This window comes from Paenibacillus sp. H1-7, assembly GCF_022354825.1.
GTDB lineage: Bacteria > Bacillota > Bacilli > Paenibacillales > NBRC-103111 > Paenibacillus_S.
In genome coordinates, this window is sequence record NZ_CP031168.1 from 6,973,603 (window position 1) to 7,088,945 (window position 115,343).

Sequence of the window (115,343 nt, forward strand, 5' to 3'; positions counted from 1 at the left end):
GGAAATCGAGGTTGTAGCCGTAAACGATTTGACCAACGCCGAAACCTTGGCACACTTGCTGAAATTTGATTCCAACCAGGGTGAATTAGATGCACAGGTGACTGCTGTGGATGGTCATATTTATGTAAATGGCCGCAAAATCACGGTATTGGCAGAACGAGAACCTTCGCAGCTCCCCTGGAAAGATCTCGGTGTTGAATTAGTTATTGAATCGACGGGAAGATTTACTGATAAAGCAAAGGCAGAAGGGCATATTACGGGGGGAGGGGCTAAAAAGGTTATTATTTCGGCGCCTGCATCGAACGAAGATATTACCATTGTCATGGGTGTAAACGAAGAAAAGTATATCCCCGAGCAGCATCATGTCATTGCCAATGCGTCTTGCACGACAAATGCCTTGGCTCCGCTCGCTAAAGTGCTCCAAGATCAATTCGGAATTAAACACGGTCTGATGACAACCGTCCATGCCTACACGAACGATCAGCAAGTTCAGGATCAGCCCCACTCAGACTTAAGACGCGCACGCGCGGCAGCCGTTTCCATGATCCCTACTTCTACAGGTGCAGCTAAAGCTATCGGCTCCGTACTGCCAGAGCTCAAAGGGAAGCTCAACGGCTACTCTCTGCGCGTACCTACTCCGGTTGTGTGTATCGTTGACTTGAACGTGGAAGTATCCAGAGAAGTTACTGTCGAAGAAGTAAATCGTGCGCTAAGGGAAGCATCTGAAGGTCCAATGAAGGGAATTCTCGGTTACAGTGAGCTTCCATTGGTTTCGGTTGATTACCAAGGAGATGACCGTTCCTCTATCGTCGATGCACTGTCTACGATCGTCATTGACGGTACGATGGTAAAAGTCCTCTCTTGGTATGACAATGAATGGGGCTTTTCTAACCGGGTGGTGGATCTAGCTCAATACATCGCCCAAAAAGGCATCTAACTCACAAAAAATGAAGCGGAAGCGGACTAAGAAGAAAGTACATCTTAGTCTCGCTGCTGCTTCATCATAAAACTTTTTATTTAATTCAGAACCTTTTCTAGCTCGCCGCACCATTTACTCCAGCCATACTTGGCTCCATTGAGCGCTTGAGCATTTGAGATTCCGGTTTGCTCGAGATGAAGGTTAACCTTCCCTTCTCCTAGATCCTGCAGCGTCCAGGTGACCGTGTGCGTCTCCCCGCCGCTGCCCCATGTGTAGGACAACCGGTTGGGCTCCTCTACGATAAGCACTTCTCCGTCAACAATTCCATCCCACCATTCGGTCGGCTGAGTGCGAAACTGAAATTGGTGTCCTACGACAGCTTTAAAATCATTATCCATTGCCTGGCCGGAGTGGATGTTGACCACCCACTTGGCAAGCTTGCTTGAATCGGTTAAAGCGGACCAAAGCTTCTCGATCGATGTCGTATATTGAAAATCCAAGGATAAGGTTAAACTCATTCTTCTTCCTCCTCTAATAGTTGGTTTAAGCGCAGCATATTCGCACTCCAGAAGCTGCTGTAAAAAGCCACCCAATCCTGAACTTCTCTGAGTGGAGCGGCATTCAGCCTATATCGCGTTTCTCTGCCGACTTTTCGGTCAAGGACAAGTCCGGCCTCTTTAAGGATTGTCAAATGCTTGGATACCGCTGTACGGCCCATTTGGAATTGTTCCGTCAATTCATGGAGCGGTACCTCCTTCTCCTTTGCCTCTGCCAATAGACGAATTAGCCGGCGCCTGGTCGGGTCTGCAATCGCGTCAAACACATCGCGCAGTTGGTTGTTCTCGTTCACAACGCCCCCTCCAAAATAAGATTTTCTAAAGTTATAATCTATTGCCGGTACGAAGGGACAGCCGTTAATTCACCACCTCCTTAAAGTTTACGGTTCATTGGACGCAGCGCCCATGAGGCTATATTGAGTGCAGCATAGAAGAGCGGAAGAAGAATAGAGAACCCGGAATCTCCATAATCATTGGCAAACACGTGAGATATAGCAGCACCTGTCATTAAAAAGAAGATCCCCGCGTGAGCCCATTCTTTAAGCCGGGGAAAGCCTGGCATGACGAGAGCGATGGCCCCGAGCACTTTCCATATTCCGAGAATGGTCAAGATGTATACCGGGTAACCAAGCTTCGTCACCAACTCGAGGTTTCCTCCCAATTGCATCAGCTGCCCGATCCCGCTCATCGTTACAGAAGCTGCGAGCAGTATTGTGACTGACCAGTAAGCAATCAGTTTCCCTCGGGTTCGAGTTTCTACAATCGCGGTTGATCCCGCGCCGATCATCCTACTCATTTTGTTCCCTCCTCATGATTTGTTTTAAAAGAACCTTATTCAGGTTTTGGATTAATTCAATCGATTAATCGGACACTATTTGGTGTCATTTAGATTATAGGACACCATTTAGTGTCGTGTCAATAGCTATTTTCCATTGAACCGTCTTAAAAATAAAAAAGCAGCGGTTCCGGACCTGAACACAAGTCCTGGATTGCCGCTGTTTTATTGAAGCTGCTTTTTCAATTTACTGGAAGATCAAGCTCTTTGCGCAGCTGACCAACCGTCTTTTCCTTATTTAAAAAAGCTTCCTTATCACAGCTTTCGCAAAAGGATCTCTCCACTTTTACATGCGACGGTTCGTCTTATGCGGCACGCTATCGCAGGTTTCCTGATAAAACGTAAGCAGCCTGTCTTTTAATTCCGCCAATCTACCGGCAAGAGCCGGATCATCTATACGATTCACGGTCTCCCCCGGGTCACGGGTCATATCGTACAGCTCATCCTGCTCATACATCCGCCGCACATATTTATACTCCTTCGTCCGGCACATAACGGCTTTCGTATGCTCGGGTCCTTCCTGCAGCTGCCACTGGATGCGGGGCCAGTACAGTCCCGAAGCGCTGCCGACCGAGGTGCTCTCCCGTTCCATGCACTGCTCCTCTCCGTGCAGACGTCCCCCTTCACAAAATACAGCATCCCGATGATCATCCGTTTCTCCTGCGATGACCGGAAGTAGCGAACGGCCGAAGTGGCTGTGCCCAGGAGTCATGCCGAGCAGTGCCTCCACCGTAGCTGGAAAATCGATCAGTTCCACCATCGCATCGGATACTCGCGGATTTACGGGGACGCCCTTCGGCGGCTTGACGACGAACGGGACTCTCGACAAGCAATCCTCGAACGTATTCTGCGTTTTTTCCACGAGACCGTAATCGCCTGTGAAATCCCCGTGATCAGAGAAAAAGAACACTGCCGTATCATCGTACATTCCTGCTTCACGCAGCGCATCCATGACCATCCCGAACTGCTTGTCGACCCGGGCGCACATGCCGTAATACGTGGCGCGCAGCTCGTCCCAGCGTTCCTCCGTCCAGCCCTGTAAGTTCTGCTTCTCGCAGATTCCTTTCAACAGGCTGGGCTTGCCATCCCAATCGGCAGGAGCCGGAATCCGAGGCGGCAGCTTGGAACGATCGATCATGCTGAAGTAAGGCTCCTCGACTCCATACGGCGGATGGGGGTACAGCAGCGGCAAATAGATGCACAGCGGCTTATCAGCCGGAGCATTGCGGATCATGTCGATCGCTCCGAGAACGTTCGCCCAGTCTCCGTCATAATAGGCTTCCTCATGAGCTCCCTTCTCCAGTTTGCCGGCGTAGAAGGAAAAAAAATTGTCCCCGTCCGGTTCACCGCGCCAAAAGTCGTGAGCATGCAAATTCGTTTCCCGGCGCGGTTGCACGGGCGGTTTGAATTTTACGTCGCAGTAATCGTCGAATCCGGTTTCGGCAGGGATGAGGTCGTTTTTGCCGCCCCACCAGACGAAATAGCCGGCGTCCTTCAACGTCTTGAGCAGCACCGGTTCATCCGGCTGCATCATATGATACATCGTTCGATGTCCCCGCACATGCGGATACCAGCCGCTCATGAACGAGCATCGGCTCGGCGTACACACCGTATTTTGGCAGAACGCATTGCGGAACGAGACCCCGTCGGTTTGCGTCATCCGATCCAAATGCGGTGTAACAGCTGCCGGATTGCCCATATGTCCCATCACATCGCTGCGCCATTGATCCGGATTAAAGATAATAATATGCGGTTGTTTAGCCATAGCAATAATGCCTCCTTTTTCGGAATTATCCTTTGACGGATCCTGAAATGCCCTCGATAAAAAACCGCTGGAACACGATAAACACGATAATGACCGGAATTAGCGAGATGGAAGCCCCCGCAGCCATGCCCGACCAATCGACGGTATGCTCGCCGACGAAGGAATACATCCCGACAGCCAGTGTCCGAAGGTCGGGTTTATTGATGCTAAAAATGAGCGGAACAAAGAACGAGTTCCATGTCCATATGAACTGCATAATCGCGGTTGTGGCAATGATCGGCTTGGATAAAGGAAGCATGACCTGCACGAACGTGCGGATAAATCCGCAGCCGTCCATTTCCGAAGCCTCCTCGAGCTCTTTGGGCAAGTTGTGAAAATACGTCATATAGAGCAGGATAAACAAGACGTGCGCACCCGAGGATTCGGCCAAAATAATACCGGGCAGCGTGTTCAGCAGCCCCAAGCTTTTGATGATCTGATAAATCGGGATAATCGTATACCCTTTCGGAATGAACATCGTCGCTGTGATCGCCAGAACAAACACTTTGCGTCCCGGAAAGGCAACACGCCCAAGCGCATACCCGGTCAATGCGCACATCACAATGACAATGGCGACCGTCGTGCATGTGATGATGACGGAATTGGTGAAATAAGTGGAGAAGTGGCCTACCTTCCAAGCTCTGGCGTAGTTCTCCCATTGCGCGACGTCCGGCAGCAGCTTGAAGCCGGCATTAATATACTCGGTATTGGTCTTGAGCGATGAGAACAGCATCCAGACGAACGGATAGACCCAGACGACGCCGAACGCGAGCAGAAGAAGATGAAGAAAACCGTGGATCGTATTGTGCTTGATCATACGCTGCCGATCCCTCCTTTGGCGCTATGGGCATTCGCATTCTTCGCATTCTTGGCGTCGTTGCCGTCTTTTGCCCGCTTAGCCAACCACCCGAGCAATAAAGTTATAATGAAGATCGTGAGCCCGAAAACGATGCCTGCGGCCGAGGCGTAGCCGATTTGCGGAAATCCGCTGGTGCTGAACGCATAGTTATAGATGTACAAGTCTACGGTTTCCGTAGCGAAGAAGGGCCCGCCGTTCGTTAGCGTTTTGACAAGATCGAATACATGCATGCTGTTGACGACGGTTAGAAGCAGTATGACCGCAGCGACCGGCGTTAACAATGGCAAGGTAATGCTTCTGAACGTCTGCCAGAAGCTGGCACCGTCTACCTTCGCTGCTTCATAAACATCCCCCGGCAGCGACTGCAGTCCTGCAAGCCAGTACACCATCATCATCCCGAAAAATTTCCACGAGCCAATAAGAATGAGCACTATCATCGCCGTATCTGCCTGACCTAGCCATGGGACGGGTTCGGACAAGATTCCTATGCGTATTAGTAGCTCGTTGACCAGAGCCTTGTCGTTGCCGAAGATGAATTTCATAATGATCCCGACGATGGATGTGGTCGTAACGACCGGCAGGAAGTATAGAGTCCGGTAGAACACCTTGCCCTTGAAGGCCGCCTGGTTCAGAATAAGCGCCATGATCAGCGTGGCAGGCATTAAAATAACGGTTTTGGCGCTCATAAAAATCAGACTGTTGCGAAATGCATTCCAAAACTGATCATCCTTCAGCAGCTTCTTGACATTATCCCAACCGACAAAGTTCGTGAGCGGGCCGAACCCGCTCCAGTCAAAGAAGGCGTACACATAGCTCATGATGATCGGATAAATCGTGAATACGATAAAGAACAAAAGCTGAGGCAGAATGAACAGGTAGGCCCAGCCATAGCGGATCCGCTCTCGTTTGGCGGAAGAGGCGGTGACGGTCTGCCCAGCTTGTATGGAGGACGTCGGTGCGCTCAATACATACAACCCCTTTGCGCGTGATGAAGGGAATGAACCTCTATTTCCCTAGCTCTTCGTACCGATTTTTGGAATAAGGCTGGAATGGCGTCCAGTTAGGGAACTTGTAGTCGTTTAGGGTCACTTTGCCCCCGCTTCCCTGCACCTTCTTAATCGAGTCCTGAAGAGCGGCGTTGTAATCTGCGCTCAGCTTTTGCAGGCTTCCTTCCAAATCCTTGATTTGGCCGGCCATATAGCCTTCAAGGAGCTTGCCGATGGTTTCTTTAGGCTTCTTGCCGTTGAGCTCGGTATTGACCTTGATTGCCGCCAAATTCCGGATATATTGGTGCGGCGACAGCACGAAGGTTTGATCCTGGATTTTTTGCGCCTGCATAAATTGCGCGTTGTCCACCTTCGTGTTCTGGTTGTGAGCGATTATAGGCGAGCCCTCGACTCCCATCTCCAGCTCCATTTGATATATGCGGTCCATATAAAATTGCAGGAACAGCTTCACTTCCTCATAATGCTTCGTATTCTTGCTCACGTGAACGGAAGCTTTCGTTTCCCCTTGGAACGCGTAGTACTGGGGCTTGCCGTCCTTGGTCGGAAGCGGAGCTACACCAAAGTTATTGAATTTGTTATTCGTCTGCAGCTCGGAGGTGAGGAAGGTACCGTCAATCACGAAAGCCGCCTTGCCGCCTGCAAACAGCGTCGATGCTTCGCGGTAATCGATAACCAGGCTGTTAGGATGCAGCAGCTTATCGTCCTGCAGCTGCTTGATAAATTTCATGGTCTGTACAATGCCGGGTGAACTATGCTCATACTCGCCTTTTTTGTAATTAAAGCCGGCATAAGCGCCGTCGTTAGGTAATACATCGGGATAAATAGCGGAAGCCATCTGCCCTATGAAGCCGCCCATCAGCCAATCGGTCTTCACTCCCAGAATAAGAGGGTATACATCGCTGCTCTTCTCCCTGATCTTCTTGCCTACGGCAATGAGTTCGTCCCATGATTTCGGAACGTCCTTCTCGGACAAGCCGGCGTTCTTCAGCACGTCCAGATTGTAGTACATGACGTGTGCAAACCGGCGAGGGGTAAAATGCGGCATCGCATAAACTTTGCCATCCATGGTTGTGAAGCCGTCCGTCCAGGTCCCCTCATAAAACTCGTCCTTTTTCTTCTGCGGAAACAGATCCTCCAGATCGTGAATCAAACCAAGCTGATACAATTGATCGGTCGGCACCGCGCTTTGGTTGGAAAAGATGTCGGGCAAATCGTTGCTTGCTACAGCCGCCTGAAGCTGTGCCGAATATTGCGCTGAGGCAATTGGCGGCATCTCCACTTTAATATGCGGGTATTTCTGCTGAAATTCTTGTATTGCTTTCTGAAACACCGGCTGAGATTCCGGCCAACGATGCCAGAAGGTAAGGGTCACCTGCTTCTTATCGCCTGTTTTGGATTCGTCCCCCTGCCCGGAGTCATTCGCACCGCTGCAGCCGGAAACGATGGAGCTGATGGCAAGAACAGATAATAGACCGATCGAGCTTGCTTTCCTCATTCCGTATCCCCCTTGTCAATTATGCGGATTTCGCTTACAAGCAAAGTATAGTCAAAGCTTTTCGGGGAAAACAGGCGAATAAATTAACAGCAGGTAGGAACTTTTTAATGTTCGGAGCGGCTGTGGCGTTTCCGGAATTCCATTGGACTTACCCCATGCACTTGTTTGAACAAATGGCTGAAATAACGATAATCCGTATACCCGACCTCCTCGGCTATATCTCCAACCTTCTTGTCACTCTGTAGTAGGAGACGTTCCGCCAGCTTCAATCTATGACGGACTGCGTAACGTACAAAGTTCTCGCCCGTCTGCTGTTTGAATATGCGGCTTAAGGTGACGGAATGAATCGACAAGGCGGCCGCTACCGATTCCAGGTTGATGTCCGCAGCTTTATAGCGGTGTACGAGCTGCATAGCCCTCTCTACAAGATCTGAAGGGGGCTGGTGCGCTTCAAGCTCCGCCAGCGCCTTGATCCCCCCAAGTACGAATCTCTCCAGCCGGTTCTTAAGCTCGGCCCAGCTTGTATGGCTCGTGACCCATGAGGTCCAGTACACCAGCTTGTCTTCCTCGACAATAGCGATGTCGTGTTTGGCCGTCATCGTTTCATCCAGCGCCGCCATGAGATAGGCGCATTCCTTGCGCAGCTGTTTCAGCTCGAAGGAGCCGATATGCTGCAGGAACCTGCTCACCTGCTGCTCCAGCATCTGAATATGCTGATCCTTGACCGCTTGCAGGATCGATAGCCGTAGTTCGGCGGACTGCTTGAGCTGCCATTCGCCGGCTTTGCGGGTTCTTATTTCGGATGCTGCAAAAAATTGCTCCGACTCCCACTGCTCCGCATCGCGAAGGAAATAAGAAACAAACTGGTCTCCCCTGCTAAAGCAGCGGCTCTCGTTCCAGCCGGTTTGAACGACAACGCCGTATAAATTCCGCTTGTACTTGAAGACAAGTACGGAATGTTCAAGCGGCGCAGCGGCGGGATCGCTCACGAATTCAATACGCTTCGGAACCGACTCATCGTACCAGGCACCCGGTGCAACCAGCTCAATAAGCTCCAATTGAATCGATCGCTCCTTCAACAGCTCATTCATTCGTAGAAAGTCCGACCGTATTCTCGCCATCTCTTCCTGCTGAGCGGCGGTCACCAGCTTCAACAGCTCCTCCGGATCGGCCGGCTTGAGCAAATAACCCATCGCGCCAAGATGTATGGCTTTCCGCGCGTATTCAAATTCGCTGTATCCAGTCAGCAAGTATACGCGGGCTGCGGGCAGCTCCGCTTTAACAATCTGGAGCAGCTCCAATCCGTCGAGCCCCGGCATCATAATGTCCGTAATGATAATTTCGGGCCGGATACTGCGCACTTTGTCCAATGCGTCATGCCCGAAGCCTGCATCGAATACTTCAATCGATTTGTTTAAGCTGTTCAATTTAAAAATGATCCCCGATCTGACAGCGCTTTCATCGTCAATGATGCAAATTCTCACCCCTACCACTCCCCTGAAAGGAAATCGGTTGCAATGAATCGAATACTCTCTTGAAAGGTCCTGACCTTAGTTAATCACAAGACCAGGCTGATTGGCGAGCGAATAATTTGGTTCTTAAGGATGGTGCGCCTAATGCTTCGAGGAGTAATGACGATGGATCGCAAATTCCGCAACTTATCTCTGAAGAGCAAGCTGTTTGTGCTGCTGATTGCCATCTCCCTCGTCCCTACCTTGACGGTCAGCTTCATATCCCAGTTTGTCCTGGTTCGTTCCAGCACCGACTACACCGCAACCCTATCCTCCCAATTGGTAGAGTATATGGCTACCGAAATCAACAATTACTTGATTGGGATTAACGAAACTCTCAATCCGGTCGTTATTCATTCCGAATTTCAAAAGTTTCTATCGGTTTCCAAAGATAATGTACCTGCGCAAGCGAATTATTCGATCAATTTCAGACCGCTCCTTCAGCTGATCATCCAGTCAAAGAAAGAAATTCTCAGCGTGCTCTATTTGGATAACTTGGGTAAAGTATATTCCGAATCTCAAAAAGTGCATATCCAGTTCGAATATCCGTTTCAACAAGATCCTGTCCTAAGCAAAGTGTACACCATGGAGAAGGAAGGACTGCTTGTCCCCCATCCGATGAACTATGCCATCTCCCCTGCACAAAATCAGCAGGTCCTCACTTTCGTCAAGCCTGTCATCGATCTAAGACAACAAACCATCGGCGGATGGATCCTCATCGAGATCGACGCAGAATGGTTCCAGAAGCTGATGGACCACACACGGCTGGGACATAACGGCCATATGCTTCTGTTTAGCAGAGAATCGGGAGAGCTCATCCATTTCGGGCAGCCTTCCTCGACGATAGACGGGCTTCGTGAGCAGCTAATGCTCCGGCCTGACGGTACGGATCAGTTTCTGATGAATGTGGAAGGAACACGCTACCAGGTTATGTACAGTCCGATTCCGTTAGGCAATTGGACATTGGTCGGTATCTCGGATCTGGGTGAAATGAATCAAGGCATCCGTCAGGCTCAGACGCTTACCTTTATCGTTGCATCGATCAGCTTTATCATTGCGCTGCTGATAGCTTTTCCTTTTATGGGGGTCGTCCTGAGACCGTTATACCGGCTGAAATCAGGCATGCAGATGCTTGGGCGCGGCACTTCCGTCCCGATCGATCATTCGGTGCAGGATGAGATCGGATTTTTGATCCGTACGTATAATCGGATGCTCGATGATCTGGACATATTGAGGCAGGAAGTGATTCGGACCAGGCTTAGCGAAAAGGAAAAGGAGCTGCTGCAGCTTCAGGCCCAGATCAATCCGCACTTCCTGTTCAATACGCTGGAGACGATTGAATCGTATTCGCTACATAACCATGGCGAGGCGGTCAGCGACATGCTCCGATGCGTATCGCGGATGATGAGATACAACGTGCGCCAAGACCGTGGACTAGCTCCCCTGGCGGAGGAAATCAAGTATATCCGTGACTTTTTGCATATCCATTCCTATCGTTACGGGGAGAAGGTGCAAGCTGAATTTGAAATCGAGCCGGAGCTGCTGGATACTCCGATCATGAAGCTTAGCCTGCAGCCATTTGTGGAAAACTCCTTGAAATACGGCTGGAGCCCTGCTCGCGGCAATGCCGATTTCGTTCTGCGCCTGTCTGTGCAGGTAGATAATAACCAATGGTTAGTTATTGTTTCGGATAACGGACGGGGCATACCGGATGAAATTCTGCACAAGCTGAGGACGCTCACGGAAAGCGACGGCGAGAGCTCCGATCCATACTTCATGCAGCACACGGGGATTATGAATGTATACAGGCGCTACGCGCTAGCTTATGGTGATCAATTCTCCATGAAGCTTGAACGCAACGATAAGGAGGGGCAAGGCACAAGGGTTGTAATCAGGCTGCCTTACGGGAAGATGTAGAGAGTGAGATTGTCCGGTAAAAAGAAATCAGCAGCCCTGGACGTTATGATGAAGTCCCGGGCTGCCGCCGTTACAACGTTAAAAAATCGTCGGTACCATTCCCCCATCCATGCGGATCGGAGAGCCTTTCAATGCGGATGCATAGGGACTGCATACAAACGCAGCCAGTCTGCCGATTTCAAAAGGCTTAATAAATCGCTGAATTTCAGATTGAGGCAGGTTGGCTGTCATAAATGTTTTCTCTTTTTCGGAAAAAGTCATATCTTCGTTAGGGTACATCCCGTCAATGATTTGATAAACCTTTTCAGTGAGGGTAGGTCCCGGCATGATCGTATTGACTGTAACTTCGGTTCCTGCTGTTAATTTAGATAAGCTTTTGGACAAAGATAACAGCATGGACTTGGTCATACAATATTGAGGCATCTGCCCTGAAGGCATCACCGCTTCTTCACTTGCAATGAAGATAATGCGGCCGTAGTTATTGTTCATCATTTTAGGCAAATAAAATTTACATAATCCATTGGCAGCAAGAACATTAGTACGGAAATAGGTTTCCCACACCTCATCGTCAACATCCTCATATCGCATCATTTCATAGATTCCCATGCTGTTAACTAAAATATCCACCTCAGGGTATTTTTCAAACAACGCTTCTCTTTGTTGAATATCCACTAAATCGGCGGCAGCATTTTGAGGAGAGGTATTCGGAAAAGCTTCCTTTATTTCATTTACGGTTCGTTCTGCCTCTTCATCATTTCTACCGTTAATTAGTACATGAACGCCTTCTTTGGCAAGCTCAATAGCAATGGCTTTACCTATGCCTTTCGTTGATCCTGTGACTAGAGCCGTTTTATTATATAATCCCATATCCATAGTACGTGTCTCCTTACAAAGTCGATTTGTCCAATAACATAGGATTATCTTACTTTGTCCGGATGGATTGGTAACTAGCGCACGGTGCCAAAATTCTTGCATAACACGCCAAATCCTTCAGCTGCGAAAATACCGGCTCTCTATCGTATGCCTAAATGCTCCGTTCGCCAATTGGACGGGGTAGCGCCTTCCCAAAGGCGGAATGCGCGGTAGAACGAATTCTGGTCTTCATAGCCAATCAAGAATGCCACTTCTTTAATATCAAGCGAAGGGTCTGCCAAATACTCTCGTGCCTGCTCATGTCTAGCTTGTGTCAACAGATGCTTGAAGCTCGTGTTCTCGTCAGTAAGCCGGCGCTGCAAGGTGCGGTCGCTCATACCCAGTTCCTTTGCGACAGCCTGGATGTCGGGGCACCCTCCTGTGAGGCTGCGTTTCACGATCCATTTGACCGTATCGGCAATCGAGCGGCTGCGCTGCCGCTGTTCATCCAGCGACCGGTCCAGAGCAGGGGTCAGAATGTCCAGCAGCTCTTCGTTGTACGATACGAAGGGTCGGTCCAAATCGGCTCGCTTCATCGTCAGCCGGTTCCTTACAGCACCAATCCGGACAGGGCAGCCGAAGTAAGCTTCGAGGGCCTGCACATCACCCATGGATTGTGTGAATTCGACGAGCCGCGCCGTCAAAGGCTGACCTGTGCCCCGGCGTCCCAGCTCCAGCACACATGCCAGTGTGATGCCGACCAGCAGCGGGGGACCCGATTGATCGCTATCGAGCCATTCCAACTCGATGGTGCAGTTCTCACCCTCTTCGGCGATAAGTAAGCTCTCGGGCGGGCACAGCTGCTTGTACCGCGCCATTCGGTTCAATGCGTCGCGGTAGTCACGAGCGTGATAAGTCGCTAAGACGGTCGGCGGGTACTTTGCCGTTTCAAAGGCAGTCACAAGCTGGATGACTCCTTCAGCCGTGTCGCCAATGAGATCGGAATAAGCCTGCCAGATCGCGAAATATTGGGCGGTAGTCACTGCCGGTTCCGTAATTACGGTGAGCGGAAGTCGAGCTTTGCGCGCTACATCGTGGGGGGCAATCCCCAGCTGACGCAATCCTTCCCAAAATCCCGGCGGGATTTTAATCCGGTCTGTGGCGTGAGACTTCAACTGCATCAGCCTCCTCCAGCTGCTTATATATTTAACTGTTAATTGTTTGATGTCCTTTTGTAACCGGGATAGGTATTATAGTACCTCACCACCAGTGCTCTGTAACTGGAATTAGATTACATTATTTTCACTTCCGGGCGAACCGACTGCCTCGCGGAGTTCCGGTAGCTGGAGGCCAAGGCTTTACGAAGGCTTCAACAGCAAAGCAAAGGTGTACCGCAGCCGAATCGACAGCGATACACCAATTTTTTCAGAATACCTTTATTGGGAATACGGCCAGAGACTATAGAGGCTAATGCAGCGGCAGCAGCTCCCTTTAAGGGGTCTCGTAGTTTTTGAGCGGCATGCCTACATATTCGCGGAAGGAACGGATCCTATCCGCTTCGAATTCGAAGACAACCGTTAACTCATTGCGGTATGGCAAACCGCTCAGAGTTCCTTCCGCACGAAATACTACCATCCCGTAGCTATCATTCTCAAGCTCGATAAGCGGAGTCAGCCGCACCTGCAATACGGAGCGCTCGAACCGGATCAATTGCTCGAACCGTTCTCTGCCTTGCTGCTCGTAATTCCAGCCCTCCAACGGGAGTGGGACGAAGAAATGAAAGTCCTCCGTAACCTTATTAAGGAAATCTGCCGTATGCCCTGTTTCAAAAGACCTCTTAAAAGCATCAAATACTTCACGGATCCGGGAAATCGATTGTGTCATAGTAAATGCCTCCTGATTTGGCTTTTGTTATGAGGTTAGCTTTATTAGACGAGCTTAAGCTGGCTCGATATAACTCCAAGGTGAATTGCTTCATGCAGCAAAGCGAAATTAAACAATTCTCCGGCTGTAACAAACTGGAACGGACCCATTTCAAACGGCGACGGCAGCTTTTGCGTAAGCATTTCCGGTGTCAGCTCGGACAGACGGGTTAGCTGTGCCGCTAACATCCCTATCAGCTCCTCCTTCGACGGAGGCGTTACCGTCCAATCCGCAGGCTTCGTACCGGAGTTGAACAATGCTTCATAATGAGCCGGAACCGCGGATGGGGAGCCGCAGCTTAGCGTAGCGTATTTATCCAACCAATAAACCATATGACCGATATTCCAGCGTATCGTATTATGGAAGCCCTCCGGCTGGATGTCCATCTGTGCCTCCGATATCCCTTGCAGCTGGCCGATGACGATTTGACGCAACACTTTCCCTGTATTGATGATCGATTGTGCCATGATTGAATCCTCCTCATTAGTCATTAGTGGTTGTTCCCTTTCACACCCTTATCTTACCTTTGCACACCGCAACGCAACAATCACGTAATTCCGATGCAATCGATCGGTTTCAGTAATGATTCTCTTTAGAAATTGATGGGAGTGGGGGTTAGCGATTATAATGACGAAGAAAGATCGATCATCGAAAGGGGAATTGAGCATTGGAACTTCGACAGCTTGAATACTTTGCTGCCATTTGTAAGGAGATGCATTTCTCCAGGGCGGCCGAAAACCTCTGTACCACCCAGTCGAACCTAAGCCAGCAAATCAAGTTTTTGGAGAACGAGCTTGGACTCCCTCTTTTCGATCGTATTGGAAAGCGGATCACGCTGACGGAAGCAGGAAAGATTCTCCTCGAGCAAAGCCAGAACATCTTTGAGCACGTTGACTACGCCAAAAGGGCGATATCGGATCTGAAGAGAATGGAAGGCGGCAGGCTGGACATCGGCATTTTACCGGGTGACGGGGATTTGCTGTTTAATGCGTTACTTATCGATTTCCATAAGACCTATCCCAAATTGTCGATCAGCGTTACGGAGACTACGGATGTGTATGAACAGGTCCTTAACGGCACCAGAGATCTCGGAGTGACTACGGTACCTCTCAAGCCTGATGAAAGCATTGCAATTATTCCCTTGTTCCATGAGGAGTTCGCACTGGCCATCCGGTCGGATCACCCTCTGGCAAAGCTAAAGGCTATTCCGTTCGAGCAGCTTCAGCAGCTAAAACTGGTCATGTTCGGCTCTGAGCATCAGATTACTAAGATCATCCAGTCGTGCTGTCATGACAAAGGAATTGCGATTGACAATCCGATAGTAACCTCAACCTTATCGACGCTTCTGTCTTTGGTGGATCAAGGAATCGGAGCCTCCATTCTTCCCCAGATGCTGCTGGATTATATAGACCATGAGAATATCGTTTCCGTAAAATTGCTTCACCCGACACCCAGTCAAGACATTTGTATCTTGTATCGCAAGGACAAGTTTATGGGGCAAGCAGCGAAGCTGTTTATCGAGGAATTGCAGTCTTTCCTTCAGAGCGTCGTGAATCATAACAATCGTTCGTTAGGATAAGGATAAATTTTGTGCCCCGGCATATAAAAAATCTAAACGGTAGCCGCGTTTGCCGGCTACCGTTTTTTTTGCGAGAATTTTCATTCGAGGAAATGGTCGTCTCTTAATTTGTTCAAAACGAATTCGTGCGTTGGAAATGCCAATACCGGAAGTTCGCTGTAAGAAAAAAATTTCACTTCCTCCAAATCGTCTCCCGCAGCCAGCTGGCCACCGATTATTTTGCCGAAATACCAGATAAGCACACTCTGTGCTGCGGGTTTGTGAAACCCGGTGCCAATAAACCGTTCACCATAGTTGGAAGTAACCGTATAAACCGATGTAATATCTACGGTTAAGCCTGTTTCTTCCTTGAACTCTCTTGTAGCTGCATCGTTCACATCTTCCTCCCACTCTACGTGGCCGCATGGAACGCACCAGAGCCCTTCATAGCTGTACCCTCTCCGCCTCTTACCTAGCAAAACTTTACCGTCCCTTAGTACAAGTACTGCAACGCCTGCCGTAGGATTTTTATAAAAAATAAAGCCGCACGAGGTACAAATCGGTGGCTTTGATGTCTCGTTGTTTTCGTTAAGACGCAGCCTGCCCCCGCATTTAGGACAGAATGGATATCTCATTTTATTCATGTGGCCTCGTTGTCACAATGGTTTAATAACCTTGGCAATAGCCTTTAAAACCAGATCGCTTTTCTTCACCATAGTAAATCCGATTGCAAGCTCCACCAGAACTATTGCCAAGTCCGTTTTACTCATATAGCCCAGACCCATAAAATCTATATAAACCACGCTTTGAGCAACAAACAAAACAAAATCCGGGATAATAAATATTAAATAAAATATTCCTACAACGTGGATTACCATACTTTTAAGCTCTTTACTGTTGAGCCCGATTTCTTCCAGTTTATTAAACCGAGGAATACTAAAAATAAAGGTTAGCGATCTTGCCGAAAACCATAATATGATGCTAGATAATATGTAAACTATGGATGGATAAGTCATTCTAACTAATTCACTTGTATCGAAATATGTGGCCATAACCCCGTGATATAGTTCTTCAAGGAGAAACAATCCTTGACCAAAAAGTAAAATCGATACTACCTTTAAACTAAAATAAGTCATTTCCTTCATTTATGTACTCCTTCTTCTCCACGAACAGGCCCTCACGCCCCGTCTCTTTTACTGGAGCGCCAGCTTGATCAGCTGACTGCGTTTCTTCACCTGCGTTTTCGTATAAATAGAGCTCAAATGCTTCTTCACCGTAATCTCGCTTATAAACAACCTTGCCGCTATTTCGATGTTGGTATGACCTTCAATGACACATAAGGCGACTTCCCGTTCGCGTTCCGTTAGCCCGAATTTGACCAGCGGGTCCTCTTTCACCCGGCTCACCTCGGCGGCTTCCTCAGACTTCGGCACAATACCGATCCGACGGAGCAGAGCCGCAAGAAAAGCGTCCAGCTTATCCCCTCTCGTATCCAGCACAAAAGTAGGCGTAGGCGTCTTGCCGTCGTAGCTGCAATGGAACACATCCGGAGCCGCTTCGAAGCCGAGACCGATATGTGAATCGTAGAACATCGGAAGCGGTGGCGGAGAAGTAAAGAACAGTTTGCCTGAGCACATGTAGCTGTACATTTGTGAGCTTGCTTCCAGTAGAAGTGCGGAATCGGTCCAATCCAGGACATCGATGCTTTTAATAAACCAGCCTGCCGCCTCCGATTCAGGCACGCCAAATGCCTTACGCTCTGCTGCCGTCATACTTCGGATATAAGGGCCGGAGAACGGATTGTGCTCCAAATACTCCAATGTCCCCCGGTTAATCGGTATGATGGCTGACAGCCCGAGCACCGCTCCGTCCCGCGACTTCATCAGCATAACCGACGGCTGTCCTAAGCCAAGCAGCTCCTCTAGATCCAGCCCCTCGATGGCGTACAGCATCTCCTCCTTGGAAAGCGTCAGCTCCAGCAGATGGCCTGTCTCAGGATCTACGCCGCGTTGAGTAATGGTTCTTGCCTCATTACGGCGCTGCTGCAGGTACTGCTGCCCTTCCCCAAGATTAGATGCAGACAACGGCTCCCAAATTAATTCATTGTTCCATGAGGTGTTCATATGCGCCCTAATCATCGCATCGCCAATATAACGAAACAGCTCCCCTACTTCCCAGGACACGTCCCGTTTGCCATGCGCCGCTTTGACAATAGACGCATAATAGAGGACGCACCTCTCCATCAGCTTACCGTATTGAACCGGGAGTCGCTCCCTTAGATAGCTTCGCGTGCTTTCCCGCATCAGATCATGCAGAATCCACCCTCTGTCGATCTTACGCACAAAAGAAAGCGCTGTGAGCTTACCGAACGCATCTGCGCTTATTTCCCGCTCCACGACATAGGCGAGCAGCTCCTGATTGAACTGCCTTAGCATCGAAGCCGCCTCGACAAGCTGCCCGAGCTCTTCGTCCGGCACTTCCTTAAGCCACGATGAAGCGAGCTCCGAGGACCATCCCGTGTCATGCAGCGGACCGCTCCCTTCAAGAAGCTCCGTGGATACGGCCAGCGACAACGACAGCCCGTGTCCTCTCGTGCGCTCCCACAGCCGTTCTCCTTGAGACTCTTCCGTTAAACCGCATTTGCGTGCATAGGCCAAGACGTCCGTCCGGGTCAAATGATCGATGGCAAGCCAAAGTGTCCTCTCTCTCCAAGCCGGCGATACGAGCCACTGCCCCTTAAGCGGGTACCTGCCCGCCAGAAGAACCAGGATTCTTGGATCCAGCCCTCTCAATAAGCGCTCTCTAAGCCACCCTTCCATACCGGCCATATCCTCAAAGGTATCCAGCGCCACAATGACTCGACGTTCCTGCGCCAGCCGGTTCAGTCTCCCTTGTAAGACAGCAGGCAGATCCTCATCTTCGTTGTCCTTTCCTTTAAGAGATGGAAGCTGATGGAGCAGTTGTCTGCACAAATCGTCACCCGTTCTTCCCAGCTCTCGGCTATCGACCAGTAGAAACACCGCGTCGCTCCTTCTGGCTTGCCTGCGGAACGCATCAAGCAATGTACTTTTGCCTACGCCGCCTGTTCCATATAGATTCCAAATGTGCTTGCTCATCGGCTCGCCGGCCAAAAACCTCTCAAACAGCGCTCTCTCCTGCTCGCGGCCAACCAGGAATTGCCCCTCGCGCTCGTCTATGCTTGGAGTAGCATGCTGCACGGTATTCGCTTTTCCCCCCTCGAATCGCAAAACGTCTCCTTTCATTTCAGATCCTCCCATATTTGTCAAATAAAATGATTCTCCGAACTTGAATTCAACTAAAGTATACAACCAAATTATACGGTGGGATAGTACCATGCCCCGCATACCGGATGGTAAGGTAAGGTTAGTGCAAAAGAAGCATATTGCAGATGAAACGAGAAAGGATGAATGAAATGGGAGTTCGTATGTTACAAATCGCATCGTTTTATTTTCTGATTGGAGTCGTGATGGGGATGGGCATGTCCATGACCGAAAGCTACGGCCTCAGCCCGGTCCACGTCCATTTGAACCTGATCGGTTGGGTATCTATGGCTATAGGCGGCCTCGTATATGACCGTTTCCCTTCAGCGGCCCGTACCTTGGGCAAGGTGCATTTCTGGATGCATAATGTCGGCGTCCCGCTTATGATGGGCGGTCTTGCCGCATACATTCTCGGCTTCGCCGCCCTCGCCCCGCTAATCCCTGTCGGGGGCATTCTGATCGTGCTTGGCACTCTGGTATTTTTCATCAACATGGTGAAAAATGTGCATACCGTCAAAGAGGTGCAGGCCGATCCATCGGCTGCGAATCATACGGTAGGTTAAAACCCGGCTAAAACAAATCCCTGTTCTGTGCTGAAGCCGCATGTTGCGGTACAGTACGACAGGGATTTTGTTGTGTATGGAGCTCAAGCGACTAGCGTGTAAAATCCGGCGGATATTCATTTTTTTCCATTATATCATGCGGTATCGGGGGATGGATGGTGCACATGGCGACGAGATATCGGAATGAAAGAGTAGTGCGAAAGATGGGAGAAACGCGCGGAGAAAAGGTTATTATTTCACCCAAAATTTAAAGAGGGGAATGCAGGATGATGTCGAAATAACTAGGTGTGTCCTATAGATCCTGATCAATGTGGGGTTGAATTGATGAATTTGTTGAAAGATTTAATGCTGCAATTATTTTTTTCAATCATTCCTTTCATAATTTTCAATATTTATTATCAGAAAAAAACGAAAAATTTCAGCCGCATTTTTATCGCCATTACAAGCTCCATTTGCATGTTGACCTCCATGACCTTTTCTGCCAGCGTGGTGGAAGGCATTATTTTTGACATCCGGTATGTCATCTTGTTTTTCGCAATAGTATTCGGAGGGTTCCGGATCGGACTGCTTCTGCTTGCCGAGCTGGTAGCATACCGCTTTTACCTTGGCGGGGAAGGCACTTGGGTTGCCATGATCATTGTTGCGTGTTCGTTCCTGGCCTCCATCCCGTTAAGCACTATGTACCGGAAAAGCCATCGCAAAAAATGGATGACCGTCCTTACCGGGATCGTCATCTCTATTATTCCCTTAACCTTTACCTGCATCTTTTTCCTCGACTATGTCAAACAGCATCTGACCTTTCATCTATTGATCATTCCAGCTCAGAACTGCCTTGGCCTTGTACTGCTAATGTCCCTATTCAGCAAATCCGTATCGGACAAGGAGCTGTTCATTCAGCACGCCCGTATGGAAAAAATGGAAGCCATGAGCCACGTAGCCGCTTCCCTTGCCCATGAGGTCCGAAACCCGTTAACCGCTGTCAAAGGGTTCCTGAAGCTGATCCGGGAAAGCCCGAAGGAATACCATAAGGTGCGCCAGTATATCGATATTTGCATGGATGAAATCCTGCGGACGGAAGCCATCTTGTCCGAATATTTGTCAATTACGAAGCCTCCGGCCAACCGGCACGAGCTGATCAATTTTTCGGAGCAGCTGTATTTGGTCTCCAATGTCATGACCCCGTTCGCCACTATGCATAATGTGGAGCTGGAAGTACAGCCGGCCGATACGCTCGTACGCCTCACCGCCAATCCCGATGAAATCAAGCAGGTGCTGGTCAACTTCATTAAAAATGCCGTTGAAGCTTGCACGGACATATCGGACGGCAAAGTTACCCTGACGCTGAGGGCGGAAGAGAAAAATGCCATCCTCCTCATCAGAGACAATGGCATCGGCATGAATCAAGAGCAGATCGACAGGCTCGGATCGATTTATTTTTCCAACAAAACGAATGGAACCGGACTCGGGCTTACGTATTCCTATCATGTCATACACGCTCTAGGCGGCATGATTACCGTATCGAGCAAGCCGAAGGCAGGGACGACCTTCAAGATTGCAATCCCCTTTGGAGCCCCGAACTAGTGCAGGGTTTGCGTTTGTGTGGGGGCAAAGGCACAAGCTATTTGCCTGCATTGATTTCATCGATTTTTTTGTTGAACGCTTCCGCAGCTTCCCGTAAGGCTGTATTCGTGTCCTTCCCGTCTTTGACGGAAGCCTTCAAAGCATTGCGCACCGCCGTAATTCCCTCTTTGTCGTACACGGTCTGGGCATAAGGCTTGGCCGGCGTCATATTGACCGCCTTCAGGTTTTTTCCAGCCATCCAGGTCAAGTCCAAGCCGAAGGCATCTTTTATTTTCGAATCCTTCAATACGCTGTACCTTCCTTGCCGGGACATATCCATCTGCACCTCGTCGGACAGCACGGCGGAGATGACCCGAAACGCATCATCCTTGTTGCTGCTTGTTTTGGACAGCACCATGAGATGTGCATCGATCCCGGGACTCGTGCCCGGCAGCTCCGGCCATACCGGGAAAGACACCATGTCCCAATGGAAGTCCTGGAACGCGCTCAAGTCGCCCAACAGGTTGATATCCGCGAGCATCGCGAGCGTACGCTCTTTATAAAACAGATCGCTGGCCTCTTTATTGAACAAAATAGGACTGTTCCCCGGAATGGAATGGATCGCGGTCGTCATATCCAGCACCCGCTTCCACTCGGGCGTCTCGATTCCCGCTTTATTCGTGGCCGGATTGACGAACGGGGCGGACAGCTGCGCCGCCAGTCTTTCAGGCACATTCGGCATGAGGCCGCGGTAGGCCGTTCCGTTGTCGTCGCGCGTCAGCTTCTTGGCCAGCTCCGTCACCTGATCCCAGGTCATGCCGTCCTTCGGATAGGGTACCGCGAATTTATCGAAAATATCTTTGTTGTAATACAGCGCATGGAAATTTCTGGCATAAGGCAAGGCGGTAATATCCTGCCTTTGTGTCGCCGCCTTTACGGCCTCAACGGCCTGGGGCTCCAATCTCGACAGATCGAGACGGTGCTTTTGAATCAGCTCATCGAGCGGGGTCACCAAGTCCAGATCGAGAAACTCCGGCATTCCGTTGACATTGTTGGTAATGACGATATCCGGGACGTTGCCGGCCGCGACCAGCTCGGACAGCTTGGAGCCTTTGGCGTTGTAGATGGACATTTCGACCGTAATCCACGGGTATTTCTTCTTTACCGGCTCGGTAATATAGCGTTTGAACTCGTCTTCCGTCAAATAGCCTTGGCTCTTGATGCCGACGCGAATCGTAACGGGCTTCTGCTCGGCAGGCTTCTCCCCCGCATCCGCTTGGCCTGCAGAATCGGTCTTCGATGAACAGCCGCTTAATAACGTCACCATTACACAAACGGCCAGTCCTGCGGTTTTCCAATATGTATGTTTTCTTGTATTCATCGCTCTCCACTCCTTGTTTCTATATGGTTTGTTTCACGATTCGCATGCTGTGCTGCAGCTCCAAAAAGCTCTTCAAACGCTCCGGACAATCCGTCTGAATCATATTGAATCCGTATCCGGTCATCCACTCCCAGCCCGGCTCCTCATCAGGGTGCCCTCCGCACAATGACGCCTGGATGGAATTGCACCAAATCCGCTGCTTCCCTCTCATCGGTTCGAAGCTTTCTTCGGTCAGCATCGGGCTTCCCAACGCTGGAAAGACGAGCTCTATCGCCTTGGGCTGAGCTTGGCTCAATACCATCGGAAGCTCATGGAAGTTCTCTTCCTCCACCACATGCATGTACTCGGGAGGGTTCGTTTTGGACTGTAAAAAGGCCGCCACCTCTTCGTAATGCGCGCTGCTTTTGAATAAACCGTGCGCAAGCGTGTCCGTCTTCACCAGAACTTCGTAGACCGCTTCGCGAACATCCCAGCATTTGTCCAAATTGATCATGATACTCCCTTTGGCCAGAATCATCACTTCCTCCAGCGTCGCCACTCTCATGCTCGTCAGACCGGATTCCCCGCCTCCTTTCCCGTCGCGCAAATAGAACGTTTGTATTTCGGCCAGTGTGAGTTCAGCCACCTTCCCGCTGCCGTTCGTCATCCGGTCGACGGTTTTGTCGTGCATCAGCACCAAATGTCCGTCCATCGTTTGGCGCACATCGATCTCAACCATGTCGATCCCCATCTCGATGCAGGATTGAACAGCGGCGACCGAGTTCTCGGGATAGCGGCGCCAATCGCCCCTGTGGGCAACGATTAAGGTACGTCCGTTCGGATCGTTGAACTCGGCATAAATATCATCAAAACAGCGGGCATCGCAACACGATGATTCTTCCTCCAAAAACGAGCTTTGTGTCATAAACTCCATCTCCGATTTCTCTCTTTTAATGGTTCACCGAAAAAAGTAATCGATTACTTTTTATATAAAAAGGAAACTCAGGTTTCCCTTTTGACCAGCCGATGCTCAACTATGAGTCTTTTGCTCTGGTTGATTTCCTGCTGCTGTATTTTTTGCAGCAGCAGCTGAACCGCAGAATGTCCGAGCTCATAGGCCGGTTGGGTAATTGAAGTCAGAGCAGGATTCGTAATTTCCGCGACGTACGTACCGTCGAAGCTGATGATCCCGACCTTCTCGTCGAGCAGAACCGCGCCGTCCTTGATTCCTTTTAAAATATAGGACGCATGCATGTCGGAATGAGTGATAATCCCGTCGACGGGTACCCCTGCTTGAACAAGCTCGTTGATCATGTCCTTCATTTGTCCATAGCCTTTTTTCGGCTGCAGGACAAGCTTGTCCTGAAACGGGATGCCCGCTTCGCCGAGCGCCTCTTTATAGCCCGCCATCCGGTCCTTGACCGAGCTTGAGTCCTTTGAGCCCGCTACGTAAACGATATGCCTGCAGCCCCGGCTCAGCAGCTCCTTGGCCGCATCGTAGCCCGCCTTTTTGTTATCTATAGAGACATAGGTAAGGTTAAGGCCGTCAAAATACTCGTTGCACATGACGACGGGGTACCGGTCGTTCAGCTGGCTGACGATCTTCTTATTGGCACAGGATGAAATAATGACAATTCCGTCCGCTTGGCTCGTGCTGAGCATCGTTTCGTACGTTTCCCACTCCCGCTCGTTGGCATCCGTTGTCCCGATGATGACTTTATAGCCGCTGTTGCGTACGGCTTCGTTCGCCCCTTTCACAATACCTGCATAAAAAGGGTTGGACATCGAAGACATAACCAGCACGATTGTGAAGCTGGCTTTTTTCCTTAAGCTTTTGGCCAGCATGTTGGGCTTATAATTCAGCTCCTCGATAGCCTTCAGCACCTTGTTGCGGTTCAATGTCTTGACCGTCGGATCGTTGTTTAACACCCTCGATACGGTAGCCACGGACACGTCGGCTCTCTGGGCGACTTCTTTTACTGAACTCATAGGCGACATCCTCACAAAAAAATAATCGATTACAAAATGAAGCATACGGTGAACTAGTTTTAGATTAAATGGACATTGTTATCGGAACGTCAACCGCTTGTAAATCTTTTTTTAATTTTCCGCTACACTTGCGGATGCTCCTCCGTTTAGTAAAACTATCACAGGATTTTGTACGGCAGCTCCCTTGATTCTCATTTTTCGTTTTTCGGGGCTCCAGGAATAGCATGCAGCTTGATTACTGGTGGATCGGACACAGCTTCCGCTATTTCGCCAAATCAGGGCCTTTTTTGTACCCTTTCGGACAGAGGATCCCTTATTCGCTCAAATTTCGGAATTTTGGGGTGTTGGGGAGGGCAATAACGGATCCTGTGTCCGATAGATCGGCATTTTAACACTTTTTCTAGGGTATAACGGATCTGGTGTCCGCAAGATCGTTGAAATCGGTGAGGGCGGTGTGGAGATCAGCTCGAGGTTAGGATTTTTCTATATCAAAGTGTTTCAACTAGGCTCAACGTGGACAATACTTAGTCGTTTTCACTAGACTGTCCGACACTCATCACTCAGCTCTCTACTTGAATACACAACTCAGCAATTCACTCCTGCTATACCTCGATGAATCGCGAACAATCCAACTTCTTTCATACCTGGCTCTCCAAGATCAGTTCTCCACCCAGCTATCCAATCTGCAATCCCTCCGGCTCCACAACTCGACTCACCAACCTCAGACAATCCAACTTACCTCCCTCCTGCCCCTCCAATATCAGTCTCCACCCAGCTATCCACCGCACAATCCCTCCGGCTCCACAACTCAACTAACCAACCAGACACAATCCTACTCGCTTCTCACCTCGCTCTCCGACAACTCAGCTATCCCCTGGCTATACAATCCGGCTATGCGCTTATGCTTTACAACTCGACTCACCAACCTCAGACAATTCAACTTACCTCCCTCCTGCCCCTCCAATATCAGTCTCCACCCAGCTATCCACCGCACAATCCCTCCGGCTCCACAACTCAACATACCAACCTGACATAATCCTACTCGCTTCCTACCTGACTCTTCGACAATTCAGCTATCCCCTGGCTATACAATCCGGGTATGCGCTTATGCTTTACAACTCAACTCACCAACCAGACACAATCCAACTTACCCTCCTGCCCCTCCAATATCAGTTCTCCACCCAGCTATCCAGTCTGCAATCCCTCCGGCTCTACAGCTCAACTCACCAACCGGACACAATCCTACTCGCTTCTCACCTCACTCTCCGGCAACTCAGCTATCCTCTGGCTATACAATCCGGCTATGCGCTTATGCTTTACAACTCGACTCACCAACCTTAGACAATCCAACTTACCTCCCTCCTGCCCCTCCAATATCAGCCCTCTACTCTGCTATCCACCGCGCAATCCCTCCGGCTCCACAACTCGACTCACCAACCGGACACAATCCTACTCGCTTCTCACCTCACTCTCCGGCAACTCAGCTCACCCCCCAGCTATACGTACAATCCAGCTATCCACCCTACATCCAACTATTAACATCACCTCACCTCAGTACTAAGCTCACGTTTCTCGACACACAATAGAAAAAAGTCCCTATTCCGGGCTGCAGTGAATCCTGCACGCCGGCTTCTGCGTATAGTTGGACAAAAGGAGTGATGCCGCATGACCGAAAGCCGGGAACAGCTGCAGCAAGAGCTTCAGCTGATTGTAAAATGGGAACGTGAGCAGAAGGATTTGTGGTTTTGGGAAAAACTCGGGCGACTCCCTTTTGCTCTGCTGGATAAATGGACACCGCGAGTGATCCAGGACAAAATAGGGACGGCCTTGAATGAGATCGGCAAGTTCATCCAAACCGGAGGGAGCTACCTCGTTTCGGAGAAAACGATTTTGGAGAAGCTTCAACAGGAAGCCCGGAGGAGCGGCGAAAGGATAATACCGGAGGGAGTCCTGCCGGCCGATACGCCCTTGTTCTTGACACTGCCGGAGGCAAAAGAGCTCTCTCTTGCCGTAATGAACCGCGTGGCCGACGGGCTTCGAGACAGCAGGTCAACGATAGCTACCGTACAGGGGGCTACTACGGGATTCGGCGGAGTGTTTACTCTAGCGGTTGACATTCCGGCGATGCTCGGATTGTCGTTGAAGCTGCTGCAGGAGCTGGCCGTCTGCTACGGCTTTGATCCGAAGGACGAGAAGGAACGGATGTTCATTGTCAAATGCCTCCAGTTCTCCTCATCGGATATCGTGGGCAAAAAGGCCATTCTGGAAGAATTGGCCGAATACGACAACCGGAGCAGCGACGTTCAAGTGATGAGCCAGCTGCAGGGCTGGCGCGAAGTCGTCACCGTGTACCGGGATAATTTCGGCTTGAAGAAGCTGTTCCAGCTTGTCCCGATTGCAGGAGCTTTGTTCGGTGCCTACGCGAACCGCGATGCCTTGCTGCAAGTCGCAGAAGCGGGCACCATGCTGTACCGCAAGCGCAGAATACTCGAGCGGTTGAACTCAAACCCGATCTAAGCCCGACGAGCGAATGGCCTCTTCGGACGTTAGAATCGTCGATTGCTTGCCGGCGAAAATAACATGCTCCAACACAAAAAACCGGCTCCCTTTGCAGACAAAGGGAAACCGGCTTCTCTCCATGTACGGACTTATTTACGTACATTGCGAACCATTTTATAAAATCCCGGAACCGGCTTGTAGCCGAGCTTCCGGTTGATCGCCAGCATCGGGGCGTTCAACGAATCGTTGTGGGTGCGGATGTACCGGTAACCCCGCTGCCGAGCGACCTCAATCGAACGCCGCTTCAAGGCTGTCGCTACGCCTCGGGAGCGGTAATCCCGGTCAACGCAGGTGTACTCGTTGTACAGGCTTTGCGTAGCGGGTATTGCGATCAGCTCCACCGCTCCGACCGGCCGGAGACCGTCCAACGCGAGCAGAACGAGCGACGGATCGAAGTCCTTCCGGTCTACCGCCCATTTGCGCCATTCGCTGTACCACATGAACTCCCCTTCCGCCCCGGGAATATCAGGATTGGTTTGCCGGTACAGCTCATACAAGGCACGCTCCGCTTCCTCCCCCGGAAGCTCCGCCAACGTTGCAAATCGAATCCCGTTCTCCGCCGAAACGGCAGTCACAGCCGCTGCCGCAGACTCAGCCTCGTCGAAAGAATAACGCTCCAGCTCGATCAACGACTCGAAACGGTGCCGCTCCACCGCAAAGCCCCTTACCTCGGCGAATCGCAAGGAATCCGGCTCGCTGTCGCGCACATCGTAGACGACACAATCTGCACCAGCCTTCTGCACATACGCTTCCAGCGTCTCGTAGATCGCGCCGCCTATTCCGGAGCGTCTTTTGGCCGGGTCGACGATAATATTGCAGAACAGCGTACCTGCGGGCGACCATGGCGCCCGCCATGCAATGCCATAGCCGGCAATTTGACCTTTGCCGTCCAGGGCGACATAGCGGATGCGGTCATGCCCTGCAAGCCGCCCGTCGTCGTCACGGCTCAACGAGCCTATGAGCGGAATATTCGCATCCTCTTCCTGCAGCCGTTCCACCGTCATCGGCTCGGAATAATGCAGACTCATCAATCGGGCAACACCCTCGTAGTCGTCCGGTACCTTCATCGTTCGAATGACAAAGCTCATCTTCCTTCCCCCTTCAGTTCTTCCTTTTCTTTACATTACCACGAGCTGAAGGGGTTTGGTTCGGAGAAAACAATTATATCGGGAGTTTACTCGCTGCCCGACGTCCTGATGTCCTGAAGTCCTGACATGACGTCCTAAAACTATGCCGTCTTATATTCACCATTCATGCAACCATTACAAAATATGAATTAAACAAGCCTGCGGCGTCCGGCCCGCTATCAGCCGGCCCTGATCGACGTATCCCTCTTCTCGTCCGTCGAGCTCTCCGATCAATCGCTCTCTCCATAGCGCGATCCTCTCCTCCCGCCCGGGTTGAGCGGCCAAATTGACGAGCTCCTGCGGGTCGCTGCTCAAGTCGAACAGCTGCTCCTCCCCGGACTGGGAGTACCAAATATATTTCTCGCGCCCGTTCGTCACGTAATGATTGGACAGCGCTCCGAAGGCATGCTCCCCATGAATGTATTCGCGCCATCGCCCTGCCGTCTCCTTACGGCACAGCGGCAGCAGGCTGCTCCCGTCGACGGATTCCGGAACCGGAGCTCCGGCTGCATCGAGCAGCGTCGGCATAATGTCGCGCAGCTCGACCACCTCATCGACGACCGCCCCCTTCCGGAAACCGAGGCTTCCGCTCGGATCGTAGACGAGGAACGGGATCTTCGCGCTGCCTTCATAAGGGAGCGCTTTGCGATAGAAATGATGGTCGCCGATCATTTCGCCGTGATCGGAAGTGAAGGCGATCAGCGTGTTGCGGAGAACGCCGTATTCCTGAAGCGCGTTCAAGAGCCTTCCGATCTGGTCATCAATATGGGTGATCAGGGCATAATAGGCGGCCCTCGCCCGGTTCAGCCTGCGTGCCGGTACTTCACCGAATATCGTCGTCGGGTCGCTGGACCCGCTGCCTCCTCCCATCCGCTCCACCCAATCGCCCACAGGCGGATCGGGCATCTCCAGGTCCTTGTACATATCGAAGTAGGCCTGTGGCGGGTCAAGCGGAGAGTGTGGCCGCACGAAGGACGTCCACAGGAAAAACGGCTTGCCCGGATCCCGCCTCCGCAGGAAATCAATCGACTGGGATACCGTCCAGTTCGTCGGATGCATATGCTCCGGCAAATGCCATGGCCGCGTAACCGTCGATGCGTTGCAATCCAAGCCGAGATCGGTAATATCGTGGTGCGCCCCTGCCGTCTCCCTAAGCCAGCGCAAATAATCGTCGCATTCGTCGAACTGCTGATTGGCTAACGTGCTGTGCTTGTCGCGGTAATAATGGAAATAACCGTCATGAAGCACGACGTTATGAAATCCGCACAAGCTGCGTGTCGGGTACACGTGCATCTTCCCGACGCATTGCGTGTGATACCCCGCCTTTGCAAGCTCGCCAGGCAGCGTGTGCTCATAATTCCATGGCACACGATCCTGATACCCGACCCGGCCATGCGAACGCTGGCTCATGCCGGTAAAAATAGCCGCCCTCGCCGGTATGCACGTCGGAGTCGCCGCATAGGCGCTTCGGAATAGCACGCCAGATCGGGCCAGGCTATCCAGATTCGGGGTCTCGACAATCGGATGGTCCATTACGCTGAGACAATCCCACCTCATCTGATCAACCGTAATGAGCAAAATATTAGGGCGCTGCTGCTGCAATCGAAATCGCTCCTTTCCTCTCCTGAACATGAGGAAGCAAGCCATAGAGCCTGCCTCCCCGGAGTGTCGGCCGTTTTATTTTTTAAGCTTTTTCCATTCCTCGTTCGCCTGCTTCTCGATCTGCTGTCCGCCCTGCTGATAATATTTTTGCACGAATTCATCATGCTTCTCAACAGGCCAGACGCCGGTAATAATCTTGATGAGATATTCCGGCCACAGCTTGGATTCGAGGTCCGGATAATCCAGCTCCGCCTGCACCGTTCTCCACAGCTGGTTAGGGATGACATGCTTCCCGGCCAGCTCAAGCGCCGAACGGACATCCGGCGTCGTCCAGCGCCGGTCAATAATGAACACCATCCGCACCGGGTTCGAATATCCGCGCTTATACAGATCGGCATAGCTGACCTTTTGCGTAATCGTATTGCTGGCCTTATCGTAGGTGAAGTCTTTGCCTTCAATCCCGTACGTAATGTAGTTGAAGCCGCCGTTCTCGCCATCCGTAGCCATCCATTCAAGGAATTGGAACAGCTTCTCCGGATTTTGCGCCTTGGCCGACAAGGCACGAAGGGGAGCCGATGCGGCTGCATTCGTTTCCGGGAACCCTTGCTTTCCGCCCGGGCCCTTCGGCGGCGCAATCAGAGCGAGCTTCGCTGATGGGGTTGCCTTAGCCAGCGAGCCTGCAACCGGATTCGCCTGCGGGTTGATCAAATAGCCGTCGTCTTCCCAGACGCCGATCTTGGAGCCGACCACTTTTTCCTCCAGCTGCTTTCTTTCCGTGACCGGGAAGTCGGGATCGATCAGCCCTTCCTTGTACCACTGCTGAAGGACGGCGAGCGCCTGCTTCGTTTCCGGCAGCACCATCCCTTTCTTGATTTGGCCGCCGCTCTCCATCCAATGGGTCGGTGCAATGCCGAACGCACCGAAGATGGAGCGGAATTGCGTCAGCTGCGCCTGGCTCGTCTGGATCGTCTTCGTGGCGCCGAAGCCGACCGTGTCGTTTTTGCCGTTTTTGTCCGGGTCCTGGGTGACGAACGCCTTCAGCACGTCGTGCAGCTCGTCAACCGTTGTCGGCTGCTTCAGCTTCAAATTGTCGAGCCAATCCTGCCGGACCAGGACGGAGGTAACGCTCGGCGTGTTGAAGGCTTCCGGCCGCGTTCCGTTCGGAACCGCATAAATTTTGCCGTTGTAGGTCACCTGATCCCAGTAAGCCTTCGGAATCGATTGAACCAGATTCGGCGTTTTCTTCAAATACTCGTCGATCGGCTTCACGAGCCCCTGCTCGATGAACCGGGACAGCGTCTTCGCATCAATATCGAAATAATCCGGCAGCTCGCCTGAGGATGCAAGCAGGTTCAGCTTGGTCGTATATTCGTCTCCCGTCGCTATGGTCACCTTATAATCGACGCCTTTAACGCCTGACTTCTCCAGCGCTTTAATAATTTCCTGCTTGGCTTCGCCGCCATCGGCGGGATATTCCGGGAAGCCGCCGTTGCGGAGAAATTGAAACGTAACCGGCTTTTCGCCTTTGGCCGCTGCGGAATCCGTTTTCCCCCCCGCAGGTTCATTGCCGCTGCAGGCAGCCAAAGCCAGTGTGAGAGCCGGAATACTGGCGAAGACAAGCAAAGCTTTCATTTTTTTCATCGAAAGACCTCCCCTAAAAATTGCCGTTTGAAATGGTACGAGCTACGATTTTACCGAACCCAGCATGACGCCCTTCGTAAAATACCGCTGCAGGAACGGATACACGGCTACAATAGGCAAAATGGACACCATAATGGTGGCGGCGATAACCGACTCCGTCGTCGTATCGTCGAGCTGGCCCAATTGTTGAGCGATCTCCTGTCCGGCAACGATTTGTCTTAAGAGAAGCGGCAGCGTCGTGAGAGACTGGTCGTTCAAATAAATCATCGATTGAAAGAAATTGTTCCACAGCGAGACGGCGACCCATAAGGCTAAGGTGGCCAGCACCGGCTTGCACAGAGGCAGAATGATCGATACATAAATCCGGATCGGGTTCGCCCCGTCCATCATGGCCGACTCTTCGATTTCCTCGGGAATCGCCCGGATAAAGTTCAGCATAATGATCATGTTGAAGCCTGAAGACAAATTCAGCGCAATAACCGCCCATAGCGAATTTAGTAAGCCCAATTGCTTGACGACCATATAGGTCGGGATTAATCCGCCGCTAAAAATCATCGTAAACACGATAAGCAGCAGAAACATATTTTTCATCGGCAGCGTCCGTTTGGCCAAGGCATAGGCAGCGCTGGAAGTCACTAGCAAATGCAGCAGCGTGCCTGCAATCGTAATGAAGATGGTATTGCCGTATGCGACCCATATATAGACCGAATCCAAAATATGGGTGTACGCCGTCCATGTGAACTCTCTCGGCCACAGAAACAGTCCGCCCCGCATCGCCTCGTCCCGAGAACTTAACGATAACGAGATTTCTCTCCATAACGGATACAGGGATATGACACTCAGCAGAATGAGAAACGCTGCATTTCCCGCATCGAACAATCTGGATGCAAAGCTTTTTTTCATAAGCACCTCACCATATTCCTCGTTCTCCCATTTTTCTGGCAGCCGCGTTGGTCATCAGCAGCAGGATCAAGCCCACTACCGATTGGAACAATCCGGCTGCGGTCGCAAACGAGTAGCGTCCCATCGTAATGCCGACCCGGTAGACGTAAGTATCAAGCACATCCGCCACATCAAAAACAAGCGGGTTATACAGCACGAAGATTTGGTCGAAGCCGACATGCAAAATTTGCCCGGTTCGCAAAATAAGCATGATGACGATCGTGTTGGCAATCGATGGAATCGTAATGTGCCTCACAAGCTGAAGCCGGTTGGCCCCGTCTATTCTGGCCGCTTCATAGAGCTCCGGATTAATGCCGGTTATCGCCGCCAAATATATGATCGTTCCCCAGCCGACCTCCTTCCACATTTCCGTCAGCACCAGCATGCCGCGAAACTTCTCCGGGTCCATGAGCGGAGATGTCGTCCATCCTAGTATTCCGGTCACGCCCGTATTGTTCGAGAACAGGGACACCAGAATGCCTCCCAGAATGACCCAGGACAAAAAGTGCGGAAAATAAACAATCGTCTGGACTACCCTTTTAAACGTTGCCTGATACACTTCATTAAGCAGCAGTGCGAGCACAATCGGCGCCGGAAAATTGAACAGCAATTTGTAAAAGCTGATAAGGACTGTATTCCTGAGCGCAGTCCAAAAGTCCGGTGAATCGAACAAAATGCGAAACCATTTCAGCCCCGCCCACGGGCTGCCCGTAATTCCGTCCAGCAGCCGGAAGTCCTTGAAAGCGATTGCAACTCCGGCCATCGGCCAGTAATGGAACAACAGAAAATAAAGAAGCCCCGGCAAAAGCAGAACGAAATAATATTTGTGCTTGCGGAGCTCGTTCCAGCTGTGGCGAAGGCCAAGACGCGTCCGGTTCCGTTTGGTTTCGCGCATAACGGCGGCTTCATGCATAGCGACGTTCCTCCTTTTCGTCAAATGGTGGTTTGTTTACGGTTCCATCATACAACGGGGCAGGAGGCTGCCGTAAATGTCCAGTCTTTGATTCGGATGGAGAGAAAAGCGCGAAACTGCCGGTATATCATAAACTCAACATGTCGCGTCAAAAAGGCTACATCCACTGCTTCCGGTATTCCCCGGGCGTCGTTCCTTCGTATTTTTTGAAAAAGCGGATGAACGTATGAACATCGTTGTAGCCGATCGCCTCGCTGATCTGATGCAGCGATTGCGTGGAATCGACTAGAAGCTGCTTGCCCTGCTCCAGCCGGTATTCGGTTAAATATTCCAGCGGAGGCTTCCCGACCTCGGCTTTGAACAGGCGGCTCAAGTGCCCGCTGCTGATGCCGATGGACGCCGCAATGTCGGAAATCGATATATTATCCGTATATTTTTCTTCAATAAAGGTCAACGCCTTGCGGATATAAGGACTGATTTGGCGCTGCTCACGCACCGATTCCAAGTAATCCATCACCGATTTCAGCTGATTGCTGATGAAGGTTTGCAATTCCACACTGTTGCCGCTCGTCTGCAGGTTCAGCAGCCCCGCTTCGTCGATCAGCGGACCGATGTCGTAGCCCTCCTGGGCCAGCGAGCTCATGATGTGGCTCATCAGCATGACGATCATCTGCTGCAGCTTCGGCAGAGGGTATCGGCTGTTATGGATATACCGGTGGAACAAATCGGATATCAGCTCCTCCGCCTGCTCCCGGTTTCCCGTCATCAGCGAATTCAGCAGCAGCTTCTGATATGAAGCCGGATATTCGAATTGCTGAGGCTCGTTCGATTCGTTCGCGTAAAAGATGCCGGAATGCGACAGGAACGCTTTGTAGGCCATGACGCGTCTCGCCTGCTCGTAAGCCTCGTGCACGCGGTGAAGCGGCCGGACGCCTCCGATGCAAAAGTGCATCGACACATCGAGATGCTCCCGCGCCTTCGCGACGATTTCCTGGCAGCAAGCTTCCAGCTCCTGGATCGTCGCCTCTTGAAGCTCGCTAGAAGCCGTATTCAGCAAAAATGCATACTGGACCTTCCCGAGAACGGTCCCCGCCGACTTGAAGCGGGAGTTCAGCAGCTCCTCGGCCAAGCTGTACAAGACCAGGTTGTACCGGGATTCGTTGTCCCTATCTGCGGTTCGCAGCTCGCCGGAAATCACGACGACAATGAAATGGGGATGCTCGAAAGGAACTCCCCATTCCGCAAACCGGTCGAGCACCGTCCGATCGCCCTCCGGATGCGCATGATGGAACAAGTCTCGCACAAGATGGTCCCGAAGCACCGGCTCGTTGTGCCGGATCGTATCGATCAGATTGTGGATGGCGTGATCCACGACCGCATACACATCGCCTTTGGAGGCATCGAACGTCTTCAGCACGTAGCCCTGCAGCCGTTCCTCCACCCGCTTCCACGGGCCGTACAGGATGGATGCGAACAAATAAGCCATCCCGATGCCGAGCGAGAGCACGCCGGCGAAGATGAGGGACACCTTCAGCAGAAGCTGCCGCATTTGGCCGCTGTACACCTCGTACGGGGTGAGATGGAGCAGAGTCCAGCCGTTGGCGGAGCTTTTGCTCGCCGTTATGAAATATTTGTCCGCACCGCGCCCGATGACATCCGTTCGCGCCTGTCCGGGCTGAAGCTCGCTCGCGATCCGCTCGGCGTCGAGACCTTCAACCTTCTCCGATGCAAGCCGGTTTTGCGGATCGAGCACAACCATATTGCCTTGGCTGTTAGGCGATAAATGCTCAATCGTCTGCAAGAACGCATCCTTGCGGAAATTGATGTACAACACGCCTAGCGGCGTCTGCTCCGTTACGGGAACGACTCTGACGAATGTAAGCACATCCAGATCGACCTCATTCGGCCCCGTGCTCTCCTGCAGCTTTCGGATACCGGTCCATAAATCGTAATGATCCAGGCCGAACCGTTTCATTTCATCCATAAAGGCGGCATCGTAAAAATCGGAAGCCTTATACAATCCTTCATTCGTAGTAAGGACCTTATTGTTTTGCAGAACGTGAATGTACAAGGACTGAAACAGCGAGCTGTAGGAGGTCCAGCCTCTCAGCAGCTCCTTAATGACGAACAAGTCATAAGCGGACTGCTCGAACGGGCGGTTCAGCATTCCGGCGATGGACGGATTTAATGAGACTTGCAGCGCGATCTGGTCCGTATTTTCGAAGAAAAGCTCCACATTGCGCGAAACACGGTCCAAATTATTGCTGGAAGCGCTTTCTATTGACTCCTTAACATTGCTTGAATAGCCGTACATATAAACGCCCAGAAATAAACAGGTTGGAACCAAAATCGTTATAAGAAACAGCGCGAGATGCTTGCGGAACACATTTTTGCGAAAAAGTCCATTCGATTTCTTCATATATGAATCCCCCTTTGAAGCCTTCCCTTACCCATCTAGCGTATCTTGCTTGTTCGCAAATGTCCAGACATAGCGCATATGAAAAAAAGAAGCGGTCCGGATGCTGCCGCAGTTACCGGCTCCAGACCGCTTTATATGCATATCGGCCCCAGATGCTCTTGGCCGTTTGTTACTTACCATTCTGTCCTGCAAAACCTTCGCCCTCCGCATACACCAAGGCGGGACATCTTCAGGTTGGTTGGACCGGACATGGATTTTCGCCGCTCGATAGGTCAGTTATTTCCTGCGCTTGCCCGATTTTGCATTCGCTTTTTCATTCGATTTTGCATTCGATCTTTCAGTGGCCTTTGCATCGCGGCGGTTCCCCTGATCGGAGTCTCCCGCTCTGCCCTTCCCGTTATGCTTCGCTGCCGTTGAAGCCGTCTTTGCGCTTCCGGCATCACGCAAGCCGGAGGCTGCGCGCTCCTCGCGCTTCCTCAGAGCCTCATCGTAATTGCCTTCATACCGCATCAACGCCCCCTTTTCCAGCCAATAGGTTACGGGAAACAGCTTGTTCAGCAAATAGCGGTCATGCGAAACGCAAATGATCGTTCCCGCAAACGAAGCCAGCGTATCCTCCAGCGCTTCCCGCGCATCGATATCCAGGTGGTTGGTCGGTTCGTCGAGCACCAGCACGTTCAGCTCCTGATGCATCAGCTGCGCAAGCCGGAGCCGCATCCGCTCTCCTCCGCTCAAGCTTTTCACCTTCCGAAATACGGAGGCTCCGTAGAACAGAAACCGGGCGAGCAGGTGTCGTGCCTCACCTTCCTCTACCAATACGGCGTCGCGGAAAGCCTCCACTATCGTCATCTCCTCATCCTGAAACCAATCCAGCTGAGCCAAATATCCAATCTTCACGTTGCTGCCGATCTTCACCATGCCTTCGGTCGGCATCATTTCCCCGGTAATAAGCCGCAGCAGCGTCGATTTCCCGCTTCCATTCCCCCCGACGACGGCGACCGCTTCCGTGTAGCGCACAAGCATATCCACGCCGGAATACAGCGTTCTTTGGCCGCCGCCAGGAGCTTGCACTCCGGTATCGCCATCATTACCGCCATTCGGCGCGTCGAAGGTGACCCCTACGTTTTCCATCACTACGACGTCCTTGGCGCTGCGCTCGTTCACTTCGAACGAGAGCCCCATCTTTTTTCGTTCCAGAACCGGTTTATTGAGCTTCTCCATCCGATCCAGCGCCTTTTGCATTGCTGCGGCACGCTTGAACATACCCGGATTGTCGGCCTGCGCCGCCCAGATCCGAAGCCGCTTGATCGCTTCCTCCATCTTTTTGATCTTCTTCTGCTGCTCCTTGAACGCAGCGAATTCCAGCAGAAGAAGACGCTCCTTCTCAGCGACGAAGTAGGTATAGTTGCCATGATAGATGTCAACCGAGCCGCCTTCGATATCGAATATTTTATTCACCACGCGGTCCAGGAAATAACGGTCGTGCGAGACAATCATGACGCTGCCCCGGTAGCCTGATAAATAAGCTTCGAGCCACTCCACCGCATGCAGATCCAAATGGTTGGTCGGTTCGTCCAGCAGCAGCAGGTCCGGCCGGAGCAGCAAGATGCGCCCCAGGCACACCTTCGTCCGTTCTCCGCCGCTCAAGCTGCTGAACGGCTGCTGCAGCAGATGGGCAATGCCGAGCCCGTTAGCGACCCGGGACAAATTCGACTCCATCTCGTAGCCGCCCTTTTCCATAAAGAGGTCCTGCAGCTCGCCGTAGCTCTTGAGCGCCTTCTCCATCTCGTCAGGCTGCGCCATTTTCGCCTCCAGCTCGGCCAGCCGCTCCTGTATGCCAAGCAGGTCGGCGAACGCTTCCTGCAGCACTTCCATCACCGTAGCCGTCGGGCCATAGTCGGGAATTTGCGCGAGTATTTCCACACGGCTTCCCTTTTTATAATGAATCGCTCCCGCGTCCGCAGGCTCAGCACCCGCCAGCAGCTTCAGCAGCGTCGTCTTGCCGCAGCCGTTAGGTCCAACCATGCCGACGCGGTCCCCTTCGTGAATTTCCAGCGACAGATCTTGAAATACGGGCGTTCCGCCCCAGGTTTTCCCAATTTTATCCACAGCACATAGTAACATCTATATCACGCTCACATTCGGTAAATTTTAGGGTTTATAAGGCTATAGGCGCACGAAAAAAGCCACAGGCAAAAGGCAACCTTTTACCCGTGGCTTTTCTTACGTCAGCCGATATCCATTCGGACACGAAACCGGCTATCATGCCATAGCATGAAGCAGGCCGTTCGCGGTCCGAAGTCAGTGGGTCAAAATGTTGCAGTCGCCGTAAAAGGACACACTTCTCCCGTTCACCGCAGAACGGAATACAATCGTAGTAATATGCACCCAATATTGAGTCATTTGACTACGTTCAGCGACTTGCAACATATTGACACCCCCTTTACCGAATCAAGAATAAATAGCTACATAAAATCATACCACATGGAAATTGATTCCGCAAATCCCGGCAACAGATTTGGGCTTACGCCCACACGGATTAACTGCTTCTCAAATAATTGATTTGCTCAAGAAGCAGTTTGGCAAAGCCGGCGTCGATCTTCTTGCCGGACTGCGCATTCACTTCGTTTTCCAGCGCCTTCAAGCCGTTCAGCTTCGTGTCGGTCGCTGATTCCTTGCGGATTTCATCGACTTTGGACAGCAGGCTGTTAACGATGCCATGGTTTGTAATCCATCCTTTATCGCTGCCCAACTGGATCATGTCATCCAAGTGATCGACGTCTATCGTCACCGTAAGGGTAAAGCTCCGCTCCGTCATATTCCCCACCCCATCGGTCGCCGACACCTGGATCGTATGGTCTCCCAGAGCAAGGGCGAGGGGTTCTATGGCAATCGGATGGTTCACAGCTTTGCCGTCCAGCTTGTAAACGGCATTCGTAACGCCGCTAAGCGGATCCGATACTTGGAAACGGATTGACGCCGCATCCGTCTGGTACACGGCAAGCGATACGGTCGGTGTAATAACCGGACCGGCCGTATCGATCTTCACCTCGGCCGTCTTGACCACTTCACGGTTGCCGGCCCGATCTTCACTGTAGTAGTCGATCTTGTGCACTCCGTCTGCGCTGAGCTCAACCGTCTGACCTTCCGCCAGTGCTCCGTTGTCCACACGGTACAGCGTACGGGCAACGCCGCTTCCATGGTCGGTCGCGGTCAGCTTCACCGTTTGCGCAGCTTGCTGCCAGCCTGCTTTGGCATCGTCGGATGTCACCGGAGCGACCGTGTCCTTGAAGGTGACAGCGTGCGTTTTTCCGATCGATCCGGCGGTATGGACGACCACCTTGATCGTAGGGGACGTCTGGATAACCTCGATGGTGCTGTCTTGGCTGACGATAGAGGTAAATTCCTGTTTATCCAGCTCTATCGTGATGTCGCCTTGCTTCTGTGTCGGGTCCGAGACGGCCAGCGTCAGCTCCCCGTTCGCTTCCTTCACCATGACGGAAGCAGGGCTCGAGGCGGTCACGAAATCAACAGTGCCGGCTTTCCAGAAATTAGCTGCGGTAATGCCCAGCTTCGTTTCCTTAACAGCATGTGCATCCGGCGTATTGCTCAAGACGTCAATAGTCGGGTTCGCGCTATACTGTGCAGTCGCTTGCGCATCCTTACCCGGCAGCAGAACGTAAGAATACGAACCGTCCGCAGGATTCGTCCCGTGCTCGAACGCCAGGCTCATATAATTCCTGGTGACCGGAGTGGCGCTGCCTCCGGTATTAATGTCCTTCCATGCGCCGGTTCTCGCTTCGCGAAGGCCCAGCAAAGCTGAAGGCTTCGGGAAATAATAGCCGATACCGGTGTTCGGCACATTGCCCTCCAAGTGCGCCCATGTCACGTTCTCCATCGTTTCCGACCAGCCAAGCGTATTCGGCTTTGTGGTGCCGTTGACTGTCAGCGCGTTATTACCGCTGTCGTTCAGCTTCCGGTTTTCGACGATCGTCTCCACGTTCTTGTTATCCGAGCTTGAGATGCCGGAACCGAGAGCCACGATCTCGTCGTCGAACGAGAACCACGACTTTTTGCCCTGCAGCGTGCTGCCCGTGCTTTTGTCGAGGGCGAACTCCATCCCGGCGGCGCCGTAAAGCCCGTCGATGGAAGAGCCGCCTACCCAGGTCCGCGAGTTCAAATAAGACGCCCAATCTTTCGGAGTCTTGTAAATGCCGTCGGTCGTCGTTCCCGCCAGACGGTACGAATCGACGGTCGGCCAATAATCGTTACGGTATTGATTGAGATCGTCGTTGTACAGGGAGGTCATGCCGATCCCCGTATACCAGCCCTTCGAATTTTCGCCGTTGCCGTACTCGAAGGCGCTAATCCGGTCGGAGAACATGCTGATAGCAAGACCGAAGCCCGGCCGCAGATGCACGACACGGTCCATGCCGGCGAACACCTGATGCTTGACCAGCTCCCCGCGAGGCGCAATCGAGTCGTCGGCCAGCAGCTTTTTGACCAGATTCATCTCATAGATCGCAAGCCCGTCAATATAATTAGAGGTCGTCGTGTCGGTGCGAATCCATTCCTTGACCATTTGTTTAATGGCCAGCTTCTTATCGGCAGGTGCGCTTTCCGCAAGACGCAGAATCGTCATAATGACGCCTCTCGCGCTGCCCGCCGTCTGACGGGATATGCCTCTTCCATTCACCATGTCCATCATTTGTCCCTTATAGATGACCGGCTCGAACGAATCCGGCACCCAATCGAATACGTTGTTCACATTCGGATCGGTCACAGGCCATGGAGAGCCGTTTAACAGCAGCAGCATATCCGCAGCCCGGTTCAGCCATACCGACCCGTAGCCGCCGGTATAGGCGATGTTCGAATGCTGGACGAGCGAGCCGTCCTCGAATACGCCGTCCCCTTTGGTCGTGTAAATAAACTCCGGTCCCATCGCATCGCGTCCCTGCACGATCTTGGCGCTCAGCTTACCGATCACCCCGCGCAGGCTGACGACGAACGCTTTATCGAGCAGGTTCGCCCCCGTCTCCTGGACGCCGTTAATCGTCCGCGTCTTCGGCGTCGGCACGAAACGGTCGATCGGCTTGATGTATTTGGCAATCTGCTCCGGCGTCAGCTCGTCGTACATCAGCACGAGGATGTCGTTCAAAATTTGCGGCGTGCCGATCTCCCAATCCCACCAGTTGCCGTATTCGGTTTTTCTCTCGTTATACCGGTTGTCGTACATCCAATCCAGCCCGCCGATGATGTCGTTACGCAGCGATTCATTATGGTACAGTGAGGAGCCCTGGATGGAGTAGGCCTGCGCCATCGTCCGCAGCGCGCCGTATGCAGTAGAAATTTCCGCCGAGTTCGTCGTGCTGATCAAGTCGCTCCACAAATACGTGCGTCCCGGCGATTTGTCCATCGTATCCCAGCGGCCCGTACGCTCCGCATTCGTCACCTTGCCGGCAAGCGCCGTCAAATAGGCGGCGATATCGGCATCCGACGTGTCCGGCCGGTCTCCGCCGACCAGCTTGCTGTACCAGGTGCGACGCAGCTCGTCGTAGTATTGCATCGTCTCCGGCGATTCGACGCTCACCTGGCATTCGGCCGTGAGCCTGCCGTCTTTCGTCGTCGCTTTGATAACAGCCGTCCCATATGCTTTTCCCGTCACGATTCCCCCGTCTACGGCCGCCACCTCCGGATTGGAGGAGGTCCACACGACGGTTTTATCCAGCGCGTCTGCAGGCGTGTAGACCGGCTTCAGCGTAACAGACTGATCCTTTCCAATAGAGATAGCGTTTTGTTCGAACGCAAGCCCAGTCAAGCCGTCCCATTTCTCCAGCGACACCTCGTCAAACCACACTCTCCCTGTTCCCGTTTCGAAGAACGGTTCGATCTTCAGCTTGCTTACCCCGGCCGGAACGGTCATGAACACTTCGCGCAGCGTCCAATCGTTCGTTCCCGACAGTTTAGCCGTTGCCGGTCCGTCCCCGACTTTTTTGCCGGCGCTGTCCAAATATTGCGTGCGGGCAAAGACGCCGCCTGCCGTCACCGCGTTGTCGGTTTTGATCCAAATGCCGAGCTTGTACCGCTGCCCCGCTGTAACCGGGACCGTAATATTCAGCGCCGTTCGGCTCGACGCGTCGTGATCGATGCGAACCGATTTGCCCCCCGCGCGCGCCACAGCCGTGTCCACCGTTAACTTGCCGCTGCCGCTTGCAAACCATTCGGCCCATCCGCCGGTCGGCTCGATATTGCCCGTCCATTTATTGCGCGTCGTCGTTGTTGTCGTCTCGAAGCCGCCGTTCGGAATCAGATTCGCCTGCTCCTCCTCCGCTGCGTTGACAGCGTTTACATAAAATGGAACATCCGTTACTGCTGGGAGCGTGCCGAATAACACAGCACATGCCGCGATAACCGCCGCTTGTTTACGCAAATAAATTCACTCCTTTTAAATTTGAATAACGGGTCTAGCCTCTACGGCTTTACCCGCCGATGCCAACCACTATAAGGATTCAGCCGCATTCTGTACACTGACGATTTTTCATATCCACTGATTTCTTTTCTACCTGGCCCCCAATCTTACGAAAATACAGACCACCGGAAAAGGTGGAAGTTCCTTTTTACGCCGGAGCAAGCTACACTGTGAACTATAGTTACCGGATTCAATCAGGAAACGGGAACACGAATTGCATATGAAAAAGGAGGCGCTTTCATTGGATAAAAAAATGAAACAAGCAAGCACGGTCATGCTCGTATCCGCACTCTCCGTTTCTCTAGCCGCCTGCAGCGGAAGCAATGCACCTGCCGCTCCGCAGGCAGGCAGCGAGTCGCAGCCGCAGAAGCTGACGAATCTCACCTATTGGGTAGCTAACCATTCCGCAGCCGCTTCACAAATGAAGACGTACGCCGAAATGGAAATGTACAAAGAGCTGGAGAAAATAACGGGAGTTAAGGTCGAATTCCAGCATCCTCCCCTCGACGCCCAGCAGCAAAAAGAACAGTTCAACCTGATGCTCGCCTCCACCCAGCTGCCGGACGTCATCGAATACGGCTGGACCGGCTACCCGGGCGGCCCGGAGAAAGCGATCCAGGATAACAAAATCATCAAGCTGAACGATCTGATCGACAAATATGCCCCGAATTTGAAAAAGCTTCTGAACGACCATCCGGACTGGAAGAAGCAGATTATGACCGATGAGGGCAGCATTTATTCCTTCCCCTTCCTTCGCGGGGGCGAGAAGGTTCGGGTGTTTTTCGGTCCGGGCATCCGTCAAGATTGGCTGGACAAAGTCGGCATGAAAACCCCGACGACCATCGATGAATGGTACGCCGTACTGAAGGCATTCAAGGAAAAGGACCCGAACGGCAACGGCAAGGCGGACGAAATCCCGTTCTACATCGACAAAGCGATGATCGGCGTCGACGCACCGTTTCTTGGTGCATGGGGCATCAACTACAGCTACTACCAGGACGGGGGCAAGGTGAAGTACGGCCCGATCCAGCCGGAGTACAAGGAATTCCTCGTTACGATGAACAAATGGTACAAGGAAGGGCTGCTCGACAAAGATTTCGCTGCGCCTAACGACAAGCTGTACGACAATAAAATGACGACCAACCTGATGGGCGCATCGGTCTTCTATAACGGCGGCGGCATTGGCAAATACGCCAACCTGATGAAGGACAAGGATCCGAGCTTCAAGCTCGTGGCTGCGCCTTATCCGGTATTGAAGGCAGGCGATAAATCGATCTGGGGACAAAAGGATTTCGCAGCAAACGGCGTCGGCGCCGCCATCACGACAAGCAACAAGAATCCGATCGAAACAGTCAAATGGCTGGATTATGCCTACGGCGAAAAAGGCGATCTGCTGTTCAACTACGGTAAAGAAGGCGTCAGCTACAAAATGGAGAACGGCCAGGCCGTCTTCCTGCCGGAAGTGCTCAACCCGCCGAGCGGCGTCAGCCTTCAGCAGTCGTTCGCCAAGCATAACCGCTCGACCTGGAGCGCGCCGTTCGTCATGAGCGACAACTTCCAAATGCAGTACCTCGCCCTGCCGACGCAAAAAGACGCGCTCGAGATCTGGTCCAAGCCGACGGCCGAACGCAAAATGCCGCTGGTGACGCCGACGAAGGACGAGTCGAGCAAGTATGCTTCGATTATGACGGACATTGAAACGTACCGCGACGAGATGCTCCTGAAGTTCATCATGGGCGCCGAGCCGCTTGACAACTTTGACAAATACGTCAAAAAAATTCAAACCATGGGCATCGAAGATGCGATCAAAATCCAACAGGCCGCGCTCGAACGCTACAACAAACGCTAATTAATGATGAAAGAACTGGGAGATGATTCGGTTCATCTCCCAGCTTTCGTATATCGATACGCAGAAGAAAGGCAGGGATACACGATGGCGCAAAGCTCCGGCAGTATCGAAGTGTTGACCGAGAACAACCGAAAAACGTATCAAGACCCTACCCTCTGGCGGACGATTCGCACCGATGTGAGACGGCATTGGGCGATTTACTTGATGGCTCTTCCCGTTATCGCTTATTACATCATTTTTCATTACGGGCCGATGTACGGCTTGCAGATCGCATTCAAAGACTTTTCGCCTGCCAAAGGCATCTGGGGCAGCCCCTGGATCGGCTTCAAGCATTTCGAGAGCTTTTTTAACGGCATCTATTTCTGGCGCCTCCTCAAAAACACCGTGCTGATCAATCTGTACGAGCTGATATTCGGCTTTCCGGCGGCAATCATCTTGGCGCTCCTGCTCAACGAGATCCGCAACAGCATGTTCAAGCGGGTCGTGCAGACAATTTCGTACTTGCCGCATTTTATTTCCATCGTCGTCGTTGCCGGCATGATGGTCGACTTCCTCGGCCGTACCGGTCTCATCAATCAAATTCTCGAATCGTTCGGCATCGAAGCGATTGATTTTCTGAAAGAAGCAGGCTGGTTCCGCTTCCTGTTCGTCTCCTCGGGCATTTGGCAGGGGATCGGCTGGGGATCGATCATCTACTTGGCGGCCATCGCCACCATCGACCCGACGTTGTACGAAGCCGCACGGATGGACGGCGCGAGCCGCTGGAAGCAGACGCTGCACATTACGATTCCGGGTATTATGCCGACGATCGTCATTCTGTTCATCCTGAACATGGGCAATATGCTGACGGTCGGCAGCGAGAAAGTGCTGCTCTTGTACAATCCGCTCACCTATGAAACGGCGGACGTCATTTCGACCTATGTGTACCGCAAAGGGGTTCTGGAGGCGAGCTACAGCTTCACGGCTGCGGTCGGCCTGTTCAACTCCGTCGTCAGCTTCATCCTGATCGTCTCGGCCAACAGCATCAGCAAGCGGCTCAGCGAGAACAAACTGTGGTAGGAGGGCACGATTATGAAACTAACTGCCGGTGAAAGATCGTTCGGCTATGTCAACACCGTCCTGATGATCGGCCTTTGCGTCGTCACGCTGTATCCGTTTCTGTACGTCTTGTTCGCCTCGCTCAGCAACGCCACGTCGTTTCTTCAGCACCGTGGGCTGCTGCTTGCTCCGGTAGGCCTGGATTTCGGCGCTTACAAGGCCGTATTCGATAATCCGATGATTGCCAAAGGCTATCAGAACACGCTGCTTTATGTCACACTCGGCACATCGATCAACCTTGTCATGACGGCGATCGGCGCTTACGTGCTGTCCCGGACGGGCTTGTTTTTCAAGAACATCCTCATGTTTTTCATCGTCGTCACGATGGTATTCCACGGCGGCTTGATTCCGACCTACCTGCTTGTCAACGACCTCGGCATGATGAACTCGATGTGGGCGCTCATTATTCCGGGTGCAATCAATACGTTCAATATGATTATCATGCGAACCGCGTTCCAGGGCGTTCCGGTCAGCCTGGAGGAATCGGCTCGTATGGACGGCGCGAACGACTGGACGATCTTGTTCCGCATCATTATTCCGCTGTCGATGCCGGTCATCGCCGTCATGATCCTCTGGTATGCCGTCGGGCATTGGAATTCGTATTTCAGCGCCCTCGTCTATTTGCGCAATCGCGAGGCTTACCCGCTGCAGCTCGTCCTCCGGGAAATTCTGATCGCGAACAATACCGATTCGATGATGACGGGAGCCGCCAGCGACGACAAATACGCCATCGGGGAAACGATCAAATATGCTACGATCATCGTTTCGACGCTGCCGATCATTTGCCTGTATCCGTTCCTGCAAAAGTATTTCGTCAAAGGCGTCATGATCGGCGCGATCAAGGAATAGCGGTCCCTAGACGGCATTCCGTCTAGGACGTCAGCACCTTTTTTGCCTACCCGTTTTACGTCTGTTGCAGGTTCGGGTTATAATATGCAGACAAGTCAAAGAGAAATGGGCGTGACGAATGTGAAATTACCGCTGCGCTGGCTTCGGGTCGGCAGCCGCAAAAGCGCGCTGACGACCATGATCGTCTCCAACCTGTTCATTCTTTTGATACCGCTTTCTATGGGGCTGTTTCTGTATGCCAAGGTCGAGCAGAGCCTGGAGAAAAGCGCGAATCGCTCCAACACGGCGATGCTTGAGCAGCTGCAGCTGTCGCTCGATACTAAGCTCGCGGAAGTGGACAATTTGATGCGGCAGGTCGTGCTCAACCCGAAGCTCGATTACTTGCTGAAAATTCCGGCCGATGCAGACAGCGTCGACAAATACCGTCTGGTCGAATTTATGAAGGATAACATGAACCGGTATCGCAGCATGGTCAGCAGCTTCATTTTTGACTATTACGTCTATTTCGCCAGCAGCGATACGATCGTCAATGCGGATTTTTTGACCGATTCCAGGACGTTTTACGACAATACGTATCAGTTTCAAAATATGACCTATGACAAATGGATGAAAGAGCTGCTATCCGCACCGCACAAGATGGCGTACATGCCCGTCACTGCACTGGAGAGCAATCCCTCTTCCGCCGCCGGCACCGAATACATCCCGGACGATGTGGTCATCTATGCCCAATCGCTTCCGCTCCGTTCGCAAACCGATATTCTCGGCAATTTTATCGTTCTGATCGATGTGAGCCATATTAAGCAGCAATTTGCGCAGCTCGAGGCTGCGAGCCAAAGCTCTATCTATATCGTCGACCATACAGGAAGAACGATTATGAGCACGAGCGACACCCCGCTCCCCGGCGACCTTATGCAGCGGATCGAGCAAAATACCGGACCGTTCGATTATCAAATCGGCGGTGTCAATCAACTGGTGTCGTTCACCTCCTCGCAAAAGGCTGGCTGGAAGTACGTGTCCGTGACACCAAGCGACGTGTTCATGAAGCAGGTGCATCAAATCCAGAACTGGTCGATCGGCCTGCTCCTGCTGTGCCTGATTGCCGGTTTGCCCGCCGTCTTTGCCATGGCCTACCGAAATTACAAGCCTCTGCAAAAAACGGTGAACGCCATTATGCGCGGCAAAGACATGATCGGCCGTCCCGCGTCCAACGAATATGAATTTATTCGCGAAACCATCGAAGGCTCGATTCATGAAGAGAAAAACTTGCGCAGCCTGCTGGCCCAGCAGACGCCGGTCATCCGGGCCAATTACTTGTCCCGTCTCGTGCGGGGCTATATGGATGTGAACGTCTCGGCGGACAGCGAGGAGACGTTGAAGTTTATGGAGCTCACGTTCGTAAGCGATCGTTTTGCCGTCCTGCTGGTCCAAATCGAGGACATCAGCCGGTTTTCCGATCAGGAATCCGAGCAGCAGTGGGCGCTGGTCCGCTTTATCGTATCGAATATCGGGGTCGAATTGGCGCAAAGGCACCATCAAGGCTTTGCCGTCGAGCTGGACCGTGATCGTCTGGCGTTCCTTATCAATCTGGATAAGGAACGAGTTCATCGTGCGGATGCCGATGTGCGGGACATCGCCGATTCGCTCAACAGCGTCATTACGCACCGTTTCCGCATCGACATTACCGTGGCCGCAGGGGCTCTTCACCAAGGGGCGGGAGCCATCCGCGACTCTTATCCCGAGGCATTGGCCGCGCTTGAATATAGGATCATCAAAGGAAAAAATGCCGTCATTCATTTCCAGGATATCGCCGATGCCAAGCAGCATTACTACTACCCGCTGGATATCGAAAGCCAGCTCATCAATTTCGTGCGCAGCGGCGACAGCGACAGTGTAGGAAAGCTGCTCGATACGATCTATGCGATGAATTTCGATTCCACCCACATGACGCCGGATTTGGGCAAATGCTTGTTTTTCAATGTGACGAGCACGCTGCTAAAGGTCATCAACTCCACGAACACCAATCAGGACGAAGTGTTGGGAGCGGATTTCGATCCGATCAAGGAAATATTCAGCCATCCGACAGTGGAAGGCATGCACCGGAAGACGAAGGAGCTGTTCGAGACGCTTACGCGCTCGTTCAAGGTCGAGCGATCCGATCACAGCTCGCAGCTGTTCCACGACATCGTGAGCATGGTCGAGCGGGATCTGCATGATCCGAACCTTGGCCTTGCGTTAATCGCCGACCGTTTCGGCATGACGCCGCAATATATTTCCACCTTCTTCAAAAAGCATCAGGGGCAAAATCTGCTCGATTACATGACGCGCAAGCGAATCGATAAAGCGAAACGCCTGATGGAAAGCAGGGAGCTGACGAACGCCCACATCGCCCAGCAGGTCGGCTATACGAACGACGTCGTGTTTATCCGCGCATTCAAAAAGCTCGAAGGCATTACGCCGGGCAAATATCGCGATACGATCACGCCGGACAAAACCGGCTCCGATTCGTAAAGGGGCAGCCTTGCGTGAGGCTGCCCTTATCTGTCAAGGGAATGGGTACTTGGAACACATTGTGAGTGCTTAGTCGATCATTGGCCGTATGCCGTAAGGTAGATACTACTCCCGGATACCCAAGCGATGCGCCTATGGAAAGCTGCCCATCGGACTTGGAGGCCGACGATCGGACAGGAAATCCGTTATTCCCTAGAAAGCTGCTGCTTTCGGAGTGTGATCGGACTTAGGGTCCGTTATTTGCTGATTTTACCAATAAAAGCAGCAGCTTTTGGTGATATAACGGATCTACGGTCCGAAGATCCCCATGGGCATACTGCATCCATTGTAGGCTTTACTACGAAAGCTCTCAGCCTTTGAATCGTGAGAATCTGAAAAGAATAAGTTTTTTCAGAGGCTTCAAAGAGGTGACGTAACTCCTCCGAGCCCCCCCACCTTGATAATTCTGCGGGTCTTGCCGGTGGGGTACCTCCCTCCAACTGCTATTGTTTCCAGAATTTTTTAATGTATCTTTTCTAGCGGTACTTTACTGAAAACCAAAGGCGGTTGCTTACGCTCCTTCCGGGAGATGCCCAGCCTTCCCCATTTTGGGTAACCCGGGTTTCTTAAAAGACGGAGCTGCCTTTGGAAAACAGGCATCCTAAGCAGAAACCCCCTGCATTTCGCGGGAACCGGGCTTCTCAACGAAACAAGGCAGCCTCGCGCGAGGCTGCCTTGCATCTTTTCTACATTCCCGCCTTCTCGGCTGTAATTGTACTCGCTTCTTCCCGCTCCGGCCGTCCTGTTTCCTTCTCCTTTTCTTTGAAAAACAGCTTCATCATCGGCGGCGTCACAATGGTCGTAATAAGAACGACGACGACGATAACCGCAAACATATCGCTGCTTAACAGCTTCGACTCCAATCCCATAGCCGCGATGATCAGGGCGACCTCTCCCCGCGATACCATGGCGGCGCCGATGCCGAGCGAGCTTCTCCACGGAAAACCTGCCAGCTTGGCGCCAATCGCCGAGCCAATAAGCTTGCTTGCAATAGCCAGCACGCTTAATGCGGCGATCAATCCGAGGTTTTGCCCAATCCCGCTGAATTCGGCGGTGACCCCGATGGAGGTGAAAAAGACGGGCACGAAGATCGAGTAGCCGATCGTCTCGACTTTTTCAAACACTTCCTGCTTAAACGGCGTCACACTGATTGCCACGCCCGCGATGTAAGCCCCTATAATAGCGGCTACTCCGGTATATTCCGCGATATAAGCGTAAACGAAGCAAATGATGAGCGCGGCGGAGATGACCGTCTCCGATACACGCAGCTTTGCGAATTTTTTCAGCACCCAAGGGACGACTTTCCATGCGAGCAGAATAGCGACTGCGAAGAACGCGGCCTTTTTCACAAGCACCGTACCCAGATGCACATCGCCTCCGGCGAAAGACATGACAAACGCCAACGCGATTATAACGAGGATGTCGTCTATGACGGCCGCTCCCAATATCGTAGTCCCTTCCCTGGACTTCAGCTTCCCCATCTCCTTCAGTGCCTGCACGGATATGCTGACGCTGGTGGCGGACAGCAGCAGTCCGAGGAAAATCGATTGAATCGACGGAAGCCCCATGACATTGCCGGCCAGGAATCCGAGCGTGAACGGCACGATGATTCCAAGAATACCGACATAACTCGAAGCTTTCCCCGTTCGTTTGAATTCCTCAGTATCGGTCTCGAGACCCGCGATGAACATAAGCAAAATGACCCCGATTTGACTGATTTCGCCAAGCACCTCCGTATTCGTAACAATACCGAGCACCGACGGACCGAGCACGATCCCGATCAGCAGTTTGCCGAGCACGGACGGCTGCCCGAGCTTGACGCTGATGTCTCCGGCGATTTTGGACGCAAGAAGTATGATGGCTAATTGAAATACGAGCATGAAATCTCCCCCTCACCTTTGTTTCATTCATTTAGAAAGGATGCTTATTTTTTGTAAAAAACATGCAAAAAAGAGCCTGTAAACCACAACCGCTCCGCTATGAAGACATAGCAAGGCCGTGGTGACAGGCTCCTCCAAACATGCACGATATCCAGTTCTACTTCTTAATACGGTCAAGAGCGTTTATGGTTTCATCTTTATACCCCTCCTGAGTAAAATACAGGAATTACCAGACATATGTCCAATATTAAGATAACCATAAAATTTTTTTATTGAAATGATCCAACCTTTTTCCCTATGTTGACACTTACTAGATGACCGGTCACAAGGAGGTTCGGAATGAGCGCTCATTCTACAATCGATACGACGGAATCACTTTTGCAATTCGCCAAGCCCATATTCGGCTTCGCACTGAACCGGGTACGAAACCGAACGGAAGCGGAGGATTTGGCCCAGGAGATCATGCTCCAACTGCTGCAATCGTTCTCGTCTCATAGACATGAGGATATACGCCATTTGGAAGCGTACGTGTGGACCGTCGCCAAGTATACATGGGTCCATTGGGTCAGGAAGCAGTCCAGAGCCGGGGCAAGCGTCGAGCTGAACGGAATGACCGACCTGCTGTCCGATGCCGGGCCAGAGCCTCTGGATCAGCTAGTGAACAGCGAAGCATACCGGATGCTGCGCCGTGAGCTTGCTTATTTATCCGAAATGCAGCGGCGGATCGTGGTCATGTACTACTACGACGGAATGAAGCAGCAGGCGATCTCCAACGCCCTCCGGATTCCTGTCGGAACGGTAAAATGGCATCTTTACGATGCCAAAAACGAACTCAAGAGAGGAATGAATCGCATGCAGCCAAGCGGTCAATTGAGCTTTAACCCCATCGAGCTGGCAGGGACCGGACATAGCGGCCAACCTGGAGAGTTGGGGGAAACGGGGAGCTTCTTGCGCCGAAGCTTATCCCAAAACATCGCTTACGCCTTGTATCGCAAACCGCTAAGCATAGGCGAACTGGCTGTCGAGCTGGGTACTCCCGCCCATTTTATCGAAGATGAAGTGAAACACCTCGCAGAGTACGGCTTTCTGAAGGAGACCGGAGCACAGAAATATAGAACCGATTTCATTATTTGGAACTATACTCATGATTATTTGCAGCGCAGACATGAGCTCTTCATGGAAGCCGCATCCCGGCTGGCCGAGCAGCATTTTGAGGCGATCATGGATGTCCGAACGGAGATCGAGCAATCCTCACTTTACTATCCGGACCGGGACTTCAACTTTTTGCTGTGGACGCTGCTTCCGCTGAATTTTGGAGAACAGGCTGCGCGAGTCGGACGGCTCGGAGCGGATTACGGTTCCGTTGTTCCCTTACGAAAAGACGGAGGGCGTTACATTGCGTATGCCGAGCTCAAGAGCGAGACGCACACGGATCCGGGCTACGATATTTCGCCTTACCAGATCAATGGTCCTATGACAAGAAGCGGCGGCGGGAGCTTGTACTTGTGGCAATTGAACACCTATTGGAGCGACCGCGATGGCTGGCAAAGGCTACGGTTTAAGGATGCGCAAGCTTGCTATGCTTTCTGGAACGGGGAGCTTGGCGACGAGCAAGCCTGCATGGAGGAGTACGCTTTCTTGCTTGCCAAGCAATATATTGTGAAGACCGATAGAGGATTCAAATTTAATGCCGTTTGGGTAGACCGTCCAGAAACGGCCCAACAGATTGCAGCCGCCATTCCTAACTTGTCGAAGGCGTTTGCTCCTGTCATCCAATCTCTGTACGAGCAAATGCTGCTGCTTGCCATGCGCGATCAGCCCCGTCATCTGGAGCCGCAAATTGCCTATATGACTAAGCTCAGCGTAACGAACGGAGCGATTATTCCGTACATTCTGAAGCATTTGCTCGACAACCAAAAGCTGCGGGGGCCGCTAGACGGACAGCGGAAGACGATCACCACCTGGATGGGCTTGATCAAATAATCTTCGGAGCGGACGAGGGCAGCCAAGAGGGCTGTCCTTTTTTCGTAAAAATTTGCCTCCTTGCGGCAACCATTTTATATATCGTCCGTAGTACATGAATAGCTTGGACATTTTCGATTCCGAGTGATACTAAACTATGGTTCGGGAGGCAGAGAAATATGGGATTGTTTGATATGTTTAAAGGCGACAAAAGCACGGAAGGGATTACGCCGCATTTTGCATTTGCCACCTCGCTGCTCTACATGATGCAATCGGACGGAGAAATGGACGCGGAGGAGGTAGGACAATTGTTGTCCGTACTGGGCGGTGAAGAAAAGAACGGCGTGATCGGCGTTGGCGCCAATAACCGCGCCTTGCTCGACAGAGCTGTCAAATACGTTCGTTCCAACTCCGTCGATAAATTTTTGAGCGAAGCAGCCCCTGTCCTGACGGACGCGCAAAAAATTTGTATCCTGATCAATCTCGTGGACTCCTCCTTGGCAGACGGCGAGCCGGAAAGAGAAGAGCAAGAGCTGTTCGCCAAATTCCTTCAAGGCTTCGGCATCAGCGAAGAGCGCTTCACTCCGTTCTTCGAAGTCATTATGCTGAAAAACGATCGTTCCGTCTTCTTGAACCAAAACCATCCGAAAAATCAGCCGGGCTATCAAGTTACCCTTTCGGTCTAGATTACATAGAGGACAACAATAAGGACAGCCATATGAGGCTGTCCTTATTCATTTTGGATATTTAGCAGTAATTTGTCGCTGATTACGAAATCTGGACACCTTTCTTAAGCGTCTTTACGTCGTTATTCGTGTTAACTAACAGCGGCAGCATCTTCATACTGCTTACCATGGGAGATTGACATTTCCAGCAAGTAGGTACGTAATCGAATGCAAAATTGTCGCGCATCCAGCACATACAACTTTCTTCCATACATGACCAAATCGCGGTATTTTCATGAGGAATATCTTCAAGTGATTTTTTCCGAAAATACATGGACAACCCTCCCTCCGTACTAAAGAAAAACTGCCCTCAACACATGTTAAGGGCAGTTTGATCTGGATCAGCTTAATCGGGATTACAATTTAACTACATTTTCCGCTTGCGGTCCGCGGTTGCCTTGCGTCACTGTAAATTCAACGCGTTGGCCTTCATCCAACGTTTTGAAACCGTCGCCTGTAATCGCACTGAAATGTACGAATACGTCGTTGCCGCCTTCCACTTCGATAAAGCCGAAGCCTTTCTCTGCATTAAACCATTTTACTGTACCTGTTTGCATCTTATTACCTCCAAATTTTAAATTAACATGCCCTTTATTCTATAAAAAGAAAAAATTCACACATTGAAAAAGGTTCCATCACACAAATGCTAACCCTTTACAATATGTGAATTTCAGGCTTTAATTTATGATTAACATAACTATAACACACTTTTGTCTGCAATGCAACTCTAGATCTGAAGCACAACCGACTCATTGAAGTGCCGGCATCACGGCGGAGAACGGGATGAACCGATCAAGCAGCGGAATATGGGCTGCGGGCAGCGCGAGAAGATGCGGCAGTACTCCTCTAGCCTAGTCCCCAAGCAGCTCTAATCGCGACCAAACGGCCAGAACAGCATCCCGCTCCTCCATCCTTCCAGCAGACTAGAAGACTGGTATTTACGTCAGTCAAGATTAACTATTACTTAGCCGCAGCTTCAGTGCTCGCAATTTGTAATGAAACTGAAATATTACTATCATCTTCCCTTAATGTACTTGGGCTATAATAAATCTCGACCCCCTTTTTAATATATAAACCTTAGACCCGACGGCCCGTTGCCGATGGGTCTCTTTTTTTGCTTCATCATGATTTCGTTATCGGCTTGACGGCCGACTTGATGTCTACGCTTAGCTTCGACGTGTCCGGCTCGGGAACCGGATTGGACGATAGCTCCGTCTTGCGCTTCAGCTTGGCGATGCGGTAGACGCTGTCATCGAGCGCTTTGCCGGATATGGTACCGTCCTGAACCGCTTGCTTCAACGCTTGCAGCACCGCCTGCTGCTTGGCATCCTCATGGCCGACCAAAATAATGTCCGCCCCGGCCTGAACCGATTTTACGGCTGCCTTTTCGATCGGCATCGACTTCGTAATCGCCCCCATCGTCATGTCATCCGTAATGACTACTCCTTGAAACCCGAGCTCCCCTCTTAAGTAATTTTGGATTATGGGGCGCGACATCGATGCCGGAACGTCCGGATCCAGCTTGGTCACGAGCAGATGAGCCACCATCACCGCGTCGGCTCCTTGACGAATGGCTTCGGCAAAAGGTACGAATTCCACCTTTCGCAACCGATCCAGGTCATGATTGACTACCGGAAGCTCCGTATGGGAATCGACCGACGTATCGCCATGGCCGGGGAAATGCTTCACAACCGGGATTACCCCTTGCGATTGAATGCCCTTCATCTCTTCAATTCCCATGCTGCTTACCGTTGCCGCGGTGCTCCCGAACGAACGGTCTCCGATCACCGGATTCGACGGATTGCTGTTCACGTCCAGCACCGGCGCAAAATCGACGTTTAACCCGTACGCCTTCATCGTCTCCCCAAGCGTACTGCCAACCTGGAAGGCGAGAGCTTTATCATTCGTTTTTCCAACGTCCCGGCTTGCCGGAAAAGCAGGAAGCTCCTTAGGCATCCGCGACACTCTGCCGCCCTCCTGATCTGCGCTAAGCAGCAGCGGGAGCTTGGCCCCGGTATTCGCTTTCCGCATGGCGGAAATCAGACTCCATGCCTGATGGGAGGATTCAATATTGTTGCTGTAAAAAATAAATCCGCCGATATGCCTCTCCGTAATATTCCTCCGGAGGGTATCGTTAAAAGTAGTCCCGTCGATGCCGATCAGCAGCATCTGTCCGATTTTCTCATCGATAGACATGCTCTCAACCAGCTCGCGGATCGGGTCCTTTGGTGCCGGAGTCTGAGCAGCCGGAGTTTGCGCGGGCGCCGGTGTCGGTGCAGGCGCGGCCGTATTGCTGCGTGAAGGAAAAAGACCGCAGCCGGACAATGCAATCAAAGATGCAATCATGACGGTATGGATGACGATTCGGTACGGTTTCGCTGACAATAGACTCACCTGTCCTCTCTTCGTTTTATTAGCTAGTGTTGCATGTTTTTCCCTGTTTAATCCAATGCGGATTTACGGGCAGCCTCCATACATGGAAGGAACTGCAACAATGGAAGGAGAATATGTAAAGGATCACCTCATTATAGAAAGGATGAAATACAGTGCTGTTACAGAATAAAGACAAGCTCGTTATGATCGGGGATTCCATCACCGACTGCGGACGGAAAAAGCCGGAGGGAGAAGGACGCAACGACGCGCTTGGAAGCGGATACGTCGCCTTGGTCGATTCATTCCTGCAATCGGTTTATCCAGAGCTGGGCATAAGAGTCGTCAACATGGGCATCAGCGGCAACACGGTTCGCAACCTGAAGGATCGCTGGCAAACCGACGTCATCGATCAGAAGCCGGATTGGCTGTCGATCATGATCGGCATCAACGACGTATGGCGGCAGTACGATCTGCCTCAAATCGTGGAAAAGCACGTATACATAGAAGAATACGAGCAAACGCTTCGCGAGCTTGTAGAGCGCACAAAGCCTTCGTTGAAGGGCCTCATCCTGATGACGCCTTATTACATTGAGCCAAATGAGAACGACGGCATGAGAGCTGCGATGGATCAATACGGTGCTGTCGTGCAAAAAATCGCGCAGCAATACGGCGCTGTATTCATCGATACGCAAAAAGCGTTCGAGCCGGTATTGAAGCACATTTATCCGGCTACGCTGGCGTGGGACCGGGTTCATCCGAACATGACCGGGCATATGACGTTAGCCCGCGCGTTCCTGAATGCGATCGGCTTCTCTTGGAACGGCCAGCAATAATCCCGAAAAAGGTTAAGGGCTTTCGCGTTCATAGCGCGATAGCCCTTGCTTTTTGTATAGAGCTTGTGCCTGGGATAACCGGGTTCCAATCTTTATAGCGCGAATGCTACATCATTAGTGCAGATAAATTCAGTGAGTCTCGACCTAGCCGCTTTAGCTTCTGGCTATTTCCGCTATCTTATTTACCGATTCCCAATTCCGCGTCGTAGCGGACACGCGCAGCTTTTTCTCAAGAAAATTGTTGGAGAACTGCGATTTTCCATAGCTTTTGCGGCACAAAATGTACACTTCCCTGCCTATAATCCGATACTCGTCAATGTCGTTCGAATAGGCTTGCAGCTGCCCGATGGCCTCTGGAGACGGCTCCTGCGACAATAAAGAAACATAGACCTTTTCTCCCTCGACCAGCTGCTCAGATGCAAAAGGATTCCGCTTAATGACCCCCTCCAGCTCCTCCTCCGTCCGCAAAATAACGGCAACGTCAAACCCGTACACGCGGGCGATTTCCGCTTCGATGGCTTTTACGAGGCGTTCAGCTGCGTTATCATCACTCTCGAAGATGACGTTACCGCTCTGAATATAGGTTCGTACACGGCGGAACGACATCGCTTCGAACATAGCTTTCAGACTGTCCATCTTGATGAGCTTTTGCCCGCTGACGTTAATGCCGCGCAGCAAGGCGATATAAGTTGTCATGAATGGAACACCTCATTTCCGGATTCAAAAATACATTCGCTATGAAAGGACCGGCCGCTATACGCCAATCACCGTTAATTGCTTAGGATACGAGGTCAGGACCTCCGCTCCGTCCTTTGTCACTACAACGTTGTCTTCGATGCGCACGCCGCCCAGCCCCGAAATATAAATGCCCGGCTCCGCCGTAAACACCATGCCTTCACGAAGCAAGTCCTCATTCAATCCGTGAATCGAAGGATACTCGTGAATTTCCAGTCCAAAACCGTGCCCTGCACGGGTAATAAAAGCTTCTCCATAGCCCCGATCCGCTATGACGCTGCGGGCTGCATGGTCCAGGCTGCCGAAAGTGACGCCAGGGCGCACGGCCCGGATCATCGCTTCGTTCGCTGCCAGCACGGCGGCATAGATTTCCTTACGTTGATCACTAATGTCTCCCACCGCGAACGTCCGGGTCAAGTCGGATGCATAGCCGTCGATAAACACTCCCGCATCAATCAGCAAAAAGTCGCCCTCGCGGACACGATCGGTCCCGGGGATGCCGTGCGGCAGCCCGGTTTTTTCTCCCGTCAGCACCATCGTATCGAACGAAGGTCCCTCAGCCCCAAGGCGCTTCATCCGGTACTCCAGCTCCGCCACCAGCTCGACCTCCGTTACTCCGGGCTTCACGAGGGAGACCGTTTCCTTCACCGCCTCCTCAATGCAATGAATCGCCCTGCGGATCACAGCGATCTCTTCGCTGCTCTTAATGACCCGAAATTGCGAGATTTGATCGTCCAAATGGATCGCTTGCTGAGCACCGGTTACCTCCATCAAAGCGCGGTACCGCTTCACGTTCATATGCTCCGCCTGAATGCCGATACGGGCCGTCAGTCCCGGCAAATGACGCTTCACCAGCTCATACGGATTTTCCGTATCGGAATGCGCCACAATGGTACCGACGGATGATACTCGAGCAGCCTTCTCCTGATCGAGAAGCGGCACCACCAAGAAAGGCTCCTCCCCTTTCGGGCAAACCAGCGCCATGAACCGCTCGTGCGGATCGGAGTAAAATCCGGTGAAGTAATATACCAGCTTCGGCAGCGTAATGAAGATGACATCCAAAGCTTCCGTATCCATTAAGGTGTATAGTTTGTTGATCCGTTCATTCACAGCAACACACCAGCCTTTCCTCGCCATGGTATGAGGCGGCAGCCTCTTCTATCGATTGTACCATATAGTGGGCGCCAGACCCGAATTGTACTAAAAAGCCGCGGGGGAAGCTTCTGCTTTGAAATAGGCGAGCCATCATTTCTACCCGGCTGCAGTGATCGGACAGGAAATCCGTTATTTGCCGAAATTCCGGCCAAGACACACACCGATCGGACATGAGGTCCGTTATAGCCCGTTTTTCCCCGCAAATAGCTCGCCTTTTCTGGAATAACGGATCTGTGGTCCGATCGCCCCATCATTTCCGGCTAGTTGCCCCAAATAGCGGAACCAGGGTCCGATCCTGATTGTTCATAACACATGAGGGGGGGGATTCGGCTGAGATACGCAGTTAAAGCAGAGCTTTCCTACAAAAAAAACCAAGAACCGATAGCACATTGCTTCGGTTCTTGGTGTGTTAGATGTAGTAGTGCTGCAACTTACCGCTCTCAGCTAATATGATGCGACCATGGCGGGGGCTGACGTTTGGTTGGGCGAACCGTCATTTCGACCCAGCTGCAGTGATCGGACAGGAAATCCGCTATTCGGCGAAATTCCGGCCAAAACACACACCGATCGGACATGAGATTCGTTATCGCCCGTTTTTCCGCGCAAATGGCTCGCATTTTGCTGGAATTACGGATCTGTGGTCCGATCGCCCCACCGTTTCCGGCTTTTTGCCCCAAATAGCGGAACCAGGGTCCGATCCTGCTCGCTCAGAATTCGCTATCGTGTACAGACAGCGCTGCCGCTGGTGAATCAAGCGCCCGCCCACACATCCTTGGCGTAGAAGCCGCCGCTCTGCAGCCGCTCGAACCATTGGAGCGCCTGCTCTTCGGTCGCTCCATTCACTTCGCGGTAGGCGGCACGCACCGTCGCCTCAACATCCGGCGCCATGGCGCTGCCGTCGCCGCAGACGTACAGCTTGCCGCCGCGATCCAGGAGCCCGATCAGCTCCGCGGCGCGCTCTTTCATCAAGTCCTGCACATAGGACTTGGGTTCTCCGTCCACCCGGGAGAATGCCGTGTGGAGCGTGACAAGACCGTCGCGCTGGGCTTGCTCCAGCTCCTCCCGGTACAAATAATCGCGGTGCGGATTGCGGCAGCCAAAGTACAGGTGCGCCTCGCCGAGCGCCTTCCCTTCCTGCTGCAGCGCCTTCCGCGCTTGAATAAAGCCGCGGAACGGAGCGACGCCCGTACCCGGTCCGACCATGACGATCGGCGTCTCCGGATCGTCAGGCAGCTCGAAGCCGGATTCCGGCGTTCTCACGAACATCATGATCGAATCACCTGGCTTTCGCGTCGCCAGGTAATTCGTCGCCACGCCGCGGTATACTCCGCGTCCGCTTCTGGCCGGTCCGTTGACGACGCTGACCGTAATGCTCGCCTGCTCCCGCTGCATCCGCGGAGAGCTCGAGATCGAATAATAACGAGGCTTCAGCGGCGGAAGCAGCTCGATGAACCGTTCGAACGGCAGCTCGCATGCCGGATACTGCTCCAGCAGCTCGAGCATAGTCAGCCGTTTGCTCAGCACGCCCGCTTGGTAGGCGTCCTCCTGCAGGAGCGCCTCCAGCTCTTTTTGGTGCGGCGGACATACCGTGAACGCCGCCAGCTCACGCAGCTGCGCCCGGGTCGCCGCCTCCTGCAGCTCGACGCAGTGGCTCAGCAAATCATACACGCCGATCGGCCGATCGAGCGGAAGATGCGCCGCGCTGTGTCCGCTTGCGCGGAGAATCAATTGATCGCCGGCCTGCAGACCGTAGCGGCGAAGAACGCGCTCCACCATCTCCGGCGCATTCTCCGGAATCACGCCGAGATGATCGCCTTCACGATAGGCGACGCCCTCCGGAAGCGCGATTTCGATGTGTCTCGTGCTGCGCTCGCTGCCTTCGCTTTGCAGCTCGCGGTTCTCTTTCACCGCAGCGAGCTGCGCATCGTACGATGTCGCAATAGGCGTGCCGGCCAGCCCGCTGACAAACTGAACGCTGAGCGTGCTGCGCTCTTGACGCGGCGCCATGCCGCTTTGCAATCCGAGCGCGCTCATCGCATCAGGCCAAACCTGCGCGGTCCAATCGTCGACCTGCCGCTCGAAATCTCCGCTCGCATCCGCTTCGCCGCGAACTGCGAGCCTTGTTGCGCCCTTGGCCGCCAGCTGCTCGTCAATGTACCGCGGCACGTGCTGGTACGTGCTCTCCCAGTTATGGTCGCCGCAGCCGAATACCGCATAGCGGACACCCTGCAATTCGCCCGGCGCCACGTCCTCAAGCCAACGGACGAACTCGCGCGCATTGCTGGGCGGCTTACCGTTATACGATGCCGAGACGATGAAGACGGCGCCTTCCTTCGGCAGCTTCCCTGCTCGCTCATTGAGCGGCGCAACCACGCTTTGGAACCCTTGGCGGCGGCCAGTCTCCGCCAGCTCTCTCGCAATGCCTTCGGCTGTACCCATATTAGATCCGTACAGCACGAGCAGCGGCGTATTATGGGCCTCAACCGAAGGGGTTGCCTCTTTCTTCACCTGATGCTGATGCTCTTCCCGCGCAGATGTCCCCATCCCTGCCGCCGCAAAAGCGAACATCCCCTGCTTGCCGCGGGGACGAACGCGCATCGTGAAGCCATCCGGCTTCAGCGTCAACGTCTCTTTTACTTTCAACTCATAATTCGTATGATCGATGATCTCAAAATGCTTCAGCACCATCCCTAGCACCAGCGTCGCTTCCTGCATGGCAAATTGCTGACCGATGCACGCACGCTGGCCGTTTCCGAAAGGTTTATACGCGTGATAAGGAATTTGGCTCGGATCCTCGAACCGTTCCGGGCGGAATGACTCCACATCCTCTCCCCAAACGGTCGTATCCCGGTGCAGCTTCGGAATCAGCACATTGACGCTGTCCCCTTTGGCAAGCGGATATTTGCCCGCCAGCACCGTAGCTTCCTTTGCATACAGCGAAAATGCAGGCGCCGTCGGCCACAGACGCAGCGCTTCACTCAAAATCATTCTCGTGTACTTCAGCTCGCGAACCTGCGAATATGTCGGAATCGGACCGGTTAACACACGATCCGCTTCTTCGTATGCTTTCGCCAGCTTATCCGGATTTTTCAACAAATAGTACAGCGCAAAAGACAGCATACCGCTCGTCGTCTCGTGTCCGGCAATCAAGAACGTAATAATCTGGTACCGGATGTTCTCATCATCCAGCGCTTCCCCGGTTTCCGGATCTTTGCCGCTTAGCATATGGGCCAGCAGATCATCTCCGTCCTGCCGCCCGTGCGCTTTTCGCTCGGCTATGATTTGGTCTACCAGCTTGAACATCGATTCGATATCCTGCTTGTACTGCCGCTTGGTTTTGACCATCAGCTTGTCTTGAATGCCCAGCCGCTGCAGCTGGTTCATCGCCTCGTTCAATGCACGTACCATACTTGTTATAAAAGGATGCGACTGTTCCCGGTAAAAGCTGTTGAAGCGGTAATTAAACCCGCACAGCCCGATCGTGTCCAGCGTAAGACGCGTCATGTCCTCCGGCACATCCACGCTCTCGTCCGGATTCAGCCGCGCCCATTTTTGTACGAGCTGCAAAGCGATATCTACCATCATCTCGTGATAGCCCTGCATCGCCCGCTGGCTGAAGCTCGGCAGCAATATTTGGTGAGCCTTCTTCCAATTCGGCTCCTCCGTCTCGCTAGTGAACAGTCCGTCTCCTGTAAATGCTCGCACTTTCCGCAGCGGCGCCCACACTCTTTTATCAAAACGGGATTCGTCGCACGCATCATTCACCAGCTCGTAGCTGGAAATGAAAATTTCGCTTCTTCCCGGCAGGTCCATTCTGAATATAGGCCCAAACTCCCCGGCAAGCTTGACCATGGACTGCACCGGCTGCTCCAAATTCAGCTGCGGCAGGTTGCCCAGCGGGCCGAATGTTTTCGGTTGCGGAATAACATGAGGTTGAGTCATTTCATTCACCCTTTCCCAAATTTGTTCATCATATGATTTCCGGTTCGACTTCATCACATATGCATTTTGTAATTATTATTGATTTTAGAAAAAATAATTCGGAATGAATATTCATTCCGTTTAGAGTGCAATGCAAGGGTATGCTGAGACATGCCCTTTTTTGTACTTTATGATCGTGCTCTGTTTCTGGATCGTTTGATGCTTTCTTCGATTTCTTTGAACCTTATACTTTTCTTACCGCATCCCAGCAGCTTTCTTCAATTTCAGCCAACAGCTCCGGCGTTTCCTGCAGCTTACCGGCGCGGATCAACGTATAAATTTTCGTAAAAGCACCAAATACTATGGCAATCAGGGCATCGGAGGGCAAATCCTTAATGATCCCCTGTTCTTTCCCCGTTGCTGCATATGAGTGGAGAAAATCCATCAAATGCCGGAATGTCTCGCGGCTCTCTCCGTCCAAATAACGGGCATTACTGTGCGTGTCGATGAAATAAAGCTCGTGAATATGCTCCTTGGCAAACCGCACCATGCCGCGGAATACATGACCAAATTGCTCGCGAATCGAACCGGAGTCGGGATAGCCCTGCCTCACCGTCTCGGCAAATCGTTTGACGCATTCCTGGAACAAAACGTTCACCAAGGTCTCCTTGTTGGCAAAATACCGGTAAATGGTGCCTGCGCCTACCTCCGCCGTATCGGCGATCATAGGAACGGTAGTCCCGTCGTACCCCCGCTCGGCAAACAAAATAAGAGCGGCCTTCAGTATGTTATCTCGCTTATTGGCCGTCACATTCATCATTTCACCCCCATTCATCACGGAATGAATATTCATTCCTTTGTTCTTCATTGTAAACCTAAAGCCGCTTCGATGCAAGCTCTCTCCGAACTACATTCATAAGAGCACATGTACCTATTTTGCTGGAAACATCAAAACGGCCAAAGGAACCAGTTCCTTCAGCCGTCTGTTCTTATTTCATATGTGGGACCGGGTAACTGTGGAATATGCTGCAGCAGCGATCCATTCCGCATAACCGATGCGCCTCTCACAGCTTTAGACGAACCCCTCTTCCACCGCGAAATCAAAATCGTCCAGATCGTATACTTGAACCGGAATCGCCGCTTCGATCACTTTTTCGATAAACTCGATCTGATCTGTAAGAATCGGAGTTTTCTCCCGAATGGCGGTCAAAATCAGCTCCGTTTCTATTGGATCGAACGCTTCGCCGTATTCTTCGTTATCGTAAGAATTGACCATCGTCAGCGTGACTGCATCATTAAGCGGCATGGGAGGGCTTTTGGCCCATGGCACTCCCAGCGCCTTCTCGATTTTTTTGCGGTTCAGCGGTTCTTCCAGCAGCTCGATCAGTTGAACGATGATCGTTCTTACATGCGCATCATCGCTCGAATCGGGCATAATAGGCTCCTTACTGTCTTTAAGCTCGTACAGCTCGCGAATGGTGGAGTAAGGTATGAAATACTCTACCGGCTCGTTCGGAACGAGCAACTCACCGTAAACCGCTATCATGACAGCTTCTATGACAAAACTTTTGCGCATCGCTCCGCTTCCTTTCTCATCTATGATGGCTAGTAAATACTGATAGAACATTATACCACTAATGCGGTCCTAACACATCCGTAATAAGCCTATAGGGATGTCCGGGCTTCCAACGCCGTTTCGTACTGGCCCTTTCCCTCCGTTATCCGCCCTTTTCCTGTTCACGTTATGCAGCGGCTAGCTGCGCCTTATCCGCTCAAGCGATGGTATCTTCCTCACTCCCGGATTTTTCGCGAAGCCGTAATCGGAACTCCTTCGGTGAACAATGATTGTAACGCTTGAACATTTTATAAAATTGCGCGACATTCGGAATCCCGACGCTGCAGCCGACCTCCACGATGCTCAAATCCTGGGTGAGCAGCATGCACTCCGCGATCTTGATCCGTTTGAAGTTCACATAATCCAAGAACGTGACGCCCATAATCTTTTTAAAATATTTTACGAAGTAATGGTAGCTTAAATTAAGCAGACCGCACACGTCGTCCACCGTAATTTTTTCCGCGATGTGGGTGTCGACATAATGAAGCACCGGCTTCAACCGGATAATCTCGATATCGTCCGACCCTTGCAGCAAGCCTCGCTTATCATATCGCACAAGCAGCAGCATCAATTGCTTAACCGCTATGGAGATGGCCATTTCGTAGCCTTTGCGCTTGGCCTGCATCTCATCGTAAATTTGCATAATGTACGCGTAAGCCGCCGAGCTGGCCTCCGGGATGGTCGTAAACAAATAGTTCAGTTCGTCCAGCGGCGTTGTAAGCTCCGAAAATCCATGCAAAAACGGCAGCGTAGTCTGGTCCAAATATTGCGTCAAATTCACCTGCAGCACGACGTAGCATAATGGATCCGCCGTCCTGTCCGACCTGTGGAGCTGCGAGGAGCCTACCATATAGACGTCCCCCGTTTTCAAAGCGATCGTCTCGTCCTTCGTGTACAATGTCTTCCGGCCCTCCCTGATGGCCAGAAATTCCACTTCTTTATGATAGTGCCATCTGCCGATGTGGACATTATTGCGCTGCAGCTCCCACACCTTCAAGAACAGCAAAGGATTTTGATAAACGACCTGTTCCTTGACCGCGCCTGCCATCGATTGGGTATCCCCGGAACCCGACATGCTTGCGAACACCTCCATCAAGAGTACAACAAATTTGCATCTACCTATGCCCTTGATACTTAACAATATCTTAATATATGAAATGAGCCAAATGACAATTTTGAATAAGGAATGATTAAAAAATAGAATATCATTTTTTTGAAAATATTTCTATAATTTATCCATTGATAGCGTTTGCATAATACCATGGGAGGTCATCTTAATGATGAAATGGAAACGAACAAGCAGTGCGTTGGTTAGTCTTGTGATGCTGAGCGGATTGCTTGCAGCCTGCGGCAGTAATGAAGCTGCGACCGGAATTTCAGACAAAGCGCCTGCGCCTGTGAAGAAGGAAAACACGGATCCCGTCACGGTGAAGTTCGGCATTCGGCCGAGCTACATGACTGATACCGAAATTCAACGCTACATCATCGATCCCGTCAAAAAGAAGTACCCCTATATCACAGTGGAAATTATCAAGCTGGACGACAAAAACAACTCGTTCGAAAAGCTGCTGGTCGCCGACGCGCTCCCGGATATTAACGTCACGAACTCTTTGACGCTCCAAGGTACGAAGCTGCTGGGCATTCAAGAAGATTTGACGCAGATCATCAAAGAGAACAATTATGACCTGGGGCGTTTTCAGCAGGAGCTGTTGAATACGATCAAAGCGAACAATCAGACCGATTACCTCGTCGGGATCCCCTATTATCTTCAGTTTAATGCGCTCTACTATAACAAGGATATTTTCGATAAATTCGCTGTGCCTTATCCGAAAGACGGCATGACCTGGTACGAGGCGACCGAGCTGGCCAAGCAATTGACGCGGATGGACAACGGCGTTCAGTACCGAGGATTCGAGCCGGATTCGGTGTACCGCCCCTCTTCCCAGCTGTCGCTGCCTTTGATCGACCCCAAAACCTATAAATCCATCGTCAACACCGATCAGTGGAAAACGGTTCTGGAAATGGTCAAAAATATTTACAGCATCCCGGGCAACAACAAAGTTCAGCCCTTCAGCCCAGGCGTCAACGCGTTCGTAAAAGACCGTAATATCGCCATGCTCGCCGGACTGAACAACCTTGGGCCTTTGGCCGATATCAAAGACACCTGGAATAACTGGGATTTCGCGTCGTATCCCGTGTTCCCGGAGAAGCCGGGAATCGGTACGCAAGCAGACATTCATCTCATGCTGATGTCTCCTTCGTCGAAAGTAAAGGATGCCGCGTTCAAGGTCATGACCACGATCGTCTCGGACGATGTACAGCTGGACATGGCGCATAGGGGCAAGGGCTCCGTGCTGAAGGACAAGAAATTTCAGGACGAGTTCGGCAAGGACCTGGATTTTCTGCAGGGTAAAAACATTCAGGCGATTTTCAAAACAAAGCCGGCTCCCGCATTCCCGCCAACGGAATTTGCCAGCAAAGCGTTCGACCAGGTTACGAACTTGATGAAGACCATCATGAAAGACAATCTCGACGTCAACACGGCTATGCGTCAATATAATGAGGAAATGGATAAGTTTATCGAGCAAAACCGGAAGTGATGTGGAGTTGAAGAAGATAGAGGCACATGCCTTTATCTTCTTTTATTGTGAGGGGGAGTGGTGGTGGTGGGTACGGAATTTGTTTGCTTTACACATTCGTAGTTTTATCAGTGACAAGGATCTGATGGCTCATTATGCGGAAGCTTCGGGAAATTGAAGAGAGATGTCCTGGTTTGGACAGCGGTACTCCCTTCCGGTACAATTGGATTCATATCCCATTTGGAGAAAAGGGGGAAGCCGATGTTCGTTCTACCCGATGGTTTAATCCAGACTACATTTGGCGTCCATCAAGACAAGGGGCAGGCGTGGCTCGACGAATTCGAGACGCTGCTCCGTTATTGCGAGGAAAGATGGTCCTTCCGCGTGCTGGATACGCCGTTTCCGCTGTCCTATCATTTCGTAGCTCCCGTCGTCTATCCGGACGGCTCGGAGGCTGTATTGAAGCTGGGTGTCCCGTGCGATTCCATGCGAATGGAAATGGAGGCGCTCCGGCTGTACAACGGCAGGGGCATTGTCCGACTGTTGGATGCCGACGCAGATCGCGGGATTATGCTGCTGGAGCGAGTCAAGCCTGGCGACACGCTGAAGTCGGTCCCGGATGACGAGGAAGCGACGTTGATCGCGGCAGGAGTGATGCGGCAAATTCGCACACCTGCGCCGGGCGGTTCGCTGTTTCCATCAACCGTCGATTGGGCGAAAGGCTTCCAGAAGCTGAGAAACCACTTCCAAGGCGGAACGGGACCGCTGCCCGAAGACATGGTGAACAAGGCAGAGCAGACGTTTGCGAAGCTAAACGGCTCGATTAAGCACCCTCAGCTTCTTCACGGCGACCTCCATCACGACAACCTCTTGCTGGGCGAAGGGAAGCGCTGGCTGGCGATAGATCCAAAAGGATTGATCGGAGAAGCCGAGTACGGAGTCATTCCGTTTTTGATGAATCATTTGCCGGACGACCAACAAGCCCAAGCCGAGCTGACCGCCCGCAGAGTCGATCTGCTTGTTCGAGAGCTTGGCTTGAACAAGGAACGAGTGCTGGCATGGGGGTACTGCCACGGTGTTTTGTCCGCGTGGTGGTGTGTCGAGGACCAGGTGGACGGCATGCAAGGCGGTTTGGACATGGCGACGCTTTTTGACGAGCTGGCTAAGCGATGAGGAGGTGTGCTGTAACGCGGGTTTTCCGTGTTACAGCGCGATTTTTCGCGGCGGCGCGCCGTGTAACGCGGTTTTTCCGCGTTACGGGCTTTCGCGATCGCCTGCACGGGGCTTGCGCTGTGCTGTAACACGGGTTTTCCGTGTTACAGCGCGATTTTTCGCGGCGGCGCGCGGTGTAACGCGGTTTTTCCGCGTTACGGGCTCTCGCGATCGCCTGCACGGGGCTTGCGCTGTGCTGTAACACGTCCGTCCCGTGTTACTGCATCCCCCTCCGCGGCGGCGCGCGGTGTAACGCGGTTTTTTCCGCGTTACGGGCTCTCGCGATCGCCTGCGCGGGGCTTGTACCATGCAGTAACACGGGTTTTCCGTGTTACTGCATCCCCCTCCGCGGCGGCGGCGCCCGCCCAGCCGGCACAAAAAAAAGGAAGCGGCTCCCCCCGCTTCCCCACACATCAATACCGCGCAACTACCATCTTCTTGCGCGTATAAAACTCCACGCCGTCCTTGCCGTTGGCGTGCAAATCCCCATAGAACGATTTCTTGTAGCCCGAAAACGGGAAAAAGGCCATCGGCGCCGGTACGCCGACATTAATACCGAGCATCCCCGCATCGATATGCTCGCGGTAATGGCGGATCGCCTTGGCGCTGTCGGTGTACAGGCAGCCGCCGTTGGCGAACTCCGAGGCGTTCGCGAGCTCAATCGCCTCGTCGAGCGACTGCACGCGGACGACGGACAGCACGGGGGCGAATATTTCGTCGGTCCATATTTTCATCCCCTGCTTCACATGGTCGAAAATGGTCGGGCCGACGAAATACCCGCTGCCGCCGGCCTCCGGCGCCTCGCGTCCGTCCAGCCGCAGCTGCGCGCCTTCGTTCGCTCCGGCGTCAATGTACTGCAGCGTACGGGCCTTGTGCGAATCGCGGATGACCGGCCCGAGAAAGATGCCGTCCTGTGACCCGTCGCCGATCGTTATGGCCTTGGCGGCTTCAACGAGCCGTTCCACCAGCTCGTCCGCAACGCTGCCCACCGCGACGACGACGGAGGTGGCCATGCAGCGCTCGCCCGCCGAGCCGAAGGAAGCATTGATGATCTCTTTCACCGCGAGATCGAGATTGGCGTCCGGCATGACGATGGAATGGTTTTTGGCGCCTGCGAGCGCCTGCACCCTTTTGCCGTGAGCCGCCGCCGTTTTGTACGCATACTCGGCCACCGGCTGGGAGCCGACGAACGAAATCGCGCTCACGCCCGGATGCTCCAGCAGACCGTTGACTACATCGTGAGCCCCGTGCACGATATTGAACACGCCGTCCGGCAGGCCGGCTTCCGTGAGCAGCTCCGCCAGCCGGTTAGCCAGCAGAGGCGTCCGCTCTGACGGCTTCAGCACGAACGTGTTGCCGCATGCGATGGCGAGCGGGAACATCCAGCACGGCACCATCATCGGGAAGTTGAACGGCGTAATGCCGCCGACGACGCCAATCGGGTACCGATGCATGTTGGATTCAAGACCTGTTGCAATATCCGGCAGCGTGCTGCCCATCATCAGCGTCGGTGCTCCAGCGGCAAATTCGACGCATTCGATGCCTCTTTGCACTTCCCCGTACGCTTCGCTGAAGCTCTTGCCGTTCTCTTTTGTCACGAGCTCCGCAAGAGACTTCCAGTTTTCTACCAGCAGCTGCTGGTATTTGAACAATATGCGTGCACGCCTCGGAACGGCGACATGTTTCCATTCCATAAAAGCAATAGCTGCTGCCTCGACGGCACGATCTACATCGTCCCTAGTCGAGAGCGGAACCGTCGCCAGAGCTTCCCCCGTCGCCGGATTCGGCACGGTTTCATAAAGGGAGGAGGACGATTCGATCCATTTTCCGCCGATAAAGTTTTGCAATGCAGGAACAGCTGCCGTTGATGCTGAGTGTGTCATCTTATCTCTCCTTTTCTAGAAGCCTAGAATCGTAAATTTATGCAGCGCCGTCTCCTCAACTGCAGCCATTGGCCGCCCAAACAAGCTGATCCGGTCAAACGCGCCGGGCTTTTGCTCCATTTCCTCGCGAAGCGTCTTCCCGAACGCCATTCGCAGCGCCGTACCGATGTTGATCTTTGCTACCCGATACGAAGCGAGCTTTCTCAGCTGATCATCGGGCACGCCGCTCGAGCCATGAATGACCAGCGGTACGTTAACCTTGTCCTGTATACGCTCCAGCAGATTAAAATCGATGCTGGCTTCCTGCGTCTCCATCCGGTGCACCGTGCCTACCGAAACCGCGACCGCATCCACGCCTGTTTCTCTTACGAACTGCTCCACCTCGTCCGGATCGGACAGCTGATGCTTCATCGCGATGGAAGGGTCGCTGTACCCTACGGAGCCGATTTCCGCCTCTATGGATACACCGTGCCGATGGGCATAATCCGCGATGTCCTTCGTCCTCCGAATGTTTTCCTCCAGTGTCAGCTGGGATCCGTCGTACATGACCGAGCTAAAGCCGTTCGCAATAGCATCGACGCATCCTTGCCGGTCTTTGCCGTGATCCAAATGCACGCAGACGGGAACCGAAGCGGTTCGCGCTGCCTGCAGCATGAGCGGAGCCAGATAAGGAAGCGGCATATGCTGTATTGCCGGAATGTTCGCCGCCAAAATAACCGGCGCGTTCTTCTGCTCCGCCGCACGGATGACGGGAATAATATCTTCATAGCCGAAAATATTGAACGCCGGAACCGCATAATCCCGTTTCGCCGCTTCATCGGCCAGCAGTTTTAATGTAACTAGCATGAACGTTTCTCCCCTCTACGCAACGGCGCCGGTTCTGCCGGACAAGCTCGTCTTTCCTTTGATGCCTTACCTGCTCCCATGCTGGTCAATGACCGCTTGAATTTGCTCCGCCGTAGGCATCGCATCGGAGCAGCTGTGGCTCGACACGACGATGGAAGCCGAGGCGGCTCCGAACTGCTGGCTGCGGGCAATGTCCCAGCCGTTCATCAAGCCGTAGATAAATGCTCCTGCGAACGAATCGCCCGCGCCGAACGTTTTGACGACATTGGCAGGAAACGTCGTGCCTGTGAAGCTCCCGCCATCCTTTGTGAAGGCGATAGAGCCGTCCCCGCCGTGCTTAACCAGCACGATTTTGGCATGATGCGCGAACCAGCGGTTAGCCGTAGCGACATCGTCTTTTTGCAGCGGGCCGTAAGGCGCCTCGAGCAGATCGAACTCCTCTCTGCCGCCTAGTATTACATCGCTTTTTTCCGCAATCAGACTGCAGTAAATCCCCGTTTCTTCCCGCGAGGTCCATGTATAAGGCCGGTAATCGATATCGAAAAATACAACCACTCCGTGCTTGCGCGCCAGCTCTACCGCTTTGAATGCCGCCTCGCGGGATGGGCTTGCAGCCAGCGCCGTTCCGGAGATCATGATCGACTTGGCGCCGCGGATATAGTCTTCGTCAATATCGTTCGGCTCCAGCTTCAGGTCGGCCACATTATCGCGATACATCAAAATGCTGCAATCCGTAGGGGATTTGATCTCCGTAAAAGCAAGCCCGGTTACGGTGCCCGAACGGTCCGTGATGACATGGGACGTATCGATACCGCGCTGCTCCAAATAATGCCGGATAAAACGGCCGTGCTGATCGTCGGACACTCTGCCGATAAATCCTGCCTTTTTGCCCAAAACCGCCACCGCAATCGTAATGTTGGCCGGCGAGCCGCCAACATATTTGGTGAACGTCCGCGTCTCCTCCATCGGACGGTGAATTTCATTGGCGTTCAAATCGATGCACAAGCGGCCCAAGCCGATAAAATCGATCGGACGGTTTTCATGAAACGTAATCAAGCTCATATTCGTGCCTCCCTCGGTATCTTGTTCTCTTACCACTCCGTCTGCCCCTTAACTCATCTTTCCTTGACTCTAATGACCCTGATTCACACCCGCCAGCTTTTCATGATCCATTCATGATCGGGATCGTTTTTGAATTTCCATGTACGGACGGGGCCTGCCATCACATTCAAATAGTACAGATCGTAACCGGGAGGCGCGCTAACAGGATGGTATCCTCTCGGCACCAGGACGGCGTCCCCGTTCTTCACAATCATGGTTTCATTCGTCGACCTGTCGTCGGTATACACCCTTTGGATGGCGAAGCCGTGCTCCGGCTCGATTTTGTGATAATAGGTCTCCTCCAAGTAGGATTCCTCCGGCAAGCGATTCTCGTCATGCTTGTGCGGAGGGTAGCTCGACCAATGGCCGTTCGGGGTAAGCACCTCGACGACCAGCAAGCTGTCCGCAGGCTCCTGCTCCGGAAGAATTTGGTGAATGAGCCTCTCGGCATTCCCTTTACCGCGAATTTCCACCTCGATCTGCGGAGGTGTGATCAACCGCGCTTCATGCGTTCCTTTTCCCGGCGCCCGGCAAACGGCCAGCTCCAGATCGGTTACGGCTGTTACCTCAAAATGATCGCCCGAGGGCACATAAACCGCATACGGTGGAATGCGCTCGAATACGCTCATTCGCTGGCCGACTTGTTCCCAGCTGTGCTGCGAAGTCGCCACATCAGCCTTGCCTCCTAGCAGGACAAGGCATACTTCCTCGCCGCCCGTCTCCTGGCGCAGCTGCTGTCCTGCGGACAGCCGGAACACTTCGAACCCGACATACTGCCAGCCCGCAGATTCCGGGGTAATCGAGAGCACTCTGCCATCGGTATCGGGAACAGAGGCGCTGTTAACAATCCATTCACTTGCTGACATCCTGCGCTTCCTCCTTTGGTAGTCCGGCTTTTTAATTCGCCACAGCAATCTCGCTTACTTTGACTGGTCTGCCTTCGAGCAGCGACTGCTTTGCGGCAAAGGCGATTTTTTCCGCTTGCAGCGCGTCATGGCCGTCGACGGGAACCGGCTGCCCGTTTAAGATACAATCGATGAACCAACGCGTTTCCTCAATATAAGAGTCATGATAGCGCTCAAGAAAAAAATATTTCGGATTGTCACGAACCACTCCGGCTGAAGTACTGATCTCCGCCGTGCTCGGATGGTCGTTCTGAACGCTGATGCTGCCTTCGGAGCCGAACACTTCTACACGCTGATCGTACCCGTACACAGCCTTTCGGCTATTATCAATAACGCCAAGAGCTCCGTTCGCAAATTTCAGGCTGATGACCGCCGTATCAATATCGCCTAACTGGCCGATAACCGGATCCACCAGCACAGCTCCTTGAGCGTACACCTCGGTCACTTCGCTGCCGGACAAATAACGGGCCATATCGAAGTCGTGAATCGCCATGTCCATGAACAGCCCTCCGGATACTTGAATATACTCATTCGGAGGCGGGGCCGGGTCGCGGGACGTAATTTTGATAATATGCGGCTGACCGATACGGCCTGCTTCGACAAGCTCCCGCACTCGCTTGAAATTATGATCGAACCTGCGGTTGAACCCGGTCTGCAGCACGACTCCCGCTTCCTTCACTTCTTCAAGCGCAGCCATGGTTTGGCGGTAATCGAGGCTGATCGGCTTCTCGCAAAAAATATGCTTGCCCGCTCTGGCAGCTTCTACAATGAACGGAACATGAGTATTCGTGGAGGAGCATATGAATACGGCTTGAATGTCCGCGTCGCTCATAATGTCTTTGTAATTGTCCGTGATGCTTGGAATGCCCAGCCCCTCGGCCCAGCTTCTCATTTCGTCCGTTACCCGGACGTCGGATATTATGCGGACGTCCGCGCGTCCGTTACGGGTCAAATGCTCCGCGTGAAGCCGCCCGATTCTTCCGGCGCCGATAATGCCGATCGTTAATTTTTCCATACCCATGGTTACCTCGCTATTGTTAAGTGGTGGAACTGTATAATTAGTCAATGATAAGTGGATTAAGCGCTTTACCTGACTGTAAAAAGACTCCTTAATCCTACTCCGTCGGCTCGAAATGCAAGCTTCGTTCTTTTTTACCATGGCTCCGGCTTAATGCGCCGCCTTTCTAACCAATGGTTTTCGCTACTAATTATGTGCATCTCTAACCCAAAGCTTGATCCGCAACACACTTTTCATTCCCATCCGACGGAGTGTTTGTGACTACGAACCCTTTTTATAACCATTGGTTTGTAATAAAAGATTTTCAATCCAAGTTTATAACCGTTGGTTTCCAACAATTTCGGCTCTCTCTTCAGAAGCGCTCTATCCCTATCAATCATCGTTTCAATAAAAGATCCCTAATCCTATAAGTCCGTGCATCGTCCGTCCATCAGCATGGGGCCTCAGATACAGATAAACAAAACCCCCGCCACCATTCCCATACAAACCTTGTTTTCTACCCGCCCGCACCGTTTCGGCATGATGATTTGCCTGCTCAGCCAACGATCTGCTGCAAATAGGCCTTCGCTTTCTCCGCATACTCCACCGGATCGGCAATCGATGGGTCCTGCTCCGCTTCAATGATCATCCAGCCTTCGTATCCGCGCTCGGCAAGCTCTGCAAATATCGGCTTGAAATCGATGCAGCCGTCGCCCGGCACAGTAAAAATGCCTTTGCGCACCGCATCACGGAACCGGATGCCTTCCCGCCGTTTCCAATCCAATACTTCCTGGCGAATATCCTTCAAATGGATATACCGGATGCGGTCATAATACGTTCGCAAAATGCTCAGCGGATCGCTGCCTCCAAAATAGGCGTGCCCCGTATCGTAGAGCATATGCACAAGCTCCGGATCGGTCATTTCCATTAATCTTGCGATCTGCTCCCCGTTCTCAACTACCGTCTCCCCATGATAATGGTAGACAAGCTGCATGCCGTTGTCCTTGCAGTAGCGGCCCGCTTCATTCAATCCCTCCGCCATATGGTTCCACTGCTCTTCCGATAGCGGTTCGATGCGGACCGAATTGCTCTCCAAATCCTCAAAGGCGTTGCCCGTTTCGCACGTCACTACATAGCTGCAGCCCATCGCCTTTAAAAAGTCCGCATGCTCGCGGAACGACTGCAGCTCCTGCTCCCTCAGCTCGATCCGGCTGAAATGCACCGATTTCCATTGTGAGGTCAGCACCATGCCGTTATCGGCAAGCAGTTGTTTAAGCACGTCCGTATCACGCGGAAACTTGCGGCAAAACTCCGTTCCTTCGAAACCTAAGCGGGACATATCCCCGAGTACCTGCTCGGCGGTATAATGATCGCCAAGCTCCATAATATCTTCATTCACCCAATTGATGGCCGAGATGCCATACTTCACCTTCATGGACCCGACTCCTCTCCCGATTATAAAAATAGGACATGCTGACGATATCCTTCCGAGCTCACCATTTCCTCGCCGTTCCCAGCTTGGCTTGCAGCGCTTGATACGACTCCGCGACTCTTTCCATTTCCGATACTTCGGCTACGCCTACGTGCCACCATGATTCGTAACCGTCCGTGTTCGTGCCTGGGAGCACCTTCACATCGATGAGAGTCGTAACTTGCTCCTGCTTTGCTTTTTCCAGTGCATCTCTTAGCTCATCGACGGTGGTAGCGGAATACGATTTGGCCCCAAGGCTCCGGGCATGTGCCGCAAAATCGATCGGCAAGTACTGGCCTGTAAGCTGCGTATCCTCATCCGACCGCCTCCGGAATTCATTGCCGAAGCTGCCGCTCCCGTGGCCTCTCTGCAGATTATGAATGCATTGGAACCCATGATTGTCGAACAGCACAATCGTTATTTTGCGGCCTTCCTGCAAGCTGGTCACGAGCTCGGAATGAAGCATCAGATAGCTGCCGTCGCCAACCAGCGCATACACCTCACGGTCCGGTTCGGCAAGCTTGATGCCGAAAGCCCCGGATACTTCATAGCCCATGCAGGAAAATCCGTACTCCATGTGATAGGTTTTGGGCTGAGTCGTCCTCCAGACACGGTGCAAGTCTCCCGGAAGGCTGCCTGCTGCGCATACGATAATATCTTCCTCCGCTATAAAACGGTTGATCTCGCCCAGCACCCGGGTTTGCGCCAATCCGTCCGCTCGCTCCACACCGTACAAGCGGTCGACTTCGCTGTCCCACTGCCGCTTAAGCCCTTCCAGCTCCTCTATGCTGTAATCCGATGTGTAGGAACGGTCCTTCAGCTCGGCAGCAATCGCTTTCAACGCTTCTCGGGCATCTGCCGTTACATAGGTTCCGTCCAGCTTGAAGCTGTCCAAGGCGCAGACGTTGATGTTCAGAAAATCTACGTCCTCTCGGGCAAAAGCCGTCTTGGAGGCCGTCGAGAAATCGGACATCCTCGTACCGACGCCGATGATGAGATCCGCCTGGGCCGCCAGCCGGTTTGCACCGAGCGTACCCGTCACCCCGACCCCTCCGAAGCTGAGCGGGTGCTGCCAGGAGATCGCGCTTTTCCCCGCTTGGGTCTCGGTCACCGGGATGCGGAACGCTTCGGCGAACTGCCGCACTTCCTCCGTTGCGAGCGAGTAGTGCACGCCGCCTCCGCAAATAAGCAGCGGACGCTTCTTGCTGCGGATCAGCTCCACGGCCCGTTCCACCGCCGATGGTGCCGCCGGCCTCCGGTCGATGCGGTGCACCCGTTTGGCCAGAAACGCCTCCGGATACTCATACGCCTCGCACTGCACATCCTGGGGCAAGCAGAGCGTGACGGCGCCGGTTTCCGCCGGATCGGTCAACACGCGCATGGCGTTGATCGCCGACGTCATAAGCTGCTCGGGCCGGTAGATACGGTCCCAATATTTGCTCACCGGCTTGAATGCGTCGTTCGCCGTCACCGTGTAATCCAGCGGATATTCCACCTGCTGCAGCACCGGATCGGGCTGGCGGCTTGCAAAAATATCTCCGGGCAGCAGCAGCAGCGGAATGCGGTTGACCGTAGCCACGCCGGCAGCGGTCACCATATTAAGCGCACCAGGCCCGATCGAGGAGGTGCAGGCGAACATCTCCAGCCGGTTTTTTTGCTTAGCGTAAGCAATGGCGGCATGGGCCATCCCTTGCTCATTTTTCCCTTGAATGAACAGGATTTCGTCCTTGTACTGCTCCAGCGCCTGACCAAGCCCCGTCACGTTGCCGTGGCCGAATATGCCCATAACGCCCTTGAAGCATTTGTGCTCCTTCCCATCGACTTCGATATACTGGTTATTCAAAAAACGAAGCAACGCCTGGGCCATCGTCAATGATACCGTTTTCATAATCGCTCCTCCACGTGAATGTGATTTAAGCGCTTCACCACTTCCAATATATTGCTTTATAAAGATAAAAATGCGTCGATTACGGATTCCGGGGATCAATTAGGTTAAGCGCTTACCCATACTCCTAAATTATACCAAGCCTCATTGCTTGTCAATGAAAAAATGTGATGTTGATAGTTACGAACATTTGTTCTATAATTTATATGGAATCAAGAAGCTCCACAGAGGAAACGTATATTTTGCTATGTTTATAAAAGGAGATGCTGGCTTTGGGCAAAAAGGTAGATTATAAAAAAGATTATAAGCAGCTCTATTTGCCAAAAACGTCGCCGGAAATTGTGGAAGTGCCGAGGATGCCATTTTTTATGGTCAGTGGTTCCGGGGACCCTAACGGCGAAGATTTCGCCAAAGCAACAGAAGCATTATACAGTATGAGTTATGCGGTGAGAATGTCTTACAAAAGTGAAGATGTACCGGCTGGATACTATGAATACACGGTATTTCCGCTTGAGGGCGAATGGGACTTGCTTGACCGGTCCAAGCCCGCGACAGATAAAAGTAATTTTAAGTACACGATAATGATACGCCAACCCGATTTTGTGACGGGGGAGTATTTCGAGCGATTTTTGGAACAGACGAAAAAGAAAAAACCGAATAAGTTCCTTGAGAGCATTCGGTTTGAACAGGTTGAAGACGGGTTGAGTTGTCAAATGATGCATATGGGAAGCTTTGACGATGAGCCGGAAAGCTTTGCACGAATGGAAGCGTTTTGCACGGAACAAGGATTTGTTCGTTCAAGCAAAATTCATCGGGAAATCTATTTGTCCGATCCCCGTAAGACGGAACCATCGAAGCTGAAAACCGTGCTAAGATTCCCTGTAAAAGAAACGGAACATCGGAAGTAGAGTTCGAATCCGGACAAGTTCTACTCCTGTAGAATTGTTTCTGGGAGGAACGGCGTCATCCGAAAGCCTCGGAATCTTTTCCTTCTTAGCATGTAAAAAGCCGGCGATAATCCGCCGGCTTAAGCTTTTATATCTATCCAATGTAAAGGCTGCAAGGATACCCTGGCGGGTATTCCACGATGCCCGTGAACAAAGCGTTCGCTTAAAGAGTTCCGCTGGACAACGGGCATTCCTAACCGGAGCTCCCATCTGTAGCATTGCAATTAAGCGTACTCCCGCGCACCTTTAACTAATTCGACATTAAACTCCTCACTGCGACTGTAGCGCCCGCCTTATCAATGCTGCTGCTTCTGCTCGATTTCAACGGTCATCCGGTCGATCAGGTCCGAAATCCTCAACGAGCCAATATCTCCAACGCCGCGTTGGCGGACAGCCGCAGCGCCTGCCTGCTTCTCTTTTTCGCCCAGCACCAGCATGTAAGGCACTTTCTCCAGCTGCGCCTCGCGGATTTTGTAGCCGAGCTTCTCGTTGCGGATATCGACCTCTACGCGCAAGCCCGCATCCTCAAGCTGCTTCTTTACTTGCAAGGCATAGTCGATATAATGCTCCGAAACGGGAAGCAGCTTGGCTTGAACCGGCGCCAGCCATAACGGGAACGCACCGCTGAAATGCTCCGTTAAGATGCCGATAAAGCGGTCAATGGACCCGTAGATCGCCCGGTGAATAACGACCGGTCTATGCTTTTGATTGTCTTCGCCAATGTAGCTGAGCTCGAATTTCTCAGGCATTTGGAAGTCCAGCTGAATCGTGCCGCACTGCCAGCTGCGCCCCAGCGCATCCAGAATATGAAAGTCGATTTTCGGTCCGTAAAACGCACCGTCGCCTTCATTGATCCGGTATTGGATGCCCCGTCCGTCCAATACGTGCTGCAGTGACGATTCCGCCTCACGCCACAGCTCCTCGGAGCCCATCGAATCCTCCGGGCGCGTGGACAGCTCGATCGTATAGTCGAAGCCGAACACTTGGTACATCTGATCGATCAGATGAATGACACGTCCGATCTCCTCTTCGATCTGATCGGGCCGTACGAAGATATGCGCATCGTCCTGGCAAAATGTACGCACCCGCATCATGCCGTTTAACGCGCCCGAAAACTCATGGCGATGCACCTGGCCGAATTCGGAAATGCGGATCGGCAGCTCGCGGTACGAATGCAGACTGTTTTTGTAAATGATCATATGCCCCGGGCAGTTCATCGGCTTCAGCGCGAAGCTCGTTTCGTCCACTTCCGTAAAATACATATTCTCGTGGTAATGGTCCCAATGTCCGGACTGCTCCCACATCCGCCGATTCATCATTAGCGGCGTACGAACCTCGTCGTACCCCTGCTTCAGCTGCAGCTCGCGCGAATACTGCTCGAGCTGGTTGCGGATAGCCATTCCTTTGGGCAGATAGAACGGCATCCCCGGCGCTTCCTCGGAGAACATGAACAGCTCGAGCTCCTTGCCCAATTTCCGGTGATCGCGCTTCTTCGCTTCCTCCAGCAGATGCAGATGCTCCTCAAGCTGGGCTTTGGCAGGAAACGCCGTACCGTATATGCGCTGCAGCACTTTGTTGTTGGAATCGCCGCGCCAATAGGCACCCGCTACGTTAAGCAGCTTGAACGCCTTAATCCGACCTGTGGAAGGAAGATGAGGTCCCCGGCATAGGTCGCTGAACTCCCCTTGATCGTAGATCGAGATCACCGCTTCGTCCGGTAAATCCCGTATCAGCTCGAGCTTCAGCGAATCCTCCTGCTGCCCGAAGTGCCGAATCGCCTCCTCGCGGCTCACTTCCCGGCGGACAATCGGCAGGTTCTCCTGCGCGATGCGTTCCATCTCCTTCTCGATTGCGGCCAGATCGTCCGTAGACAGCGGCTTCTCGATGTCGATATCGTAGTAAAAGCCGTCTGCAATGACCGGGCCGATGCCGAGCTTCACGGCCTGCTGCCCGTAAATCCGCTTGATGGCCTGCGCCATCAGATGTGCCGTGCTGTGCCGGTATACCTCCAGCCCTTCCGGGCTGTCCTGCACCACAATTTCCAATGCTCCGTCTTCCAAGATCGGATAGTTCAGGTCAACCAGCTTACCGTTCCACCGGCCTGCGACGGCTTGTTTATTCAAGCTTGGGCTTATGGACTGCGCCACTTGCCCGACGGTGGTTCCCCTTTCACACTCCTTAACTGCTCCATTTGGCAAAGTGACTTTCATACCCATGGCTCAAGCCTCCATTCGTGAATTGGTTTTTATTCAGGACAACAAAAAAACGCATCTCATCCCAAGGGACGAGTGCGTTCAGCTCGTGGTTCCACCCTACTTCGAACTACACCTGCAGGCAAATGCGCAGAAATCTGCGGCAGTCCTAGCAAAGTGCAAGCTCCTCAAGGCATCCTGTAACGAGGATGAATCGGCGTTGTCTACTTGACGCGCAGCCATTGAAGCTGCACTTGTTCGACATCACGGCTGCAAAGGGGTAATTCACTTCCGGTCGCTGAAGGAGCTCGCACCTAACCTCCTCTCTCTGACAGCCCTTGAAGAAAATCATGTCTTTGGTCATTGCCTGAATATGATATTGGTTCTAAATTATAGCGAGAGTTGCTCAAAAGGTCAATAGGAGAGTTGTCAGTAAATTCAAAAGAAATTGCCGAGACGAAAAAATTACGGTGAAAGTGACCGTAGCCATCCGCGAGACCGGTCAAATAGGGAAGCCGCTGCATTTGAACAAACACGAAACGCAATAAACTATCGAGACAGCAAAAACCCGAAAGATCGGCACTTTGTACAAGTACCTCTTTCGGGTCAAAGCGAATGCAAAGCTTTTTTACTTTGCCGTTGTTGACATGGAGCCGATTATGCTTCCGATCGCGGCAGCATCGAAGCTTTGCTCGCTCATCTGATACAATTCGTAAGTGAACCCGTCCTGCTCCCAGATCACGATGCCATTGGCAAAATAGACCGTTTTCCCGCCAATGGTTTCGGTCTTAACTTCGCCTTCGGTGCTGATCCCGTTGTTACCGCCGGTAGAAATCAACAGCGAAATGAAATCTCCCTCTTTCTCGTACTGTACCTCAACCATCTTGCTGCCTTGAACCACAACGTTTACGAGTTTATAGGATTCGGATAACCACGTTGGAGCCGGAAAGTTCATTCCAGTAGCAGTACGAGCTTCTTTCAGTGTCAGCTTGGGCGGTGCTTCTCTTTGTACGGATCTCGCTTCCCCCGTTTGCTGCTTGGCATCAGTGCTCTTCGGTTCAATTTCAGGAAGCTCTTTGTATTGAGTGATTTCCATATTTCCGACTTGAAAGCGCGCCATGATGGATGCAAGCATCTCCTGCGCAGACGATGTGGTGGCGAAAGCGCCCCCTAGACAAACGACAGCCATTGCACTTACAGCGATTGATTTCCACTTGGTCTTTTTCATACTGATCCCGTCCTTTGTTGTTTGATGAGGTTGGATGGTTCCCGTTTCCATTTTAAATTTCAAGCGATTGAATGTGCGATCTTGGGAGCCGGCGTCATCAATCTCGGTCCGTGCAAGCCACTCGGTCAATTCTCGGAACTGTTTTATATCACGCTTACGACTCATAGTCGACCTCCTCCAAATCTAACTCCTTATGCAGCTTTTTTAAGCTTCTGTAGAGAACGACGCCAATATTGGAGCCACTGACGCCCATCAGCTCTGCGATCTCCGAGTTTTTCAAGCCCGCCGCATATTTCATGGCAATGATATGGCGCTCCTTGTCGTTTAGCTTCGCAAGTGCCTTAAATAAAGCCCGGTGGTTATCGTCGCGAATGACTATATCTTCCGGACTTGGCTTGGGGAATACCCGGTTCAATATGGAATTCAGCGAAAAATCGGCTCTGCGTTTCTGCATGCGAAAGTAATCCGCCACGCTGTTTCTTGCTATAGCAAACAACCATACCTCGAAGTTCGATTTTTCCGGTGAAAAGCTATCGTATTTGGATATTACGGCTTCGAACACTTGACTGCACAGATCCTCCGCCGCATAGTGATTGTTGATCCGGTAACAAATGTACTTATACACCCGCTTGTAGTAAGTATCGAACATTTGAGCGAACCTCTCTGTCGTTAAAACCCCGTTATGGACTTCGCTTTGCTCGTTTTGAAAGATTCCACTGTTCGTATGGGCAGCCTCCACCTCGCTTCCCCTCCTTCCCGTTTAGTAAAACAAACAATTGTAAACAAATTGCGCAATTGGTTATGTGAGTCTCACGATAGTAAATACGTCAACGCGGCAAAAGTATTAACAATGAGCAAAATATCCCCACAAAGTGGAGTCTTGACTTCGAAGTCAATCGGATGCTTTGCGGGGAGCCCCGATCTTATGAATTCTATGTATGCAAAAAAACGCATCCCTCCAATAAATGGAAGAATGCGTCCTGAATGAACTCCTTACCTGAACTTATCCCATACCATGCAAAAATGGAGCGGCAGCCATCCGGCTGCGCCCCTCTAAAATTTAAAGCAGCGGGGCCGTCGATCCCCGCACTACCAGCTCCGGCATCAGCACGATCCGCTGCCTTGCCGTCTTCTCGCCCTTGATTTCCTGGACGAGCAGATCCATCGCCTGACGGCCAATCTCCTGGATCGGCTGCCCGATCGTCGTCAGCGGAGGATCAATGATCGTCGCCAGGATCGTGTTGTCGAAGCCGACGACGGACAGCTGCTGCGGCAGCTGCATGCCCCGCTCCCGCGCCGCTTGAATGGCTCCGATGGCGAGCAAATCGTTGCATGCGAAGATTGCGGTTGGAGGCTCCTCCATGTCCAGGAGCCGGCCAGCCGCCGCTTTGCCCTCGTCTACGGTAAAGCCTCCGACCGTTACCATTGCATCGTCCGGCTGTATCCCTGCCGAACGAATCGCCTGATGGCAGCCGCGTATCCGTTCGCGGTTGCTCGATGTTCCGGTGTCCTCCGCCAGAACGGCGATACGCCGGTGCCCGAGCCCGATCAAATGGCTTCCCGCTTGATGGCCGCCCAAATAGTCGTCCACCATGACCGTATCGACGGCCAGCGCCGGCATTTCCCCGGCAATAATCGCGATAGGAATATGCTGCTGAAGCAGCTTTTTCATGAACAGGTCTTTCTCCGTCCGGGTAGCCACGATCACGCCGTCTACCCTCTTTTGCGTCAGCAGCGTGAAATATTTGATCTCCCGCTCCGGATCGTTATCCGTGCTGCAAATGATGACGTTAAATCCGTATTCATGCCCCCGGTCCTCTACTGCACGGGCAACTTCGGCGAAGAAGGGATTCGCCAAATCCGGCAGCGTCAGCCCGACGGTGAACGTTCTTTTGCCCGTTAACGCAGAGGCAACCATGCTCGGCTGGTATTTGAGCTGCTGCATAACGTCCGTCACATGCTTTCTCGTTTTGTCGCTGATGCGGCCCGTTCCGTTAATCACCTTGGATACGGTGGCTATGGATACTCCGGCAGCCTGGGCCACATCGTAGATGGTCGGCTTCATTCCTTGCTCCTTTCAAATGCTTACGCGTCATTTTATTGTCTATCATACGATATGCATTGACGCTGTGTAAACTTGATTGGAGCCTAACTTGGCGGAGCTGTGCAACTTATTGACCGGCAGATTGCCTAAGACGACCGACCATCTTGGCTAATGTAATATCCTGCCGTCCGGCGGTTAGTGCCCGCGATGCCTATCCATTGATCCGCACCGACGCGACGACAGGGTAATGATCCGAAGGAAAGCCTCCGTCGATCTGCCTTCGGTCCACTTCCACTGCCAGCAGTTCCACGTTCGGCGATACGAAAATATAATCGATTGGCTTGCCGTCCGAACCTCCTTGGAAGCTGTGGGCCGTCCTTCCTACCGGCCCCTCCAGCATGGCATACGCGTCCGTCAGCCAGCCGTCCGGTCCCTCTCCTGCTCCCGCTGTCCCGCGCAAATATCGGATCGGCAAATCTTCGGGAGCACTGTTCATGTCTCCCATGATGATAACCGGCGATGCGTGCTTCGTCCTATGCTGCTGCACACGCTCCCAGATAACCTGGACTCCCCGGTCCCTCGCTTCCTGGCTGTGATGATCCAAATGGGTATTGAACACAGTGAACGTGCTTCCGTCGGCCTTATCGGCAAAGGTCACCCAAGTGCACATTCTCGGGAACATGCTGTCCCAGCTTTTCGTAGCCGCTTCGTCCGGCGTTTCCGACAGCCAGAAGTTTCCCTGCTCCACTACCTCCAGCCTATCCTGCTTATAAAAAATAGCGCAGTGCTCGTTCTCCTGCCCTCCGAATCTCCCCATGCCGATCCATTCGTAGTCCTGCAGCTTTCCGTGCAGCTCGGTGAGCATGGCGTAATAGCCTTCCTGCGTCCCGATCAGGACCGGATCGTGCTCTCTAATGATCATCGCCGCCTTATCGACACGGTGCGGCCATGCGTTATCTCCATCGTTCGGCGTATGATAGCGCAGATTGAACGTCATCATATTGTATTCCATCCAGATTCCTCCTCCTCGCAGATCCGATTCAAGGTTTTATCGGAAAAGTTTTCTATATCTCCTGCCTGTTGTTCCGAACAAGACATCCCGCTATTCTTTTACCGAACCGAGCATGATGCCATGAATGAAATATTTCTGCAAAAACGGATACACAATGAGAATCGGTACCATCGAAACGACGATTTTGGCTGCGTTCAACGTCTTATCAGACACCTTCATCAGCAGCTCGGCCTGCGTCGAATCGAGCTCCACAATATTCAGGTTGACGACCAGCTGCTGGATGTACGTCTGTAGCGGATAATTCTCGGCGCTGCGCATAAAGATCATCCCGTCAAAGAACGCGTTCCAATGACCGACGATACTGAACAGCGTAACGGTAGCGAGCGACGGAAGCGAGAGCGGGACGAATACTTTGAGCATCATATACCACGGCCCTGCACCATCCATATAGCCCGCTTCGCTCAACTCCTTCGGCATGTTGCGGAAGAAGTTCATCAGCAAGATGACATTGAACACCGGGACCGCTCCGGGCAGCACCAGCGCCCAGATCGTATTGAAAAGCCCCAGCGATTTCACGGTCAGATAAAGCGGGATAATGCCGCCGCTGAACAGCATGGTGAACAGCATGAACCACATATAGACATTGCGCATCGGAAATTCCTTCGGGCTGCGGGATAACGGGTATGCCATCAGCACCGTCAGCACGAAGTTGATCGCTCCTCCGAGCAGCACTCTTTTGACCGAAACGAAAAACGAGTTCAGAAAATGCGGCTCCTCCATAATTCTGCGGTACGATTCCACGTTGAAGCCGACAGGCCAGAACTTGACGAAGCCCCCGGACGCCGCTGCATTGTCGCTGAACGATACGGAGAACGTATGCAGCACGGGAGCAAGCGAAATGATGGAGATCAGCACCATCACCAGCAAAAGCGATGCCTCGGCCACACGGGCCGAGACGGTTTTATTCCGTACCAATCGAATCACCTGCCTTGGTTAGAAAATGCGGTAATTGGCGTACCGGTAAGCGATGCGGTAGGAGATGATGATCAGAACGAAGCCGATGACCGACTTCATCAGGCTGACGGCCGTTGCGAAGCCGTACTGCGCCTGGACGAGCCCGACCCGGTACACGTACGTATCGATAATATCCCCGGATTCGTAAACGAGCGGGTTATACAAATTGAAGATTTGGTCGAAGCCCGCGTTCAAGATGTTGCCGATGCTGAGCGTAGCCAGCAGGACAACGGTCGGGACCAGGCTCGGCAGGGTGATGTAGTACAGCTGCTGCAGCCGGTTCGCCCCGTCCATTTCGGCCGCCTCGTACAAGGACGGATTAATGCCCGCCAAGGCGGCCAAGTAGATGATGGCGGCAAAGCCGAATTCCTTCCAAATATCGCTGCCGACGATAATAGCCGGGAACCACTTGTTGCTGGCCAGAAACAGGATCGGCTCATAGCCCATCGCTTTCAGCGCCTGATTGAAGATGCCGTCCAGCGACATCATGTCGATGACCACGCCGGCCAGAATAACCCACGATAAGAAGTGCGGCAAATAGACAATCGTCTGCACCCACCGCTTAAACACGAGAAACCGGACTTCATTGAGCAAAATAGCGAATATAAGCGGTATGACCAGATGGGCAATAATTTTGCATAAGGCAATGAACACGGTATTGTAGAATATCAGCCCGCTGTCCTTGATTTCGAACATATACGTGAAGTTTTCCAGCCCGATCCATGGAGAGTTCCATATGCCCAAGCCGATCTTGAAATTTTGAAAAGCGATGATGACGCCGAACATCGGGACGATATGGAAGATGATCAAGAACACGATGCCCGGCAGCAGCATCAGATGATAATGCTTGTAGTACGATTTTATATTCATGCTGGGACACCTCGGCTACTTTTTCACCTTCGCGATTTCGTCGGCAACCTCTTTCGTAATTTCGTCTCCGCCCTGCGCCTTCCAGTCGGTAACGAACGTATCGAAAGCATCTAGAGGCTGCTCTCCCATTACAATTTTGAAAAAGGTTTCCTTCTCCAGCTTTTGCAGGTTCGCCCATTTGCGCTCCATCGTCTTGGTAACGGCGGTGTACTCGCTGTAAATTTTATTCATGTTCGATTTCAGCAAATCGGCAGGGGCCGTATACCCGTAATAGCCGGACCAGTCCTTCAGATCGGCCTTCGGATTCGCCTTATCGCGCATCGCCTTGTCATACAATTCCTTCATTTCCGGACTTAGCTCTTCCGGCTTCGTCTGCCCGTTCAACGCTTTCTTCAACGTATCGGACTTGCGTTCCACCGCATCCGCATAATCGTAGGTAGCATTGCCGATCGGCCAGTACTCTGCACTAACCGTGAAGTCCAGCTTCAGGGCATCCGGATCGGCCTTCCTTTGGGCGGCTATGAACGTATTCGCGTACACCATGGCGGCTTCCGGGTGCTTCATTCCTTTTTTCACCACAATGTACAGGTTGCTTACCGGGAGCATGAGGGTGTTGACCGTTCCTTTGGCATCCGGAATCAGGTACGGCACGAAATCGACCTTAGGGTCGTTCTTGATCGCGTCGGCAATCAGACCTCCAGACCACCACGGACCGAAGAAAATTCCGGCCTTGCCGCCGATGACGACCTGATTCGGATCTTTGCGCAGCGCAAACTCCTTATCGATCAGGCCGGAGGCATACATCTCTCTCAGCTTGCCGAGTGCCTGCTTCGTTTCCGGCAGCGTAGAGGCATAGACCACTTTGCCGGAGCTGTCCTTGATCCAGTTGGACGGGTACGCGTTGAACGCCTGGAAGAAGCCTTTGAAATCGATCCGCTGCGCCTTGAACGGTACGGACAGCGAGCCTTCGGAACCCGCGAGTCCGATCGTATCCGCTTTGCCGTTGCCGTCCGGATCCCGTTCCACGAAAGCTTTGGCTATCGAGATCACGTCGTCGACCGTTTTGGGAGGCTGTAATCCGAGCTTATCCATCCAATCCTTGCGGATCCAAGCCATGCTGGCTGCGTCCGCCTGCACGCTAATATTCGGGATGCCCATCAGCTTCCCTTTGTAAGTCGCTTTCTCCAGCGCCTTGTTGCCGGTCGAAGCGTACAGCTCCTTCGTCAGCGGAGAAGCATACTGCTCATATACCTTGCTCAAATCCTCGATCTGATTTGCTTCAGCCAGCGAAAGAAACATCTGCTCATTAACAATCATCATATCCGGAAGATCGTTGCTCGCTACGGCCAGCTTCATTTTCTGATCGTAATCGGGACCGGAGGCGTACCATAAAATTTTGAAATTAATATTCGTCTTATCGGCGATATACTTCATATACTGGTTGCTTTCCACCGTATCGCCCGCCGGCAGCTTCGCACCTGCGCTGACACTCTTGAACGTAGTAACCTCGATCGGACTCGAGATCCGGAACGGATCCGCCTTCACTCCCGTTGCCACCGTGCCCTGCCCGTCTCCCTGCTTGCCCGACGCCCCTTCGTTATTGCCCGAACATGCCGACAACAATACCGTAAACGCCGCCAACATCAGCCATGCTTGTTTCTGTTTCATACTTCCCCTCCCTAGAGATTGCGGTATAAACCATGGTCCTGCTAAGCATTTGCGTGAAGATGCGATTCTCTACGATTTCATCTTAAAGTAATGCAGCGGCGTGCGGGTCAGGAAGCGTCTTGCGATTAGGCTCAAATCGTCTTAAGTTAAGATGTCTAGACAACATTTGAAGACGAAAATATACTTTATTGAAGACGATTTGTGACACCGCCTTCGATTTTCCGGAACTCGCTCGGCAGCATCCCCGTCATTTCGCGGAACACCTTACCAAAATATTTCTCGTTCGGATATCCGGATTGCGTAGCGATCCATTGGATCGTTTTCTCCGTCCGGCTGAGCAGCTCCTTGGCGCGGTTCACTCTCAGCTCGCGGATATATTCATTGAACGTTCTGCCGACAATATCGCGAAAGCACCGGCTGAAGTAGCTGCGGCTCATGTTCACCCTCCTCGCCACCTCCGGCAAGTGCAGCTCTTCCTCCAGCTCCTGATGGATAATGTGAACCGCTTTGGCGATGCACGCCTGAACCTCGGGCGAATAGCTCCCCGTTTCCTCCATGCTGCCGCGGGTCTCCTCGAAGCGTTCCGCTGACGGACGCTCCAACGGAACCTCGTGTTCCTTCATCTTGCTGACGATGCGTCTTAATACCTCGTCCATCTGCTCGTGCTCAAGCTCCACCTTCGTAATGTAATCGATGGCGCCTAAGCGGAGAGCCTCCTGAATCCATTCGAAATCCTGATGAAACGTCAGCACCACCATGGAAATGTGCCGATACCGCTCTTTGACGGTGCGCATCAATTCAATCCCCGTCATCAGAGGCATGGCGAGGTCGGTTATTAATAAATCGACCGGATGGCTGTCAAGAAACTCCAGCGCCTTTCTTCCGTTCCCCGCTTCCCCAACCACCTCCAAATGATACTCTCTCCATGGCATCATCGAAATAAAGCCTCTGCGTACCAAATGATCGTCGTCAACTATCAGCACTTTTTTCATCATGACCCCTCCCTAACTGATGGACTTTAACATGGCGGGCACAGCGGGCACCGGTTCGCCGATCGGCAGACGAAGGACGATGGTCGTCCCTGCTCCGACCGTGCTGTATATATGCAGGCTCGCTTCCGAGCCGAATTGGAATTTGAGCATCCGATACACGTACTGCAGACCGATCCCCATGCCGGATTTGGCCCTATCCGGGGCCGTATAGCCGCTTAGCAGCCTATCGATCTCCTCCTGCGTCATGCCTTCTCCGTTGTCCTTCACCTCAATAATGACATGGGTGCTCCCGTCTTCAATCACGGCGACCTCGATAACCCCTTGCTCCTCCAAGCCGTGGTACAGCGCATTCTCGACGAGCGGCTGCAATATAAACCTCGGGACCGGCAGCTCCAGCGCCTTGGCGTCGGCATGGATTTTCACCTCGAACTGAACATGGTACCGGACTCCCTGCAGCTCGACATACTGCTTGAGCGCCTCGATTTCATCGGAGATGCGGGCCGGGCCGCCTTTACCCAGATTGTAATACAGCACCTTGTTCAGCATCGAGACGAGGCGGTCGATATCCTTCTGCCCGTTGGCGCGCGCGAGCCAGCGAACCGTATCCAGCGTATTGTGGATGAAATGCGGATTGATCTGCGTCATCAGCTTCTCCACCTCGAGCAGAGCTTTGCTCTTCTCCTTCTGCTCCACCTCATGGATCAGCTCGAAGATGCGCCTCCTCATGTCGGCGAACTCCCGGTAAATGACGGCAAATTCCGTAATGTTCGACTGTCTTGTCGTAAAATCATCGTGATTGTGCTTCACATTGCGAATATCCGCATTCAGCGCGTTAAGCGGCCGGTATACCGATCTCCAGATTAAGACGGCGAGCAAGCAGCTTGCCGCAAGCGTCAGAACGGCAAATAGCCCGAACTGTCCGATCCAACGGTTGATTTCCTGGTTATACACCGACTTGGGCACCGCCGCTACAACCTTCCATGTTTGGTTGCTTCTCTCCTCAAACAGGCGATATGCCCCGGACTCCCCTTCTATCGTCGCCTCATCCCGAAAGCTGCCTATAGGAAAATCGATCGTATTTTCGCTGTAGACCACCTTCCCTTTCGGATCGACAATGAGGTGGATCAGATTGCCGCCGAATTGATCGGAATCCTTCAGCACGCTCTCCGCCAATTTGAAGTTCGTTTCTATGTATACATACACATCGTCCCGGTCGGGCAGCTCGACCTTGCGCAGCGTAGAGAGCACCTGGTTTCCGTCAATCGGATTTAAGGAACGGTGCGGGCCGAAATAGACGATTTTGCCGAAATCGATCAGCACCGGCAGCCTCCTTATGTCGCTATCCTCGCGGACGTTGAAATTTTCGAACAGCCTCTGGTTGTCGTTAGCAAAATAGTAAAACATAAGCCCCAGCGTCGGATTCGTAAAATGAATCAAGCCCAGCTGGCTGCGGATTTCGTCGTTCAATCGTTTCTTTTCGTACAAATCGGCCGACAGGTAGGTTTCCAGGCTTTTCCCCACTCTCCCGTCAAAGGCAAGCTGCTGTGAGGTATGGTTTAACTGGCCCAGCATGTCCTCCAGCGATAAGCGCACCTGATGCAGGTTGCTTTTAATACCGCCCTCGGCTTTATTTTGCAGGATGGCGTACATGGAGAAATAAGAAATGCTCCCGATGAGGATGAGCGGGGTTAAAGAGCTGAGGATTAAAATGGCGATAAGCCTGTATTTCAATGAATACGGCTTGGAATAGGCACGTCGAAGTCGCAGCATGATCGTACCGCCTCGCTTTCCTGACGATTGTGGCATTTTGTTATAAAGCGCTTACATTACCTATATTATATTTGGAGAGCCCGATCCTGTTTCCTACAACTTTACATTATATCTTCGGTCAAAAATCGTTACAATCGATTCCTGTTAAATGAGTATTAAGTTTAGGTAAAGCGCTTAATCTTCGAACCAGATGGAAAAGGCCTGCAGCGGAATCTTCTGTCCGAGCAAGCCTTGATCTATATTATGCTTTGATACGTGCTTTGAAGCGATCGGACCTGCACTAACGGATTACCGTGGAAGCTGAATATGGAACTCGGTCCCTTTGCCCTCCTCGCTCTCCACATGGATGTGGCCGCCGTGCTCATGGATCGTTGTGAATACTTGAGTCAAGCCCATCCCGATCCCATCGTCCTTCGTTGTAAAAAAAGGGGTTCCCAGCAATCTGATTTTGGATGCCGGAATGCCCTTGCCCGTATCTCTTATTTTAATATGAATCATATCGTTTTTGTAAAAGTGCTCGATCGTAATCTCGCCTTTGCCGTCTATCGCTTCAATGGCGTTCTTGAACAAATTGAAAAACGCCTTCAACATTAAATTCCTCTTGCCTTTGATTTCCATATCGGTATCTTTGAAATGCTTGTTTACCGCAACCTTATACAGCTTCTCCTGGAACAGGAAAATGACCGACTCCAGCTCCGAGCACAGATTGATGGTCACATCCGGTTCGTCATTAAGATCAGGCTTGGATACTTGCAGCAAATTGTTCAACGTTTTGATAGCGTTATCGAGCTCTTCGACAATGATCGGAAGATAGGTGTGATGGATCTCTTTCTCGAGCAGTTGGACGAAGCCCTTGACGGCGGTCAACGGATTTCTTACTTCATGAGCGATACCTGCAGCCATTTGGCCGATCGCGGACAGCTTCTCCAGGTTGTGCAGCCTGCGCTCAGTCAGCTTCCGCTCCGTAATGTTTCTCACGATGATCTGTGTAAGCTTCTGGTTCTCCGACACATAAGGCGCCGCCAATATTTCGACGTCGATCAGTTCGCCGTCGCTCTTTACCATTCGCTGCTCCGTCAGCCCCGACACTTCGCCCTTCAGCACCATTTCAAGCTGTGCAGCCAAAAGCTCGTGGTGGTCTGGATGTAAGAAGCGGTAAAAGCTTTCGCCGATCACTTGCTCCGGATATTTAAAACCGAGCAAATCGAAGCCGGCCTGATTAATATAAATGACTTTATGGTCTTGAAGCACAAAACAGCTATCGAGGGAATATTTCACCAGCTGATAAAAGTCCAGATTGGATTTACCGAAGGTCAAAGAAATCAACTCCTGATTAGCAGTGGGGATAAGCTTCCTCTGCTGCAGTTCATGCTCTATCATATCCCGGAAATCGTTGCCCAATTGTTCATTGATGCATTTGGAATACAAGACGATCATCTCTTGGTCGCTGAATTTCTTAAGCATACCTTAACCCCGCTAACTAGCAATCTCAGTTCGTTTTATATTATATCATAATAAACTTTATAATGAGAGCTTACGACACTCTATTTATGGATTCGCTTACATTTTATATCAAACTTATTATTTACAACTGCCAAAATGGTACACAGACGGAAGCGCAGCCCATGTTTTACGCGTTTTTTCGGCAAATTGTGCTATACTACTACTATCGGGAAGGAGCGATTTGTCACATGGATCTTAGCCAAATGGAAGTCATACGAAGCTATCTGGATTCCTTGCAAGTAAAACTGATCACAGCCAATTATGCTCATAGGGTGCATAGACAATGGGGCAGACCGCTGCGCAAAGACGATTATTTCCGGTTTTATTACATTGTGGACGGCGAAGGCTGGGTGAGGGTGAACGATGAAGAATTTTACCCCGTTCCGGGACAGCTGATGCTGCTGCCGGCCGATACCCTTCTCACCTATTCCAATATTAGTCCCAACCGGTTCCTTAAGCATTGGTTTCATTTCTCCGCGAAAATAAACAACCTTCACCTGTCCCAGCTGATCCACTTCCCTTTTTGCATCTCGGTACAGGATACGGAATATATATCGGGGCTGTTCAAAAAGCTGATGGATGCCTACCTTTCGAGAACCGATTTGACGGCTCCGTTAAAAACAAGGATTTACCTGATGGAGATTCTCACCTACTATTTGGAGCATGCGCCTGCCGGTTCCGTCGGTCTTCTGAGCTCGTCCCCATCCCCGTCGAATCAAATTCTTCAATATATTGAAGACCATATTGCGGAACCGCTTACACTAGAAAAGCTGGCCGGCGTCTTTCATTACAACCCGAACTATTTTATCCGCTACTTCCGGACCATGTTCAAGATGTCGCCCATTCAATATATTAGCAAAGTACGGATCGAGAATGCGAAAAGGCTGCTTATCGATACGGATCGCTCCATTGAGCAGATCGCCAAAGATATCGGGTTGGACCGTTTTTATTTCTCCAAAATATTCAGGCAGTCTACTTCCCTCTCTCCAAGCAAGTACAGAGTGCTTCACCGAAACGAAAGCAGCATGGAAAAAGCCGACGGCTCCTAGTCAGGAACCGCCGGCTTTTTATCACCTTTGGCGATAAACCTACGAATATTAAGGCTTTACGTCATAAATTTTGTACAAGTCATCAAGCATCAGGTTGGCTGCTTTTACGCCCCCTGCCGTATTCCATGTTGTGTCGTTAACTTTGACCAGCTTGTTGTTTTTCACAACCTTGAGGTTTTTCCACAACGGATCGTTCATCCATTCTTGCTCTTGCTGAGTTCCTTTGCCGTCCCCGGTCTCATAAGTGAAGTAGAACACCCGATCTGCAGCGTCGAGCTCAGGCAAACGCTCTTTCGTAATGTCTTCGAACGCCTTCTCGTCGCTCTTCGGATCGGAGCGCGGGAAGCCGATCTGCTTGAAGATGACGCCGCTAAACATGTCGCCGTAGTAAAATCTTGTTTTGCCGCCCATAAAACGAACTACCGCTACTTTCTCCTTCAGCTTGTCGCCCGCTTTGCTCTTGAAATCTTCAATGCGCTTATCGAATGCTGCAATGACTTGCTCGCCTTCTTTTTTCTTGTTCAACGCGTCGGCGTACAGCTGGAAGTTGTTCTTCCATTCGCCGCGCAATGTCTCTGCAAATACCGTTGGAGCAATAGCCTTCAATTGGTCGTAAATTTTCTCGTGACGCATCTTGTTGCCGATGATCAGATCCGGCTTCAGCGAAGCGATCAATTCGAGGTTCGGCTGCGATTCTGTACCAACCGAGGTAACGCCTTGCATTTCGGCTTTGATGTGTTCAAACCAAGGCTTGCCTGTGAACGATTCTACAGCGCCGACTGGCTTAATGCCAAGCGCGAGCACGGCTTCTGTACCTTCGTTCGTCAAAATGATAACCTTCTGAGGCTTCGCAGGAACGTCGGTTTCGCCCATCGCGTGCTTGATTTTGCGAGGTGCATCGGCTGCCGGTGCGCCTGCATTCGTCTTCGAATCCGTGCCGGTGGAGCTTTGCTGAGGTGCTTGTTGGCCGCCTCCGCAAGCTGCCAAAAAGACGGACATCATTAAAATAACGGCGAGCAGCGCCGCTGATTTCACGGTTATGGATTTGTTTGGATACATTATGTCTATTGACCTCCCGATGAAATAAAATCTCTTTTGATAATGATTCTCATTAACAACGATAATAGTACTTGAAGCGTGACGTGTTGTCAATGAATTTTTCACTCTTTCCTGTTATTTCCTGCCGCCGGTACGATCTTTATGTTTGCCCGCTGCTGCAACGACAAAAAGACCCCTTACGGGGTCAAAATGGAGAAAAAACAAGATATCTGACTCAAACCGGATTAGTCGAACAGCGGTGTCGACAAATACCGTTCACCATTGTCCGGCATGATGATAACGATTCGTTTGCCTTTATTCTCGGGACGGCGGGCGATCTGCATTGCAGCAAAAGTCGCGGCGCCCGAGGAAATGCCTACGAGCAGACCTTCCGTCTTCGCCAGCTCCCGGGTTGTATGGAATGCGTCTGCATCCTTCACAGTTACGATCTCATCGATCACGGATGAATTGAGCACGCTTGGCACGAAGCCGGCGCCAAGTCCCTGAATCTGGTGAGGTCCCCGTTTGCCTCCGGACAGCACCGGGGAATCAGACGGCTCGACCGCTATGATTTGTACGGACGGCTTGCGCTGCTTCAAGATTTCTCCGACGCCGGTAATCGTCCCGCCGGTTCCGACGCCGCTGACGAAAATATCCACGTTCCCGTCCGTATCGCGCCATATTTCTTCGGCGGTCGTCACGCGATGGATTTGCGGGTTGGACGGATTGTCGAATTGCTGCGGGATAAAGGAGTTCGGAATTTCTGCGGCAAGCTCCTCCGCCTTGCGCATCGCGCCGGACATCCCTTCCGTCGCCGGTGTGAGCACCAGCTCCGCTCCAAGCGCCTGCAAAATCTTCCTGCGCTCGATGCTGTACGATTCCGGCAGCGTGATGATCAGCTTGTAGCCTAGCGCTACGGCGGAGAAGGCGAGCCCGATCCCGGTATTGCCGCTGGTCGGCTCGATGATAGTGGCGCCCTTGGTGATGAGGCCGCGGTCTTCCGCATCTTTAATCATTGCATATCCGATCCGGTCCTTCACGGAGCCGGCAGGGTTGAAATACTCGAGCTTGGCAATCAAAGTCGCCTCGAGGCTGTGGAGCTCATTATATTTGGCAAGCTCCAGCAGAGGGGTATTTCCTATCAGATCGGTCAAATTTTTGGCTATATTAGTCATGCGCGAACCTCCGCTGTCTTTCATTAACTAGATAATTGCATACACAAAATCTTATCACCAAAAAGACAGAAAGTAAAATTGACCAATGGATAGAAAATAAAACCCGGGCGGACATACCCGGGTCTTCTTTGACATAGTTAAGGCTGCATTAGCTGCATCCTTACTTCTTTTTCTCGGCTTCGATCGCCTTCGTTGCCTCTTCATTCGCCTGCCGCAGCAAGGTGACGACGTCGTCGTTGCCCTTCTCGAATTCCTTGAAAGCCTTGTTTACTTGAGTCGTTACATGCGTTGTAAGTGGATTTAATGTCTCAGGCTGCGAAGGCTTTGTTTTGAATATCGCCTGAATGTTTTTGCCCTTCAGGATGGCTAGGTTTTTCCCGAAGTTATCCTTCAAGTCCTGGTCCGTCAACGGAGATAGCTTGCCGTCCTTGACCATCTCCATCTGCGCTTCTTTGGACAGCAAATAGGCGATAACCTGGAAAGCCTCCTCCTTATGCTTGCTCGTAGTGGAGATGGAGAAATTGTGGGAATCCGTTCCGCTTCCGATGCCCGGACTGTCTTTATGGCTCGGAAACGATGCCATATCCCAGTTCATCGGAGTTCCGTTCTTCTCCAAGTCCTCGAAGTAGCTTATATAATCGCGGTAAGCGAACATGGCTGTCGTCCGGTCTTTGAAAAACTGGTCGTTCCAGCTTTTCTTGCCCTCTTTCCACTCCGCTCCCGGCACCTTGTAAAAAGCTGCGGCCAGCTTGAAATGCGCTATCCATTTATCGTTCAGCAAATCGGATACGTCAGTCGTTCCTGGAGCAATGAAGCTATAGCCCGGATGTCCGTGACGGAACGTCTGAGGGTCCATCCCCTGGTACTGTACCCCGTCCGCTACACGGGTCAGCTTGCGGTGCAATTCAAGATACTCCTCCCACACCATGCCGTCCTTAGGATAAGGAACACCGAATTTATCGAAAATATCTTTGTTGTAGTAAGTGACATTCATGCTGTTGTCATAATGCGGAAGCGCATACAATTCACCGTTTGGAGCTTGCAGTTTAATCGCGTCGATCAAGGAGCTGTTGTATTTGCTCAGGTCTATGTTGTACTTTTTAACATAACTCGTTAAGTCTTCTACAAGACCCAGCTTGACATAAGAATTGCTGATCGAAGGGTTACTGGAGTAAATCATGTCCGGGAATTGGCCGGAAGCCAGCAAATCCTCGACGGTAGTCCCCTTCCCGCTCTTGATAATTTCCAGCGTCACGTTCGGAAATTTCTTTTTAACCGCTTCTAAAATATGCTTGTTTATAATAATTTCCGGTTCGGTAAACTGCTGAAACATCGTCAAGGTAACCGGCTCCGTAAACGGTTTGGGAGTTTGCTCGGCATCAGCCGGTGCGGATGCTTGCTTCGAGCTGCACCCTGCCATCAAAGTACTAAGAATTAATGCGGACACCAATACATGCTTTCTTTTGTTAATCATACGTTCCTCCGTTATCCGGCCTGCATAGCCAATGGATTAAAAATGTAGACGATTACAAGTTAGGTTAGCTGCCACTGCCGCTCCATGTCCTCATATTAACTTTTGTCATCGTGAAAGAGTATGGAGGATATCTCCCTTGAGTATGGAGAATATTAACTTCCCTAATAGGAAGCAGACAACAAAAATAGAACCCCTTCCGTTACCCGGCAAGAGGTTCTATGTCTTTTATGAGGTTGTTGTGACGTCCTTTGCTTTACGCGAAAGCATACGTCCGGTTCTCAGCTTCATATTCTCGATCATCTCATACACGATCGGAACGACCAGCAGCGTAAGCAGCGTTGAGGTGGTCAAGCCGCCGATAACAACGACCGCCAGCCCTTTGGAGATGATCGTTCCTTTGGACAGTCCGAGAGCAAGCGGCATCAGCGCGATGACCGTCGCCCCCGCCGTCATGATGATCGGACGAAGCCGTGTCTGGCCTGCCTCCAGCAAGGCGTCCCTGACCGAATGGCCCGCCTCCCGGAGCTGCTGCACCCGGTCTATTAGAACGATCGCGTTGGTCACTACGACGCCGATCAGCATCAGGAATCCGATCAACGAGGTCAGGTTGAGCGACTCGCCGGTCACAAGCAGCCCCAGCAGCCCTCCTATAGCGGCAAGCGGCAGCGAGAACAAGATCGCGAACGGCGCGCTCGCATTGCCGAAGGCAAGCACCATAATCAAATACACAATAAAGACCGAGACAGCCATGGCGAAGAACATGTTGCGGAATTCCTTGTCAATATCTTCCGCGGCGCCCTTCACTTCCGTATGAACCCCGTCCGGCAGCTCTATCGTTTCCAGCAGCTGCGCCACTTTGGCGCTGACGCCGCCCTTATCCTTGGAATCGATTTTGGCCGTAATCCGTACGAATTGCTCCTGATTATCTCGCGGAATCGAGGCCGGGCCTTCCACCTGACGCACCTTCGCTACTTCATTCAGCTTAATGACGCTCCCCGTCGGCGTATGGATCAAGAAGCTTCCGATCTTGTCGACGGAATTTTTGAAGCTGGTATCGAGCATGATCTTGGTTGAGAACGTCACGTTATCGAACTTCAAATCGCCAATTTTTTGCTCGGCCAGCCAGGCATACATCGACTCGATAATTTGGCCGGAGGACAAGCCGTACATCCGGGCCTTGTTCTGGTCGACCGCAATCTCCACTTCCTTCTTCGTCTCGCTCAGGCTGTCTTCCACATCGAGCAATTCGGGTATTTCCTTCATCTTCTCTTTCACCGCTTCGGCCGCCTTGATGAGCGAGTCCACGTCGTCGCCTCTCAGCATGTAGGAGAAGTCTACGCCGCTTCCTCCACCTCCTCCGCCGAGGCTGACCACGCTGCCTCTTACCTCGGTCCCTTTCGGCAGCATTTCGGTAAACTTCGCCTTCATATCATTAACGAGCGCCTTGGCGTCCGTCCCATCGGTTGCGGAAGCGTTAAAACGGAACCGGTAAGCAACCCGCTCGCTGCCTCCTCCCACCCCGATCAGCGACTGGATGTAGTCGAACGCCGGTGCTCCTGCACCGTTCTTTGTTTCACGCATCATCGCTTCGATGGCCTTAACGGTTTGATCCGTCGTCTCGAAAGAAGTATCCCGAGGTAAGGTGGCCGATAGCGAGATTTGCTTATCCGAGTTGCTGCTTGGCATGAATTCGAAGGCGAGGAACGGAACGGTGCCGGCAATCGCCAGAACAAAGGCCAAAAAAGCCAGCAGCATGCTCTTCTTCCGGTTGTTCAGCGACCATTGCAGCGCCTTCATGTAGCTTGCAGATACACGGCCGACCTGGTGCTCGTCGTGATGCTTGATTTTGCCCGAGCGCAGCACCAGCAGTTTGGCCAGCATCGGGATGACGGTTACGGCGACGATGAGCGACGACAGCAGCGCCGCCGACAGCGTGATGGCGAAGGGCCGGAACAAATCGCCGAGCTCGCCCCCGACGAAGGCAATTGGCGCAAATACTCCGACGGTCGTCAGCGTCGAGGACGTAATCGCGGAGGCCACCTGAGAGGTCGCCTTCAGAATCACCGATTCCCCACGCTCCTGGGTTTTGACCAGCTCGCTGTATATATTCTCGATAACGACGATGCTGTCGTCGACGACGCGGCCTACGGCAATCGCCATTCCGCCCAAGGTCATAATGTTGAGCGTAATGTCCAATGGAGCCATGATCAGCAGCGTAACGAGAATGGACAACGGAATGGAGACGAGCACGATTATGGTCATGCGCACGTTTCTGAGAAACACGAGAATCATGATGGAGGCCAAAATCGCCCCAAGCGCTCCTTCCTTAACCATTCCGCTGATCGATTCTTTTACGACATCGGCGTTCTTTTCGATCGATTTGAACGCGACGTTCGGATATGCCTTCTCCCACTGGGCTATTAAGGCATCCGCTTTATCGGCGAATTCCACCGAATTCGTCCCGCTCGTTTTGTACAATATGACGCCGATAGCCGGCTGCCCGTTCAGCCGGGAAAGGAATTTGGACTCCGTAATCGCTTCGACCTTGGCTACCTGATTGAGCAGCAGCGTTTGTCCGCCTGCCGTATTGATCTTGATATTCTCCAGGGTATAAATGCTGTTAATGTCACTCTTCACGCGAACCATTTGGTTGCTGCCGTCCATATCGACAGCACCGACAGGACTCGTACGCAAAGCCGATTGAATGGCTTGGGCCACCTCCGCCGGCATCAGCTGATAGCTGTTGATCGCGTTGCCGTCGATCTTGAGCGTCAGTACCGACTCCTGGTTCCCGATGGAATCGATGTGGTCCACACCCTTGATCGTCCTGAAGCCGGGCTCGAAGACATCCTTGTACAGTCTGTCGAGCTGCTGCTGGTTCATGTTGTCTTTTCCGTATACCGCGAGCGTATACTCCGGAATGGCTGCCATGCCGAATGTCATTACCTTCGGTCTTTCGGCACCTTGCGGAAGCTTCACGTTGGCGATCAGCGCCTCGACGTCGGCTTTGGCTTTATCCGTGTCCTGCCCGTGCTCCAGCTGAATTTCAATCGACGAGAAATTATCGCTGGAATTCGATTGCAAGCTCTTGATCCCGCCGAGACCCGCGACTGCTTTTTCCAACGGCTTGGTGATTTGCTCCAAAATATCTTTGGGAGGAGCTTGGTACTGAGTCTGGATTGCGACGTATGGAATGGAAATTTCCGGGAACAATTCCGCCTTCAGAATGGTAGCCGCATAGGTTCCCCCGCCGAATAACAGCAGGATCAGGATGAGAACGGCCGCTATGTTTTTCATGGAAAAGCGCGTCAATGAGTTCATTTTTATACTCCTTCAATAAGATTGCTAAGTATATAGACGACGCAATTTCCGTTACCCCTTCATTTTTCGTGGGATATTATGTAAAAACTCAGGCGTGTCCCGTGCTCGATTCGCTGTTCACGGTAACCGATCTGTTTCATGCCCCGGATCTGATCGAGCTATTCGGTCAAATCGTCCGCTCCCATAACCGGGAACCGGCCTATCGCAAGCATATCGAGCGCAGCCTTCTCTGCGCCTGGATATTGCAGTTTCATCAGTTAAAACAGCATCCGTACCCAGTTGCCCTCCGGATCCGCCACATTATCGATCAGATTGAAAGGAATCCTGCTTTTCCCTTGCTAAAAATGCAAAAAGCCTACTCTCTTCTATATAAGCAGCACCTTATTGCGTGACTGCTATTGCTGAGGAGTTAGGCTATACGTCTATCCATTATTTTTCCAGACAATTCTCCAGCTATTACAACGTGCCCCTTCCGCATTCCGCATGGGTATGGTTGAGAGGTGAACTATCGGCGGCTTCCTTCAAGTTGTTCCTTCCGACGGACAGCTTTGCTCTGGGTTAGCAGCAGGCGCTCGCTCCCGTATTCCTTACTTTTTCACGGCATGGAACGAGAGCCATTGCGGAATGGCAGCCAAAGGATTGATGTTCCAATCGCACAACGCATCCAGCTCCTCCTTGGACCTGGTATCAGCGACATCGCTTGATTCATCCACCCAAAACGAACCGTTCTCTGCATACATTTCTTCCAAATGCCGGATGGTTAACCCGGATGAGAGGGCAGCGTTCAATATGTCCTGCATACGCCATTTGTAAGTAGGGATATCTCCGAAAGGCCCTGTAGCGTCGTATGGCTTGATCACCTTCAAATTTCCCTCAGTTCTCATCCCGAAAGGACGCATAAAGGGATGAATGTCAAACATAATATACGAGCCGCCGCTCTTCAAAATCCTGTAGATTTGGGCGTACATCGCTTCCAAATCATTTATCCATACATGGACGCCATTCGATGTATATACGAAATCATAGTCGTTGCTTTTCACTTTGCTCAGTTTCATCGTGTCGTCGCATTCAAATTCAATTTCCCATCTTTGTTTGCGGGCAATTGCAGAGGCGTTCTCCACTTGTCTCTCCGATATGTCAACCGAGGTTACTTGGACGCCCATCAAATGAAACGCAAAGACAGCATGGTTGTCGCCGCTGGATGGAACGCAAATGCGTTTTCCCTGCAAATCCGGGAGCGCCTTTCTAATCAACTCATATGTCACTGGATGAAAAACCGATTCCGGCTGGTTTCTAATTTTGGAAATCGCCTCATCCGTTCTGTATTTTACATACCATGTGTCGGACCACTCATTCCAGCTGTCCTGAATGATACTCTTAGAATTCTCCATAGGATTCCCCCCCATAATTATTGCCTCTACAGCCATCATGCGATAATCTGTTATAAAATGGAAGGTGGAAATCATGTATATTGATACTTTACTCCATACCATTGAGGAAGGAGGGCTCTTTAGTTAACCCATAAACACAAAAATCCGCGATGCCCGCGGATCTTCGACTCATTTATTACCACTTGCAGCAAAAAGTTCAACTTCATTCTCAACGGCTCCTCACGAAAATGAGTATGCTCACTGCCCATTCTTCCATCCATCACAATCTGGAGCGACTTTTCGACGGTTAATATTTCAATTGTAGCATAGGCTGCTCGCGTGGAATGTCGAAATCCTTTATATTTTACTCATAAATCCCCTTCGCATCCCGTGGCAAGCTCCTTACCTGCTTTAGATACCCCGTCATGTTCGTATCGTCATCCATCGGATAAGTGTAGCCCAAACACTCGGCCCCCTCTTGCGCCAAGGTCCGAAACAAGGTACAGGACACGAATATTGCATCCCACAGATGTTCATAGCCGGCATCGCTATAGGTTTGTTTATACATCTCCCAATAAGCTTGAGGAAGATACGCTTTGAAATATTTCCCCATCTTTCCTGAGGAAACCTGAAAATCATGCCGGGTCCCAATCCACCATGAAACCATTTCATCAAGGGTTTTCCTGATTACGCCTTCAAACATTTGCTTGGCATAAGGCAATTCGTCCCGCCAAATTCCTTTTGCAACGTTTTGCTGGCACCACCAAAAATTGTTGCAGCAGCTCAAAAACTGCCCTTCCTCCGGCTTTCGGACGTGGTAATCGATATCGGTCGGATCGGGTATAACCGGCAGATAGCCGTCCTTATCCAATAATGGAACGGTAAGCTTATCCTTGGTATAGCCATCTAGCATACATTCCTTCGTTTCAATATGCAGGTCGATCCGATTTCCGTCGGTAAAAAGCATCAAATACCCGTAAGACTGGTCAAAATTCATGGTCTTACCTGTAAGCCAATCATTTTTATCCGGCTCCTGAAGCATTAGCAACTCCCCAAATTGATGGATCCACGCTTCATCTTTAATAAAAGAGGCCGTTTCCGTCACGACATACACAATATCATAATCCTGGAACATATCCTTTGGGGCATGGGGATTGGTTCTGGAGCCGTTCATATAGACAGCCCGTATCCGTTCATCCTCTTGAGCCGTCCCTATAATTAAATCAAACATCTCTTGCTCGCTTCTCAAGACCGCTCACCTCTCTATCTTACTGGCCGCGAATCAAAAAGGAGCCGCCTGCAGAGCACGCTCCTCCCGTACCATAGCTTTTCCTATTCGTTAGTCCCGGCTTTCAATAAGAGCTCTTCTATCAAGATACCATTAATTTTTAGTCCCTTAATATTGCAATTTATAAGATCTACATTGGATAGATTACAATCTACAATGGCGCTGTTAGGAATATTTAAATTTTGGAGAGTAATCGGCTGCTCCGCCCCTGCATTACGAATCGCGATTCCGCTAATATTAGCCCCGTCAATTTCCAGATTCGTTAAATTAGCGTCGCTTATTTTCCCGTTAACCATGTTCATATCGTTAAAGTAACAGTGCTTAAGATCGGCATACGTAACTTTTACATGAGGAAGGGAAATATCATGGAATGTAACACGTTCAGCTCTGCAGTCGATAAATTCCGATTCTGAAATATTACTATTTTTCACCAGCAGCTTTTGTTTTGGTTCCCGTTTATCGATAATTTCAATGATTTGTTCCACCATCTTTTCATCAACCTCATTCTCTCAGGAATATGAACCTTGTTTTCTAGCAATCATGCTGGACTCATCAGTTCTTTGGTATAAAGCAGGTAACCCCGCCATGGATACAGATAGCCTCAACATCGGTGATTCGCTGGACTTCACACTGTTGCTTGGCTTCAAAATCTTGTATTCTCTCTTCGATGTTCTTCTCATGAGGGAATTTATCTTCTCTGCCGTAATGAGGGAAGACAATCTCATTATTCAAGTGAAGCGCGGTGAGATCGGTTAAACCAACCTGATTCATATAAGGGGTAAAGTGGTCGACAATGTGAATATCCGGTCCTAAAGCAAGCGTACCCGCGCTGATTCCCATAAGAACTTTGCCTTGGCTGCCGAGCTCTTCAATGATCCTGTCCGATCCGCTTACTCTAAGATGATGCAGCAGGTAAAAAGGATTTCCGCCGCCCAAGCATATCACGTCATACTCTCGTAACCGTTCAGCATCCTCAAATTCAATGTCCAAAAAATCTACTCTTTGAAACCCCATGTTCTCCAAAGCTTGTTTAGCTTTGACATTCGGCCGGGCCTGGGACCTTAACTGGACAGCAGCAGTGGTAATTATTACGGCAGTCGATTTCAGCGGGCTTTGATCCAACAGGCGAAGGAAGGCTTCTGTTATATGCGGTGTTGTAAATCCGGCCGAGGTTAGCAGCATTTTCCTCATGCTTCTACCCCCGATTCTAGCTGCTGGAATAGTTTGGCGGTATTTCATTTACGGTTGAGACCAAACCGTCTATACTATTTTCAATGCAAATAAAAAGAGGTGGCATCATGACAACTATTTATGATTTTACAGTGCGCAAATCGAATGGAAACCGGATTCCATTATATGAATTCGAAGGAAAGCCCGTTGTGATCATCAACACAGCAAGCAAATGTACATATACTCCGCAATTTGCCGACCTGCAGCGACTTTACGATCAATACAGCTCATCCGGCGTAGAGTTTATCGGGTTTCCGTGCAATCAATTCGGCGAACAGGAGCCCGGCACCAATCAGGAAGCGGAAGCCTTCTGTCAAATCAATTATGGAGTAAAATTTCCGATCTTCTCGAAGATCGAAGTCAACGGTCTTCATGCACACCCTTTATTCGATTACTTAAAACAAGCAGCCCCATTCAAAGGCTTCGATGAAACCAATATCAATGCCAAGCTGCTAAAAATGATGATCACCGAGAAAAATCCGGAGTGGCTCTCAGGGAACTCGATCAAATGGAATTTCACCAAATTCCTGATTAATAAAGAAGGACAAGTTGTGGAAAGATTCGAGCCGAGCGACGAAATGGACTTGCTCTCGCGTAGTATTGAAGCGCAGTTGAACAGCTGATTTGTGGTGAGGTCAGTCGAAATGATAGTATTCTTAATAGTCAGGGCATCCGGTCACAACGATCGGGTGCCTTCGTTTCTTTATTCTGCTCTCTCTTTGTTATCCGTTTTTATTTCCAGAACCGAAGCCGGTCACATAGCCATCCAAGTCTCGAATGGAAAAGTCCTTCCAAGACCCCCAATCGTACTCGGTCACCTTAGGTTCGGTGTCGATGATGGCACCGTTGGTTTTTAGTTCAACGAATAAAGCATCCAACTCGTCATGGTTTCTCACATATGCGTATGTATTCCAAGTTCCCTTATTTGGCCTGACATCATCCGTACTTTGAGCCTGAATTAATTTGAAGCCTAAACCGAAATGATCTCGAATGGCCCAGTGCTCATTCACCTCACACCCCAAAGCTTCCTCGTAATATTTCTTGGATTGTTCCAAATCGGAAACGAGCAGGACTGTCAGGGAATTTTCAATTCTTGCTTTGACTGTTTCGGACATGAAGCTATCACACCTCCACTAATTTCACCCAAATAAAGCCCACCAAATTGGAATATTATGAATAATTCTCCACTTATCATACCGTACATTTGTTCGCTTGTAAATATTATCCTTTTAAGGTAAGCGTTTCACGTAAGCGCTGGATGTCTCTAATAGGGGGCAAACCAAACATACGGGCATATTCACGACTGAAATGCGAGGGACTCTCGTAGCCCACCCGAAAGGCCGCCTCGCCAGCTTCTATCGTATCGGTAAGGAGCAGCCGGCGTGCCTCCTGCAGTCTGATCTGTTTTTGGTATTGTATCGGGCTCATCCCGGTTACTTCCTTGAAATAATCATAAAAGGACGAGGTACTCATACGAGCCTCCGCTGCCAATTCATCCACCCGTAAGGGGAAAGCGAAGTCGCGGTTCATCCGCTCAACTACCTTTGCTATCCTCTGAGCATGGCTGCCGATTAAAGCAAACTGCTTAAGCGCAGCGTTTGATTCATTTTGGAGAACCCGGTAAATGATTTCGCGGATGGCATACGGCGCAAGCACAGGAATATCCTGGGGCGCCTCCAGCAGCTTGACAAGCCGCAGCACGGCATCGAGCAGCGTATCGCTCATCCGGCTTACCACCAGGCCTCGTCCGGGGTCGCGTTGGGATGCTAATACAGGTTCGGAGGCTTGAATAACATCGAGGATCTGGTTCATATCAAATTGTAATTGTAGGCTCAAATACGGAGCAGCCTGTGCAGCCTCTATGACTTGTCCTGTTATGGGCAAATGCACGGACGCTGTTAAATAGCTGCTCGGATCATACCGGTAGCTCTCTTGTCCCAATATGACAACCTTCGAGCCCTGTGCCACGATACACAAGGACGGCTCATAGACGGAATAGACCGGTTCGGATAACCGGGACGTGCGAATAAAACGCAAGGCGGGAATCTGCGTCTCATGCGTACCGTCATGTTTTGTGAAATGCTCGATTATGCGCACCAATTCTTGTGATCGTTTAACGGACCATTCATCCATCATTTCTCCCCCCGTTCATCCAGCTCATGATCCTAACTCTATAATCTTTTGGAGGATTAGGCAATTGCAGCGTATCATCCGGCTACCGCCCTTCTTTCAATTGGAGCCATAATGAGTTTGTAAGAAGCAGGTCAGCCAGGATTCCCAATCGGAAGGAGAAGATGATAATGAACAACGGCAACACCAATCCGCATCCCTACGTCGGCATGTGGGTGACAAAGGATGGATATATCCGGCACGAGCTGCTGCCTAATGGTAGATATGACGAAGCCCGCGGCAGCCGCAAGAGCGCCTATCAAGGGAGCTATACCATTGTAGGCGATCATATCGAATATGTTGACGATACAGGGTTTACCGCCGACGGCGATTTTCGGGAATCGGTACTTTACCACGCGGGTATGGTGCTCTATCGGGAAGAGCAGCGGAAATAACAATTAAGTATACGGAAGTCTATTAGGAATGATAAAAGGAGAGATGCATAATGTCGGCTATAAAAGGTAAAGTTGTTGTCATTACAGGGGCAAGCAGCGGGATAGGAGAAGCGACAGCACGCTTACTCGCCAGCCATGGCGCCCATGTCGTTATTGGCGCCAGGCGATTGGAGAGACTGGAAGCACTGGCATCCGCCATACATGCAGAAGGAGGCTCTGCAGTGCATCAACGGCTGGACGTGACCGAAATGGACCAGGTGCAGTCGATTATCGAATGGCACTGAGCCGGTTCGGACGCGTCGATGTCATATTGAACAATGCCGGCGTGATGCCGCTCTCGCTCTTGGAGGCCTTGAAGATCGATGAATGGAACCGCATGATCGACGTCAAAATCCGCGGCGTTCTCCACGGCATTGCTGCCGGGCTTCCCGTCATGCAAAAGCAAGGCTTCGGCCACTTTATCAACGTGGCTTCCATTGGTGCTTATGCGGTTTCTCCGACTGCGGCGGTATACTGCGCTACCAAATACGCCGTTCGGGCGATTACCGAAGGCTTGCGGCAGGAAGTCGGACGCGACATCCGCGTGACACTCGTTTCACCGGGTGTCACGGAATCCGAGCTCGCTGAGAGCATAACGAACGACGAGGCGAGGCTGCTGATGAAAGAGTATCGGCGTGATGCTATCCCGGCGTCCGCCATAGCCCGCGCAATAATGTATGCCATGGAGCAGCCGGCCGAAGTCGATGTAAATGAACTCGTTGTCCGGCCAACGGCTCAGCTTGCTTGAAATGTAGAAAGCGTAATACTAATCTTGTAAAAAACATGACAGCCGCTCATTCCTCGAGATGAGCGGCTGTCTTTGTGTTTTCACACGGTGTTTTTCAGTCCTTTTGAAAGAGTTTTGAAACAAAACAAGCTCTTGTCTGACGGCAAATACTATGACACGTAGGTTATGGGAAGAATTAATGTTGGATCCCACTTTCATGAGTCATGAAAAAGTAACGGTTTTTGTTAGAACATCCAACACCCGGGTTCGCACATCGTTCTTGGAAACGAAGACTGCCTCTCCGTTGGCATCAAAGCAGTAAGCAATAGGTATGGATACGTCGCTGCCTCTGAAAGAGCCGTCGGCGTGACTCGTACCGATAATCATAGTGTTGTAAGCAACAGCGATCTTGCGGGCTTCATGAATCCATTCGTCGAACTGTTCCTCGCTGAACATTCCTACTCCGATGGGATGGACAATGAGGTCGATGCCGCAGGTATCTTGACCAGCCACTCCTTGCCTGACCAGCTCATCGCATAAAATGTGACCTATCTTCAGACCCTCAATCGATATAAAGGCTGTCTGGCTGTATTTGATCCGATCCAACACGATATCGCCGGAACGGTTAATAAGAATGGCTCTGTCCTTCGGACTCTCATTCAGCCTTCTATAGCCTCCAATGAGTATCTTGCTGTACTTCTTCGCCAAGCTGCATGCTTGCTGCACATTTTCATTCAAATAGCCTTCCGGAAAGATCACGCCGTCAATGGACGGATGGTCTCTTAGCTCATTCTCCAGTTGAACAATGGTTTTCTCAAGCTTGGGCTGCATAAGTAAAAGCTTCATTTGAACCTCCGGATCGAATTCTAATTTTTACCCCCGACCATTATTTCAACACCTTACACTCATTTCCTTTGTTAGGGTTAACCGATTTACCAAGTAAGAACAAAACCTTTCAATAACTTACTAAATTTGATATACTATAAAAAAATGAGTAAATTATAAATCAAGAAGGAGGCGACAAACCTATGTCCGATCAAGCAAATTTCATGGAAATAGGAATCAGCACGTTTTTGGAAGCTACACCGGACCCGGTAACCGGGAAGACTATAAGTCATGCCGAACGGCTGCGCAACGCGGTCGAGGAGATCGTACTGGCCGATCAGGTCGGGCTGGACGTCTATGGGGTCGGCGAGCATCATCGGGCCGACTACGCCGCAAGCTCACCAGCTGTTGTATTGGCGGCTGCCGCCGCAATGACCAAGCGGATCAGGCTCACGAGCGCCGTTACCGTGCTGTCCTCGGACGACCCGGTACGGGTATATCAGGCCTTCTCCACCCTGGACGGCATTTCCAACGGCCGCGCCGAAATTATGGCAGGGCGGGGATCGTTCATCGAGTCGTTCCCGCTGTTCGGATACAGCCTGGACGATTACAATGAGTTGTTCGAAGAAAAGCTGGAGCTTCTGCTGGCCATCAGAGAATCGGAGAAGGTAACCTGGCGCGGCGGTCATCGCCCCGCTATCCGTGATCTGGGCGTCTATCCTCGTTCCGTGCAAAATCCGCTGCCGGTCTGGATTGCAACTGGAGGAAGCCCGGAATCCGCCGTCCGCGCAGGGATGCTAGGTCTTCCGGTAGCCTTTGCCATTATCGGAGGCATGCCCGAGAGCTTCGCTCCGCTGGTCGAGCTGTATAAAAAGGCTGCTGTTCAGGCCGGACACGACCCTGCCAAGCTGCAGATAGCAACCCATTCTCATGGATTCGTCGGAGAGACGACGGAGCAAGCAGCCGATTTATTTTTCGCGCCTACGCAGGCCCAAATGAACGTCATCGGGCGTGAACGGGGATGGGGGCAGAATTACAGCCGCGCCACGTTTGATGCTGCCCGCAGCCTTCGGGGTGCGCTGTATGTCGGCGATCCTGAGTACGTTGCGGAGAAAATCCTTTTACTGCGCAAAAACCTGGGAGTCACCCGGTTCTTCCTGCATGTCAATGTAGGCACGATGCCGCACCGCGAAGTACTGCGCGCCATCGAGCTGCTGGGTACGAAAGTCGCGCCCATCGTACGTAAAGAGCTTGCCCGGATCGAATCCGAGAAGTAAGCTCATCACGGCTATATCGTAAAAAGAGTGCGAACTCCATCCGGGGTTGGCACTCTTTCTCTTTGACGGGACGCGTCTCCCGTAATACGATAAGTAGAATGAGGCACTAAATCGTTTTAATAGAAAAAGCCGGTGATCCCGCCACCGCTATGGCTTACAATAGAACGAGGTTAATAGACAAACACATAAAGCAAAAAAGGAGAATTGTTATGTCCGACCCTCTCAAGTTTACGGAATCATCCCCCGGCGGCAGCGGCCTTAATCTGCAATCGGAGTGTGATCGCTGCTTCGGCTTGTGCTGTGTCGCGCTCCCTTACGCTGCGTCGGTCGACTTCGCGAAGGATAAAGACGCCGGGCAGCCCTGTTCGAACCTGCAGCCGGATTTCCGCTGCGGCATTCACTCGAGCCTCAGGCAGCAGGGCTACCGGGGCTGCACGGTTTATGAGTGCTTCGGCGCTGGCCAGCACGTTTCCCAGGGTACCTTTGGCGGACAGGACTGGCGCCAAGCACCCGAAACGGCAAAAGCCATGTTCGAGGTGTTCCCGATCATGCGTCAGCTTCATGAGCTCCTCTCGTATTTAACCGAGGCGCTGACGCTGCAAGCCGCTGCACCGATCCGCGATGAGCTCCGGCAGGCGTTCGAAGAGACGGAACGTCTTGCCTGTCTCGATCCCGGCTCCATCCTGGAATTGGACGTTCACGCCCACCGGGCGGAGGTCAACGTTCTGCTCCTTAAAGCCAGCGAGCTTGCGCGCGGCGAGGCGCTTCGATCTCACAAGGGATCCTCAGGCCGCAAGAAGACCTACGGCCGGGGAGCCGACCTCATCGGCGCCAAGCTGAAGGGTGCCGATCTTAGAGGCGCCAACTTAAGAGGAGCCTACCTTATCGCCGCCGACTTAAGAGGCGCCGATCTCAAGGCAGCCGACCTTATCGGAGCCGACCTCCGGGATGCCGATCTGAGGGGTGCTGATCTTACCGATTCTATTTTTCTAACGCAATTCCAGATTAACGCAGCGAAGGGCGATGTCCATACGAAGCTGCCACGATCGCTTACTCGCCCCGCGCACTGGTCTGCCGGGAATTGATTTATTAGCGCTCCTTTTACTTCTTACTAGTTATGGAGCGCTCATTTCTATCCTTTTATCTCCACTAATCTGACAGTCCGGCTTGCAGGGCCAAGTCTTTCCCCCGGTACGAACCCACCTTAATAACTAATGACATGCCCTTCCCGTTTAAAACATTCCAACATGGGAAAAAGTGTATAATATCATACACTAACATGAGGTTACCCATGCCGAAATTCCCATTCCTCAACCGGAACGACCAGCCCCAGCCCCCAGCAAACAACAAAACCGGCAACGATGAGCATCAAGAACCGTTCGAGGACGTCGACCGCCCCTTAGAGGAGCGTTTGGCCTGGATACGTATGCAGCTGACCGACAATTCCGATGTGGCTTATCACACCTTTGTCGCCGGACCGATGATCCCTTGCGCCATTGTGTATTTGCGCGGCATGGTCGATTTGAAAGTCCTGCAAGAAGACGTGCTGAAGGTTCTTTTCCGCATGGATGCGGCGGATGCCGATGAATTTCGCATGCAGCTATTTGACCGGAAACAGCTGTCCATTTCGGATTTTCGCTGGTTGTCTACGCTGTCGGATGGAATTGCATCGGTCTTGGACAGCAAAGTGATTCTTCTTGTTGACGGCGAGCACACGATTATTGAGCTCCCTATGGCAAAACATGAAAAACGGGCCATAGATGAACCCCCTAACGAGCCCGGGATCCGGGGACCGCGCGAAGCCTTTATCGAAGACTTAAGTACTAATTTAACGTTAATCCGCAGGCGGTTGAAGACTTCGAAATTCAAAACGGAGAACATGCGGGTCGGAGCTTTGTCCAAGACCCGAGTCGTCATTGCCTACATTGACGGGCTGTGCAAGCCCGAGCTTCTTGAAGAAGTGAAATACCGGTTATCGAAGATCGAGATTGACGGTGTATTGGGCAGCAGCGTCGTTGAGGAATATTTGGACGATACCCCCTTCTCCCCTTTCCCGCAGCTGCAATATACGGAACGGCCTGATATTATGGCTGCTGCACTGCTCGAAGGACGTGTGGCGATTATCGTCGACGGGTCGCCGATAGCGCTCATTGCCCCCGTCACGCTCATGATGCTGCTGCAATCCTCCGAGGATTATTACCAGCGGTTCGTCGCTTCCACATGGATCCGATGGATTCGCTATGTGTTTCTATTCGTGTCTTTGCTGCTGCCGTCGACCTATGTTGCCATAACGACCTTTCATCCGGAGATTATTCCTTCGAAGCTGCTGTTAACGGTTATGTCCTCCAGGGAGATTGTTCCTTTTCCCGCGCTCATCGAGGCCTTCATCATGGAAATCTCTTTTGAGGCGCTGCGGGAAGCAGCAATCCGCATTCCGAAGTCCATCGGCCAAGCGGTATCGATCATCGGGGCACTCATCATCGGCACGGCGGCAGTGGAGGCGGGAATTGTGTCGGCGGCGATGGTCATTATCGTCTCGTTGACCGGCATTGCCTCTTTCATTAGCCCGCACTACGACCTAGGCTTGTCCTTCCGGCTTCTGCGCTTTCCGATCATGATTTTGGCGGGTCTGTTCGGCCTGTTCGGCATCGCCTGCAGCTTGCTGTTCCTTTACATTCATCTCATTAATTTGCGATCGTTCGGGGTAGCCTATTTGTCCCCCATCACTCCTTTTGTGCCGAGCGATTTGAAGGATACTTTGGTTCGAGCGCCTTGGTGGCTCATGAATAAACGGCCGAAGCCATCCAGCACAAAGAACGAGATGAGGCAGCGCAAAACGGGGCGTAAATGGTCGTATTCAGAGGAGGAGAGCGAGGATTAAGACTACATGTTCCATACATTTCCTTCGTTTGTCCATCGGTCTGCTCTTGTTATTAGTGCTTAGCGGCTGCTGGAATTCCATTGAGCTGAATGACCGCGCGTTTGTAAAAATGATCATGATCGATAAAGCCGAATCCGGAATGGAAGTAACGCTCGCCTTCCCTTTGCCTAACCGTCTCATTCCCGGACAAGCCGGAGGCTCCGGCGGACAAGGACAAAACCCTTTTACTTACGTGTCCAAAAAGGGACGCGATATCGGTGAGGCTTATCGTTTTATTCAATCGGATTTGTCCCGCAAAATAACATTCGGCCAGACAACGGTCATCATCATCGGGAGCGCTTTGGCCAAGGAAGGAATCCAGCCTATTCTCGAATTTGTCGCGCGGGAACCGCGGTTTCACATTAATGCAGCCGTGTTCGTAGCGCCGGAAAAGGCTCAGGCGATAGCCGCGGTACCGATTGTTTTCGAGCGATTTCCCTTCGATATCCTGGTTGCTTACAGCAAGCAGCATCTCACCGTCCAGACGACGGTAAAGGATTCTCTTATGGCCAGCTTTGTAGGGGGAGATATGTTAATACCAATGCTTCATTTTGAAACGAAAACGATACCTACCGAAAAACAAAGCATTATGAAATGGATGGGCACTGATGGAGCAGCCATATTCAAACAAGGGAAAATGGTAGCCGAGCTGAATACGAACGAGATGCGCGGTGCTTTATGGATTCAGGAGACGATCAAGGATTCGGAGATCACCGTTCCGTCTACCAAAGACGGCAAGGAAGTAAGCTTTATCGTCAAAAATAACCACACTACGATCAAGCCGGTAGTTTCCGGCGATCAAATCACAATGAACATTTACACTAAGGCGGATGCCGATCTTATCTCCTCGGAGTCCGATATTAACTTCAAGGATGGGAAGCAGCGGGCTATTCTGGAGAACGACCTTGCTAGACTTGTCGAAGACCGCATGTCCAAAGCCATTACGAAGTCGCAAGGAGCAGGGGCAGATGTATTTCAGTTCGGCAATCATATCGACTGGAACTACCCGCACAAATGGTCCGAGATTGAATCGCAATGGCGTACTATCTATGCCAAGAAGGTCAAGTTTAACATTCAGTCCCGAATTGTTATTAAGCATTTAGGCACGGAGAAAAATCCTCTGCGGATACGGAACAACACGAGAACGGAGGTTGGAGCGTGATTCTGATCGGAGTCGTGTTTGTTTACATTATCGGATTCGAGTGGTTTTATCTAAGAAGAAAGCAGCGAAAGCGCCGGACTATTCTTTTGGCGTTAGGAACCGCGTTCATTCTCTTTCTCGGGGAGGAAGCATTGTATTTTTTTAAAGAAGATTTTGCGATGGTGCGTGTGATTCAATACGTCTTCGGCCCCATTGAAACCCTGATCACGGGGGAAGGTGCGAATAAATGATTAACCAGTCGGGACGCGTAACCCAGCTGCAAATCTACATGCTATTTACTCAATACCTGTTTACAACCATGATCGGATTTTTGATGGGTACGTTGATCGAGAAAGGGGGCTATGCGGCGTGGTTGTCTCTGATTGCAGGCGCTGCAGGAGGCGTTTTCCTTACCTATATTTCCTATAGACTGGCGATCAGGCGGCCCACTCGATTTTTCGGTCATTACGGCCATACCATTATCGGAAAATGGCTCCATTATCCGCTCGTGGCTCTGATGATTTTCTCTTTCTTGTTCTCGGCAGCGTTCGTAATGAGAGAGCTTCAGGATTTCATCAGCGACGTTTATTTATCCAACACGCCGGCTTGGGCCGTCGCCTCCGTCTTCGGCATCTGTGTGGCTTACGCCGTACGTTCCGGCATAACCACTATTTTCCGGGCAGCTCAAGGCATCTTTTTCTTAAGCATCTTCGGCGTGCTAATCGTCCCTCTGTTCGTCGGTGAAGGAATGAATCCGGATATGCTGATTGCGCTGACGAATCATTTTAAACTGAAAGGAATATGGAGCGGCACTTATCTCGTGACGGCCCTTTACGGACAGATGAATTTCATCTTGTTCCTGCTCCCTTACTTTGCCAAGCCCGGTACAACGATGAGATCGATAGGATGGGCCGCAGCCACTTCGATATTCATTATTTTGACGCATATGATTCCAACGCTGTTAATATTCGGACCTCATTTGTCTGCGAATTTATTTTTTCCGGAGCTGGAGTTAATCAGCTATGTACGGATCGGGTCGTTTCTGGAAAATTTGGATCCCATCCTCATTTCCGTATGGTTGTCCAGCTTGTTCATCAAAATCAGCTTGTTCGTGTTCGTGTCCGTTATTGCGCTCACTCACACCTTCGGACTGCAGGACCATAAACCGTTCTCCTTCTCCATGACGGCCGCCATGATAACGTTATGCTTGCTCATGGCACGGACTGCTCCGGAGTTGTCCGAAGCGTTGAATCATGGCGAGATGACTTTTCTTATTATCACTGAATGCATCCCTATCGTTTATTTGCTTGTGGATCGGATACGGTTCCGTAAGCTGACAGACTCGGCATGACGGCATAGAGCCGTACAGCTTGCTGCACAGCTCAGAGACAAGCACACGTGCAAAAAGGGCAATGCAAACAAGCTGCCAGTGTCCCGGCAGCGAGCATGGTGAGATTCCATTGGAATTGAAGCAGCAGCGGGGTGTCCTTGGGCACTCTTCAGGCTGCATAGATTGGCACCCATCGGACTGGAAATCCGTTATTTCCTGAAATGACGCTGTTTTGGGAGTGCGATCGGACAGGGGGTCCGTTATTTACCAATTTCACCAGGAAAAACTGCGGTTTTGGGCAAAATAAAGGATCTGTTGTCCGATCACTCAGCAAATAGAGCCATTTTGGGTGCAATAACGGATCTGCGGTCCGCAGCAACTCAGCTCTCTTTTACGTTCTCTCAATTTGGCTCCACATCGTCACCATATCGATCCAGCCGCGATGCTCCGTAATCTTCCCGTCGACAACGCGGTACTGTCGGTACAGCGTCACATCGATCGTATTCCCAGTTGGCGCTTTGCCAAAAAACATCCCTTGATGCGTGCCTTTGACGTTCATCTTTACAAGCACCTTGTCGCCTTGAGCTAGGACGTCTTCCAGCGTGTAGCGCTTATCCGGGAACGCCTCGCCTATTTTTGCCGCAAATTGCTTCAAGCCTTCCTTGGACTGGTAAGAACGCTCCTGATAATCCGCTGACAAGAATTGCTCGGTGCATTCCATCTCATGCCGGTTCCAAAATGCTTCAATAAACGCCATCACCGTCTCCTTATTTGCCTGCTCCATTGTCTTCATCTCCGCAGAGCTCCTTTGTTCGTTATCGGTATGGTAATGACTTGCACGTCACTTAGCTTGAAGCTGGGGAAGCAGCGTCCCCGTATCGAACCAGCCGCGATGCTCTACTATTTCGCCTTCGGCGAACCGGAATTCGCGGAACTGGGTGATTCTGACGGATTTGCCGGTCGGCGCCTGGCCTGCGAACATCCCCGTATGCGTGCCCGTAATAATTATTCTTGCCGTTGCTTTCTCGCCTTCGGCAAAAATCTCATCGATACCATATTGGCGGTCGGAAAAAGCTTCCATCATTTGTTGGGCAAAAAATTGATCCGTACGTTCCAGCTCGCTCCGATTCGAAGCATCTTCGATAAATGCGGTTACCGCTTCGGTATGGTTCTGTTCCCTTGTATTCATTGTCACAGCATCTCCTTTGTGATTGATTATTAGCTTGGATTCCATGCGTTCCATGACGCTAGC

At 51.8% G+C, this 115,343-nt stretch carries 93 protein-coding genes and 1 pseudogene (1 of these 94 running past the window's edge); 26 read left to right on the top strand and 68 right to left on the bottom strand.

The features are described 5' to 3' along the window. Nucleotides 1-937, top strand: partial view of a type I glyceraldehyde-3-phosphate dehydrogenase gene (gene gap / locus DVH26_RS30675; protein WP_239628939.1) — the 3' portion only. The gene continues 74 nt to the left of window position 1, outside the view; only the last 937 of its 1,011 coding nucleotides appear in the window; its start codon lies beyond the left edge, outside the window; its stop codon occupies nucleotides 935-937. 80 nt (nucleotides 938-1,017) lie between these two features. On the opposite strand, the gene DVH26_RS30680 is transcribed toward gap, so the two are convergent. The 8 genes from DVH26_RS30680 to DVH26_RS30715 all read right to left on the bottom strand — a co-directional run bounded on the left by DVH26_RS30680 (nucleotide 1,018) and on the right by DVH26_RS30715 (nucleotide 8,960). After that, the gene (locus DVH26_RS30680; RefSeq protein WP_239628941.1) at nucleotides 1,018-1,437 is read right to left on the bottom strand and encodes an SRPBCC family protein; all 420 of its coding nucleotides are present in this window, start codon (nucleotides 1,435-1,437) and stop codon (nucleotides 1,018-1,020) included. Then, on the bottom strand, nucleotides 1,434-1,769 hold the full coding sequence (locus DVH26_RS30685; RefSeq protein ID WP_239628943.1) for an ArsR/SmtB family transcription factor: 336 nt from the start codon (nucleotides 1,767-1,769) through the stop codon (nucleotides 1,434-1,436). Before DVH26_RS30685 ends, DVH26_RS30680 begins: the two co-directional genes overlap by 4 nt. An 80-nt stretch (nucleotides 1,770-1,849) precedes the next feature. Further along, complete coding sequence (locus DVH26_RS30690; RefSeq protein ID WP_239628945.1) at nucleotides 1,850-2,272, bottom strand: DoxX family protein; 423 nt, start codon at nucleotides 2,270-2,272, stop codon at nucleotides 1,850-1,852. Between the two features lie 325 nt (nucleotides 2,273-2,597). Next, the gene (locus tag DVH26_RS30695) at nucleotides 2,598-4,076 is read right to left on the bottom strand and encodes a sulfatase family protein (protein ID WP_239628947.1); all 1,479 of its coding nucleotides are present in this window, start codon (nucleotides 4,074-4,076) and stop codon (nucleotides 2,598-2,600) included. A 25-nt stretch (nucleotides 4,077-4,101) separates the two neighbouring features. After that, a complete protein-coding gene (locus DVH26_RS30700) occupies nucleotides 4,102-4,932 on the bottom strand; it encodes a carbohydrate ABC transporter permease (RefSeq protein ID WP_239628950.1) in 831 nt (276 codons plus the stop codon). Further along, complete coding sequence (locus tag DVH26_RS30705) at nucleotides 4,929-5,939, bottom strand: carbohydrate ABC transporter permease (protein ID WP_239628952.1); 1,011 nt, start codon at nucleotides 5,937-5,939, stop codon at nucleotides 4,929-4,931. Before DVH26_RS30705 ends, DVH26_RS30700 begins: the two co-directional genes overlap by 4 nt. A 40-nt stretch (nucleotides 5,940-5,979) precedes the next feature. Then, on the bottom strand, nucleotides 5,980-7,476 hold the full coding sequence (locus DVH26_RS30710) for an ABC transporter substrate-binding protein (protein ID WP_239628955.1): 1,497 nt from the start codon (nucleotides 7,474-7,476) through the stop codon (nucleotides 5,980-5,982). A gap of 104 nt (nucleotides 7,477-7,580) precedes the next feature. Continuing rightward, nucleotides 7,581-8,960 (bottom strand): response regulator transcription factor, encoded by a 1,380-nt coding sequence (locus DVH26_RS30715; protein ID WP_239628957.1) that lies wholly within the window; start codon nucleotides 8,958-8,960, stop codon nucleotides 7,581-7,583. 153 nt (nucleotides 8,961-9,113) lie between these two features. On the opposite strand from DVH26_RS30715, the gene DVH26_RS30720 reads away from it, so the two are divergent. Then, nucleotides 9,114-10,904 carry a cache domain-containing sensor histidine kinase gene (locus DVH26_RS30720; protein ID WP_239628959.1) on the top strand — a complete coding sequence of 597 codons (1,791 nt, stop codon included), beginning with the start codon at nucleotides 9,114-9,116 and terminating at the stop codon, nucleotides 10,902-10,904. A gap of 78 nt (nucleotides 10,905-10,982) precedes the next feature. On the opposite strand, the gene DVH26_RS30725 is transcribed toward DVH26_RS30720, so the two are convergent. The 4 genes from DVH26_RS30725 to DVH26_RS30740 all read right to left on the bottom strand — a co-directional run bounded on the left by DVH26_RS30725 (nucleotide 10,983) and on the right by DVH26_RS30740 (nucleotide 14,146). After that, nucleotides 10,983-11,777, bottom strand: coding sequence for an SDR family NAD(P)-dependent oxidoreductase (locus DVH26_RS30725; RefSeq protein WP_239628961.1), 795 nt, complete (start codon nucleotides 11,775-11,777; stop codon nucleotides 10,983-10,985). 140 nt (nucleotides 11,778-11,917) lie between these two features. Continuing rightward, nucleotides 11,918-12,937, bottom strand: coding sequence for an AraC family transcriptional regulator (locus DVH26_RS30730; RefSeq protein WP_481857560.1), 1,020 nt, complete (start codon nucleotides 12,935-12,937; stop codon nucleotides 11,918-11,920). Nucleotides 12,938-13,247: 310 nt separating this feature from the next. After that, on the bottom strand, nucleotides 13,248-13,640 hold the full coding sequence (locus tag DVH26_RS30735) for a nuclear transport factor 2 family protein (RefSeq protein ID WP_239628963.1): 393 nt from the start codon (nucleotides 13,638-13,640) through the stop codon (nucleotides 13,248-13,250). Nucleotides 13,641-13,684: 44 nt separating this feature from the next. After that, entirely contained in the window at nucleotides 13,685-14,146 is a 462-nt protein-coding gene (locus DVH26_RS30740; RefSeq protein WP_239628965.1) for a DinB family protein, read from the bottom strand. 200 nt (nucleotides 14,147-14,346) lie between these two features. Here DVH26_RS30740 and DVH26_RS30745 point away from each other — a divergent pair, with 200 nt between their 5' ends. Then, the gene (locus tag DVH26_RS30745) at nucleotides 14,347-15,258 is read left to right on the top strand and encodes a LysR family transcriptional regulator (RefSeq protein ID WP_239628966.1); all 912 of its coding nucleotides are present in this window, start codon (nucleotides 14,347-14,349) and stop codon (nucleotides 15,256-15,258) included. An 80-nt stretch (nucleotides 15,259-15,338) separates the two neighbouring features. Here the strand turns inward: DVH26_RS30745 and DVH26_RS30750 are convergent, their stop codons facing one another. The 3 genes from DVH26_RS30750 to DVH26_RS37125 are packed head-to-tail and all read right to left on the bottom strand — an operon-like array spanning nucleotide 15,339 to nucleotide 18,500. Further along, nucleotides 15,339-15,881, bottom strand: coding sequence for an NUDIX domain-containing protein (locus tag DVH26_RS30750; RefSeq protein ID WP_345774018.1), 543 nt, complete (start codon nucleotides 15,879-15,881; stop codon nucleotides 15,339-15,341). Between the two features lie 12 nt (nucleotides 15,882-15,893). Continuing rightward, nucleotides 15,894-16,382, bottom strand: a complete 489-nt coding sequence (locus DVH26_RS30755) for a hypothetical protein (RefSeq protein WP_239628967.1) — start codon at nucleotides 16,380-16,382, stop codon at nucleotides 15,894-15,896. 48 nt (nucleotides 16,383-16,430) lie between these two features. After that, nucleotides 16,431-18,500, bottom strand: a complete 2,070-nt coding sequence (locus tag DVH26_RS37125; protein WP_275590432.1) for a LuxR family transcriptional regulator — start codon at nucleotides 18,498-18,500, stop codon at nucleotides 16,431-16,433. Nucleotides 18,501-18,670: 170 nt separating this feature from the next. On the opposite strand from DVH26_RS37125, the gene DVH26_RS30770 reads away from it, so the two are divergent. Next, nucleotides 18,671-19,081 (top strand): cytochrome-c oxidase, encoded by a 411-nt coding sequence (locus DVH26_RS30770; RefSeq protein ID WP_239628968.1) that lies wholly within the window; start codon nucleotides 18,671-18,673, stop codon nucleotides 19,079-19,081. A 324-nt stretch (nucleotides 19,082-19,405) separates the two neighbouring features. After that, nucleotides 19,406-20,662, top strand: a complete 1,257-nt coding sequence (locus DVH26_RS30775; protein ID WP_239628969.1) for an ATP-binding protein — start codon at nucleotides 19,406-19,408, stop codon at nucleotides 20,660-20,662. A 37-nt stretch (nucleotides 20,663-20,699) separates the two neighbouring features. Here DVH26_RS30775 and DVH26_RS30780 read toward each other — a convergent pair whose 3' ends face one another. From DVH26_RS30780 to DVH26_RS30790, 3 genes are all read right to left on the bottom strand, one after another. Next, the gene (locus DVH26_RS30780; protein ID WP_239628970.1) at nucleotides 20,700-22,022 is read right to left on the bottom strand and encodes an ABC transporter substrate-binding protein; all 1,323 of its coding nucleotides are present in this window, start codon (nucleotides 22,020-22,022) and stop codon (nucleotides 20,700-20,702) included. 19 nt (nucleotides 22,023-22,041) lie between these two features. Next, nucleotides 22,042-22,926 (bottom strand): glycerophosphodiester phosphodiesterase family protein, encoded by an 885-nt coding sequence (locus DVH26_RS30785; RefSeq protein ID WP_239628971.1) that lies wholly within the window; start codon nucleotides 22,924-22,926, stop codon nucleotides 22,042-22,044. 77 nt (nucleotides 22,927-23,003) lie between these two features. Further along, nucleotides 23,004-23,990: a LacI family DNA-binding transcriptional regulator gene (locus DVH26_RS30790; protein ID WP_239628972.1), complete on the bottom strand. Its 987-nt coding sequence runs from the start codon at nucleotides 23,988-23,990 to the stop codon at nucleotides 23,004-23,006. Nucleotides 23,991-25,655: 1,665 nt separating this feature from the next. Between DVH26_RS30790 and DVH26_RS30795 the strand changes: the two genes are divergently transcribed. Further along, a complete protein-coding gene (locus DVH26_RS30795; RefSeq protein ID WP_239628973.1) occupies nucleotides 25,656-26,507 on the top strand; it encodes an EcsC family protein in 852 nt (283 codons plus the stop codon). A 131-nt stretch (nucleotides 26,508-26,638) separates the two neighbouring features. Here the strand turns inward: DVH26_RS30795 and DVH26_RS30800 are convergent, their stop codons facing one another. The 9 genes from DVH26_RS30800 to DVH26_RS30835 form a co-directional block, all read right to left on the bottom strand. Further along, on the bottom strand, nucleotides 26,639-27,637 hold the full coding sequence (locus DVH26_RS30800; RefSeq protein ID WP_239628975.1) for a GNAT family N-acetyltransferase: 999 nt from the start codon (nucleotides 27,635-27,637) through the stop codon (nucleotides 26,639-26,641). A gap of 174 nt (nucleotides 27,638-27,811) precedes the next feature. Next, entirely contained in the window at nucleotides 27,812-29,233 is a 1,422-nt protein-coding gene (locus DVH26_RS30805) for an arylsulfatase (protein ID WP_239635546.1), read from the bottom strand. A gap of 120 nt (nucleotides 29,234-29,353) precedes the next feature. Then, a complete protein-coding gene (locus DVH26_RS30810) occupies nucleotides 29,354-30,919 on the bottom strand; it encodes an extracellular solute-binding protein (RefSeq protein ID WP_239628978.1) in 1,566 nt (521 codons plus the stop codon). A gap of 42 nt (nucleotides 30,920-30,961) precedes the next feature. Next, nucleotides 30,962-31,822, bottom strand: coding sequence for a carbohydrate ABC transporter permease (locus DVH26_RS30815; protein WP_239628980.1), 861 nt, complete (start codon nucleotides 31,820-31,822; stop codon nucleotides 30,962-30,964). Nucleotides 31,823-31,829: 7 nt separating this feature from the next. Further along, the gene (locus DVH26_RS30820; protein ID WP_239628983.1) at nucleotides 31,830-32,774 is read right to left on the bottom strand and encodes an ABC transporter permease; all 945 of its coding nucleotides are present in this window, start codon (nucleotides 32,772-32,774) and stop codon (nucleotides 31,830-31,832) included. Nucleotides 32,775-32,931: 157 nt separating this feature from the next. Further along, complete coding sequence (locus tag DVH26_RS30825) at nucleotides 32,932-35,193, bottom strand: helix-turn-helix domain-containing protein (protein ID WP_239628985.1); 2,262 nt, start codon at nucleotides 35,191-35,193, stop codon at nucleotides 32,932-32,934. Nucleotides 35,194-35,469: 276 nt separating this feature from the next. Next, nucleotides 35,470-37,302, bottom strand: coding sequence for a ribosomal protection-like ABC-F family protein (abc-f, locus tag DVH26_RS30830; protein WP_239628988.1), 1,833 nt, complete (start codon nucleotides 37,300-37,302; stop codon nucleotides 35,470-35,472). 192 nt (nucleotides 37,303-37,494) lie between these two features. Beyond that, a complete protein-coding gene (locus tag DVH26_RS37130; protein ID WP_275590433.1) occupies nucleotides 37,495-37,623 on the bottom strand; it encodes a hypothetical protein in 129 nt (42 codons plus the stop codon). A 109-nt stretch (nucleotides 37,624-37,732) separates the two neighbouring features. Continuing rightward, nucleotides 37,733-41,623: a polysaccharide lyase family 8 super-sandwich domain-containing protein gene (locus tag DVH26_RS30835; protein WP_239628991.1), complete on the bottom strand. Its 3,891-nt coding sequence runs from the start codon at nucleotides 41,621-41,623 to the stop codon at nucleotides 37,733-37,735. 259 nt (nucleotides 41,624-41,882) lie between these two features. Between DVH26_RS30835 and DVH26_RS30840 the strand changes: the two genes are divergently transcribed. The 4 genes from DVH26_RS30840 (at nucleotide 41,883) to DVH26_RS30855 (ending at nucleotide 47,966) form a co-directional block, all read left to right on the top strand. Then, complete coding sequence (locus DVH26_RS30840) at nucleotides 41,883-43,511, top strand: type 2 periplasmic-binding domain-containing protein (protein ID WP_481857561.1); 1,629 nt, start codon at nucleotides 41,883-41,885, stop codon at nucleotides 43,509-43,511. 84 nt (nucleotides 43,512-43,595) lie between these two features. After that, complete coding sequence (locus tag DVH26_RS30845; RefSeq protein ID WP_239628993.1) at nucleotides 43,596-44,570, top strand: ABC transporter permease; 975 nt, start codon at nucleotides 43,596-43,598, stop codon at nucleotides 44,568-44,570. Between the two features lie 12 nt (nucleotides 44,571-44,582). Continuing rightward, a complete protein-coding gene (locus DVH26_RS30850; protein WP_239628995.1) occupies nucleotides 44,583-45,458 on the top strand; it encodes a carbohydrate ABC transporter permease in 876 nt (291 codons plus the stop codon). 84 nt (nucleotides 45,459-45,542) lie between these two features. Next, nucleotides 45,543-47,966, top strand: coding sequence for a helix-turn-helix domain-containing protein (locus DVH26_RS30855; protein ID WP_239628997.1), 2,424 nt, complete (start codon nucleotides 45,543-45,545; stop codon nucleotides 47,964-47,966). A 725-nt stretch (nucleotides 47,967-48,691) separates the two neighbouring features. Here DVH26_RS30855 and DVH26_RS30860 read toward each other — a convergent pair. Next, nucleotides 48,692-49,885: a cation:proton antiporter gene (locus DVH26_RS30860; RefSeq protein ID WP_239629000.1), complete on the bottom strand. Its 1,194-nt coding sequence runs from the start codon at nucleotides 49,883-49,885 to the stop codon at nucleotides 48,692-48,694. Nucleotides 49,886-50,224: 339 nt separating this feature from the next. Here DVH26_RS30860 and DVH26_RS30865 point away from each other — a divergent pair, with 339 nt between their 5' ends. Both DVH26_RS30865 and DVH26_RS30870 read left to right on the top strand, forming a co-directional pair. Then, a complete protein-coding gene (locus DVH26_RS30865) occupies nucleotides 50,225-51,868 on the top strand; it encodes an RNA polymerase sigma factor (protein ID WP_239629002.1) in 1,644 nt (547 codons plus the stop codon). 158 nt (nucleotides 51,869-52,026) lie between these two features. Then, a complete protein-coding gene (locus tag DVH26_RS30870) occupies nucleotides 52,027-52,533 on the top strand; it encodes a tellurite resistance TerB family protein (RefSeq protein WP_239629004.1) in 507 nt (168 codons plus the stop codon). 82 nt (nucleotides 52,534-52,615) lie between these two features. On the opposite strand, the gene DVH26_RS30875 is transcribed toward DVH26_RS30870, so the two are convergent. The 3 genes from DVH26_RS30875 to nagZ all read right to left on the bottom strand — a co-directional run bounded on the left by DVH26_RS30875 (nucleotide 52,616) and on the right by nagZ (nucleotide 54,957). Beyond that, nucleotides 52,616-52,846, bottom strand: a complete 231-nt coding sequence (locus DVH26_RS30875; protein WP_239629006.1) for a cold-shock protein — start codon at nucleotides 52,844-52,846, stop codon at nucleotides 52,616-52,618. 82 nt (nucleotides 52,847-52,928) lie between these two features. Then, nucleotides 52,929-53,129, bottom strand: coding sequence for a cold-shock protein (locus DVH26_RS30880; RefSeq protein ID WP_239629007.1), 201 nt, complete (start codon nucleotides 53,127-53,129; stop codon nucleotides 52,929-52,931). 565 nt (nucleotides 53,130-53,694) lie between these two features. Continuing rightward, nucleotides 53,695-54,957 (bottom strand): beta-N-acetylhexosaminidase, encoded by a 1,263-nt coding sequence (gene nagZ / locus DVH26_RS30885; RefSeq protein ID WP_239629009.1) that lies wholly within the window; start codon nucleotides 54,955-54,957, stop codon nucleotides 53,695-53,697. Between the two features lie 191 nt (nucleotides 54,958-55,148). Between nagZ and DVH26_RS30890 the strand changes: the two genes are divergently transcribed. Beyond that, complete coding sequence (locus DVH26_RS30890) at nucleotides 55,149-55,778, top strand: SGNH/GDSL hydrolase family protein (RefSeq protein ID WP_239635548.1); 630 nt, start codon at nucleotides 55,149-55,151, stop codon at nucleotides 55,776-55,778. Between the two features lie 153 nt (nucleotides 55,779-55,931). On the opposite strand, the gene DVH26_RS30895 is transcribed toward DVH26_RS30890, so the two are convergent. From DVH26_RS30895 to DVH26_RS30920, 6 genes are all read right to left on the bottom strand, one after another. Then, nucleotides 55,932-56,474: a DUF1697 domain-containing protein gene (locus DVH26_RS30895; protein WP_239629011.1), complete on the bottom strand. Its 543-nt coding sequence runs from the start codon at nucleotides 56,472-56,474 to the stop codon at nucleotides 55,932-55,934. Nucleotides 56,475-56,531: 57 nt separating this feature from the next. Beyond that, nucleotides 56,532-57,623 carry a M24 family metallopeptidase gene (locus DVH26_RS30900; protein WP_239629013.1) on the bottom strand — a complete coding sequence of 364 codons (1,092 nt, stop codon included), beginning with the start codon at nucleotides 57,621-57,623 and terminating at the stop codon, nucleotides 56,532-56,534. Between the two features lie 795 nt (nucleotides 57,624-58,418). Further along, nucleotides 58,419-61,610 (bottom strand): bifunctional cytochrome P450/NADPH--P450 reductase, encoded by a 3,192-nt coding sequence (locus DVH26_RS30905; protein WP_239629015.1) that lies wholly within the window; start codon nucleotides 61,608-61,610, stop codon nucleotides 58,419-58,421. Between the two features lie 223 nt (nucleotides 61,611-61,833). Continuing rightward, a complete protein-coding gene (locus tag DVH26_RS30910) occupies nucleotides 61,834-62,442 on the bottom strand; it encodes a TetR/AcrR family transcriptional regulator (RefSeq protein ID WP_239629017.1) in 609 nt (202 codons plus the stop codon). A gap of 219 nt (nucleotides 62,443-62,661) precedes the next feature. Then, on the bottom strand, nucleotides 62,662-63,165 hold the full coding sequence (locus DVH26_RS30915) for an ADP-heptose synthase (RefSeq protein ID WP_239629020.1): 504 nt from the start codon (nucleotides 63,163-63,165) through the stop codon (nucleotides 62,662-62,664). A 196-nt stretch (nucleotides 63,166-63,361) separates the two neighbouring features. Continuing rightward, nucleotides 63,362-64,279: an AraC family transcriptional regulator gene (locus DVH26_RS30920; RefSeq protein WP_239629022.1), complete on the bottom strand. Its 918-nt coding sequence runs from the start codon at nucleotides 64,277-64,279 to the stop codon at nucleotides 63,362-63,364. A gap of 202 nt (nucleotides 64,280-64,481) precedes the next feature. Here DVH26_RS30920 and DVH26_RS30925 point away from each other — a divergent pair, with 202 nt between their 5' ends. Both DVH26_RS30925 and DVH26_RS30930 read left to right on the top strand, forming a co-directional pair. Then, nucleotides 64,482-65,804: an ABC transporter substrate-binding protein gene (locus DVH26_RS30925; protein ID WP_239629025.1), complete on the top strand. Its 1,323-nt coding sequence runs from the start codon at nucleotides 64,482-64,484 to the stop codon at nucleotides 65,802-65,804. A 240-nt stretch (nucleotides 65,805-66,044) separates the two neighbouring features. Next, nucleotides 66,045-66,956 carry an aminoglycoside phosphotransferase family protein gene (locus DVH26_RS30930; RefSeq protein ID WP_239629028.1) on the top strand — a complete coding sequence of 304 codons (912 nt, stop codon included), beginning with the start codon at nucleotides 66,045-66,047 and terminating at the stop codon, nucleotides 66,954-66,956. 452 nt (nucleotides 66,957-67,408) lie between these two features. Here DVH26_RS30930 and DVH26_RS30935 read toward each other — a convergent pair whose 3' ends face one another. From DVH26_RS30935 to iolD, 7 genes are all read right to left on the bottom strand, one after another. Continuing rightward, a complete protein-coding gene (locus tag DVH26_RS30935; RefSeq protein WP_239629030.1) occupies nucleotides 67,409-68,878 on the bottom strand; it encodes a CoA-acylating methylmalonate-semialdehyde dehydrogenase in 1,470 nt (489 codons plus the stop codon). Between the two features lie 15 nt (nucleotides 68,879-68,893). Further along, nucleotides 68,894-69,724: a class II fructose-bisphosphate aldolase gene (locus tag DVH26_RS30940; protein WP_239629032.1), complete on the bottom strand. Its 831-nt coding sequence runs from the start codon at nucleotides 69,722-69,724 to the stop codon at nucleotides 68,894-68,896. Nucleotides 69,725-69,790: 66 nt separating this feature from the next. Continuing rightward, complete coding sequence (gene iolC, locus DVH26_RS30945; protein ID WP_239629034.1) at nucleotides 69,791-70,786, bottom strand: 5-dehydro-2-deoxygluconokinase; 996 nt, start codon at nucleotides 70,784-70,786, stop codon at nucleotides 69,791-69,793. Nucleotides 70,787-70,869: 83 nt separating this feature from the next. After that, on the bottom strand, nucleotides 70,870-71,691 hold the full coding sequence (gene iolB, locus DVH26_RS30950; protein WP_239629036.1) for a 5-deoxy-glucuronate isomerase: 822 nt from the start codon (nucleotides 71,689-71,691) through the stop codon (nucleotides 70,870-70,872). Between the two features lie 31 nt (nucleotides 71,692-71,722). Then, entirely contained in the window at nucleotides 71,723-72,745 is a 1,023-nt protein-coding gene (gene iolG, locus DVH26_RS30955; RefSeq protein WP_239629038.1) for an inositol 2-dehydrogenase, read from the bottom strand. 538 nt (nucleotides 72,746-73,283) lie between these two features. Beyond that, on the bottom strand, nucleotides 73,284-74,162 hold the full coding sequence (iolE, locus tag DVH26_RS30960; protein WP_239629040.1) for a myo-inosose-2 dehydratase: 879 nt from the start codon (nucleotides 74,160-74,162) through the stop codon (nucleotides 73,284-73,286). A gap of 58 nt (nucleotides 74,163-74,220) precedes the next feature. After that, entirely contained in the window at nucleotides 74,221-76,086 is a 1,866-nt protein-coding gene (iolD, locus tag DVH26_RS30965) for a 3D-(3,5/4)-trihydroxycyclohexane-1,2-dione acylhydrolase (decyclizing) (protein ID WP_239629042.1), read from the bottom strand. Between the two features lie 269 nt (nucleotides 76,087-76,355). Between iolD and DVH26_RS30970 the strand changes: the two genes are divergently transcribed. Then, complete coding sequence (locus DVH26_RS30970) at nucleotides 76,356-76,991, top strand: GyrI-like domain-containing protein (protein ID WP_239629043.1); 636 nt, start codon at nucleotides 76,356-76,358, stop codon at nucleotides 76,989-76,991. Between the two features lie 335 nt (nucleotides 76,992-77,326). Here the strand turns inward: DVH26_RS30970 and thrS are convergent, their stop codons facing one another. The 11 genes from thrS to DVH26_RS31025 form a co-directional block, all read right to left on the bottom strand. Further along, the gene (thrS, locus tag DVH26_RS30975) at nucleotides 77,327-79,246 is read right to left on the bottom strand and encodes a threonine--tRNA ligase (protein WP_239629046.1); all 1,920 of its coding nucleotides are present in this window, start codon (nucleotides 79,244-79,246) and stop codon (nucleotides 77,327-77,329) included. A 604-nt stretch (nucleotides 79,247-79,850) separates the two neighbouring features. Continuing rightward, the gene (locus tag DVH26_RS30980; protein ID WP_239629048.1) at nucleotides 79,851-80,615 is read right to left on the bottom strand and encodes a DUF4367 domain-containing protein; all 765 of its coding nucleotides are present in this window, start codon (nucleotides 80,613-80,615) and stop codon (nucleotides 79,851-79,853) included. After that, nucleotides 80,605-81,189, bottom strand: a complete 585-nt coding sequence (locus DVH26_RS30985; protein WP_239629050.1) for a sigma-70 family RNA polymerase sigma factor — start codon at nucleotides 81,187-81,189, stop codon at nucleotides 80,605-80,607. The genes DVH26_RS30980 and DVH26_RS30985 overlap by 11 nt, the downstream gene beginning before the upstream one ends. Before the next feature lie 321 nt (nucleotides 81,190-81,510). Next, a complete protein-coding gene (locus DVH26_RS30990) occupies nucleotides 81,511-82,515 on the bottom strand; it encodes a LacI family DNA-binding transcriptional regulator (RefSeq protein ID WP_239629052.1) in 1,005 nt (334 codons plus the stop codon). A gap of 190 nt (nucleotides 82,516-82,705) precedes the next feature. Further along, complete coding sequence (locus tag DVH26_RS30995; RefSeq protein ID WP_239629055.1) at nucleotides 82,706-83,506, bottom strand: endonuclease/exonuclease/phosphatase family protein; 801 nt, start codon at nucleotides 83,504-83,506, stop codon at nucleotides 82,706-82,708. Between the two features lie 90 nt (nucleotides 83,507-83,596). Next, the gene (locus DVH26_RS31000; RefSeq protein ID WP_239629057.1) at nucleotides 83,597-84,481 is read right to left on the bottom strand and encodes a carbohydrate ABC transporter permease; all 885 of its coding nucleotides are present in this window, start codon (nucleotides 84,479-84,481) and stop codon (nucleotides 83,597-83,599) included. An 18-nt stretch (nucleotides 84,482-84,499) separates the two neighbouring features. Continuing rightward, nucleotides 84,500-85,390: an ABC transporter permease gene (locus DVH26_RS31005; protein ID WP_239629060.1), complete on the bottom strand. Its 891-nt coding sequence runs from the start codon at nucleotides 85,388-85,390 to the stop codon at nucleotides 84,500-84,502. Nucleotides 85,391-85,405: 15 nt separating this feature from the next. Then, nucleotides 85,406-87,058 carry an extracellular solute-binding protein gene (locus tag DVH26_RS31010; protein WP_239629062.1) on the bottom strand — a complete coding sequence of 551 codons (1,653 nt, stop codon included), beginning with the start codon at nucleotides 87,056-87,058 and terminating at the stop codon, nucleotides 85,406-85,408. A 185-nt stretch (nucleotides 87,059-87,243) separates the two neighbouring features. Continuing rightward, nucleotides 87,244-88,053 carry a response regulator transcription factor gene (locus tag DVH26_RS31015; RefSeq protein WP_481857562.1) on the bottom strand — a complete coding sequence of 270 codons (810 nt, stop codon included), beginning with the start codon at nucleotides 88,051-88,053 and terminating at the stop codon, nucleotides 87,244-87,246. Between the two features lie 9 nt (nucleotides 88,054-88,062). Next, complete coding sequence (locus DVH26_RS31020; RefSeq protein ID WP_239629065.1) at nucleotides 88,063-89,820, bottom strand: sensor histidine kinase; 1,758 nt, start codon at nucleotides 89,818-89,820, stop codon at nucleotides 88,063-88,065. A 288-nt stretch (nucleotides 89,821-90,108) separates the two neighbouring features. Continuing rightward, entirely contained in the window at nucleotides 90,109-91,284 is a 1,176-nt protein-coding gene (locus DVH26_RS31025) for an ATP-binding protein (RefSeq protein WP_239629068.1), read from the bottom strand. 227 nt (nucleotides 91,285-91,511) lie between these two features. Between DVH26_RS31025 and DVH26_RS31030 the strand changes: the two genes are divergently transcribed. Further along, nucleotides 91,512-92,372, top strand: a complete 861-nt coding sequence (locus DVH26_RS31030) for a helix-turn-helix transcriptional regulator (RefSeq protein ID WP_239629070.1) — start codon at nucleotides 91,512-91,514, stop codon at nucleotides 92,370-92,372. Between the two features lie 48 nt (nucleotides 92,373-92,420). On the opposite strand, the gene DVH26_RS31035 is transcribed toward DVH26_RS31030, so the two are convergent. The 8 genes from DVH26_RS31035 to DVH26_RS31070 all read right to left on the bottom strand — a co-directional run bounded on the left by DVH26_RS31035 (nucleotide 92,421) and on the right by DVH26_RS31070 (nucleotide 103,229). Continuing rightward, nucleotides 92,421-93,431, bottom strand: coding sequence for an ABC transporter substrate-binding protein (locus DVH26_RS31035; protein WP_239629073.1), 1,011 nt, complete (start codon nucleotides 93,429-93,431; stop codon nucleotides 92,421-92,423). Nucleotides 93,432-93,655: 224 nt separating this feature from the next. After that, nucleotides 93,656-94,585 carry a cysteine synthase A gene (cysK, locus tag DVH26_RS31040; RefSeq protein WP_239629076.1) on the bottom strand — a complete coding sequence of 310 codons (930 nt, stop codon included), beginning with the start codon at nucleotides 94,583-94,585 and terminating at the stop codon, nucleotides 93,656-93,658. 160 nt (nucleotides 94,586-94,745) lie between these two features. Beyond that, nucleotides 94,746-96,059, bottom strand: a complete 1,314-nt coding sequence (locus DVH26_RS31045) for an ABC transporter substrate-binding protein (protein ID WP_239629078.1) — start codon at nucleotides 96,057-96,059, stop codon at nucleotides 94,746-94,748. 225 nt (nucleotides 96,060-96,284) lie between these two features. Continuing rightward, complete coding sequence (locus tag DVH26_RS31050; protein ID WP_239629080.1) at nucleotides 96,285-99,380, bottom strand: efflux RND transporter permease subunit; 3,096 nt, start codon at nucleotides 99,378-99,380, stop codon at nucleotides 96,285-96,287. A gap of 587 nt (nucleotides 99,381-99,967) precedes the next feature. Continuing rightward, nucleotides 99,968-100,771, bottom strand: a complete 804-nt coding sequence (locus DVH26_RS31055) for a class I SAM-dependent methyltransferase (protein ID WP_239629082.1) — start codon at nucleotides 100,769-100,771, stop codon at nucleotides 99,968-99,970. A gap of 343 nt (nucleotides 100,772-101,114) precedes the next feature. Beyond that, a complete protein-coding gene (locus DVH26_RS31060) occupies nucleotides 101,115-101,999 on the bottom strand; it encodes an aminoglycoside 6-adenylyltransferase (protein WP_239629085.1) in 885 nt (294 codons plus the stop codon). An 83-nt stretch (nucleotides 102,000-102,082) separates the two neighbouring features. After that, complete coding sequence (locus tag DVH26_RS31065) at nucleotides 102,083-102,526, bottom strand: pentapeptide repeat-containing protein (protein ID WP_239629087.1); 444 nt, start codon at nucleotides 102,524-102,526, stop codon at nucleotides 102,083-102,085. Between the two features lie 64 nt (nucleotides 102,527-102,590). Beyond that, the gene (locus tag DVH26_RS31070) at nucleotides 102,591-103,229 is read right to left on the bottom strand and encodes a Type 1 glutamine amidotransferase-like domain-containing protein (RefSeq protein ID WP_239629088.1); all 639 of its coding nucleotides are present in this window, start codon (nucleotides 103,227-103,229) and stop codon (nucleotides 102,591-102,593) included. A gap of 107 nt (nucleotides 103,230-103,336) precedes the next feature. Here DVH26_RS31070 and DVH26_RS31075 point away from each other — a divergent pair, with 107 nt between their 5' ends. Further along, entirely contained in the window at nucleotides 103,337-103,891 is a 555-nt protein-coding gene (locus tag DVH26_RS31075; RefSeq protein WP_239629089.1) for a glutathione peroxidase, read from the top strand. 99 nt (nucleotides 103,892-103,990) lie between these two features. On the opposite strand, the gene DVH26_RS31080 is transcribed toward DVH26_RS31075, so the two are convergent. Then, nucleotides 103,991-104,383 (bottom strand): VOC family protein, encoded by a 393-nt coding sequence (locus tag DVH26_RS31080; RefSeq protein ID WP_239629090.1) that lies wholly within the window; start codon nucleotides 104,381-104,383, stop codon nucleotides 103,991-103,993. A 106-nt stretch (nucleotides 104,384-104,489) separates the two neighbouring features. After that, a complete protein-coding gene (locus DVH26_RS31085; RefSeq protein ID WP_239635550.1) occupies nucleotides 104,490-105,401 on the bottom strand; it encodes an AraC family transcriptional regulator in 912 nt (303 codons plus the stop codon). 167 nt (nucleotides 105,402-105,568) lie between these two features. Between DVH26_RS31085 and DVH26_RS31090 the strand changes: the two genes are divergently transcribed. Then, the gene (locus DVH26_RS31090; RefSeq protein ID WP_239629092.1) at nucleotides 105,569-105,832 is read left to right on the top strand and encodes an Atu4866 domain-containing protein; all 264 of its coding nucleotides are present in this window, start codon (nucleotides 105,569-105,571) and stop codon (nucleotides 105,830-105,832) included. 50 nt (nucleotides 105,833-105,882) lie between these two features. Further along, a pseudogene (locus DVH26_RS31095) lies at nucleotides 105,883-106,619 on the top strand (SDR family oxidoreductase). A 201-nt stretch (nucleotides 106,620-106,820) separates the two neighbouring features. On the opposite strand, the gene DVH26_RS31100 reads toward DVH26_RS31095, so the two are convergent. Next, nucleotides 106,821-107,444, bottom strand: coding sequence for a hypothetical protein (locus DVH26_RS31100; RefSeq protein WP_239629094.1), 624 nt, complete (start codon nucleotides 107,442-107,444; stop codon nucleotides 106,821-106,823). Between the two features lie 203 nt (nucleotides 107,445-107,647). Between DVH26_RS31100 and DVH26_RS31105 the strand changes: the two genes are divergently transcribed. The 6 genes from DVH26_RS31105 (at nucleotide 107,648) to DVH26_RS31130 (ending at nucleotide 114,112) form a co-directional block, all read left to right on the top strand. Beyond that, nucleotides 107,648-108,700: an LLM class flavin-dependent oxidoreductase gene (locus DVH26_RS31105; RefSeq protein WP_379458859.1), complete on the top strand. Its 1,053-nt coding sequence runs from the start codon at nucleotides 107,648-107,650 to the stop codon at nucleotides 108,698-108,700. Between the two features lie 209 nt (nucleotides 108,701-108,909). Continuing rightward, nucleotides 108,910-109,785, top strand: a complete 876-nt coding sequence (locus DVH26_RS31110) for a pentapeptide repeat-containing protein (RefSeq protein ID WP_239629098.1) — start codon at nucleotides 108,910-108,912, stop codon at nucleotides 109,783-109,785. Between the two features lie 206 nt (nucleotides 109,786-109,991). Continuing rightward, a complete protein-coding gene (locus tag DVH26_RS31115; RefSeq protein ID WP_239629101.1) occupies nucleotides 109,992-111,581 on the top strand; it encodes a spore germination protein in 1,590 nt (529 codons plus the stop codon). 55 nt (nucleotides 111,582-111,636) lie between these two features. Next, nucleotides 111,637-112,782, top strand: coding sequence for a Ger(x)C family spore germination protein (locus DVH26_RS31120; RefSeq protein ID WP_239635551.1), 1,146 nt, complete (start codon nucleotides 111,637-111,639; stop codon nucleotides 112,780-112,782). After that, entirely contained in the window at nucleotides 112,779-113,012 is a 234-nt protein-coding gene (locus DVH26_RS31125) for a hypothetical protein (RefSeq protein WP_239629103.1), read from the top strand. The genes DVH26_RS31120 and DVH26_RS31125 overlap by 4 nt, the downstream gene beginning before the upstream one ends. Further along, on the top strand, nucleotides 113,009-114,112 hold the full coding sequence (locus DVH26_RS31130; RefSeq protein ID WP_239629106.1) for a GerAB/ArcD/ProY family transporter: 1,104 nt from the start codon (nucleotides 113,009-113,011) through the stop codon (nucleotides 114,110-114,112). Before DVH26_RS31125 ends, DVH26_RS31130 begins: the two co-directional genes overlap by 4 nt. A gap of 370 nt (nucleotides 114,113-114,482) precedes the next feature. On the opposite strand, the gene DVH26_RS31135 is transcribed toward DVH26_RS31130, so the two are convergent. Next, the gene (locus DVH26_RS31135) at nucleotides 114,483-114,884 is read right to left on the bottom strand and encodes an ester cyclase (RefSeq protein ID WP_239629108.1); all 402 of its coding nucleotides are present in this window, start codon (nucleotides 114,882-114,884) and stop codon (nucleotides 114,483-114,485) included. A 48-nt stretch (nucleotides 114,885-114,932) separates the two neighbouring features. Continuing rightward, on the bottom strand, nucleotides 114,933-115,280 hold the full coding sequence (locus DVH26_RS31140; protein ID WP_239629110.1) for an ester cyclase: 348 nt from the start codon (nucleotides 115,278-115,280) through the stop codon (nucleotides 114,933-114,935). Between the last annotated feature and the right edge of the window lie 63 nt (nucleotides 115,281-115,343).

Coding starts and splice junctions, on each gene's coding strand:
- DVH26_RS30680 (WP_239628941.1), bottom strand. CDS start 1,437: ATGAGTTTAACCTTATCCTTGGATTTTCAATATACGACATCGATCGAG.
- DVH26_RS30690 (WP_239628945.1), bottom strand. CDS start 2,272: ATGAGTAGGATGATCGGCGCGGGATCAACCGCGATTGTAGAAACTCGA.
- DVH26_RS30695 (WP_239628947.1), bottom strand. CDS start 4,076: ATGGCTAAACAACCGCATATTATTATCTTTAATCCGGATCAATGGCGC.
- DVH26_RS30700 (WP_239628950.1), bottom strand. CDS start 4,932: ATGATCAAGCACAATACGATCCACGGTTTTCTTCATCTTCTTCTGCTC.
- DVH26_RS30710 (WP_239628955.1), bottom strand. CDS start 7,476: ATGAGGAAAGCAAGCTCGATCGGTCTATTATCTGTTCTTGCCATCAGC.
- DVH26_RS30720 (WP_239628959.1), top strand. CDS start 9,114: ATGGATCGCAAATTCCGCAACTTATCTCTGAAGAGCAAGCTGTTTGTG.
- DVH26_RS30725 (WP_239628961.1), bottom strand. CDS start 11,777: ATGGATATGGGATTATATAATAAAACGGCTCTAGTCACAGGATCAACG.
- DVH26_RS30730 (WP_481857560.1), bottom strand. CDS start 12,937: ATGCAGTTGAAGTCTCACGCCACAGACCGGATTAAAATCCCGCCGGGA.
- DVH26_RS30735 (WP_239628963.1), bottom strand. CDS start 13,640: ATGACACAATCGATTTCCCGGATCCGTGAAGTATTTGATGCTTTTAAG.
- DVH26_RS30740 (WP_239628965.1), bottom strand. CDS start 14,146: ATGGCACAATCGATCATCAATACAGGGAAAGTGTTGCGTCAAATCGTC.
- DVH26_RS30750 (WP_345774018.1), bottom strand. CDS start 15,881: ATGAATAAAATGAGATATCCATTCTGTCCTAAATGCGGGGGCAGGCTG.
- DVH26_RS30755 (WP_239628967.1), bottom strand. CDS start 16,382: ATGAAGGAAATGACTTATTTTAGTTTAAAGGTAGTATCGATTTTACTT.
- DVH26_RS37125 (WP_275590432.1), bottom strand. CDS start 18,500: ATGAAAGGAGACGTTTTGCGATTCGAGGGGGGAAAAGCGAATACCGTG.
- DVH26_RS30770 (WP_239628968.1), top strand. CDS start 18,671: ATGGGAGTTCGTATGTTACAAATCGCATCGTTTTATTTTCTGATTGGA.
- DVH26_RS30775 (WP_239628969.1), top strand. CDS start 19,406: ATGAATTTGTTGAAAGATTTAATGCTGCAATTATTTTTTTCAATCATT.
- DVH26_RS30780 (WP_239628970.1), bottom strand. CDS start 22,022: ATGAATACAAGAAAACATACATATTGGAAAACCGCAGGACTGGCCGTT.
- DVH26_RS30785 (WP_239628971.1), bottom strand. CDS start 22,926: ATGACACAAAGCTCGTTTTTGGAGGAAGAATCATCGTGTTGCGATGCC.
- DVH26_RS30790 (WP_239628972.1), bottom strand. CDS start 23,990: ATGAGTTCAGTAAAAGAAGTCGCCCAGAGAGCCGACGTGTCCGTGGCT.
- DVH26_RS30795 (WP_239628973.1), top strand. CDS start 25,656: ATGACCGAAAGCCGGGAACAGCTGCAGCAAGAGCTTCAGCTGATTGTA.
- DVH26_RS30800 (WP_239628975.1), bottom strand. CDS start 27,637: ATGAGCTTTGTCATTCGAACGATGAAGGTACCGGACGACTACGAGGGT.
- DVH26_RS30805 (WP_239635546.1), bottom strand. CDS start 29,233: ATGAGGTGGGATTGTCTCAGCGTAATGGACCATCCGATTGTCGAGACC.
- DVH26_RS30810 (WP_239628978.1), bottom strand. CDS start 30,919: ATGAAAAAAATGAAAGCTTTGCTTGTCTTCGCCAGTATTCCGGCTCTC.
- DVH26_RS30815 (WP_239628980.1), bottom strand. CDS start 31,822: ATGAAAAAAAGCTTTGCATCCAGATTGTTCGATGCGGGAAATGCAGCG.
- DVH26_RS30820 (WP_239628983.1), bottom strand. CDS start 32,774: ATGCATGAAGCCGCCGTTATGCGCGAAACCAAACGGAACCGGACGCGT.
- DVH26_RS30825 (WP_239628985.1), bottom strand. CDS start 35,193: ATGAAGAAATCGAATGGACTTTTTCGCAAAAATGTGTTCCGCAAGCAT.
- DVH26_RS37130 (WP_275590433.1), bottom strand. CDS start 37,623: ATGTTGCAAGTCGCTGAACGTAGTCAAATGACTCAATATTGGGTGCAT.
- DVH26_RS30840 (WP_481857561.1), top strand. CDS start 41,883: ATGAAAAAGGAGGCGCTTTCATTGGATAAAAAAATGAAACAAGCAAGC.
- DVH26_RS30845 (WP_239628993.1), top strand. CDS start 43,596: ATGGCGCAAAGCTCCGGCAGTATCGAAGTGTTGACCGAGAACAACCGA.
- DVH26_RS30850 (WP_239628995.1), top strand. CDS start 44,583: ATGAAACTAACTGCCGGTGAAAGATCGTTCGGCTATGTCAACACCGTC.
- DVH26_RS30855 (WP_239628997.1), top strand. CDS start 45,543: ATGCAGACAAGTCAAAGAGAAATGGGCGTGACGAATGTGAAATTACCG.
- DVH26_RS30860 (WP_239629000.1), bottom strand. CDS start 49,885: ATGCTCGTATTTCAATTAGCCATCATACTTCTTGCGTCCAAAATCGCC.
- DVH26_RS30865 (WP_239629002.1), top strand. CDS start 50,225: ATGAGCGCTCATTCTACAATCGATACGACGGAATCACTTTTGCAATTC.
- DVH26_RS30870 (WP_239629004.1), top strand. CDS start 52,027: ATGGGATTGTTTGATATGTTTAAAGGCGACAAAAGCACGGAAGGGATT.
- DVH26_RS30875 (WP_239629006.1), bottom strand. CDS start 52,846: ATGTATTTTCGGAAAAAATCACTTGAAGATATTCCTCATGAAAATACC.
- DVH26_RS30880 (WP_239629007.1), bottom strand. CDS start 53,129: ATGCAAACAGGTACAGTAAAATGGTTTAATGCAGAGAAAGGCTTCGGC.
- DVH26_RS30890 (WP_239635548.1), top strand. CDS start 55,149: ATGATCGGGGATTCCATCACCGACTGCGGACGGAAAAAGCCGGAGGGA.
- DVH26_RS30895 (WP_239629011.1), bottom strand. CDS start 56,474: ATGACAACTTATATCGCCTTGCTGCGCGGCATTAACGTCAGCGGGCAA.
- DVH26_RS30905 (WP_239629015.1), bottom strand. CDS start 61,610: ATGACTCAACCTCATGTTATTCCGCAACCGAAAACATTCGGCCCGCTG.
- DVH26_RS30910 (WP_239629017.1), bottom strand. CDS start 62,442: ATGAATATTCATTCCGTGATGAATGGGGGTGAAATGATGAATGTGACG.
- DVH26_RS30915 (WP_239629020.1), bottom strand. CDS start 63,165: ATGCGCAAAAGTTTTGTCATAGAAGCTGTCATGATAGCGGTTTACGGT.
- DVH26_RS30920 (WP_239629022.1), bottom strand. CDS start 64,279: ATGTCGGGTTCCGGGGATACCCAATCGATGGCAGGCGCGGTCAAGGAA.
- DVH26_RS30925 (WP_239629025.1), top strand. CDS start 64,482: ATGATGAAATGGAAACGAACAAGCAGTGCGTTGGTTAGTCTTGTGATG.
- DVH26_RS30930 (WP_239629028.1), top strand. CDS start 66,045: ATGTTCGTTCTACCCGATGGTTTAATCCAGACTACATTTGGCGTCCAT.
- DVH26_RS30935 (WP_239629030.1), bottom strand. CDS start 68,878: ATGACACACTCAGCATCAACGGCAGCTGTTCCTGCATTGCAAAACTTT.
- DVH26_RS30940 (WP_239629032.1), bottom strand. CDS start 69,724: ATGCTAGTTACATTAAAACTGCTGGCCGATGAAGCGGCGAAACGGGAT.
- iolC (WP_239629034.1), bottom strand. CDS start 70,786: ATGAGCTTGATTACGTTTCATGAAAACCGTCCGATCGATTTTATCGGC.
- iolB (WP_239629036.1), bottom strand. CDS start 71,691: ATGTCAGCAAGTGAATGGATTGTTAACAGCGCCTCTGTTCCCGATACC.
- iolG (WP_239629038.1), bottom strand. CDS start 72,745: ATGGAAAAATTAACGATCGGCATTATCGGCGCCGGAAGAATCGGGCGG.
- iolE (WP_239629040.1), bottom strand. CDS start 74,162: ATGAAGGTGAAGTATGGCATCTCGGCCATCAATTGGGTGAATGAAGAT.
- iolD (WP_239629042.1), bottom strand. CDS start 76,086: ATGAAAACGGTATCATTGACGATGGCCCAGGCGTTGCTTCGTTTTTTG.
- thrS (WP_239629046.1), bottom strand. CDS start 79,246: ATGGGTATGAAAGTCACTTTGCCAAATGGAGCAGTTAAGGAGTGTGAA.
- DVH26_RS30980 (WP_239629048.1), bottom strand. CDS start 80,615: ATGAGTCGTAAGCGTGATATAAAACAGTTCCGAGAATTGACCGAGTGG.
- DVH26_RS30990 (WP_239629052.1), bottom strand. CDS start 82,515: ATGAAGCCGACCATCTACGATGTGGCCCAGGCTGCCGGAGTATCCATA.
- DVH26_RS30995 (WP_239629055.1), bottom strand. CDS start 83,506: ATGGAATACAATATGATGACGTTCAATCTGCGCTATCATACGCCGAAC.
- DVH26_RS31005 (WP_239629060.1), bottom strand. CDS start 85,390: ATGAATATAAAATCGTACTACAAGCATTATCATCTGATGCTGCTGCCG.
- DVH26_RS31010 (WP_239629062.1), bottom strand. CDS start 87,058: ATGAAACAGAAACAAGCATGGCTGATGTTGGCGGCGTTTACGGTATTG.
- DVH26_RS31015 (WP_481857562.1), bottom strand. CDS start 88,053: ATGATGAAAAAAGTGCTGATAGTTGACGACGATCATTTGGTACGCAGA.
- DVH26_RS31020 (WP_239629065.1), bottom strand. CDS start 89,820: ATGCTGCGACTTCGACGTGCCTATTCCAAGCCGTATTCATTGAAATAC.
- DVH26_RS31025 (WP_239629068.1), bottom strand. CDS start 91,284: ATGCTTAAGAAATTCAGCGACCAAGAGATGATCGTCTTGTATTCCAAA.
- DVH26_RS31030 (WP_239629070.1), top strand. CDS start 91,512: ATGGATCTTAGCCAAATGGAAGTCATACGAAGCTATCTGGATTCCTTG.
- DVH26_RS31035 (WP_239629073.1), bottom strand. CDS start 93,431: ATGTATCCAAACAAATCCATAACCGTGAAATCAGCGGCGCTGCTCGCC.
- cysK (WP_239629076.1), bottom strand. CDS start 94,585: ATGACTAATATAGCCAAAAATTTGACCGATCTGATAGGAAATACCCCT.
- DVH26_RS31045 (WP_239629078.1), bottom strand. CDS start 96,059: ATGATTAACAAAAGAAAGCATGTATTGGTGTCCGCATTAATTCTTAGT.
- DVH26_RS31050 (WP_239629080.1), bottom strand. CDS start 99,380: ATGAACTCATTGACGCGCTTTTCCATGAAAAACATAGCGGCCGTTCTC.
- DVH26_RS31055 (WP_239629082.1), bottom strand. CDS start 100,771: ATGGAGAATTCTAAGAGTATCATTCAGGACAGCTGGAATGAGTGGTCC.
- DVH26_RS31065 (WP_239629087.1), bottom strand. CDS start 102,526: ATGGTGGAACAAATCATTGAAATTATCGATAAACGGGAACCAAAACAA.
- DVH26_RS31070 (WP_239629088.1), bottom strand. CDS start 103,229: ATGAGGAAAATGCTGCTAACCTCGGCCGGATTTACAACACCGCATATA.
- DVH26_RS31075 (WP_239629089.1), top strand. CDS start 103,337: ATGACAACTATTTATGATTTTACAGTGCGCAAATCGAATGGAAACCGG.
- DVH26_RS31080 (WP_239629090.1), bottom strand. CDS start 104,383: ATGTCCGAAACAGTCAAAGCAAGAATTGAAAATTCCCTGACAGTCCTG.
- DVH26_RS31085 (WP_239635550.1), bottom strand. CDS start 105,401: ATGGATGAATGGTCCGTTAAACGATCACAAGAATTGGTGCGCATAATC.
- DVH26_RS31090 (WP_239629092.1), top strand. CDS start 105,569: ATGAACAACGGCAACACCAATCCGCATCCCTACGTCGGCATGTGGGTG.
- DVH26_RS31100 (WP_239629094.1), bottom strand. CDS start 107,444: ATGAAGCTTTTACTTATGCAGCCCAAGCTTGAGAAAACCATTGTTCAA.
- DVH26_RS31105 (WP_379458859.1), top strand. CDS start 107,648: ATGGAAATAGGAATCAGCACGTTTTTGGAAGCTACACCGGACCCGGTA.
- DVH26_RS31110 (WP_239629098.1), top strand. CDS start 108,910: ATGTCCGACCCTCTCAAGTTTACGGAATCATCCCCCGGCGGCAGCGGC.
- DVH26_RS31115 (WP_239629101.1), top strand. CDS start 109,992: ATGCCGAAATTCCCATTCCTCAACCGGAACGACCAGCCCCAGCCCCCA.
- DVH26_RS31130 (WP_239629106.1), top strand. CDS start 113,009: ATGATTAACCAGTCGGGACGCGTAACCCAGCTGCAAATCTACATGCTA.
- DVH26_RS31135 (WP_239629108.1), bottom strand. CDS start 114,884: ATGAAGACAATGGAGCAGGCAAATAAGGAGACGGTGATGGCGTTTATT.
- DVH26_RS31140 (WP_239629110.1), bottom strand. CDS start 115,280: ATGAATACAAGGGAACAGAACCATACCGAAGCGGTAACCGCATTTATC.